The organism is Pseudoalteromonas sp. bablab_jr010 (assembly GCF_016464105.1).
In the GTDB taxonomy this organism is placed as follows: Bacteria; Pseudomonadota; Gammaproteobacteria; order Enterobacterales; family Alteromonadaceae; genus Pseudoalteromonas; species Pseudoalteromonas simplex.
Genome location: NZ_JACDWV010000087.1, coordinates 115,343 through 217,471 on the forward strand (window position 1 = coordinate 115,343; position 102,129 = coordinate 217,471).

Genomic DNA, 102,129 nt, shown 5'->3' on the forward strand with positions numbered 1-102,129 from the left:
GGTCTATCTGCCGCGGTTAATGCTTCGAAGATATCAGCAAGTACTAACACACGTTCGGGTATTGATAACTGCTCAGCGGTTAATTTTCGCGGATAGCCTGTCCCTTTTAAAGTTTCGTGATGAGTAGAAGCATAGCGCGGAACTTTCGCTAATTCTTTCGGGAATGGCACACTACCTAGCATACGAATTGTGCTGATCACATGCTCATTGATCTTAAATCGGTCTTCCGCTGTTAACGTGCCTCGTGCCACAGATAAGTTATACACTTCACCAAGGTTATATTTATACTCAGGAATTGCCATGTTAATGCCTAAACTTTCTGGGTACTCAACGGCTTTTTCGTGTGGAATTAAATCACTTGGCTTATCGCTCAGGAGTGACTCTTCAACAGGTAAATGCTGATTTTTCAAATCAGCCATACGCATTTCTTCAAGGGGCGATAAACCTAAACTTGCGTCAAAATGACGCTGCCACTTGATGCTAGCAACCTCATGTAAACGAGACAACTGCGCTTCATCCATAAACTCACCACCAACATTACAAGCGGCAATGAAGCTAAAGTCTGCGTGTAACTTCTCTGTTTGTTGCTCAAGCTTTTGTTTAAGCACAGATTGCTGCTCTGGATGCGCTAATAGTTGCTCATAGTAGGTAATTTTTGCATCACGTAGTAGCACTTCAAATCGGGTGCGTACCTCATGAATACGGTTATAAATGGTTTCGAGCTTAGTGCCTTTATCAACAATATGCTCTGGTGTAGTGATTTTACCGCAGTCATGTAGCCACGCTGCTAAGCGGAATTCTCGTCGCTCATCCGGGGTTTTAAAACTGAACTCAGAAAACGCCTCATCTGTTGAACCTGATGCTGCATCAGCAAGCCAAATACCCAACTCAGGCACCCGCTCACAATGCCCTGCCGTATATGGCGATTTATCATCAATGGCTTGCGCTATAAGCTCTACAAACGACTCCATCAACGCTTTTTGTGAGTTTTCATGTTGCTCAATCGAGCGACTCATATCAACCATCGAACTAGCTAAATAATGAATTTCTAAAATATGACTCGAAAGCGTTGAAACCTCATTGTAGTCACGCTGTTGAATTTTTTTATTCTCACCCACTAGTTTAAGTATTGGGTTAACGATTGAAGAGGCAAAAAACCAAGAGACGGGCAGAAGCAAGAGCAAACATAACCCTGTAACTAATATTGAGATCTGAATCTTTTCTTTAATAATTGCTAATACATCGTTTTTAGCCACAAGAACCGCAAAATAATCAATTTCATCAGATTGCATTTCACTACTGAGTGGCAGTTGCAATACAAACATATATTTCTCAACACCATCCTCATTCACACTTAGCATTTTGCCAAATTGATGTTGTTCATTAGCGAGTCCTATGGTTTGCTCATTTGTTTTGATTATCTTGGATAAGTCATCAAACGAGTGATGATGACCTTGTGTTTTACTTTTAGCGATTATTTCACCATCTCCACGATAAACGTACATTTCGGAAGAAACTAGAAACTGCATTTTTTGCTGTTGTTTAATTAAAAATGCACTCAAGCTAGAACTTGCAACATCAATAGCAAGCACTCCTCCCGTTTGTTCAGATTTTATTGTGTACGTATAACCAGGTATCTTTAGTAGATTAAAAATATACTGTTGAGTTTTGGTAACTGTGCCAACTTTTGCATCGTTAAACCATAACCGCTTTCGAGGGTCGTAATCTGGAGTTTGTTTGTATTTCCTATTTAATGATAGGTTTTCATCTAAATAATATGTAGTTTGATGACGAGACTCACCCTGCCCTAACACCTTAAAAATAAGCCATCTATCTTCAGCTCTAAGATCGTTAGGTTTTGGTAATTGAGCATGACCACGTAAATTCACAACTTCAATGAAGTCACCATTAGCATACCCTAACAACAATGAATGGAAGTCTGGGTGTTTGTTTAATACTTCTATTAGAATATTTCGCAAAGAATTATTTTCATCAAAGTTCCCTGAAAACAGTCTGTTATCGTGGATCATAACACTTAATGTATTATCTACCCGCTGATTAATTCGAGTGATGTGGTCAGCTATTTGTTGGCTGGTTGATTTGAATTGTTCGGTTTTGGTTTGAAGGACTAATTTTTCACTGAAATAATAGTGCAGACTGATCGCCACAATTCCAGTTAGCAAGCTCGCTAGTGCAAATATTAATAACACACTTACGCGTATTGAAATTTTAAATCTTCTTTCATTCTGTGAAAACAATGTGCGACTCCCTGCTAGCTCTAAATAATTATCCAGATATAAATAAATCTAATACATTTTGCTAAACTTACACATAAACCAAATAATCTAGACTCGTTAAATTTTTACTACTAACTGATTTCTACCACTACCTTTTGCTTCGTAGAGTGCAGCATCAGCTCTAGCTATCACTGATTTTTGCTGCTCCTCTCGCATTACTGTTAAACCAAAGCTAGCTCTAATTAATAATGAAAGCTCTCCAACTTCAAATGGTTCAGTATTAAGCTTGGTGATCATATTTTCGATTATTTTTGCAGCATCAGACACCGAACAAAGCGGTAAAACAATAACAAACTCTTCACCACCAAAACGATAAACATCGTCGGAAGTGCGTAATGACTGAGTTAAGAAAGTAGAAAAAAGCTCAAGTATACCATCGCCAACTTCATGACCATGGTTATCATTGACCTGTTTAAAATAATCTATATCAGCCAAAATAACGCACACTTGCTTCATTTTTTGCTGCTGTTGCTTAGTTATCCGTTGATAGTCTTCATAACTATTATCAAAAGCTCTTCTATTCGGTAATTGAGTCAGTGCATCTTTAAATGCTTGGCTCTGCATTTCTTGCGCTAATTGACCTAGTTGCGTATTTCGAACAAAAAGTTCGCGGCGCATTAGGTGCTGATGGGCTGACATAATCATACCTGTTAAGTTCGCTGCAACATGTGCCAAAATAACCATATACGAAGTATGGCTATTAATTTCTTTTGTAAAAAAGATCACAGATAAAGCTATTAAGCTGTAAGCCCACCCGAAAAATGCCGACAATTTGAAAGGCAGTAACGCCGAAAAGTAAAACGTAATAAGAATAATGACGTCAAAAAACAGATGTAAAACATAGGCGCGGTCAAAAGTATAAGCCATAGATTGCATGCTGATTGATAAAAAAACCATAAACAAAGAAATTGCAAGCTTAAACTGCCTTAGAGTTTGAATGTAAGCAAGAACAACAGCACTAAAGATACAAACTGAGACAATGATGCTACGACCAGTCAAAGCAATATTTGGCCAAAAAAATGATTGGATGATCATTTTATCAAAAAAGGTTATAAAAATAGTGAGAAGCGCGATGGTGTAACACAAAAATTGGGCAATTTTTTTATCCTGTTTAAATTTGCTTTGCAAAAATATTTGCTCGACCTGCAATGAATTAAACTGGCAAGCAAAGCGCTTTATTGTCAGATCTTTGTTTAATAACTTTGCAGCAAATGCGCCCATAAATACGTGCCTAATGAAATGAGTAACAGAGGAATGTTCAAATAAAGAGCTATTCCCCTATTATAGAATGATAGTTCATTAATTAAACTAGTCATTTTGTATAGAAATACCTCATATTAGCCATTAAAAAGCAGGGATTGGTTACAAAGTATTAATAAAATACTCTTTATTTTTTTACCAAGCATTCTCGCCGGCCTCATCAGACTTGACTATATCGGTTTCTTTTAACGCTTCTCGAATCCAGGTTTGCATGACTGGACACGCAAATACATGCTGACAATAAGCTTGTGCAGCACGCGAAAGCGTAACCTGATACGTTTTAAAGCGCAGTACCACAGGTGCAAACATCGCATCAACAATAGAGAACTCACCAAATAACCATGCATTAGGATACCTTTGCTGTTGAGTAGAAAATATCTCATCGATACGGGCAATATCTTTTTTAGCTTGTTCTGATAATTCAACATGCCTGTTAGCGCGGATATTCATTGGCATTTCATTACGAAGTGCAGCAAAACCAGAGTGCATCTCAGCCGCTAAACTGCGTGCTTTTGCTCTTTGGGCTATTTCACTAGGCCAAGCAGCACCATTTAGATAAGCATCATTGATGTATTCACAAATAGCGAGTGAATCCCACACGATTAACTCAGCATCAATAAGGGCCGGCACTTTTTGCACGGGAAACTTACTTTTTAATGCTTCATAAAACTCAGGCGTATCTAGAACTAATTGTTGTTCTGTAAAAGAAACATTGAATTTACTCAGTAAATACCACGCTCGTAATGACCAAGTTGAGTAGTTTTTATTGCCAATAAATAATTGCATTGTACTTCCTTTAACGTTTAGATTGGACTCACTATAAAACAGCAATTGGGCAATTACTCGCCAATTGTTTTTATGTTAACTATAAGAAATGCTGATACATTATGGATATTGATGCCCTTAGGACTTTTTGCGCCTTTGTTGATACAGGCAGTTTCACCCGCGCTGCAGCACAAATTTGCAGAACCCAATCTGCAGTAAGTATGCAAATGAAAAAGCTGGAACAAGACCTCGCAGGTCCGCTATTTGAAAAGCAAGGCCGTCAGCTGGTGCTAACCCATCAAGGCCACCAGCTAGCAAGTTATGCAAAGCAATTGATAGCGCTTCATGATGAAGCCTTTAAGCAATTAAAAGCTGGCACTGGCAATTTACGTGTGCGCATTGGTTGTCCTGACGACTATGCCCACTCTTTACTACCAGAGCTTGTTGATGCTTTACATCAACAGTTTAATGCACTGGATTTACAAATAAGCTGCGCCCCAAGCACTGAGCTTAGAGCCAAACTAGACCAAGGTATGCTCGATTTGGTAATTGCCACTCGCTCGCCAGACAGCGAAGAAGGCTACTTATTACAATCAAGCCAAGGCGTGTGGGTGAAAAGCCCCGCTTTTGAGATTAACGATTCAACCCCACTTCCTATCGCCTTGTTTCAACGTGACTGTAAGTTTCACCAAGCCAGTATTGAGGGTCTATTAAAAACCGAGCGTCGTTTTAATATTATTGCCTGTTGTGGCTCAGCGGGAGCGTTACATGGCTTGATTGAACAGGGACTAGCAATTAGCAGTATGGCGCGAATAAGCATGCAATCAGGTGTGGAAGAGGTGAGCGATAACTCCCTACCGACACTGCCTGTCATTGATATCGTCCTGCTATACGGTAATCATGCCCACAACCCTCTCAGTCATGAACAGCTTAAGCAGCTTGTAGAATTAATTAAGACCTAAAAAAGCGCGATGATAATCATCGCGCTCATTAACTGCGTTTTCTTTATATAAGACTGCGCTTAAATCGAACCTTTGATTGGTCCATGTTCGTGACTTACATGTGGGTTTTGACCACGTTGGCGCAATAAGTGATCCATTAAGGTAATCGCCATCATCGCCTCAGCAATAGGAATTGCGCGAATACCTACACATGGGTCATGACGTCCTTTGGTGATCATCTCTACCGCTTCGTTGCTGGTATTAATGCTGTTACCCGGTATGGTAATACTTGAGGTTGGTTTAAGTGCGATAGAGGCAATGATATCTTGCCCTGTCGAGATACCTGCAAGTACACCGCCCGCGTGATTTGATGTAAAACCATCAGGAGTTAACTCATCACGGTGTTCAGAGCCTTTTTGCTCAACCACATCAAAGCCATCACCAATCTCAACACCTTTTACTGCATTAATGCTCATTAATGAGTGTGCAAGCTCTGCATCAAGGCGATCAAATACTGGCTCACCAAGACCAACAGGTACATTTTTAGCAACCACTTTAACTTTAGCGCCTACCGAATCACCTTGTTTTTTTAGGTCGCGCATGTACTCATCAAGCGCTTCTAGCTTGCTGGTGTCTGGAAAGAAAAATGCATTGTTTTCCACTTCATCCCAGTTGTAATCTTCAGCTTTAATTGGCCCAAGCTGGCTCAAACAAGCACGCACTTCAATATCGTGAAATTGTTTTAGGTATTTTTTTGCAATTGCACCCGCCGCTACACGAATCGCCGTTTCACGGGCAGAAGAGCGACCACCACCTCGGTAATCACGAATACCGTATTTATGCCAATAGGTATAATCACCATGACCTGGGCGAAATACATCGGCAATTTTGCCGTAGTCTTTTGAACGTTGATCGGTGTTTTCAATCAGTAAACCAATGCTAGTACCTGTGGTTTTACCTTCGAATATACCTGAAAGAATTTTTACTTCGTCACTTTCGCGGCGCTGCGTTGTATAACGACTTTGCCCCGGCTTGCGACGGTCTAAATCTATTTGTAAATCGGCCTCGCTAATTTCAAGACCTGCGGGTGTGCCATCAACAACGCCGCCTAATGCAACGCCGTGGCTCTCACCAAAGGTGGACACTTTAAATAGTTGCCCGATGCTATTACCTGCCATTAATTTTCCTCATTCCTAATGACTACTGAGACCGAGCCCTCAGGCTCGGCTTTTAAAACCTGCTGTTAATCTGCGAAATAGTTAACAAGCTGTTGTTTGCTGATCACAAACACGCCAAGGCCACCTTGTTCAAATTCAACCCACTCAAATGGTGCGCCAGGGTACAGCTCTTCCATATGTACCATAGAGTTACCAACTTCGACAAATAACAAACCGTTATCAGTTAGATGCTCAGCAGCTTCAGCTAGGATGGTGCGAGTAACATCAAGACCATCATGACCCGATGCTAAACCAAGCTCTGGCTCGTGATGGAATTCACGTGGTAAATCAGCCATATCTTCAGCATCAACATACGGTGGGTTAGCTACGATCAGGTCATATTTTTGACCCGGGACACCACTAAACACGTCTGACTGAATTGGCAGTACACGATCATTCAGCATGTAATCGCTAATATTAATATCAGCAACTTCGAGCGCTTCATATGAAATATCAACCGCATCGACCTGCGCATCTTCAAATGCTTGTGCAAGTGCAATAGCGATACATGCAGAGCCGGTACATAAATCAAGTATGCGCATTACTGAGCTTGGCTCTTCTAACCAAGGTGCAAAGCGATTATTAATTAACTCTGCAAATGGCGAACGTGGAATTAACACGCGCTCATCAACATAAAACGGCATACCTGCAAACCACGCGGTGTTGGTCAGGTACGGTACTGGCGTACAATCATTAATACGCTCTGCAATTAGTTCAGCTAAGCGGTTTTTCTCGGTGCTGGTTAAACGCGCATGCATAAGCTCTTTTGGCGCATCGATTGGCAAGCTTAGTGCTGGTAATAGTAAGCTAACTGCTTCATCCCACGCATTATCTGTGCCGTGCCCAAAGAAAATACCACTGCTGGCAAATTGACTGGTTGTCCAACGTAACCAATCATGCAACGTTGAAAGTTCTGCAATTGCCTCGTCTAAAATTGCGTCTTCTATCTGGAAATGGTTCATGTATGTTCCTTAACTTTCAAAGTCTGTTCTGACGCGTATTGTACCGTCTTTTCAGTTGGTTTTTACTCGATTTTTAGCGTTTTTTTGTTTAGACTGCCGCCATGAAAAAAGATCCCCACGCCAACAACCACATTAGCACTGACGATATTGACTTATTTCGTCAGAGTATCAGTGGTGCCAAAGCATTTAAACAAGACACTATTCGATTCACCAATAAGCCTAAAGTGTCACAAGCGAAGCAATTTTCCCAGCAAAAAAAGCAACATCAGGCAGAGTTTTTCTTTTCTGATGAATATGTACCAGACATCGACACTCATGGCACCGTAAGTTATGTCAAACCAGGTCACGATAGCTTTTTAGCAAAGCAACTTCGCCGTGGAGATTACCCACCTGAGTTAACCCTTGATTTACATGGCTTAAATAAAGAATTAGCCAAAGATGAGTTGGCGGGTTTAATTCATGAGTGTAAAAAACAGCATTACTATTGCGCTTGTGTTGTGCATGGCATTGGTGAGCGCATACTTAAACACAAGGTACCGCAATATTTAGTTCAACACCCTGATGTGATTGCTATGCACCAAGCGCCTCTTGAATTTGGTGGTAAAGGTGCTGTACTTATTTTAATTAATCTTCCACAAAGTGATGAGTTCAGACGCTAACGTCTTCTTGTCATAAGGCCTAAAGTGCATATTTTTTCGATTATCTTTCCACTGATTTTTATCGTGTTAAGTGGCTATATCAGCTCGCGAAGCACGTTTTTATCGAAAGAGCATATTGCAGGGTTAAGTAAGTTTACTTTTTACATTAGCGTGCCTGCTTTTCTATTTTTAAATATGGCCCAAGCCGATTTACAAAATAGTGTATCTATTGCAGGCTTTTTGAGTTTTTACATCCCAGTATTGGCCATTTACGCCCTCGGCTATGTTATTGACCGCTACCTCATTAGCAAGCAATCTGCGCCGTCACGTCATGCTGTATTTGCCCTTGGCAGTAGTTACTCAAATACGGTACTGGTAGGTTTGCCTATTATTATTGCAGCACTTGGGCAACAGATGGTCGGTATTGTATTTATGATCATCACTTTTCATAGCGCACTTTTGTTTACCCTCACCTTTTTGCTCAGCGCTAAATCGCAGCAAACATTCTCTTGGCGAGCATTTGCTAAAAACATGCTGCTCAATCCAGTCGTGTTAAGCATCAGTAGCGGCTTGGCTGTTAACCTACTTGGCTTTACACTTTTTGATGATTTTGCAAATGGCCTGAGTCTACTTGCGAAACCTGCCATTGCCTGTGCGTTATTTGTATTAGGGGCAAACCTTGCATTTTATAAAGTGGCCGACAACTTACAAGCATCACTCATTGCAACCATCATCAAGCTTTTAGTGTTACCGTGCGGGGTCTACTTTTTTGCAGGCAGCGTATTCAACCTAGAGCAATCATTACTGAACGTGTTAGTACTTTTAAGCGCCTCTCCTTTAGGGGTCAACGCTTATCTAATCGCCAATCAAATTAAGCAACACCAAGCGACACTGGCAAGTAGCGTCGTGCTTTCAACAGTATTGAGTGTAGTGAGCTTTAGTGCTTGGTTAAACATATTACTCTAGCTAGAAGTCATTACTAAAAATATTGAAAAAGCAGTATTTAATATATTCGCTATAATGAACTTGACTTATAATTGCACAACATCGTCTTTTAACTAATCACAAATTTATAAGCACCACTTTAGAAAGGCTTTCAGTGAAAACGATTTTACGGCATCAACGAAACTTATATAGCATTTTAATTTGCATCATTTTCGTCATTGGTTACGCATCTTATCTCACTATAAGTAATATAGTGGCTGAACAAAGTCGCTTACAACAACAGTCTATTGCCCCTGTTTTTTCATTGGTTGTCGAAGAACTCTACAAGCCTGTTCATACTGCTCAAGCCTTAGCGAGCACTGGAAGTTTAAGTAACTTACTTACTGATAGTGAACTAGACCAAGCCGCCATTCTAAACCACTTAGAACAGCTTCAGGAAAATTTAAATATGCTCGTTTTTGTAGCAAGTGAGCAACAGCAAATGCAATTTAATTCTGATGGCACAACGATTGATTTACAAAAAGAGAATATCGAGTGGTATCCAAAAGTAAAAGCAATGCAAGGCGATACCGTTGCTATCTTAGGAAACCGCGAGAACGTACATTTATACGTAGATATCAAAGTTTATTCTGAGCAAGGCGACTTTTTAGGCTTTATAGGTGTAGGTAAAAGTCTTCAGTCATTTTGGGAAGCTTTTCAACAATATAAAGCTACACATGGCTACGACTTACTTTTTGTCAATAACGTTGACGAGGTGGTGCTTTCTTCTCATCGAGACTTTCAAGCACAGTTTACTGATATTGTTAACTTAAATGAACTTAGTTGGTTCAAAAATGCGGCACAAGAGCTGGCCAACATGGAGAATTTGAGCAGTATCATTATCCAAATAGAACAGGATGATCATGTTGTTACGCAATTCAACTTGCCCCAGCTAGATTGGCGAGTTTTTTTAATATCGCCTATGGCTAAAAGGCAAGCAGAAATTAACTATGCATTTTTCAGTCACAGCGCTCAATTGGCTGCAATTTTGTTTTTCTTATTATTGTTTATTTATGCTGCATTTGCTTATCAACGTAAAAGTATTGAGGCAAGAATAAACATAGATCCACTCACAAAACTAGCGAATAGAGACAAAATAAACCACTGGTTTGAAGAACATACCGAAAAAGAGAATAGCCTCGCTTTAATCATGGTTGATATTGATCATTTTAAGAACATTAATGATCTGTATGGCCATAATACCGGAGATAAGGTTATTAAAGAGGTAGCAAAAATACTCAGAAGCAACTTAGGAGAGCAAGATGTTGCTAGCCGTTGGGGAGGTGAAGAATTTATTATTTTCATGCCTAACACAAGTCTATCGGTTGCGAGCCAGTTAGCTGAAAAAATTAGAAAAGACATTGAGTTAAATTTATTTACCGTAAATAGTCAATCATTAAAGGTGACGGCAAGTTTCGGAGTTACTCAAGCACAAAGAGCTGAAAAACTTGAGAGCATTGTAGCTGATGCTGATAGAGCGTTGTATGAAGCAAAGCAGCAAGGCCGCAATCGTGTGCGTAAAGCTTTTTAACTTAAAGCCCACCCGATACATCGATAAAACTGCCTGTTGTGAATGAGGCTTGCTCACTTGCCAAAAAGTAAATCGCTGAGGCGGCCTCTTCTGCTTCACCACCACGCCCTAGCGGCAACTTAGATTTTAACCTATCAACTCGGTTTGCTTCACCGCCATCGCGGTGCATATCGGTATAAATAAGGCCTGGCCTTACCCCATTAACCCGAATACCTTTACTCGCGACTTCTTTAGCAAGGCCTATCGTGAAGGTATCAAGCGCTCCTTTTGATGCGGCATAATCTAAATATTCATTTGGTGAACCTGTGCGTGAAGCACCCGATGAAACATTCACAATACTGCCTTTGTCCATACGCTTTATTGCTTCGCGCACACAGAAAGGCGCCAGTAACATTACAGCTTAAAATAGCGTTGATACGCTTAGCATCCATCTCTAATAACGGCATTTGTGGCATCATCATCGCTGCGTTATTAACTAACACATCTAACCGAGAAACCTGAGTATCTAATTTAGCGAACATGGCGAGTACTTGCTGCTCATCGGCTATATCAGCTTGCAACAAATAGGCGTTCACACCAAGCTCTTTTAGCTTATCAGCGACCTGCTCTGCACTTGCGTGATCTGACTTATAGTTAATACACACATCATAACCATGTTTAGCAAACAGTTTTGCTGTCGCTGCCCCTATACCGCGGCCGCCTCCGGTAATAAGAACCACTGGATTCGTATTCATTCTGACTCCTTGAAAACTAACCTAAACTGCTCACACACCAACGGCATCTCAGGGTGACATTGATAGCCTGTACCTGCGAGCTCTCGCTGATAATAATCCCAATGCACATGCTGCCAGTACTCAAGGCTTTTGTCGCCCTCACCTTCTAATGCGGCGTAATCGGCGCTTATTTGATTATATGGGGTAATAGTTACAGAGACGGTTTCAATAATGCCGAGGGGCTGTCCCTGCCAATTGGTAAAAATAGCTAAATCACCAACTTCAGGAAGGGTTTCATTATTGGCTTTAAACCAATAAAGTGAAGGGGTTGTGGCTTGTTTTACGCCATTTAAAACCAGTAATGCGCAGTCATTGGCATCTTGCTCGTTGTCACAAAAATGCCAACTTGGTAGTTCAGTCACTGCGCGGCCTGATTGCTCATTAAAGCGAGCAATCAGCTGCGCGATACGCTGCTCGTTACTTAACTGCTGCAACGACAGAAATCTCTACAAGTAGTGCGTCACGCGCCATTTTTGCCTCAACACAAGCGCGAGCAGGCGCATGACCTTGTGGTACCCAAGCATCCCAAACAGCGTTCATCTGTGCAAAGTATTCCATGCTTTTCAAGTAGATTGTGGCGCTTAGCATGTGCTCTTTGCTACTACCTGCTTCAATAAGTAGCGCTTCGACCTTATCCAGCATGGTTTGAGTTTGTTCGGTGATATCTTTTTCGGCATCGGCACAAACTTGGCCGCATAAGTAAACTGTGCCGTTATGCTTAACGATGCGGCTCATACGCGCACCGGTTTGTAAACGTTCGATTGTCATAGTAAGAACTTAAAAAATTAACAGTAGCGCTAATTTAGCAAATCCACTGTTAGATTTCGACGTTATTTGGCGAGTGAATACTAAGGTAGTGACTGCGCTGTTTGTGTTCATCATATTCGATAACAGCAATCGCCCCGGTATTGAAAATAGGCATATGGCCTGGACTTAACTGATCAACTAAATAGCTAACAATAGGCATATGAGCAACGACCAACCAGGTATTGCAGTCTGGATGCATAGCAATCAAGGTTTCGAGGTAATCAGCAGCAACTTGCGGCACACCATCAGGGGTAATGTCGTTACAGGTTTCATTAAATTGTAACGAAATATGTTGCGTAGCATCGGCAGCTGTTTGTTGAGCACGAATGTAAGGACTTACCAACAGAGCATCCGGTTTATGGTGTGTTGCTAACCATTGCCCCATTCGACTAGCTTCTTGGTGACCGGTCTCGGTCAGTTGTCTTGCTGCATCATCTGCTTGCATTGGCGTAGCTTCGCCATGGCGCATGATTAAGATTGTTTTCATAAAAAATCAACCGATTAAAGAATATAAAACAGTAGCCAGTTTGCTTGATTGTTCGCTATATTAGAATATCATCACTAGATACATTAAACATCCGCTTATGATATTCAGGTAGATTTTCGTAGCTCTGTCTTTTTAGCTTTCCTGAAAATATCATCTGTTGTTAGGACATTAACGCACTCTTTCAGGAGCATCTTTTGAATATCAGCCGCAATGATAACAGAACATATCAACCCCTAACACTGGACAATGGTCTAAAAGTACTTTTAGTGCAAGACTTAGAGTCAACAAAATCAGCGGCTTCTATGGCAATTAACGCAGGCCATTTCGACGATCCTCTTGACAGACAAGGCCTTGCGCACTTTTTAGAGCACATGCTTTTTTTAGGTACTGATTTGTACCCAGAATCGGGCGGTTTTTCTAATTTTGTATCACAATCTGGTGGCAACACCAACGCCTGGACTGGCACTGAGCACACTTGCTACTTCTTTGATATAAACAGCCAGCAGTTTGCTGAAGCACTAGCACAGTTCAGTCGTTTTTTTATCGCACCACTACTAAATCCTAAAGAGACTACAAAAGAACGCAATGCCATAGACGCAGAATTCAAACTAAAAATAAAAGATGATGGCCGACGAATTTATCAGGCTCACAAAGAAACGGTGAACCCAGCACACCCTTTTGCAAAGTTTTCGGTTGGTAACCAGCAAACCCTCGCGGATCGTGAGGGCTGCATCAGTGATGAGCTACGTGCTTTCTTCGATAGTCATTATCAGGCTCAGTGGATGACACTGGTGGTCTGCAGCAATGAAGATATTGCGACCATGACCACCTGGGTAAAACAGTTATTTAGCGAAATAAAAGGTCAGCCAAAAAGTAAAGAGATTATAGAGCAGCCACTTTACCGTAAACAAGACTTAGGTAAGGTGTTACACATTGAGCCACATAAACATATGCAAAAGCTCATTATTAGCTTTGCGATGCCAAATATAGATGACTTTTATCGTCACAAAACCGTTAGTTTTATCGCTCACTTACTTGGCTACGAAGGCAAAGGATCGCTGTACTCTATTCTAAAAGAGCAAGGCTGGATCAATGCCCTCTCAGCAGGTGGTGGCATTAATGGCAGTAACTTCAAAGATTTTAATATCAGTATGGCGTTGACTGATGAAGGTATTGAATACTATGAAGATATCGTCGAAATGGTGTTTGAGTATATCTGCTTAATTAACCAAAACTGCGATAAATTGCCGCGTCTTTATCAAGACAAAAAGAACCTCTTGCAAATTGCCTTTGATAACCAAGAAAAAGCACGTTTAATTGATTGGGTGAGTAACTTAAGCATTAATATGCAGCATTACGATGAAGCCAATTATGTGCAAGGCGATTATTTAATGGAAGGCTTTAACCGCTGCGCTCATGAAATTGCCATGCAATGGCTAACACCTGATAACATGCGCTTGGTACTCATTCATCCAGGTGTTGAGCCTGAGCACACTACAGCTTGGTACAACACCCCTTATAAAGTAGAGGACATTTCAACAAGTTGGTTAGAAGCGCTAAGCGAAATAAACACGCCATTACCACAGATGTGCTTACCAAGTGCTAACCCATACCTCACCAAAGAGGTTGAGTTATTGCCTTTAGAAAAGCCAACTAAATCACCAGAGCTTTTAGTCAAAAGAGAGGGCTTTGATTTTTGGTTTAAACAAGATGCGACTTTCAGAGTGGCAAAAGGGCATTTTTACTTAGCGATGGACTCAACCTTTGCGATTAAAGATGTTAAGCACATGGCCCTTACCCGCTTATTTGCAGACTTGTTTATGGACAGTGTGGCTGAGCAGTTTTATCCGGCTGAGCTTGCTGGCCTTAGTTATCACTTAACCTCTCACCAAGGCGGGTTAACTCTACACACTGCCGGTCTTTCATCGAGTCAGTTGGAGCTAGTTAATGAGTTACTTGAAGCACTCTTTAATGTTGAGATCTGCGCAAAACGTTTTGCTGAGTACAAAAAGCAGCTAGTTAGACATTGGCGAAACAGCAATCAAAACAAACCTGTTAGCGAGCTATTTAGTATTTTGGGTGCGCAAATTATGCCATGGAACCCAGAGCCGAATGCCTTAGCGCAGGCTTTAAAGGATACGAGTTTCCATCAGTTTAATTGCTTTAGAAATGAGTTTTTTAAAGCCTTGCACGTTGAGTCTTTTTTACATGGTAACTGGCAACGCTCTGATGCGCTTAAGTTCCAAAAACAAGTGACTGAGCACTTAGCTGGCAGCACCACAATTATTGATTTAACGCGACCACTAAACGATATAACCGAAGTAGGTCAACAGCGCTTCATGTTAAATTGCAGCGATCATGCAATGGTACTGTACTATCAAGCACAAACGGATGACACCAGCGAAAAAGTGCAAATGATGGTACTTAACCATTTAATAAATCAAGATTACTTTAATGAGCTAAGAACAAAGCAACAACTCGGCTATTTAGTTGGTGCAGGCTATGCTCCGTTTAATACCCGGGCGGGTATCGCATTTTATGTGCAGTCACCTAAGCACAGTGCTGATGAGATACTTCAGCGTCACCAGCAATTTATTAATAATTATGTATCACAAGTAAACAGCATTTCTGAGCAGCAATGGTTAGATACCAAAGCGGGTCTTGTCACACATATTGCTGAAAAAGATAAAAATTTACGCTTACGCTCGCAACGTTTATGGTTGGCAATCGGTAATCGCGATACTGAATTTAATATGCAACGGCAGCTTTTAGAGGCACTTGATAAGTTAAGCCTTGCTCAAATGCAGCAGTATATTACCGAAACCTTTAGTGAAAACAGGCCAAGAATAGAACTTTTAAGTGAGCCAAAGGCCAAAAAACAGTCAAAAACAACCCTTTCTTCGCATTCTCTTTGACTCGAACGCGAGCTTAGATTAGATTAATTGTTGCGAATTAAAGTAATGCATTAATGACAAAAATAATAAAAATGATTTCTGCTTTTTTAACAATAAGTATGGCTGGGGTTTTTTCTGCATCCGCCAGCCCCATAGAGCTTGAACAGAGCACATTGTTGCTTATTCCAAGTGCTATCATGATGCTGTTATTGCCATACTTATTATTCATAATTTTTAAACTAAAACGCTCTCGACAGCAACTTCGTATCTCAGAACATCGTTTAAAAAGTACCGTAGAAGGTAGTGGTGACACCCTCTGGGACTGGAATATTAAAACCGGCGAGGTGCTACGAATTAATGATAAATACACTTCAGATACAAATAGTAGCAGCGGCTTTCCCCCTAATCGCGAATTAATTCACCCACACGACTTACAACACGTCGAAACAGCTCTTAAAAAACACTTCGCCGAGCATACCGCTTTTTTTGAAGCGAGTTACCGCATTAAAGACAGCTTTGGTCGTTGGCACTGGGTACTAGATCGCGGCAAGATCATCGAAAAAGACGCAAACCTCAACCCTTTGCGTATGACTGGCACTGTAAGAGATATTTCTCAGCTGAAATCAACAGAAGCACGTTTAAACCTATTCGCTAAATGCGTTGAGTCGCTAACCGACGCCATCGCTATTTACGATAAAAACTTCAAATTGGTTGACTTAAACCCAAGTTTTTTAACACTATTTGGTGGTACACGAGAGCAATACTTAAAGAAAGATTTTACCTTAAATGGCTATGACCAAAGCTATGTAGATGAAATTAAAGCCACCGTAAAAGCGACAGAACACTGGCAGCAAGAGGTAAAACTTCGCAATGCGAAAAGACAGCTGTTACCAATTGAAATTTCAATTGATGAAATCAAAAATGAGCACAATCAAATATGTAACTACGTAGTTGTTTTTTCAGATGAAACTGAGCGTAAAAAAGCGGAATCACAATTACATAACTTATCAAACCGTGACCGTACAACGGGCTTACCTAACCGAAACTTGTTTTTCACCAATCTGAAAAAGCTCGCTAAGCAAGATAATCATCACGCTTTGTTAGTGTTTGACCTAGATAACTTTAAGAAGATTAACGACTCTCTGGGTCACCAACTTGGTGATAGCTTATTGTCTAAGCTTGCGATGCGCTTGAATAAGTTAACCCGCGAAAAAGATGTGTTTTATCGTCTTGGCGGGGATGAGTTTGCGCTCGTAATGTCGGGCACCAACGATATTCATACTATCACTCGCATGGCTAAACTCTTTTTAGCCGCAATTGCTACACCTTTTAATATGGCAGGCCATGAACTGGTGATCACCTCAAGTGTCGGTATTGTGCTGTTTCCTGAAGATGGTAATACCCCCGAGTTATTACTTAAAAATGCGGATACAGCCATGTATCACGCTAAGAAAAAAGGTAATAGCTATCTGTTTTTCAACGACACAATGAACCGTGAAGCGGTTAAACGCTTACAAATCGAAAATTTAATGCGTTACGGTCTAAAAGAAGACCACTTTGAAGTGTACTACCAGCCAAAAATGAATATTCGTACAGGTAAACTAGATGGTATGGAAGCCTTGGTACGCTTCATTACCCCGAAAAAAGGTGTAATTAGTCCAGGTGTGTTTATTCCTATTGCTGAAGAAACTGGGCAAATTATCGAAATTGGTGAAGTTGTTTTAAACAAAGCATGCCGCGATGTAAAGGCGTGGATTGACCAAGGGTTATTCAACGGTCGTGTTGCAGTGAACTTATCCGCTAAACAGTTCAGCTTGCCCGATTTAACCACCCGTATTGATGTGATTTTGCAAAAGAATGAACTGCCCTCTTACTTCCTTGAACTTGAGATCACCGAAGGTACGGTTATGGACGACCCAAACGAAGCTATTTCTGTCATGCGCTCACTCAGTGCCCGAGGTATTCACCTTGCAATGGATGACTTTGGTACAGGCTACTCATCGTTAGCTTATCTAAAACAGTTCCCGCTTAATACTTTGAAAGTTGATAAAGCCTTTATTGACGACATGCAAACAGAACGTGGCCGGAATATGGTCGACTCGATTGTAACCATTGCTCATAACCTTGATTTACATGTGGTTGCAGAAGGCGTTGAACAAGCCGAACAAGTCATGATGTTAGAGCAGTTAAAATGTCAGACGGTACAAGGTTACTATTACTCAAAGCCACTATCACAGCCAGAATTTACCGCCTTCTTACAAAAGCAACTCGATAAATCTGCGCCGAGCCTACTAAAAACAGCAAAAGCTTAAGGTCGCCAGCCACACGATTGATGGCCAACGTGACGCACAAATGCGCGGCGGTAGTGCATGTTAAATAAACACCAAGCAACAGGCCCAAGCACACCGCCTAACAGCATCCAGCGCTTTACCGGCATTCCTTTAGACAAAGACTCTAAATACATCACCAAAATAAATACACAACTCAAAAAGATAAATAACACACAGCACCTCATAAAAATCAGCGGCAGTGTACATAATTTCAGCAAGCTTTAAAACTTCACTCATGCTATAACCTCTATAAGGCTTATTTATACTGGCCTTTATGTTACAAAGCTTTACTTTCTAGGCTGTTGAAATGATGTACAAAAAGCAACCACACTGCTATTATCGATGCGTGCTATCAGCACAAAGGAATATATAAAAATAATTATGAGGAATCGTTATGTCTGAAGAATCAGCTAACATCTATGAAGCGCCAGAAGCTGAGCTTACTCAGCAAAATAATGGTGGTAATAAACCTATTTTAAACTTTGACCGCTTCTCTGCTTGGGGCGTGTTCTTTTTAAGTCTTATCACATTGGGTATTTACGCAATTTACTGGCTAGTAAGCCGCGCAAACAAAGCAAACGCGCTTGCTAAACATCAAGTTAACCAAAACTTAATTTATGGCTATATTGCTATTTACGCAATCAACTTTGTTTTGGCATTCACTGATATTTCTGAAGTTTTGTCTGCTATGGCTTCTATTATTTCTTTAATTGTTGGTCTGGTATTCATTTTCTCGCTACGTACTTCACTTAAAGAGCTAATCAATGAAGGCAGTAACGAACCAGTGCATTTAAGTGGCATACTGACATTTTTCTTTTATGCTATTTATTTCCAATACAAAATTAACGAAGCTATTGATAATCAAAAATAATCGTTTCGTTATTTAATAAAAAAGGCATTGAATTCAATGCCTTTTTTATTGCCAGCTGGTCTTACAACGCCCCGGAGTGCTTCACATTTAAATAGGTGTTAAGCACATGCGGTAGCAGCTGCTCAGGGTTACAGTCTATGGCTATCACCCCTTGTTTTTTCAGCTTTGCCATATTGGCTTTATGTGAATTTAACAGCGCTAATGCTGCACAATAACTGGTTGCATCTTCGTACTTTTCAATAGGCTCATCGAGCACCTCATTTACAGCACGGTTATTAATATTGATAAGCGCCACTAGGTGGTGTTTTTGTAATAACTTTATTGCAGGCATCAACTCCTCAATGCTTTGCTCATCAAGGGTGGTGACTAATAACACTAAAGAACGTTTACTGCGTTTAGCGATTAATTGGTTCACAGCCACTAAATAGTCACTGCTGCTCTTATCTGGGTATAGATCATAAAAGTGATTCATCACCCTTGATACATTTTGTGCGCCTTTTACATCGGGTAACCAGCGCAGGTTTTGGTTAAAGCTTTGCATGCTAAACCAGTCACCTTGCTTTAAAACTGTGTGTGACAGCAGTAGCAATGCATTTAAAGCATGATCAAAGTGACTACCTTCATTAGCTTCAATGGCCATTTTTTTAGAAGCATCGAGCATCACTATGACGTGTTGATTTTGCTCTTCTTGATACTCACGAGAAATGAGTTTTCGACGCTTACTGGTCGCCTGCCAGTCTATCTGTCTAACACTATCACCTTGGCGATATTCACGTAATTGCTGAAACTCGATACCATCACCGCGCTTTTTAGTGAGCTTTAAGCCTGAAATAGGCTTATTCACTACGCCATTTAAATGCTGCTTTGAAGTCACACGGCTAAAATCTGGATACACTTTTAATTGAATTGTTTGCGCTGCTAACCAGTTTGTTTGCCAAAGGCCAAATGGCGACCCAACCCTAAGTTCAATGGCACTGATCTGCGCATCACCTCGTTTGTGAGCGCGTAATGTAAAGCTCTGCTTTGCTTGTTGCATTGCATCAATAAACACCGTTTGCTGTGGTTTTTGCAGCTCAATTGCATTGCTCAAATGAACACTGACATCTAGCATGGTCGCATGCTTCGCTTTGTTTTTAATCACTATCTGCAAGGGTTGGCGTCGATACAAAGCCATGTTGAGGTTCGTTTGTGCGCTTACTTCAAGTAAAGGCTCTGACTTTGCCGCCATATAATCGAAAAATGCGATCAATAAAGGCACTAGGAGCAAGGCCGTTAACACTAAGCTGTCAACCGATGCAATGGCACAGACAAACAACAATAACAGCAACAAAGCTGTTAATTGTACTAAGCGTTTTGCAGGTCTATGCTTGATGCGATTCATGAGCGCGGCGCTTCAACACTGGCTAAAATGGCATTGATCACTTCATCAAATGACACTCCTTCCAGCTCCAGATCAGCCGATAAAATTAATCGGTGCCTTAAAATATTCACTGACACTGACTTCACGTCATCTGGGGTTACAAAGTCACGACCGTTCATTAATGCCATTACTTTTGCGGCTTTAATAATATTAATTGAGGCACGTAACCCTGCACCGTGCAACACGCCCTGCCAAGTTCGTGAACTACGCACGATATCAACGGCATAATTAAGTATTTGTTCGTCGACTAAGATATCTGCACAAAGCTGTTTAATTTCCGCAATACGCTTAGCATCTAATACTGCTGGCAGCTGCTCTACTTTGGTTTCATTAGACACAATTTGTGTATTCAGTTTTAAAAGCTCAACTTCCGATTCATGAGAAGGAAAACCAAGCTCAACTTTCATCATAAAGCGGTCTAATTCAGCTTCTGGTAGTGGATACGTCCCCTCTTGATCTAATGGGTTTTGAGTCGCTAATACCATAAACGGTGAATCAATAAATAATGACTCCCCATCAATGGTGATTTGTTGCTCTTGCATCACCTCAAGAAGGGCTGATTGCGTTTTTGCGGGTGCACGGTTGATTTCATCAGCCAGTAAAATATTAGTAAATGCTGGGCCTTTTTTGATATTAAATTCACCTGATTTCATATCATACAAACTATGACCAACAACATCTGAAGGCATTAAATCCGGTGTAAACTGCACTCGCGAAAAGTCTACATTTAAGCTTTTTGCTAAGGCTCTAACCAGTAGCGTTTTACCAAGCCCTGGAACCCCTTCAAGTAACACATGACCGCCCGCAAAGAGTACCGTAAGCACATCTTCAACAATGGCATCTTGACCGACTAACACACGCGAAATGTTATGCTTTACTTGTTTTACTGCATCAGCTGCCTCAACTAAGCTCATGCGATTAGTGTCTAATTCCGTGCTCATAAGGCATTCCTTAATTGTTTAAATCGTTTTATATATTCTGTTCGTTGTTCTTTTGACTCAGGCAACTTGCTAGCAAGCAACTCTGCCACCTGTTGTTTTTCAAAATGAGTTAAATTAGCGATGATCTGCGCCTGCTTTTCAGCACTAAGCATCTTAAAGTTAGGCACTCGCGACTCTACTTTGGCGTAAAAATCTTTTTCTAGAGCAGTAAATAACACGGCTTCGTGACCATGCTCAGAATAAAAGTTTGCTACTGCTCGAATATGCTGATTAAAGCTGGTTTTTACATCGAAGTCAGGAGCATAAGAGCGGCCGATGCGACTACTGATATGCCATACTGCAAGCACAATTAATAACAGCAACGTCACCACACATTGCCAGCTCCAGTGCCATAATTTGGCAAACCAATTTGGGTAAGTTAGGTAAGGTACATAGGTTACTTTTTTAGCCCCTTTACTTAACCAAAGTAATAAGCTGCCATGATCAAGGTGGCGAAGTCGGTAATTAGTAAAAGGTAACAGCGATGGCATCACAATGACCCGACCTTGACCAAACGCAAAGTCACACATCAAGGTGTCGCCGTTATCATTATTGGTACTCACACCGGGGCAGTTTTCAATAAAAAAGGCACGGCTTAGCTCAAGATCAAGCTCAGTGTTTTCATCAATTGAGAGCGTACTATTTTTATGCCCCTCTTTGAGCATTGCAAAATCATATTCAAACACATCTTCTTGGCTTTCTACATTAATACCAAGCTGACTAAAAAATACGGTGCTATCAATTGCCAGCTCATCACGTTGCCTGTTTAATACATAAATCAAGCGTCCGCCTTCAGCGACCCAATCAGCCAGCTGTACATCTAACAGGTAAGAATCAGCAAGCACTGCCTCATCCAAAATTAAGATACTTTGCGGGTCTATATTTAACTCATCACTTTGTGCTTGCTCTGCCAAGCGCTTGTTTTTATTCCAATCGATACCATTGGCTTTAAGTAGCCGTTGAGCCATCGTAAAGTTATCTTTTGCGACATCACTATGAAAGCCAATCTCTATTTCTTTTTTCTGCCAATCTAAAGAGGCAATACCCGCAATAACAAATAAGCTAAACAATACGAGCGCCGCAATAAGCACAACCTTAAGCTTCATGGGCTTGCTCCTTAGTCTCTGCTGTCATAGCTGTAATTTGCTCAATCAGCTCGATAAAGTCGATATCAGGGGTTTTATGGCCCCAAGCGACCGTGACCCACGCAGAAAATAAGCGAGCAAAAATTGCTTGCCCTTGATTTGGCACCCTAGCATCAATTGCACGTTTACATTCGCGCTCAGTCATCGAGCGGTGTAAGCGCACTTCATGTCGTTGCTGCGCCCAACTCAGCGCATGATGAAGCAAATACGCCAGCGCCAAGCGGTGCTGCCCTTGCTCAAAACACTGCTTTGCAGCAGCAATTAAATCAGTAGGTAAATCCTTACTTTTAATTTCTGCAAATAAGGTTGGGATCACTGGCTGTTCATTCACTTTACTGCGCTCAGGCAAGCTTAAGTTGGCAAAAAAGCCACGTTTTTGCATCAGGTAATACACTAGCCAAATAACTAATAAGCCGACCAATACCCAAACTAACACGCCAAACACTTCACCAATGGCAGTAAATACATCGATAAGCCAAGACCAGTCACTATCTGATGAACTCGCTTTTGCTTCGATATTTGGCACCCACGTAGTCTCGGTTTCGATAACATTAGGCTCATTATAAAGAGCAGTAACTTGCTCTTTTACCGCTTGCTTATCGATTTGCTCTGCATAGCTTGTTGATGGTTGCAGCGTAAATGTTGTCAGCAGAAGAAGTGCTACAGCACTGACTACGCCTGCAAGACGGGTGCGAATATTTTTAAATGCCAGCTCGATATCCCAGCCCTCTAGTTCAACACGACGGTGTAAATAAGCAAGGAAACCGCCAGTAACAAAAAGCGGCGCCACTAATGAAATACTGAAGATATAAATAAAGTTAAATGCTATCTCAACCCAGATTGGCGCTTCAAAAATTTGGTACATGGCTTCTTGTGCAGAGAATGAATGGGGCACAAGTGCAATTGTCAGTGCCGATATTCCCATCAATAAGATAAACTCAAAATGTACACAAAACAGCATCCACAATGTCTGCTTAGGCTTAGTTGAAGCAAACAACACCTGCTTACGTTTGGTTTTGCGCTCAACTGATAGTCGCTCAAGTTGCTCTACGGGGGCTAAAAATGCTCTGTTTGGGCTGAGCCTAAAAACGGTTAAATGCGCAAGCATATCAGCGATTTTTAACTGCTTGAGTAACTTTAAGCTACTCATTATGCTGACTGGCTGATTGAAAACCGCTTTTGACATGTAATCAAGTAATGGTCGCTCAAATACAGGTTTAAGCCACCAAACAACAAAGCCGCCTATGCCCCAGTTTACTAGAAAGCCAACAATTAAAAATACGGGCACGGCCATCATCAAATACAAAGAGACCAATGCGACAGCATGCTGCTTAACTAGCAACACTGTTAAATCAAAGGTTTCGTAAGCACTGCGCTTGCGAGGATTGAAGCTAAGACGATTAAGCTCCATAGCGCATTCCCCTGTACAAGCGAAAAATGACATAAGCCCAACAGCCGCTGCCAACTAAATATTTAATTTCGTTAGCAATATCACGGGGTGACCAAAATGCTTCGATAAAAGCGGCAATGACTAACATTAAAAATGCGCCAACAATCAGTGGAAGTGCTTTTTGTGCAGCCTGTTTCATCGCATATGCGCGAGTATACTGCCCAGGATTTAACAAGCCGTAACCTATTTGACACCCGGCCGCTGAGGCAATGATGATAGCGGTTAACTCAAATGAGCCATGGGTTATTACAAATGAAAAAAACGGCCCTTCAAACCCAACATTGACAATGTGAGCCGCAACGGCACCAAAATAAAAACTATTGAACAACAAGAAAAAAGCAGCACCAACACAGAACAGAACACCACCTGCAAACATCTGAAATGCAATGCCAATATTATTGTAGATATAGACCCCGAACATCATCAGATCTTGTGATGCGCCGCGCTCAGCCGATTGAACGCTACCACTAGGGTTATACATTTGTTCGATATTAAGCACTGTACCTTGCCCTAAAAATGTATAAGCGGCATCAGGGTCAATTGTCACCCAAATAAAAGCAACTAAGGCCAATCCCCAAAATGCCAATAAGTTAATGCCAAGCATTAAACGATTTTCATACAGTGCACGTGGAAATGCCGTGCGGGCCACATGCCATATTTCAGAAAATTGATTGCTTCGAGATAAATAAAGGCGCTTTTGTCCTAATTGCACCAGCCTGTTTATTTGCTCAATCAACACTGGGCTGTATTGACGACTTTGCGCAATGGCTAAATCATTACAGACTTTGCGATACAAGTTAGGGAAATTAACAGGTAAAGACTTTGCACTATTTTGCTCGCAAAGCGCTTCAAACTCATCCCAACTGACACTATTTGATTTTACAAATTGAGTTTGCTTCATTGCTTACCCTCCTGCTGCGGGTAATCGTTATCGTGTTGAACTTGACCTGCAAAGTGGCGTGCGTAACTAACAAGCTGCGCCTCAATCTCATGCTCTGCAGCAGAAAAAGGAGTAGCTAAAATAGCTGCCAACTCACGGCGCCTTGCATCAGATAGTTCATCATGACGCTCTGCAAAAGCAAGCACCGCTAATTGCTCTTCGGTGGTTAAGCTAATGGTAGGAATATGCACTTCTCCTTGTGATAATTCAGGTCGCGTTGCTAACTCATCATCATAAATGACCATAGTCCCTGCAGCCCAATCACCAATGCGTTTAAAACGGTTGTTAAACAACATAACCACAAGGCCTAAGAAATAGCCTATAGGTAGCATATCGGCTGGACGTAGTAAGTTACGCACTACAATTTGCGAAAAGCTCGCTGGTAAGCCATTGTCTTGCACAACACGGATTTTAAGGCGTTTTTTACCCGGCGTTTGGCCACTTTCCATTTCAAACAGGATGTTATAGCCCCATGAAATTAAAAAGTAAGCAATTAAGATAAGCCCCTGCCCTGCATCACCAAAGAAGGCCAATACAGTACCAACAGCAAGTAGAACCAAACTACGGATAATAAAATCGATAATGTAGGCATAGCTTCTGGCAACAACGCCAGCGGGAGTAATGGCGATATCAACGCCTTCAGGGAGTTTGATGTATTCTCTGTTTTCCAATCCGTGGTTCAACATTAATCTACTACTGATAATTATTATTGTTTTCGTAAGCCGATAATAATGCGCGTTTTTCGTTCCTTTTTCAATGAATTTTGTAATGAGCGAGTTACTAATAAAGCAAAAAACCGGCAAAAAGCCGGTTCTCTAATGGACCACAGAGTTATTTTTCTGCGCGTCCCATAAATTTTTGTTCAACGGTGTTGATACGAATACGGTCACCTGTTGAAATATGCTCAGGAACTTGAATCGTTAAACCCGTTGTTAAACGTGCTGGCTTTGAACGTGCACTTGCTGAAGCGCCTTTGATTGAAGGGTCTGTTTCTTCAACAACAAGCTCAACACTTGATGGTAAATCTAAGCCAACTGGTGAGCCATCAATCACAATCACGTGAAGGCCTTGAGTTTCTTCATTAACGAATAAAATCTCTTCGCTGATCGCTTCTTTATTAAGGTTATATGGCGTGTAGTCTTCATTATCCATGAAAACATACTCTTCACCATCAATGTAAGAGAACATTGCTTCGCGACGAATGAGATCAGCAAGCTTTAACATATCGCTGTCTTTAAATGTTTCATCAACTTTACCGCCTGTTACCACATCGTATAAACGCATGCGGTATAAACTGCCACCAGCACGACCTTGTGGTACAGAACGTTGAATATCTTTAACTACTAAAACACGGCCGTTATGCTCGATAGCGGCGCCTTTTTTAACTTCACTTGCCTTAGGCATGGGTGTATTCCTATCGTTTTTTGATGACAGAAATTTACCACGTAATAGGTTTTGTTCAATAAAAATTTACAGTTTAATCTCAGAGCCTTTATTTATATTATTTTTCAGCAAATTATAACGATAGTTGTCTCCAAACTACGAAAAAGCTGCTATGTTTATAACTACGAAAAATGACTTCAAGGATTGGATCATGAATCAACACACAGTACACGAGTATTTAATGAAAAAGCCATTGGTGATGATCACCCAACCATTTGGCCAAGATGTCGACGTTTACAAGGTGAATCATAAAATGTTTGCTACCCTTGCCGAGGGCAAAGAAGGTCAAACTGACGATGAGGGAAACCTTGTATGGTGGCTAAATCTGAAATGCGATCCAGATGAAGCCCAAGCACTGCGTGATATTTTCCCGTCGGTGATCCCGGGTTATCACATGAACAAACGTTTATGGAATACGGTTATTTTAGATGGCACCGTACCACAGGGAGAGATTGAACGAATGATTGATAATTCGTTTGATTTAGTGGTTGCGAATATGCCAGAAAAAGACAGAAAAGCAATTGAGCTTCATCTGTAAAATTGCGCACTGATCACACTCTGTGATCAGTGCAACTTAAATGAAAATGATGATCGGTATACAAAACACCGCCAATAGCATACGCATCTAGTTGCTTATCGACTAACTGAAAACCACATTTCTCAAGTACTTTTTCTGAACCGATATTACCCTCGGTGACAACCGCTTTAAATTCACGCACAGCATGTTCTGATTTGGCGTAATCAAGCACCGCTTGCAAAGACTCTGTGGCATAGCCACGACCATGAAAGTTAGGCAGTAGCAAATAACCAACTTCTTGACTATCTGGCACTGTTGATGAAGTAAACCCCGTCACACCCACCTCTTTACCCGTACTGGTTTCAACAATAACTAAACACAGTGGTGAATTCGAATTTGGCTGCCAAGGCTTTAAACGCTCATTAAACTTTGCTCGTAGTTGCGCCTCTGAGGGCTTATCGAAGCACTTCTCTATCACTTGAGCATCATTATGCAAAGTATAAAACAGCGGCCAGTCATCGGCATTTAACAGCCTTAATGTTAATCGCGCAGTGGTGATAGTCATGGTGATTAATCGCTTTGTAAATAAACCTAGTTATAACAAACTGATTTCGTGAGTTAAATACCACTTATGGCCAATACTGCAGCTTATGCAGCTACCAAATATAAATCACTTTTCCTATCACGTTATCTTTAGGAACAAAGCCCCAGAAGCGGCTATCTGAGCTATTATCTCTAGAGTCACCTAAAACGAAGTAATGATTTTTAGGGATGATCCATTCCGCCTTTTCGCTGCCAACTTGGTTGAAATAATGACTTACCTGTTCATGGTGATTCTCATTTAGTAAAATTTGATAACGTTTACCATCATTTACCTCTTGCAGAACTTTAAGCCCACCTTCAGTTTGAGAAACGAGAGATTGCTCTAAAGGGATGAAGTCTGCGCAGATGTCGGCTCTCTCATTACATGCTTTTTTAATATAAACCGTTTTATTTTGATAAACTATCCTATCGCCACCCACCCCTATTACACGTTTCAACCAAGTATAATCAGGGTTTTGCGGATACTGAAAAGCAACAACATCACCTCGACTTACTTTAGCTGACATGGGTGATCTTGAAATTTGATAGCCTAAGTACCGATAATTACCAAAACCTATTTTACTAATTAGAACTTGGCTCCCTTTATCTAACTGCGGTGCCATAGATGAAGCTGGTAAAGTGAAAGGCTCAAATGAAAAAATTCTCATTAAAATAAGAGCAACAGAGACGGCAAGATAAATTAAAGTGACAGCCCACCAATTTGCGAACCAAGGCCGCTTCTTATCTGCGTTATAGTGTTTAATTATCCAAAAAGCATGGAGTGGACATATAATTATAAACACACTTGTGAGATAAATGCCTTGATACCAATCAGCCTCTCCTGCACTAGCTTGGATTTTAATGTCAAGCAAGTAACATAGGATCGTTAAGGCAAGGTAAGTGATAAACAACCTGAATTTGTTAACGTACAAAAATACAAATGGTTGTAACAACACACCAAGAATAATTGCGATAAAGCCTTTAGGCTTCCATGAAGTAGACACTCTGACATCCTTGTTTATATTTAGTCATTGAACAATTGGCTAATGTTAAATATAAAATCACAGTAACGCCATAAAATACCTTACATTTCTTTAAAGTAAAAAGCCCCGCTCAATGAGCAGGGCTTTTAAAATTAACTAATTTAAAGAATTAGCTTTTAGTCGTTTCTTTATCAGCTTCTTCTGACGCTTGCTCGTCTTCAACCACTTCTTTGGTTACTTCAACCGGATCGACAGGCTTAGCTTCCGTTACAGCCGGCTCTTCGCTTTCTGCTTGGTAAAAACGACCACCCTTTTCAGCCATTGCTTTTAACGTATCGCAAGGTGTGAAAATTGGGTTGTAGTTAGCAAAAGTCGCCATTTCTGAGCTCACTTGTGCTGCACCCAGTTTATCCATATAGCTAAATGGGCCGCCTAAGAATGGTGGGAAACCGATACCAAAAATAGCACCAATATCACCGTCACGCGGGCTTGCAATAATGCCATCATCTAAACAGCGCACCGCTTCGTTAAGCATTTGCGCAACACAACGTTTAGCAATTTCGCTCTTGTTTAAACGAGGTGATGGCGTAACACCAAGTAGCTCGTAAACTGACTCATCCACTTTTTTATCTTTCTTGTCGTAAAGATAAAAACCACGGCCAGTCTTACGACCTAAACGCTTAGAATCGATTAAGCGATTAAAGGCATCAGGTGCTTTAAAGCGCTCGCCCAATTCTTTTTCAAGGATTGGCGCAATTTTAGAACCGATATCAATCCCGACTTCATCAAGTAACGCTAAAGGCCCAACAGGGAAACCAAACTCAACCAATGCTTGGTCAATCTTTTCAATTGGCTCACCTGCAAGCAGTAAATTAGCCGCTTCATTGACATAAGGCGCTAAGATACGGTTTACATAGAAACCAGCCATATCTTTAACCACAATTGGTGTTTTACCTTGCTTACGGGCAAAGTTAACGACACGAGCGATGGTTTCTTCAGAGGTACCAGCGTGTGGAATGATCTCAACAAGTGGCATTTTCTCAACAGGTGAGAAGTAATGCAGACCAATTACATTTTCTGGGCGCGCTGCATCTGCAGCAATTTGTGCAATTGGTAATGATGAGGTATTACTTGCAAAAATCGTGTTGTCTTGGCATTCACGTTCTACATCAGCCTCCATACCTTGCTTTAAAGCAAGATCTTCAAACACCGCTTCGATAACGATATCAATGTGTTTAAAGCCGCTGTAATCGGTAGTACCGGTAATGCGGTTCATGGTTTGTTGTAGATCAGCTTTAGATAAAATACGACGCTTTTGCTTTTTATCTAAAATCTTATAGCTGTAGTTCATTGCATTGCTGATGCCCTTTTCAGCCACATCTTTAATGCGCACTGGAACACCCGCTTTTACAGCACTAACATGGGCAATACCCGCGCCCATGAGGCCGCCGCCTAATACTGCCGCTTTAGCGATTGCTGGCGCATCATCATTACGCCACTCTTTTTTCATTTCAGTGGTTGCAAAGAAAATACCGCGTAATGCTTTTGACTCATCACTCATTACCAGCGTGGCAAAGCCTTCAGCTTCAGTTTTGTATGCTTTTAACTGATCAAGTTCAACACTTGCACGAACCGCTTTAATAATGGCTAAAGGTGCTGGGTAGTGACCGCCTGTTTTCTTCAGCACGTTTTCTTGTGCTTTTTTGAAAATAATATTGCGACCAAATGGGTTTGACTCAAGTAATTGGCTTAAGCGGTCTAGCTTAGGTTTAGTAACTTTAGCCTTACCTTTAAGAGCAAACTCTTTAGCAACGTCAAGTAATACACTGTGTGGTACACAGTCATTTACTAAGCCTGTTTTCTTCGCTTGCTTAGCACGCACTTGCTTACCTGTAAGCATCCACTCAAGTGCTTTTTGCAAGCCAACTAATTTAGGTAAACGTTGAGTACCGCCACCACCAGGCAATAAGCCTAACTGTACTTCTGGCAAACCAAGCTTAGTGATATCGCTATCTGAACACACGCGATAATCACACGCTAAAGCAAACTCTAAACCGCCACCCAATGCAGCACCGTGAATAGCACTTACTGTTGGGAAAGGCAGCTTTTTCATATCAAAAAATGCTTGCTGACACATTTCGCTTAACGCTAATGCATCTTCACGGCTATTTGCGCTATCAAGCATTTTAATATCAGCACCGGCGATAAAGTTATCGCTTTTACCACTGATAAATACCATGCCTTTTACTGCTTGCGCTTGTGCGTCTTTGAGTAAGGTTTTTAAATCTTCTGCAAAACTGCTGCGCAAGGTGTTCATTTTCTCACCCGGCACATCAATGGTTACAACGGCTACGCCGTCATCTGCCACTGATAAACTAAATACTGAATCTGTCATTACGCACTCTCCAATACAAAGGCTGCGCCTAAGCCACCCGCTGCACACGCAGTCGTAAGCGCTAAGCCGCCACCGCGACGATTAAGTTCATGTAAGCTTTGCGTGATCAGGCGCGCACCTGTTGCCGCAAATGGGTGACCGTATGCAAGTGAGCCACCTAATACATTAAACTTGTCCATGTTAATTTCGCCGATCGCTTTGCTGCGACCTAGCTTTTCTTGTGCAAATTTATCTGATGCAAACATCTTCATGTTAGCCAGTGTTTGCGCTGCAAATGCTTCGTGCATTTCGATTAAATCTAAATCAGCTAATGTGATACCTGCTCTATCTAGGGCAATTGGCGTTGAGTGCGCCGGACCCATTAGCATATCTTCATGTACACCAATTGCAGAGAAAGCAAAACTGCGTACATAACCTAGAATGTCGTAACCCAATGCTTTTGCTTTACTCTCGCTCATCATTAATACCGCAGCGGCACCATCGGTTAATGGCGTTGCGTTAGCTGCGGTAACTGAGCCGTGTTGACGGTCAAACACTGGTTTTAATTTCGCGTAGCCTTCAACGGTTGAGTTATGACGAATGTTATTGTCTTGCTCAATAAAGCTCTTATAAGGTGCAACATGGGCAGTCATTACTTCGTCTTTCAGTTTACCATCAGCCCACGCCTGACTTGCAAGGGTGTGCGAACGATGCGCTAAGGCATCTTGATCTTCACGGCTGATGCTGTGCGTTTTCGCCATTTGCTCTGCTGTTTGACCCATAGATAAACCAGTAGAGTACTCAGCGACCGCAGGCGGAACCGGAAGTAAATCTTTTAAACGTAGTTTAGAGAAAATCTTTAATCGCTGGCCAAGCGTACGGGCTTTGTTTAAATCAACAAGGCTACCCGCTAATTTTTTACTAACACCAATCGGTAATACAGACGATGAGTCAGCACCACCGGCGATACCTACTTGCACTGAGCCTGCCATAATTGACTCGGCTACGTTAGCAATGGCTTGGAAACTTGTCGCACACGCACGCGAAACAGAATAAGCATCAACAGAAACAGGCATACCCGTACCTAATACAATTTCACGGGCAATATTTGGCGCTTCTGGCATTTGCACTACTTGACCAAATACAAGTTGGTCAATTTCAGATTTATCGAAGTTAAGTCGCTCAAGCATTTCGTTGACAACTAACTTACCCAAATCAAGGGCTGGTACATGATGGAATGCTGTGGCTTGCTTTGCGAATGGCGTTCGCAGGCCGCTAACGATAGCGATACGATCGCCTTTTGCTGTTTTAAGTATATTTTGCTCAGACATTTATGCTCTCCCGCTGACAGGTCTGACCTGTTTGTTTTTCCTGATTCTAAAACAACCCGTGTACGAATGCCAATAGTAAGTTTTCAACCATAGGCTTTTTTCGGCCTATTTACAAAAAAACACCGTATTTATATGGTAGGCTAAAAATCCTTAAAAAATAACGAACTATTTGAGGATTTTGTGTCTAACACTTGTGTTATAACTTTTGAATCCTTATAACTTGTTAATAGCGCCCCACCACGGTACCGCGCAAATAATTTATCGGTACTGAATATAACGCATTGGCGCATAACAAAAACAATTTTTGACTCACGCTTTTAGGACAGTCTTTTTATTATGGCAGTTAACGCATTTTCACAATTAAAATCATATCTAGACACGCAAATTATCGGCCAACCACAATTAACTCAAGCACTGTTAATCGCAATTTTGGCAGATGGCCACTTATTAGTTGAAGGCCCTCCGGGTCTTGCTAAGACACGTGCAGTGAATGCCTTAGCAAAAGGCGTTGAAGGCAGCTTTCAACGTGTACAATTTACCCCAGACTTATTACCTGCAGATGTAACTGGTACCGATATTTATCGCCAGCAAACCAGTGAGTTCGTATTTGAAAAAGGCCCATTATTTCATAACCTAATTTTGGCAGATGAAATAAACCGTGCTCCTGCTAAAGTGCAATCAGCCCTACTAGAAGCCATGGCTGAACGCCAAGTAACGGTCGGTAAAAACACCTACCCACTGTCTGATCTATTTATGGTTATGGCAACCCAAAACCCGCTAGAGCAAGAAGGCACTTACCCTCTGCCAGAAGCTCAGCTTGACCGCTTTTTATTGCATTTAAGCATTGATTACCCGGGTGCTGAACACGAATTAGATATCCTACGCCTAACTCGTGGCGAGGCTATTTCTGACAAGCAAGCAACGACTCAACAAATTAGTCAAAGTGAGCTATTTGCTGCCCGTAAAGCGATATTAGGTTTGTATTTAGCTGAGCCGCTTGAGAAATACCTAGTACAATTAATTGTTGCCACTCGTGAAGCAGCTGAGCTTGATGAGCAACTTGGTCGCTGGATTGAATATGGCGCAAGCCCACGTGCAACCATTGCCCTTGATAAGTGTGCCCGCGCGCATGCTTGGCTTGAAGGCCGTGACTTTGTTGCCCCAGATGATATTCAAGCAGTGCTGCATAATGTATTGCGTCACCGTATTATCTTAAGTTACGAAGCACAGGCCGATGGCATCAGTAAAGATGATGTGATCAGCCGTATTTTAGAATTGGTGGCAGTGCCATAAGCTATGTCGAGCCAATTTGATCCAGCGGCGTGGTTAGCAGCGAGTCATAGTCAAGGCGTTAATTTATCACTCAAAGAGTTGATGTATTACAAAGCCAAAGCTCGTTTGCTAGAACTTGCGCCCAAAGTAAAAATCAAAAACAGCTTGGCTGGGCAATACCTTGCGCCTCACAAGGGGCGTGGTATGGAGTTTGCCGAGGTGCGCCATTACCAAGCCGGTGATGACATACGCTCTATCGACTGGCGTGTTACTGCACGGACTGGCGAAACCCACACTAAGCTGTTTCAAGAAGAAAAAGAACGCCCTGTTTTTGTCTTTACCGACTTTTCTAACTCGATGCTGTTTGGCTCAAAGTTACTGTTGAAGTCAGTGCAAGCAGCGCACATCAGCGCACTGGTTGCTTGGTCGGCGTGTCAACGAGGTGATCGCATCGGTGGTTTGGTGTTTAATCAGCAAGGTCATCACGAATTAAAACCGACCTCTCGAGAAAAAGCCGTGTTAAAGCTGTGTCACAACTTATGTGATATTCACTGCCAAGCTCTGACTAATATCGATCAAACAGCCACCAGCTTATTTAGCGAAAACCTTAAACGCCTTAATCATTTAGCAAAACCAGGGAGCTTGGTTTATATCGTCTCGGATTTTAGTGCCCTTGATGAAGCCAGCTTCAAACAACTTGAAATGCTGAGCAGGCACTGTGAATTGATTGGCTGTCATATTAGCGATCCGTTCGAGCACCAGCTACCTGCTTTTAAACAAACGGTGACTGTATCAGCAAATGGCCAAGAGCTTGCTTTACCTCTAATGGATAAGCAATTTCGCGAGCGCTTTGCTAAGTCTGCCGAAGCGTCGTTTTCTAATAGATTAAAACGCTTACAAAAATCTGGGCTTAGTTTAATTTCATTCAGTGCAGCCACGCCTCTTGAGCTGCAATTAGTGAGAAAGTAACAATGCAAAAAAATCCGCTAGATGGCTTACATGATGTCATTGCACCGACCGAGGTTGCATGGTGGCCACTTGCTCCAATTTGGTGGCTGATCATAGCCTTAGTTTGTTCGTTATTAATTATCGGCTTAGTGCTTTTATATAAAAACCAGCAGTTTAAAAAAGCCAAAAAACAAGCCATTAAATTAAGTAAAACCCTCAGCGATGAGGATACGCAAGAGCTGCACATTATTTTAAAACGTTTAACTCGCCATTATTACAACAGCCAACTTGCCTCTCAGCCTTTGGCTAAGTGGTCAGAAAGTTTATCTAAGCTCAGTGGCGACAACTTTAGTTACGACGAACTAATGCCGCTTTATCAACAGCATAGTAATAATGCTGAGCTTGGGGCTAAATTGCGCAGTGCTATCAGCAACTTTAAACTCAAGGAGCCAATTAATGTTTGAGTTTAGTTGGCCATGGTGTTTTGTGCTTTTACCTCTGCCTTGGATATTAAGCCGCTTTATGCCGTTAAAGCAACAAGGGCAGTTACGTTTACGTATTCCTGGCTTTGCTAAGCTTGGCTTAAATAATCAAGCAGTACAGCAACACAGCCGCAAAGTTTCATTGCTTGAATGGGCTGTTTGGATCTCTTTAGTTGTCGCTATTGCAAACCCAACTTGGCTTGATGAACCTATTACACTGCCTAATGAAGGCCGCGATATTATGCTGGCGGTGGACTTATCTGGCTCTATGACAGAGCAAGATATGGAGTATCGAAATAATCAATATGTAGATAGGCTCACTATGGTAAAAGCTGTACTCAGTGATTTTATCGAGCAGCGTCAAGGTGACCGCCTTGGTCTTATCTTATTTGGGGATACCGCATTTTTACAAACCCCCCTTACCCGTGATGTTAAAACGGTGAGCCAAATGCTCAGCGAAGCGCAAATCGGCCTAGTAGGTAGAGCAACAGCCATCGGTGATGCGTTAGGTTTATCCGTAAAACGTTTTGCTAATAAAGATGAAAGTAACCGTATCGTAGTGCTATTAACCGATGGTCAAAACACTGCCGGTAACCTTGATCCTGAAGATGCGCTACTGTTAGCCCGCGAAGAAGGCATTAAAGTGTATACCATAGGTGTTGGCTCAGATAGTAAACGTGGCTTTAGCCTGTTTAATATGGGTGGTATGAGTGGTGGTAACTTGGATGAAACTTTACTAAAACGCATTGCTGAGCAAACTGGCGGCTTATACTTTAGAGCAAAAGATGTAGCCGGTTTACAGCAAATTTACCAAGAGCTCGATAAACTTGAGCCTATCAGTAACGATGAGCAAACGTTCCGCCCACAAATTTCATTGTTTTATATTCCACTGCTTGTGGCGCTGGGCTTAATAAGCATAGCAATGCTCATCAGTTTTATTCGCCAATTTAAGCAGGAGAGCTAGTATGGATTTTGAATTTATTCGCCCTGCCCTACTTTGGTTATTAATTCCCGCGCTGATTATTTTTAGTGTGCTGTTGGTACGCAACAAAAAAAGCGCCCCTGCTGATTTAATTGCGCCCCATTTGGCGCAGTTTGTAATGAGCGACAATCATAAAAAACAAAGCCAACCGCTTTGGCTAGTTGCTGTATTTACTCTTTTAGCCATCGTTTTTGCAGCAGGTCCAAGCTTTGAAAAGAAACAAGTTCCGGTGTTTCAAGCAAAGAATGCGCGGGTCATTGTGATGGATATGTCGTACTCCATGTTCAGTACCGACATCGCACCAAGCCGATTAGTGCAGGCTAGATTTAAAGCACTTGATATGATTGAGCTTTTCAAAGAAGGTGATACGGCATTAGTGGCTTATGCAGGCTCTGCATTTACTATTTCACCGCTAACTAATGACGCTAGCACGTTGGCTAACCTTATCCCAAGCCTAAGCCCTGATATCATGCCGAGCAAAGGTTCGAATGTTATTGAAGGCCTAGAAAAAGCCGACGATTTACTAAAACAAGCTGGCTATTTAGATGGTGATATTATTTTAGTCACCGATGGGGTTGATAGCCTAGATCAAGAAGATATTAGCCGCTTTACCTCTCAGTCTAGTTATCGTTTAAATGTCTATGGCGTCGGCACAGAGCAAGGTGCGCCGATTAAGCTACCAGAAGGTGGCTTTTTAAAAGATATGCAAGGACAGATTGTTATTCCGACGCTTAATGTTAGCCGCTTAAGTTCGCTTGCGCGCAACAGCGGTGGCAAATTCGCACTGTATCAAACCAGTAATCAGGATATTCAAACATTTGCCCCCACTGCCAATGCAGAAGTACTCAAAGATGAGAAACAAAGCCAAGCATTATGGCGAGTTGATGCCGGTATTTACGGCCTGATTATTTTATTGCCGTTAGCGCTCTTTTTAATTCGCCGTAGCAGCCTAGTGCTTGGCTTTTTGTTTGTTATGCTCCTACCTCAGCAACAGGTTTACGCCGCTGAATTACCAGACGTATTTAAAAACCAAGACCAACGTGCTCTTAATGCCTATCAGCAAAATCAATTTGAACAAGCCGCCCAAGCACAAAACGCACAACTTAAAGGCGCCGCTCTTTATCAGCAAGGTAATTACCAAGCTGCTATGGATGCGTTTAGTGAAGATAAATCTGCAACGGGTTTGTATAACTACGGAAATGCCCTTGCTAAGGCCGGTGAGCTAGAGCAAGCCATAGAAGCGTATAAGCAAGCCCAACAACTTAAAAATGACTTCACTGAGGCAAAAGAAAACCAAGCCCTCGTAGAACAGCTATTGCAGCAGCAAGAGCAACAACAGCAGCAACAAGATCAACAGCAAAACAATGATCAACAAAACTCTGATGGCCAGCAAGATAACCAGCAAAAGCAACAGGGTGAAAATTCACAGCAAGGTGAAAACTCTGAGCAGAGTGAGCAGCAAGATGGCCAACAACCGTCAGAGCAAGGTGAGCAATCAGATCAAAAAGGTGAGCAAAGCGAGTCTAATAGTGACCAGCAAAACAAACCTGAAATGGAATCTGAAAAAGACACGTCGTCACAATCTGGAGAACAACAGCCAGAGCAAGCTCCCGAGCAACAAGAGGCCCAGCCACAGCCATCGCAAAGCGATGAACAAGCTAAACAGCAAGCAGAGCAACAGGCTATGCAAGCACAAGCTGCTGAACTGACCAATGAAGAGAAAGAAAAAGCCCAGCAACTTAACCAGCTGCTGCGTAAAGTTCCCGATGATCCAGCGATCTTATTAAGAAATAAAATGCAATTAGAAGCACAAAAACGAAACTACCAACGTCGTCCACGAGGAGCCGAAAAATCATGGTAATGCGATTATTATGTTGTTTATTGCTAATCGCGGCAGCGCCGCTTTGGGCTGCCACCCAGCTACAGGCAAGTGTTGATAAAAACCCTGTCCTTGCTGGTGAGTTTTTTGTTTTAACCATCTCAGCAGACGACTCTATTAACAGCGAACAACCAGACACTTCGGTGCTATTAAAAGACTTTGTTGTTGGGCCAACCAGTGTTAGCTCGCGCACTAATATTATTAATGGTGAAATCAGTAAGCAAACTAACTGGTCTGTAAAGCTGATGACCCGCAAAGAAGGCACTTATACCATCCCTGCCTTTACTGTTGCCGGTGTCAGTTCAAAACCGATTGAGCTAACGGTAGCTAAGCGCAGTCAAACCTCAGAACAAAATAAAGAAGCCTTCATTAAAACAAGCATCAAGCCAACTAGCTTATACGTGCAAGAAGCCGGTGTTTATACGGTTAAATTGTATTTAGACAACAACAAAGAATTGCTGGATGGCAACTTAACTACGCCAGAAATGGAAAACGCTGAGCTAACCCCAATTAACAAACAATCTGAAGACTATGAGTTAATTGATGGCAAACGCTATTTAGTGATCACCCGTGAGTACTTAGTGCAGCCACAAAAAAGTGGCGTAAATACTATTACGGCACCTGTGTTCAATGGCCGTATTCGTCAAAACTATCGCCAAATGGCTGTCTCAGCGATGGGCGAAGATGTTGATGTTGAAATCAAGCCAATCCCAGATAACTACACAGGTGCATGGCTACCAAGCGAACTGGTTAACCTTGATGAGCAATGGCAACCAAAAGACGACACCGTTGAAGTTGGCACCCCTATCACTCGCACCATTACTTTAACTGCATTGGGGGTTACTAAAGAGCAACTTCCTGATATCGATATGCCACAGGTGCAAGGCTTTAGAAGCTACCCTGATGAAAAAGAGAGTAACCATCTGGTACGTGATGGCCGTGTTATTTCTCAGCAAACAGCTTCTTATGCTTTATTACCGCAAACACCGGGCACTTACACATTGCCTGAAATAAAGCTGCCTTGGTTTAATACTAAAATCAATCGTATTAGCTATGCGACCATACCTGCTCGTACATTAACAGTTGTGCCAAGTACAAACCCACTCACACCAACAGCTCCTGCTATCGCAGAGCCGCAAACCGCAAGCTCTAATGAGCTGGGTGATACGCCAACTAATATGCAAACGGTCACAAAAGTAACGACCCCTATGTGGCTTATTATCGTGGCAGTGGTCGGCTATGGACTTTGGCTAATCACCTTAGTGCTTTACTTTAAAAAGCGTCCTCAGCAACCGACAGCTGAGCCATTACCTACCAGTGGTTCATCAGCATCGTTAAATGAGCTTAAGCAGTTTGCAAAACAAAACAATAACTCTGGGTTTTATAACGCATTAAACCACTACGCAAAACAACAGACTGGTAAAAATGCTGCGGCCATCGAATGTTTACTAGCATCACTCAAAAACACACAACTTAATGATGAAATTGCTAAATTACGCACTAAACTTTATAGTTCAGCAGATGAACAGGTTGATTTAAGTTTAATCGTCAGCTTGCTAAGCCAAGCCGCAAAGCAAACTAAATCAACATGTAATGACACTGAATTAAAGAATCTTTATGATTAACTATTAACATAAATAGTTGAAAATAAACGGCTAATCTTGAGTTAGCCGTTTTTTTAAGAAAAAAATAATAATCTCAGAAAGTTTTTTTCTGATAGGCAGGTCTTAGTTACTATGACAGAAAAACAAAAGCGATATGAAGCGCTGGTTCATGTCTACCACAGTGAGCTTTTTCGCTTTGCGTATTGGTTGTGTCGTGATCAGAACATTGCTGAAGACTTAGTGCAGGAAACCTTCCTGAGGGCTTGGCGTGCCTTGGATTCACTGCAAGACCAACAAGCAGTTAAACCTTGGCTGTTGACTATTTTGCGCCGCGAGAATGCACGCCGTTTTGAACGTAAACAATTTGATTACGCCGATGTTGAAAACGACACCCTTGTAGATGAACAAAGTTCAACCCTTGATGCTGAAATGGAACAAACAGTGATTCAACGACAAATAGGAAAGTTATCACAAGAATATCGAGAACCATTGCTGCTGCAAGTGGTAATGGGTTGCTCTGGCGATGAAATCGCCGAGATCCTCGATTTAAATAAAAATACTGTCATGACACGACTTTTTCGTGCCAGAAACCAGCTTAAAGAGGCTTTAAGCAGTGATGATGACCAACTTAGAGGAGCATCAAATTAATGGATGAACTCGAGTTTCGCCGCCGCATCCTCGCCGAGCCAAGCACTATTGATAAGGAACTTGAAGCGTTTGCCGAGCAGGACACAGATAAACAGGCGTTTATTGATGATGTACGTGCCTTTGACGATGAACTAAGCAAAGCACTTAACATCCCCGTGCCTGAAAATTTAGCACAGCGAATTATTGATAATACATATAGTTCTGAAGCAGAAAGCGCTGAGCAACCGCTAGACACCATTGTTGAGGCTAAGTCACGCTTTGCCTTTAATCGACTGTATTTAGCCGCTGCAGCGTCATTTTTAGTGGCAATTAGTGTGTTCTTTGTCAGTAACAAACAACATACGTTATACAGTGTGGGTGAGCATGCCTTTGCGCATCTTTACCATGAAATTGGCTCGCTAGATAAACATGAAGCAATAGATCTTGCTTCGGTAAACGAAAAGTTTGCCACCATTGGCGGTCACTTAGATGAGCTACCAGGTAAAGTAACCTATTTAATGTTTTGTGATTTTCAGGGTAAAAAAGGCCTACACTTGGTATTTGAGTCAGATTTTGGCCCAATGACGGTATTCATTGTGCCTTCTGACGAGCAACCATTTGGCACCGGCTCTGATGATTTCAATGATGAGCGTTTCGCAGGCCACATCAACCGAGGCGATCGGGCTGATACCATCTTAATCGCGAGTATTGGTGCGCCACTTGATAGCTACAATAACATGATCAATGACGCCATTCGCTGGCTGCACTAATACCTACTCGTAGTAACACATATTACAGGCATAAAAAAACCGCAGTCACTGCGGTTTTTTTTTCGCTATAAAGCAAGTTACTTACAAACGTCTGCTACTGCATTTGCAAAGTAATCAATGTTTGCATCACTGATACCAGCAACGTTTACACGGCTAGAACCAACAATGTAGATTGAGTACTCTTTTTGTAAGCGCTCGATTTGCTCTTTATTAATACCTAGAAATGAGAACATACCATTTTGACGGTCAATAAATGAGAAGTCTTGCTCAATGCCTTTCGCAGCTAAGCTTTCTTTGATTAATGTACGCAAGCCATTAATGCGATTACGCATTTCATCAAGCTCGTCATGCCACATTTGCGTCAGCTCAGTGCTACCTAAAATCGTGCTAACAATATCAGCACCATGCGCAGGCGGCATTGAATAGATGCTACGTACAACGCTTAATAATACAGAGTTAGAGATATCAGCAGTTGCTGCATCTTTAGCAATAATTGAACATGCACCAATACGCTCGCGGTATAAACCGAAGTTTTTCGAACAAGAAGAACAGATGATTAGCTCATCTACCGCTGCTGCTAATTTACGAAGACCCGCTGCGTCTTCTTCAAGGCTTGAACCAAAACCTTGGTAAGCAATATCAACCAGTGGCGTGAAACCAACTTCAGCAGCAAGATCTGCAACTGTGCTCCATTGCTCAGCATTTAAATCCATACCGCTTGGGTTGTGACAACATGCGTGGAATAACACAACATCACCTTTAGGCACTTGCTTAAGGGTATTAATCATGTCATCAAATAAAAGGTCTTTATTTTCGTAATCATAGTAAGGGTATTCTTTTACTGTTAAGCCCGCCGCTTCAAATAAGCTGATGTGGTTTGCCCACGTTGGCGTAGTTACCCATACAGTCGCATCTTTGTTGCAACGCTTGATGAATTCAGCTGCAACACGTAATGCACCTGTACCACCTGGTGCTTGTGCCGTGCGAACACGATTAGCTAAAAGTGCTGGATGCTCACCCAGTAATAAGTTTTCCATTTTTTGGCAGTAATCTAGGTTACCTGCCAAGCCAATGTACGATTTACTGGTTTCGTTTTCTAAACGAAACGCTTCCGCTTTTTTAACCGCTTTTAATACAGGCGTATTGCCTTGCTCATCCTTATAAACACCTACACCCAAATCGATTTTCTTTGGGTTTGTATCTTGTTTAAAGGCCGCCATTAGGCCAAGAATAGGATCTGTTGGTAATGGTTTTAATTCTGAGAACATTGACTATCTCTTTTTATAGGGGTTAGCGTTGCCACTAGCTTAACATAAAAACCCAGCCTGATTACTAGTTAAATTAGACCAAGAGTTGAGGAATTTTAATACAACAAGCCACAAGTAATGCAAGGGTTTGCTGATCAAAGAAATCATTATTAAATGCTTCCGCATCTATAATACCTAAGCATTCATTTTTGTCTGATAACAGCGGTAGACAGGTCTCTGCTTTCACTTTAGGGTCGCAAGTATAATACTCTCCACCTTGTGCAAGGTAATCGGCTACGTTATTGATCACACGCCCTTGCTTAGAAAGCGCAACTTGAACATTGTTACTGCCTTTAGCAAACGCTTCAGTTAGCGGGAATAATGGACGGCTCGGTGCACCATGATAAACCAGCTTTAATAACTGAGAACCTTCTTCAGTATTGGTCGCTTGGTAAATACCAAACCAATCAACGTGAGTCTGGGCAACGACAAAATCGATGATTTGCTGAAGCTTGGCCAGCTTTTCAGTATTGGTAGCATCCTCTGCAACATAGTCGTTTAATTTGAATGGTTCATCTTGTAAGTAACCAAATAAACTACACGCACCACCCTCGCCTAGCTCAGGAATTTGGTATTCCCAGCGCACTGCAGGTAAAGCTGACTGTGCAAGGTAATGTTCAAGGTTTGATAATTGATCAACAACCAAGCTTTCTGGTAAATCAAGTTGAGCAGTCGATAAGTAGTTAGAAATCATTTAGCCATCCAAACATCTATAATGCCGAGATGATAACATGCGATTTTACTGTGAGCTAGTACTGCTTGCTGTTAATTGATAATAAATTTCGACCTGATTGCCAGCACTATTAAATGTGACGCCAGTCGCAATTTCGCTCAGCAAACATAAACCTCTGCCATGCTCTCGCACTAAGTTTTGTTGCTCAGAATCTTGTTTGTTAAATCCATGTCCCGAGTCACAAATTGTAAAATACAAAGCATACTCTTCAGGGCTATAGCGGATATCAATGATAATTAATGCATCGGTTAAATTAGCTAATGCTTTTTCTCGTTGTTGATAATAAATTAAAAAACCATCGTCATGATTTTTCACATCAGAGTCTAGTCCTAAAACACCATGATCAAGCGCATTATTATAAGCCTCAGATAAGATAAGAAAAATATTGGCTCGGTGAGCGTTTAAACCTGGTACCCGACTGATTACATTAACAACCTCTAAAACAGGATCAGTGCTTTTAATCTGCTTTGAATTTAAGCTTAAAGAGAAGTTAAATGGCAATTCAGAATAAGGTTCTACCATTTGTTCAGGTTCAGGCACCGGCAAACAATTTAACAACACTAAACTTAAATCGTCTTGCTGCTCGTTACCTTGTGCAAAACGCTTAACTCTTTCGAGCACTTGATGACAGGAAATGTTATCTCTAGAGGCAAGCACATCTTTAAACCGTTTTTCTCCAAAATAAACTTCTCTTGGATTAATCGTTTCAATAATTCCGTCAGTCGCCATAACGATTCGTGATGTAGTTTCAACCTCTGTATGGATCAAAGCGCGTTCAAATTCATCATCCTCTAAAATTCCCAACGCCATATGTTGAGATTCTAATGTACGAATTATATTTCCCTGCTGATCGATGATATAGGTGTCTGGCAGGCCACCTAACCATGCAGAAACACTTTTACCTGTATTGCTAAGCTCTAGAATAGTTGCCGCACAAAACATATGCCCAGGTAATAACTTCGCCAATACTGAGTTAATCTCAGCTGCAATGTCACTTACCGACATGCCCTTACTTACCATCGTATAAAAGACTCTAGATGCCGGTAATGCACCAACAGCAGCAGCTAAGCCATGACCAGTAAAGTCTCCTAGCATACAATACAAGCTGCCAATTGGACTTTGCCCAACCAAAAACATGTCGCCATTAAACATAGCGGCAGGCGATAAATGAAAATCTAAATGGGTAGGGAATGACTGTTGGTTTTCAAGCGCGTTATTAAAAATGTGCTCGACAATTTCATGCTCACGTTCAACTTGATTTTGATGGTACTCAAGTTGTAAATTCTGCTCTCTTGCTTTTTGACTTAGGTTGCGAATGCGGCTGTGTGCTTTAATTTTCGCATTTAAGATTACCTCTTGGAATGGCTTGTGTAAAAAGTCATCCCCACCGACCGCTAAGCAGCGTTCAAAACTTGCTTCGTCTTCTAAAGAGGTTATAAAAATAATAGGTAAGTAAACTTGGCTGTAGCGCTCTTTTATAATTGCAGCTGTTTCAAAGCCGTCCATTACTGGCATAATGACATCAAGCAGTACGATGTCTATCTTTTGCTCGTCAAGAAGACTTAAAGCAACAAGTCCATTTTCGGCAGTGAAAACTCGGTAGCCTTGTTGCTCTAACATCACAGTTAATAAACGACGATTTAGCTCTAAATCATCGACTACCAATATATTAAGCATCAATCGATATCAAATTTTTTATCAAAACGAGATATTTGTAAGATTTTCTTTAATTGAGGCTGACAGTTACTTATTTGTATTGTATCAACTTTGCCCGTTAGGTTTTTTTTCATATTGAGCAACATACCTAATGCTGAACTGTCCATATAATCAGTTTCTCTAAGGTCAATAACGACTTTATTGATATTGCTGTTTAAGTCGGCGTATGCCTGACGAAAAGATTGCACCAAATTAAAATCAAACTTTCCTTTTATCTGTACGGTTAAAATAGCGCCATCAGCAGATGTACTGCGCGTCAAACTCATAATAAACTCCTATTTAACAAATCTTTCCGAAGACTTATCTAAATATAACTGCTTAGAACAAATAAGCCAAAAAATAAAACACTTAGGATTAAATTTGTTATCATTTATCTAAGCTTCTACAACGAGATCCACTATGAGCGAAAATAATCTAGTTTACTCAACTTCTACAGGGCGCATTGAACAACCCAAAGAAAGCAAACCTGCACAAAGTAAAATGTTTAAAGATGGTTTTTTACGAATCGAACGCCAAACAAAAGGACGCAAAGGTAAAGGTGTGATGTTAGTGGTTGGTATTGATAGCCAACAACATGACTTAAAAAAATTAGCCAAAACCATTAAAAGTAAGATGGGTCAAGGCGGTGCAGTAAAAGAGGGTATCATCGAAGTTCAAGGTGATGACAGAGATAAGCTAAAAGCGATTCTCGAAGCGCTGAAATTCAAAGTAAAAATAGCAGGGGGTTAACATCCCCCCTACTTTATTAATCATTCTTGATTAAATCTAGTGACTGTAAATGCTCATATAACTTAGGTAATTCAGCCTCACTCACAGGCGGACTGAAGTAATACCCTTGCACAACAAAGCAGTTATTATTTTGTAAAAACTCAATTTGCTCTTTAGTTTCGACCCCTTCAGCAACAACGTTAAGCTTAAGTTTTTGTGCCATTGCGATAATCGCAGCAGTGATCTCCATATCATTACTGTCTTCAGGGATATCTTTCACAAAAGAGCGGTCAACTTTTAAAATATCGACTGGGAAGCGTTTCAAATAACTCAGTGACGAGTATCCGGTACCAAAATCATCAATTGAAATTGAAACGCCAAGTGCTTTTAGTTGATGCAGTTGTAAGATCGCCGCCTCAACATGTCCCATTAACATACTTTCAGTCAATTCTAAGTGAATGCGTTTTGGTTCAACACCTGTTTGCTTGATGATTTTATCAAGCGTCGACACCAAATTAGCATCTTTAAATTGACGTGCTGATAAGTTGATTGAAATATTATTTTTTAAGTCTTGGCTTGCTAAACGTGCAGCAAACTCACACGCTTCTTGCAATATCCACGCTCCAAGCTCAACAATCAAACCTGTAGCTTCAGCAATAGGAATGAATTTAGTTGGCGGTATCATGCCTTCATTTGGATGGAACCACCGTATGAGTGCTTCATAGCCAACAACTTGATTCCTGCGACAATCTACTTGTGGCTGATAGTAAACCTGGAACTGCCCCTCACGAATACCTGTACGTAACTCATTTTCAATAAACAAGCGTTCATTGGCAGCAGCATTAAGCTCTTGGCTATAAAAGTGGTAAGTATTACGCCCTTTCGCTTTTGCTTCATACATAGCAAGGTCAGCATGCTTCAGTAGCTGATCTTCCTCTTGGCTATCAAATGGTGCCATCGTGATACCAATACTGGCACTAATTATCACTTCATTGTTACCTAGTTTGATAGGCTCATTAAGAGTACGTTGAATGGTATTCGCCACTTCCATGGCGTGAGTTTGATGCTCAATACCACTTAACAGGACTGCGAACTCATCACCACCTAAACGTGCAATGGTATCTTCGGTGCGTAAACGCTTTTTCAAACGATTAGCAACTTCAACCAATAACTGATCGCCCGCATCGTGACCTAGCGTATCGTTGATACGTTTAAATTCATCTAAGTCAAAGTAAAATAAAGCAAATGCATAATGACCACGTTCAGCAAGTGCCATAGACTTGCGTAGCTGCATTCTAAAGAAAGTTCGGTTTGCAAGCCCTGTTAATGTATCAAAATAGGCAAGCTGTTCCATTTTTCGCTGACTTTCTTTCACAAACGAAATATCTTGAGCTGAAGCCACGTAACTGGTGATTTCCCCCCCTTCTTCGCGGATTGGAGAAATACTCAATGAAACCCATACAGATTGACGCTCATTACCCTGTAATAAAGTATCTCCTCGCCAATAGTTACGGCTACGTAGGTCGATATCAATATCGTCAACTAAAATCGCCATTTCTTGAGAGATAATATTCATCAATGGTGAGCCAATAAAGTGGCGTTCCTCGAAACCCGTCATCTCAACCATTTTCGGGTTCACGTATTTGATTTCAAAGTCTTGATTAGTGATCACAACGCCTGTACCTGAGAAGGCAACTGCTTTGGATAATCGGTTCGCTGCTTTTTCAGCTATTTCTTTTTCGCTAATGCGCTGATTTAAACCATCGATTAATTTACGAATTTCTATTGCCATGTCTCTAAAAGAGCCATTAAGCGTGCCTATTTCGTCTTTGTTCACTTTAGGAAATTCAGTTTGAAATTGCCCTTTGCCAAAACTAACAACCGCATTTACCAAAGAGTGAATACGACGCAGTACTAATTGATAAAGTGCTTGATGCAATAACAAAGCAACTAAAATAGCGTACAGGATAAACAAGCCAAAGAACTTTACTTTTAGCTCTTCAAGCGCAGAAAGTGCCGACGAGCGCTTTTTATAAATACCAATATACCAATTAAGGTTCTCGACTTTGCGGATATTGATAATATGGGTTTCACCATCTTGTACAAATGAATTTGCAGACTCTGGTAATTTTAAGCGAATGGTTTCAGACACTAATTTTTGTAGATCAGGATTAACAAAATCTTCAGTCAGCAACTTTTTACCTTCACGGCCATATTGCTCAAGCGTTGTTTTATCTAAATCAGGATGAGCTAAGAGCTGACCTTTCGCATCAAAGACTAATAAATGTTGCTCACGATCGCCAATAGGCAGCTGTGCCAATAAGGTTTCAAGAGCAATATCACTACCAGTGACACCAAAAAATTCGTTATCAAGATAGATTGGCACAAGCACGCTTACTACCCACTTATGCCAAATAGTATCGTAATACACCTTTGACCATACAGCTTCTCGGCTCGGGTTTGTTGCAGCTTGTGCGTAATTAAATGTCTCGCCTTTGGTAAAGTCAAAATCGCCCGGTACATTGAGCGCCCAATTAGGTGGAGCAATACGTATAAAGTTATCTTTAGTGATTAAATAAAAATTAAAAAAGTCTTGGATAAGCGTTGGTGAGACAATTTTCCATAGCGATTCAGAATCGTTAATCAGCTGCTTATAAAAATTAGAGTACTGGTCTTGTGGAATAAATGAAGCTGATAAACCATCCTCAGAAGTGCTGCGAATACTGCCATCAACTGCAAACTTTATATCTGCGCTGCGGTTATTTTGTAGATGTGACTCATTATGCAGTAGCTGACTACTAACGACATTGTTAGCTTGCTCTGCAATATTTATTTTGGTGTTAATTAAGCGATTGAATTGACGACTCAAGCGTTCACTCGAATGCTTTAAAAGTTCGTGCTCTTCAAAAACAAGCTGTTTTTCTTCTGATTTAAGCATTAAAGCTGCAGCGCAAATACCTGCAATTAAACAAATAGCAGAGATTAACAGCGACAATTTCATACTTAATGAATTCACCCCAAACCGGGATGGCGGTCGTCGATACACCACAGGACTACCTTATTAATAATTGTTATTATTTATTATGCAAAAACAAATATACCAGATTCATTTTTAGATTTATAAATTTTTTATGAAGATTAATGAAATTTCTGAGGAATCTTTCGCTTTGTCCAAAATAGCATGTTTATGCAGTTGACTTTACATAGAAGTATTTTTACATTAGTCCAATGAAACAAATTATCTCTCGCACTTATTTTTCTTTTTTTAGCTTCTTTAGATAGAGGAGGCTTAACTGTTTGCGAGATAATTTCACCGAATAGCTAAAGCCTCCCTCTTGGGAGGCTTTTTTGTTTGTGCACTGTTTTGGAATGAGGAAACCAACATGAGCATTGATACATTAAATGCGTTACGACACGATATAAATGAAATCGACTCCGACTTACTTGTGTTACTAGCTAAAAGACGCCGTATAAGCCACAGCGTAGTCGAATATAAAATTGCCAATAACAAACCAATTCGTGATGAAGCTCGCGAACAAGCACTTCTGGAAAAACTAATCAGTTATGGTAAGTCATTAGGTCTTGACGCTTACTACATTAATAATGTGTTTCAAACTATTCTTGAAGATTCTGTTTTAAACCAGCAAGCCATGCTGCAAAAGAACCTCAACCCAGAAGCTATGAGCGAAAGCCATCGTGTTGCGTATTTGGGTGGGCAAGGCTCATATAGCCAACTAGCCTGCCATAAATATTTTAGCCGCCGCCCTGGCAAAGTGATTGAAATGGGTTGCTCTAGCTTTGAACAGATCACTGGTAAAGTTGAAAGTGGACAGGCTGATTTTGGCTTACTGCCAATTGAAAACACCAGCTCAGGAAGTATCAATGAAGTATTCGACTTATTACAACACGCACAAGTATCAATTGTAGGTGAAGTAACCCATAGCGTTGAGCACTGTTTATTAGCAATGCCAGGTACTGAGCTATCTCATATCAATAAAATTTTTGCTCATCCACAACCTTTTGCTCAATGTAGCCGTTTCATTCAAGGCCTAGGTGACATTCAACATGAAACCTGTGATTCAACCTTCCACGCATTGCAATCTGCGGTTGAAACAGCAAATAGCGCTGCTATCGGCTCAGCTCAAGCTGGCAAAAATGTTGGTTTAGAAGTAATTAAGTCAGGCCTTGCAAACCAAAGCGAAAACCACAGCCGCTTTATTGTTGTCGCCCGTAAGCCGCTACAAGTATCGAAGCAAATTCCGACCAAAACCAGTTTAATCATGGCGACTAAACAACAAGCAGGTTCATTGGCTGATGCTTTAATGATTTTTAAACATCACCAAATTAACCTAGTAAAACTAGAATCTCGCCCCGTACCAGGAAATCCGTGGGAAGAAGTGTTTTATGTTGACCTCGAAGCAAACCTTGATGACTTACATGTTAAGCAAGCGCTTGAAGAGCTGAAAGAACACACTCAGTACACACGTGTATTAGGCTGTTACCAAAGTGAGTCTTTGCAGGCTGTTAGTGTGTAATAGCCTGCCTAGATATGACTAATGAAAAGGAGTCTGTCGACTCCTTTTTCGTATAATTTCATCTTAGATACTTGCACCCATAGCCCTGTCTAAGCATAATCTTGAAAACAATTTGAAATTGGATCTTTCATGAATTGGTTAGCAGAATTAGCAACTAAAAGAACACCTTGGTTATTACTAGCGTTTATTTCACTCGCATTTGAAGTCACAGCATTGTTTTTTCAATACAACATGGGACTTGAGCCATGCATCATGTGTATTTATCAGCGCACCGCTGTTTTAGGCTTACTTGCAGCAGGTGTGATTGGTGCGATTAACCCAAAAAGTATGGTTGTTCGCTTAGTCGCATTTGCCACTTGGGGTATCTCAGCAATTTGGGGTTACTTTATTGCTAAAGAACACATTGCAATGCAAAACAATACCGACCCGTTTGCATTTAGCTGTGCATTTGAACCTAACTTCCCAAGTTTTATGCCTTTGCATGAATGGATCCCTAGCTTCTTTGCTGCCACAGGTGATTGTGGCAATATCGATTGGCAGTTTGCTTCAATGAGCATGCCGGCATGGATGGAAGTGATTTTTGCAGCATTTTCAGTGGTATTTGTGGCTGTTTTAGTTAGCCGATTAGTGAGCAAAAAGTCGCTATAATGATTTATTTTTTTACTAGCCAAATCCCTACTTTAAAAAACTTTAAAGTAAGGCAACGCCAGCAGATTATTGCTCTTGCTTTAGCTCATTTAAGCCCGAGCAAAAAGATCATTTTATCGGTATGTAAGCTTGCCTTTTTAGCGCCATTATTTTTAGGTTTAGCTTACTTTGAAGGGTGGATGCTTATTCCTTGGTTGTTGTTAGCAGGTTTAAGTTACCCTCTTATCACAACACCTATCGAAAACATGTTCGCGTTAGCGCATTTAGACAAGGCTATCAATGAATTTAAACAGGGCGAATAACGCCCTGTATAGGTGATAACCTGCTATTTATAGAGTAATTTTCCCCTCAAGTTTAGCGAATAGCTTATCACCAATTCCTTTTACTTCTTTTAATTGTTCTAGCGACTTAAACGAGCCTTGCTTGGTGCGATGCTCGACAATCGCTTTCGCTTTTGATTCACCAATACCCGGTAATTGAGTTAACTGCTCAATGCTGGCTTTATTAATACTCAGCTTTTGCATTTTAACTTGTGTTGCTTTGGTTGGTGTTTCGGCTGATACCTGTGTAGCAGGAAGTAATGCAAGAGTAGCGGCAAGTAAAATACTTGATAGTAATTTCATAATTTCCTCCATGACGCCCTTGTTTGGACTGATAGTTAGCGATTACCCAACACTCACTCCATCGCTTGTGTTTAACTTTGGGTAACATTTTAAATAAAGCTAATACACAAAGTATTGTCAAATTTACTAAATAAAAATTTTCTCAAGTTACTTGCAAAATAAGGCTCGAAGCATTACTGTATATAAAAACAGTAATCTTAGCAGCGATTTTACGCTGCAATGCCAGGCTTAAATGCAGGAGAAATCATGGCTGTTGTTGTTAAATATGTTGTAGAAAGAAACGGAGTCGAGCGCATGACGTTTACTACTAAGAAAGAAGCTGATGCGTATGACAAAATGCTCGACATTGCTGAGTCATTAGAACTTATGCTTGAAAAAGTTGATGTACCATTAAGCGAGCAACAAATTGAGTCACTGGCGCTTGAAATGGCAAAAGAAAAAGACCAATTTATGGCGGTACTTAAAGGTGCAAAAGACGCGCCAGCTAAACCTAAAAAAGCAAAGTCAGACGATAACGTTGCTGATATAAAAGAAAAAGCGGCAAGCTAAACGCAAATTTAGATCATAAAAAAAGGGCAACATCCGTTGCCCTTTTTTGTGTTTAATCAAAAACTACAATGACGATTCAACTTCATCAAATAAGTCTGTAATTTCTTTTTTCGGCTCAGCCGTCATAAGGCTAACAACAACTATGGCTATTGTTGATAAAATAAAGCCAGGGACAATCTCATAAATGATTGCACTTAGTGCTTGGCCATCAATAGTAATTGGCGCGTATATCCAAAACAGCACTGTTGCTGCACCAACAACCATGCCACTAATAGCCCCTTGTAAGTTCATGCGTTTCCAGTAAAGGCTCAGTAGCACCAGTGGACCAAATGCTGCACCGAAACCAGCCCATGCATTACTTACTAAGTCTAAAATAGAGCTATTACGGTCATAAGCTAGGTAAATAGCAAATAAGGCAACTAAGATAACACTAATACGACCAACTAAAACCAGCTCTTTTTGAGATGCACTACGGTTTAAGTAAATTTTGTAGAAATCTTCAGTTAGAGAGCTTGAACACACTAACAACTGTGAAGAGATAGTACTCATAATTGCCGCTAAAATTGCTGCCAATAAGAAACCGGCAATTAAAGGATGGAAGATAAGCTCAGACAACACTAAGAAAATAGTTTCTTTATCATCAATAGGCATTTGGTTTTCAAGCATATAAGCAGCACCAAATAGACCAGTTAGCACAGCACCAATTGCTGATAGCGTCATCCACGACATACCCACACGACGCATGGTTGGCATATCTTTCACTGAACGTACAGACATAAAACGCACAATAATATGTGGCTGACCAAAATAACCAAGGCCCCATGCCATTGCTGAAATAATCGCTATAGTCGAACCACCTGCAAACCAATCCATCATATTAAGTGCATGAATTTCAGATTCTTTTGGTGAGCTTAATAATAAGTCATAGCGTGCATTGGCAAGTGTATCCATAACTGGCTGATCAAGCATGGTAAACGTCGCAATTGGCACAGCCAGCAGCGAGATAAACATGATACAACCTTGCACAAAGTCAGTCAGGCTCACGGCTAAGAAGCCACCAAACAAGGTATATAACACGACGACACCTGTTGTGATGTATAGACCCATTTCGTAGCTCATATTAAATGAGTTTTCGAACAACTTACCACCTGCAACAACACCTGATGAGGTATATAAAGTAAAGAAAACAATGATAACAATCGCAGAGATAACACGCAGAATATTCTTATTATCATCAAAGCGGTTTGCAAAGTAATCAGGAATGGTGATTGAGTCATTCGCCTTTTCTGTGTAAACACGCAAGCGAGGCGCGACTAAGAAGTAGTTAGCCCAAGCACCGAGTACTAGACCAATGGCAATCCAAACCTTACTTAAACCAAACAAGTACATTGCACCTGGTAGGCCCATTAGCAGCCAACCACTCATGTCAGATGCGCCAGCTGAAAGCGCAGCAACACTTGGTGATAAATTACGACCACCTAGCATATAGCCTGATACATCGTCGGTAGATTGCTGATAAGCATATAGCCCAATCCCCAACATGACGATGAAGTACAATGCTAACGAAATTATCATTCCTGTTTCCAAATTAGCCTCCAAAAGTTGTTTAATGTTGGCTTTTAATCCGAATAATGACTCGCAAGTTATTTAATTTAAAGACATTATTGGGGTAAAAACCTATATCACCCACGACTATATCATGCTTACCCCCCTTAACTCCAATCAAGCAGATAAATGACAAAGCTCAATTTTTCAACTTTTATCTAACATTTTTCTTATATTTAATCGCAAGTTATAGAATTTATCTGCAAATTATCCTAGTCTTTAATTCTTAATAAAATAATAACTTTTCCTCGCAAATGAACATTTAGCTAATGCTATTTCAGGCACAATGCAATATATTGCGAGAAGTAAATGAATTAACAGATGTGGACATGTTTGGACTATGTATTTTTACGCTGCACGCCAACCTATTTTAGACAGGGATAAAAAACTAATTGGCTACGAGCTTTTATTTCGAGATGGCGTAGACAACGTTTTTCCTGATATTGATGGCGATGAAGCAACGTCACGACTTATTGAAGGCAGCCAATTTAATTTTGGTTTAGAGGATTTAACGGATAACAAACCTGCTTATATCAACTTTACTCTAGAAACCTTGCAAAAGGGTTATCCACTTTTACTTGGTAAAGAGCAGGTGGTAGTAGAGATATTAGAAACAATCCAACCAGGTAAACGCTTACTGGCATTAGTTAAAGATCTAAAAGAAAAAGGCTATATACTTGCACTTGATGATTACATTCACCAACCTGTATGGCGACACTTTTATCCTTACATCGATATTATTAAGATTGACTTTCTAACTTGTGATGTAGACTCAATAAAAGCGATCATCGAGGCTATTAAGCCGTATCCACACATAAAGTTGCTTGCTGAGAAAGTTGAAACATACGAAAAGTATCAGCTTGCCCTAGAAATGGGCTTTAGCTACTTCCAAGGGTTTTTCTTTTCAAAACCTGAGATGGTACAAAGCAAAACTTTGCCGCCATCAGAGATGGCTCTTGCCGAGCTTCTATATGAAACATCGAGTATTGATCTAAACCTCAGAAAAATCACTGAGGTGTTTGAACGTGACGTTAACTTATCTTATAAGTTGCTACGCTACTCAAACTCAGCGGCCTTTAAACGTCGCGCTGAAATCAGCACAATTAAACAAGCGCTTATTGTATTAGGAAGTGAAGAAATTAAACGTTTCTTATCACTTTTATTTGCAGCGCAAGTCGCAGCAGATAAGCCAGCCGAACTAATTCGCCTTTCATTGACCCGTGCTCGGTTTGCTGAATTATTGGCAATCAGCCACGGCAAAATGCGAGATACTGGTATGGCATTTTTAACGGGTATGATGTCGTTAATGGATGCAATCCTCGACGAAGATATGCCAAGTGTAATGAACAAGTTACCGCTGACTATTGAAATTAAAGATGCGCTACTCAAAGATGAAGGCTTATTAGCAACGTATTTAAAGCTGGTAAAATTTTATGAGCAAGCAAATTGGGAAAAAGCGAAAGAAATCCAACAACAACTTGGACTTAAACCTGAAGAAGTACCGGACGCTTACCATGATGCATTAAGTTGGTCTAATGACCAAATGAGTGTATTTGGGGACTGATGAATACCCATCCCTTAACGATATAAAAATGCCAGCAATTGCTGGCATTTTTATTTAACACTTTTAAAGATTTTCTAAGAAGTCTTCGTCAAAGTCATCTGGTTCTTTTTCTAGTGGCGGATTACCATCATGTAGCTCATATAATTGACGCTGGAAGTAGATATCCTTCATGAAGATATAAGGGTCTAGCGACTCATTTAATAGGCTCTCTTGTGGCATTAATGAAGCACGGGCTTCAACCGCTTTAAGTGCAAACACTAATATTGTTTGAGGTGTTGTTAGTGTTATTTCAGGTAATACGAAATTATCAACAACATCACCAGTTAAGTTTCGTGCGGTACTTGGTCCCATACCAGGGATCATCAAGTAAGCACCATCACCCACTCCCCATACACCAAGAGTTTGGCCAAAATCTTCATCGACAATTTCTAAGCCCAGCGATGAAGCAACATCAAAAAAACCGAGTAGACCTACTGTAGAGTTCACTAAAAAGCGCGCTAAGCTAATACCCATATTACCAGGCTTACCCTGCAGACCAGCATTGACCATATCCGTTGGTGCGGTGATGTTATCGGTAAAATTAACAATGCTACGTCTTACCGGTGTTGGCGTTACTGTAACGTAGCCAACAGCTGCTGGGCGAAGAATATAGGCGTCAAGCACGTCCATATTAAAATCATACATAGGACGGTTAAACGACTGTAACGGATCTCGCTCATCCGCTTTTTCTTCGGGTATTTGTGCGCATCCTGCAAGCACTACAAAAAAGATAAAAAATATACTGTGCCTAAACATCGGCTATCCTTACGGTATTAACTCATTAATTAGCAACGCGTACTCTTTAACGTTCGCACGTTCTAAAATACCCGACTTGCCTTCCAACTCGCCGCTAGAAGTTACCACAGTTGCATCTTTTGATAAACGCGCAGTTAAAATAATTTTATCGACACTTGATAAATTCAGACCTTCAACCATTGCATTCGAATCACTCAATGTCACTGTTAGCGGAAAGCTGTATTCCGTCATTTTTACCACGGCTAATGGCATCTGTGGGCCACTGGCTGCTTTTGCAAAAACAAACAAGGTGCCGTTTTGTGGCTGCGAATCTGCTAGAGCTGAGTCTAAATCAACTGTGATGCTAATTTCACTGTGTGAAGCTTTTGCAATTTCTGTATTTGTAACTTGCTGCTGATTATTTAAGTGAGCATCAATTTCAGCAATACGCTCTGCAATCATGCTATAACGCGGATCATTTTGCTGCATACTTGCAAGCAGTACTTCAAACGCAGTTTTAGCTTGCAGCCAATCCTTGCGCTCATAAGCAATCAGAGCTAACAATGAGATTGCATCAATATTAGTCGGCTCTGCTTTTAACACTCTCGATAACATCGTTGCTGCACGTGACATATTCGCATCACTGCCTTCCATTAGCAGAACTTGCGAGTAGCTGATCAGCACTTGCTTGTTATCCGGGTTCATTTTTAGCACTTTATCAAATGACTGCATCGCCATATCAAATTCATTTAATGACATCGCAACACGACCTAGCAGCATCCACGCCACTTCATCATCACCACTTTGATCAAGCTTGGTACGCAATGCTAAAGCAAATGCTTGCAACTCATTCGGTGTCAATGGCTCACCATCTTGCATTACGGCACGTTCACCATACGACTTAAGGTTTGCCATCGCGTCATGCCAGCCTTTTATTTGCTGCTGACTACCCGTGTAACCGTAAAAGATAGCCGTTAAAACAATTAAAAAGCCAGCGCCAGTAAGGGCAAAAATACGGTTGTTACCTTTACTATTTAGCGCTTTTTCTGGAGACAGCTCATTGAGCAAACGACGTTTTTGTTCGATAACTGATTCGTCGTGCATTTGTGCATCAATACGTTGGTTATCTAAGTCTGTTTTAAGCTCATCTAAACGTTGATGATAAATTCGGATTAACTCCGAGTTTGCATTGTGATCAAGGCGTTGAATACGTTCGCGTTTAAAAAAAGGAACGACAACAAATAGCAATGCAACCAGCGTGAGTAAAACAAAAGAAGCCCACATTAATGCCATCTAGCTTTGCTCCTGACGTTGATTTTGTTCAATTAACTTTGCAAGTAGTGCCTCGTCTTGCTCTGTCCATGTTTGTTTTACCGATGCCTTACGTTGGCGTAAAACAATAAACCCAAAGCCAAGTACCACAATCAATACTGGCAATACCCATAATACTAAGGTTGCGGGTGTTACGGGTGGATCGTAATGTACGAAGTAGCCATAACGGTCAATCATATAATCGATGACTTCATCTTTAGTTTTGCCATCTTTTACCAGCGCTAACACTTTGTCGCGTAAGTCTTTGGCTACAACCGCGTCTGAGTCGGCAATGTTTTGGTTTTGACATTTAGGGCAACGCAGCTCTTTGGTAAGCTCACTGAAGCGTACAGCTTGCTCTTTGTCATCAAATTGATATTTGTCTTGCTCTGCAAATGCACTAAACGTGATAAGCAAACTTGCTAAAAAAATCACGAGTCTCATTACTGTAACTCCTGCATTAACGGTGCGAATTTGGCTCGCCACACACGCGGATTAATATCGCCGGTATGGTGCAGCAAAATGGTGCCTTGCTTATCAACTAAGAAGGTCTCTGGCGCGCCAGACACCCCTAAATCAAGGGCTAATGTGCGCTTTAAATCTAAGATATTGAATTGATATGGGTCGCCAGCACGATTAAGCATACTGGTAACGTCTTCGCGTAGTGCGTTAATATCAAACTGGCCATCAAAGTCAGGGTCGTAGCCTTGCTCGTAGTATAAGCCAACAATCTTAACGCCCTGCTCTCTAAGCTCAGTTAAATAGCCCAACTCAGCTAAACAGGTCGGGCACCATGTGCCCCACACATTGAGTAAGTAAACTTCACCTTTTAAATCACTATCTGTCCAACGCGTTGACTCATCCATCAAGTCTGGCAAGTTGAAAGCTGGCATAGCCTGCCCAATACGCCCAGTTTGCAGCTCACGCGGGTTAGCAAACAAGCCTTGATATAAAAACACACACAGTAAAACGAAAACCAGTAAAGGTGCTAGTGCGAGTAGTTTACGGTTCATGCTGATGCCTCCTGCTTAGTCGATTTTTGGCGATAGCGTTTATCACCAAGCACTAAAAAGCCTGCCAGTGAAATCAAGATACCACCGAGCCACATCCAACGAACATAAGGCTTATGGTAAATACGTAACGACCACGCACCTTGGCTTAATTGCTCACCCAGTGCTAGGTATAAGTCACGCGTAAAGCCAGCATCCACAGCGGCTTCTGTCATAAACTGCATGCCAATGTCATAACGGCGTTTTTCAGCATGTAAAACGGTTACTTGTTTATCATTTTTCAGCACAGTGACAACCCCAGCATGGCCGCTATAGTTAGCGCCGCGAATAGACTTAACACCATCAAAACGGTACTGGTATTCATTTAAAGCCACAGTGTCACCCGGCTTCATTGATACATCACGCTCTACTGAATAAGCAGAGGTTAACGTTACACCTGCAATCACGAACGCTAAACCAACGTGACCTAATACCATCGCCCAATAGCTTAGTCCTAAACGTTTAAAGCCTTCACCTAAGGTTTTGTGAATGGTTACTTTTGCTGCTAAATCAACCACTGTAGTAACAACAATCCATACCGCTAGCGTAGTTGCAATAAAGGTAATTGGCGCAATTACATCGTAACTTGAATATAACCACGCTGCCGTTGCAACTAGGCTAACTACAGCCGATAGGGCAAATTTGTTTTGCAACATTGACCATTTATTTTGTTTCCAGCGTAACAGCGGGCCCATACCCATTAAAATGGCAAACGGCACCAGTAGAATCGCAAACATCTTGTTGAAGAACGGCTCACCAATCGAAATGCTGCCTAAGCCAAGTTCTTTATGGATCATTGGCAATAATGTACCTAGCAATACAATCAGTGTTGCCACAACTAAGAAAATATTATTTAACCAAAGCGCAACTTCACGTGAGGCAAACTTGTAACGGCCCTCACTTTTCACCTGTGATACACGCAGTGCATAAAGCGATAAACCACCACCAACTACAATGGCTAAGAATGCTAAAATAAACATACCGCGGTTAGGATCTGAGGCAAAAGCATGCACAGATACAATGATACCCGAGCGAACAATAAAGGTACCCAGTAAGCTTAACGAGAATGCTGCAATAGCCAGTAATACGGTCCACGACTTAAATACACCACGCTTTTCGGTGGTTGATAATGAGTGCAGCAATGCGGTTGCCACAAGCCATGGCATTAATGATGCGTTTTCAACGGGATCCCAGAACCACCAGCCGCCCCAGCCAAGTTCTGAGTATGCCCACCAACTACCAATGGTAATACCAAGTGTTAAAAAGCCCCATGCTGTCATAGTCCAAGGACGAGACCACTTAGCCCAAGTATTATCAAGCTTACCAGTAAGTAACGCTGCAATAGCGAATGAGAATGACACAGATAAACCTACATAGCCCATATAAAGCAATGGCGGGTGAATAATCATACCTGGGTCTTGCAATAACGGATTTAAATCGCGACCTTCTACAGGGAAATACGGTAATAAGCGCTCAAATGGGCTCGACATTAACAAGGTGTATAACATAAAGCCAACACCTAAAAAGCCTAGTACACCAAGTACACGAGCACGTAATACCCAAGGTAATGATTGCGAGCGCATAGCTACTACGGCTGTCCAACCCGCTTGCATCACTAACCAAAGTAATATCGCCCCTTCATGACCACCCCATGTCGAGGTTATTTTGTAGTACCAAGGTAAGGTGCTACTTGAATGATAAGCAACATACGAAACAGTAAAGTCGTCGGTTAAACTAGCATAAACAAGTGCCGCAAAAGACAAAAGCACAAATACGAACTGTCCAATTGCCAGTGATGGGGCGGCACGCATTAAACGTAAATTGCCGGTATGCGCCCCCCACATAGGAAAAATACACAATAGAACACTGAGCACCATGGCCAGTGTTAAAGAAAAATAACCGAGTTCTGGGATCATATTAATTGCCGTTATCTAAGTTATACGTCGGTTTTTCGTGCTTGATACCCTTCACTGCTTCAGCAACTTCTGCAGGCATGTATTCTTCATCATGCTTTGCAAGTACTTCAAAGGCATCAATTTCATTGGCTTTAACTAACACGCCCTGCGCCACAATCCCTTGGCCTTCACGGAATAAGTCCGGTAAGATCCCTTGATAATTAATTGTCACCATAGGGCCTTTATCAATCAGTTTGAAGCTTACCTTTAAGCTTGATTCGTCACGAACAACTGAGCCTGGTACAACCATGCCACCAATACGTAACTTTTGACCAATATGCGGTTTTTCTTTATTTGGTCCTTTACCATCAACAAGTTCACTTGGGGTATAGAATAAATTGATGTTTTCTTGCAGTGCATACAGCACTAAACCAATCGTTGCACCCACACCAAAAATAATGGCTACAACTGCTAATAAACGTTTTTTACGTCTTGGATTCATTGCCCTGCCTCTTGCTTCGCTTTCTTAATGCGCTCTTCACGTTGTGCTTGCTGCTTTACTGAAGAGAAAATACGTTTTGTATCGTTTAACGAACTAAATAAAATACCGAGTAAAATTAATGCACAGCTACCAAAAGACAACCATACATAAAAGCCATAGCCACCCATGGCAATAAAATCTGCAAAAGAATCAAACTGCATGATTAACCTCGCTCAACCATATCACGCACCCAAGGGCGATGCTTTTCACGTTGAAGAATTTCGTTTTTAAGGCGGATTAACGTCACCACACCAACAAAACCTGCAAACGCAACAATGTTAACCATTAATGGCCAAAACATGCTTGGATCAATAGCTTTAGTATCAAACTTTGTAATGGTTGCACCTTGATGCAAGGTATTCCACCATTCCACCGAGAAGTGAATAATCGGTAAGTTGATAACCCCAACAATGGCTAAGATACAAGCAGCACGCCCCGCTGCTTTTTTATCTTCAAAAGCATGATAAAGCGATAACACACCAAGGTATAAAAATAACAGAATTAACTCAGAGGTAAGACGTGCATCCCACACCCACCATGCGCCCCACATAGGTTTACCCCATGCTGCACCGGTAATTAATGCTATCGCTGTCACACATGCCCCGACAGGTGCAATTGCAATCACTGCAAGTTCTGCATTACGTAATTGCCATACTAGTGCGATCACTGCTGCAATCGCCATAGAAGAGTAAGCGCCCATAGATAAAATAGCTGAAGGCACATGGATAAAAATAATTCGGTAGCTGTCTTTTTGTTGGTAATCGGCTGGGGCATAAGCAAGCCCCCAGACCCATCCAACAATCATACAAACCACCGTAACGACGGCGAAATAAGGCAGTAAGGTGTTACACAATTGGTAAGCACGATCTGCTTTTGCGTAGGGATGTAACCACTTCCACATATTAACTTACACTCACTTTCAATGCTGACGATATGGCAATTGGCGCCGCTATAATCGCTACGATTAGCATGGCACCAAGGATTGCAAGCTGTCCGCTATAGGCAAGCTCCATAGAGCTGGTATCAATAGCCGAGGTTGCAAAAATTAGTACAGGGATATACAAAGGCAGAACAAGCAAACTCATTAAAATGCCGCCTTTTTGTAGTCCCACAGTGAGTCCAGCGCCAATTGCGCCAATGAAGCTAAGCAATGGCGTACCTAACAATAAGGTCAGAATGGTTGCTAAAAGCGCTGAACTTTCTAAATTCAATAACAAAGCAAATACCGGAGTCATTAACACTAAAGGCAACCCCGTGATCACCCAATGCGCTGCCACTTTTGCAAGGACAGTTAACGGTAAAGGGTATGATGAAGCAATTAATTGCTCTAGTGTTCCGTCGTGATAATCATCACGAAATAGCTTATCTAGGCCTAACATGGTCGAGAGTAAAGCAGCGACCCAAATAATGCCCGGCGCCATACGAGCAAGTAGACCGGGTTCAGGGCCAATTGCTAACGGAAAAAGTGTAATAACGATAAGAAAAAACAAGATAGGGTTAACGATTTCAGCACGCTGACGAAACGCTAATTTAAGATCTTTAGAAAAAACCGCAGAGAATAATTGCCAATACGAATGCTGTTTTACCATCAGTGGCGATACTCCAAAGTCACTGTTTGAAGGTCACTAAAATGTGTCGTTAAATCTTGGTGGGTGGTTAATAGAATCGCGCCGCCAGCATTTAGGTGCTCAACAAAGCGTTCTTGTAAAAATGCAACACCGCTTTTATCAAGGGCTGTAAATGGCTCATCAAGGATCCATAGTTTTGCACTGTTTAACCACAGTCTTACGAGAGCGACACGGCGTTGTTGCCCTGCTGACAACATACGAACAGGTACATCTTCAAGACCTACCAAGCCTATTTTTGCAAGGATCGGATACAAGTCTTGTTTGCTATCGTAGCCATTTATTTTTAGCCAAAATGCGACATTCTCAAGGGCGGTAAGCTGTGTATTTACCCCAGTTTTATGGCCGATGAATAATAACTCTTGTGCATATTCATCATAGTATTTTGTAATTGAGCGATCTTGGAACAAAACATCGCCTTCATCCGCCATAGCGAAACCCGCGATAATACGCAATAATGATGTTTTACCAGCCCCATTCGGACCAGCTAACTGCATAATTTGTCCCGATTTCAAGCTGAAATTAAGATCCGCAAACAAACAACGATCTTGCTTGATGCAGGTGACGGCCTTAATGTGTAACAAGATGACGATTCTCTATACCCAAAATTAGGCGTTAGTCTACCATAATGATAGGGTAATACGAATATTGCTTTAAAACGATTAACTTATATTTGATCTAAAATAATGAATAAACAAAGCCAGTTGACTCTCAGCACTCAGCTTAATCTAGACCCAAAAGCAATCAGCAGTGCACCACAGCAATCACCTAATGATGCCTTGAAAATGCTGGCTGAGCAGAGCCTAACTGCCCGTAATATTGTGATTGGTAAGCATGGCGTGCAAATGGACGTGCTAATCAATAACTCATGGCAAACACTGCGCTTATCAACAGAGCAAGAAAACCTCAAAACTGAGCGCTTTTTAGCGGCCAATATTCAATTAAGTAGTGATGGTAAACAGCTGACTATCACACCAGCACCGCTGACTATTACTCTTGGCAAAAGCCAGCAATTACAAGCACTACTGAACTTGCTAACGCAAGGGAGTGCAAATACAAATATGCCGCACCCAGCTCAGATTGCGCCAAGTAAACCTTTACTACAACTACCGGCATTAAAAGCTGAGTTTGCTCTTAATAATAGCCTGGTTGCTCTTTTAAAAACTGAAGCACCGCTTAAAGCCATTTTGCTGCCTGCTACCAACCAACAAAATAGCTTTAATTTAAACATTATTAATCGCTTTGGGGATTCACTCCATCAGCAAAGTGTTAGCCAACAAAAAGTAGCTGAGTTGCTGGCAAAGCTAACCCCTGAAATGAATTTGAAATTAGCAGGGCAACAAGTACAGTTAAGCGTTGCAAACAAGCAAAGTAATGAATTAACTTTACCGCTACCTACAATATCGCCAAAACAAGCTAAGCAAATCCAAGCCCAGTGGCAATTTCATCCTCATGCATTAAAACTAACCCCCCAGCAAGTTAAAAATACTGTTGAACTTATAAATAAAGCGCCTGTGCAACAAATACTGTTAAAGAACTCGCTGTCAGAGACATTCAATCAAGCATTAAAAAGCCAAGCAGTTGAACCTAAGAAAACGTTGTTAGCACCATCGAGCAGCTCACATTCACCCATTAGCTCTTGGCTAAAAGACAGTTTTGCTGATTTAAAAACGCGTATTAGTGATGCAGTGCGCTATTTTGAAAAGCTTCCTGCTACCAGCAAAGCGGCTGTTAACCAGTCAACGCATCAGCTGATTGAAAGCAAAAATACGATTAGCCAACTAGGTTTTAATGCTAATAAAATCAATATAGTAAAGTTTGCCGCTGCTCAACAAAGCACGCCAAAACTTGCTTCGTCTCAAGTGCTACAAAAAGAAAGTAGGCCAGTTACAGCTAATACGCCACCACCTGCGGCTAAACAGACAGAGCCATTAACCGAAAGTCAGCCTGCAAAGCAAGTTAGTTTACCCGTGAGCTATAACAAGGCAGCACCTTTAATACAGTTACTACAACGGTTAAAAGTCAGTTTAGAGCCGCTTGTTAGCGCACAAAATCAAGCGACTCAGTTGGCTACAAACCATAGCAAAGCACAACTCCCTGTATTGAGCATAGACAATGCTATGCAAAAAGCACCTGCAGACAACAAGTCAATTAACAGTTCTGTTAATACACTAAACTCAGACAAAGCAGCATCTGAACAGCTTGCCCCAGTTAAAAGTAGCCTTGCTAATTCAGTACTGAAAAATATGAGTGAGCAAACTAAACAGCATAACTTCGTGACTCGAGCACCCAATGAGCAAACCGTAGGGTTACAAAAAGTTGTTCAACAGCAAACTCAATTACACGCCCCCTTCTTAGCGTTGAAAGAGCCGAACTTGAGTCAGCCATTATTGCCGATAAGGCCAATCGAAGCCACGCTGATTGCTAAGCTATTACCGCTCCCTGAAAGTAAACCGTTAGCAAGTATGCCTCTGCCAGTGCAATTAACAGAGAAACTTGTAGCCCTGAGCGAACAAAACACATCGTCTTCGGTAGATTTAAACAGGCTCGTTAATCAAGCATTTAATCGCATGATCTCGAGTCAAAACATGCACCCTACAACGATTGAACGAGAGCTTTTAAGTATCCTCAGGCCAACAGCACTGCCTAGTCAAACTCAGCAGGCAAGCTTCAGCCAAGGGTTAGAACAACTAGCAGTGGCTTCACTTGCCGCGCCAATTATTAATCAAGCACCAACCAACCTTAGTTTTAATAATCAAACTGGTCTTGATGCCTTACTGCAAGTGTTAGTGCCCAACTTTAAAGCCGTTAACGGCAATAAATTACTCGAGCAACTACAGCAGCCTGCGATGCAAGCCATGGCGGCTGAAGCCTCGCAACTGAAAAACACTCTAGCTCAGGTGCAAACAACGCCCATCAATCAGCAACAAGATAACAGTGCTTTCGCGCAGTTTTTCTTACCTATGAAATTACCTCCTGAAACAGGGCAAACAGAAATCAGCTTAGGACAATATAAAAAGCCAAGTAAAAATAAACTCGAAGCTAAGAATGTCTGGTTTGTGCGATTGAATTTTGATTATGCACAGCTTGGCAAGTTACAAATTACCGCAGAGGTGATGGATAAAGCAGTTGATTGCCAATTGCTCGCTTCTTCACAAGAAGTGACAGCACTTGCTCATCCGCATTTAGAAACACTGCGTCATAAATTAGCAGGCCATGGTTTAAATGTAGGTGAGTTAAACTTGCAACAAGGGACATCAAACCACCAAGCTTTTTATAAATCCCATGCGATTATTAACATTAAGGTGTAATTTTTATGAGTGAACAAGCGGTGCATAAATCAGCAATTGGCTTACTCTACGAAGCGGGTAGCTCGCCACGAGTAACCAGTAAAGGCTTTGGTGAATTGGCTGAAGAAATCGTCAAACTTGCTGAGCAAAAAGGCATTTTGATACATCAAGATGCGGACTTAGCTCAAACCTTATCGCATCTTGAGTTAGGTGAAGAAATCCCGAAAGAGCTCTATTATGTTATTGCCGAATTAATTGCTTTTTCGTACGTATTACGTGGTAAGTTTCCACCGGGATGGCAAGACTTTCAAGGTAAGCTCAACATCAAAGCTTAGCTCAAATAAAAAAGCGCCTATTCGGCGCCTTTTTGTTTATGAAGTGACATGAGTAGCTCAGCTTCAGCTCTGGGTAATTCGCATTCACGAATTATTTCTTCTAAATCAGCGCCTAGCTCAACCATTTTAACCGCTCGCGAATAAATTTTCGCATTCGGATCATCATATTTTTGTGCATCTTGTAGCTGTTCAAGCTCTTTACTTTTTTCTTCAACAGCAACAACACGTTTGCCAATACTTAGCATGCCAGCTCGCATTTCAGCCACTTCGCTACGTAAAATACTCAATTGCTGTTGAGCTTCTTGTAACTGTTTTTGCTTAGCTTGAATCGCCGCCGCTTGCTTATTGTTATTGACAAAAATAAGCCCCAAACACACTAATACAAGTAAGATTGAGGCACCAAACAAAGAGTATAACAGCATATAATTTCCAAACGCTTATAGTGCGCTTAGCTCGTCCCACTCATCGTCATTTAATAATTTATTAAGATCAACCAAGATCAGTAACTCACCATCACGGTTAGATACACCTTGGATAAACTTAGCACTTTCTTCTGTGCCAATATTTGGCGCACTGTCAATTTCAGAGCTACGTAGGTAAACCACTTCAGCAACACTGTCGACTAAAATACCAATCACTTGCTTTTCAGCTTCAATGATAACGATACGAGAGTTATCAGTAACCTCAGCACCCATTAAACCAAAACGTGCACGCGTGTCGATCACAGTAACAACATTACCACGTAAGTTAATAATACCTAACACATAAGAAGGCGCACCTGGCACAGGAGCAATTTCGGTATAGCGAAGTACTTCTTGTACTTGCATTACGTTAATGCCGTACGTTTCTTCTTCAAGTTTAAAGGTTACCCACTGTAACACTTCATCGTTGCTATCAGCGTTTTTATTTGCTGACAGTAGTCTTTCTTCACTCATGCTATTACTCCGTAAAAATAGTTACTGCTCACGGCTGTCTAAGCCCTGCTCTAGCAATTGATTTAAATTTTCAACGTCAATCAAGGCGCACATTTTCTCTTTGATAACACCTGCAAGCCAAGGCCGCTTACCTGATTTTGCTCGCCATTTTACATCTTCTTTACGAAGCGTAATATTATTTACGAGCTTTTCAGCCAATAATCCCCATTGACTGTCACCTAAGGTGATTAAATACTGATAATCTAATGATTGTTCTAATTTTTCATCATACTTTTCTGGCATAACCCAACGTGCAGTATCAACAACATTTAGTTTTTCTTCACGGTTTAGCATGACACCTTTAAACCATTTTGGTTTACCAAATAATTGGTTAACCTCTGCCAGCTGATGAATTCCCCCTAATGCTTTTAACGGTACAGCAAGGGTTAACCCTGCAACCTCAAAGAATAATGCCTGAAATTCACCATCAAAATAGTCTTCTTGACGATCAGACGAGGTTTTTGCAACCAGTTCAGCTTTAGGTTCTGCGACTATATCTTTGATATTAGCTTGGTTCTCGGTTTTCTCAAGCTCTTTAGTCGGTTCTGGGGGTGGTAAAACAGGTTCTGGAGTAGGCTGAACGTCTGTCAGCTTTTCTTCTGTCTTAATTTCAGGCTCTTTAACCTGCTCCAGCAGCTTTGCGACTGGCTCAAGATTTTGGTCTGTAGGCTCATCTTCACACAACAAAGCGCCCAAATATTGGGTCATCACTTTTTCATTGGCAAATAAATGCTTACTCATCTTTAACCTTGTGCAACTAAGTAATCAAGCAGGGCACGATAGGCAAAAACGCCACGCGAACGCGGGCAAAATTGAATCGGCACTTGCTGTGCTAAACTAGCATCTCTAAACTTTGTATCGACAGGAACCACGCCTGACCATACTTTATCTTTGTAATTATCCTGCAGAGTCTTGTAAGCTTCAAGTGATGCTTTAGTACGTTTATCGTACATTGTTGGAATAATCGTATATTGGTACTGTTTTGCTTGCGATGTTTGCATCAGCTCCATCGTACGCATCATACGATCAAGCCCTTTTAAGGCCAAAAATTCTGTTTGTACTGGTACTAAAATTCGCTCACTAGCTGCAAGAGCATTGACCATCAAAACACCTAAAACAGGCGGGCAATCAATAATTGCATAGTCATAATGGTCGCTAATTTTGGCAAGCGCTTTTTTTAGTATTAAGCCCATGCCATTTTTATTGCCCATGCTTCTATCAAGCGTCGCGATTGCCATCGTCGCAGGTAAGATATCTAGGTTTTCAAGTGTTGATGGACATAGAGCCTGCAAAATTTCTTCACTGGCCATGCTGTTACCACGCGCGAAAATATCATACACGCTGACTTCTAAGTCTTCTGAATCTATACCAAAATAATAAGTCAATGATGCATGCGGATCGGTGTCAATAAGTAACACGCGTTTTCCTTGTAAAGCGAGAATACCAGCAAGGCTAACGGCTGTTGTTGTTTTCCCTACCCCACCTTTTTGATTCGCTACGGTCCAAACTTTCACATCACACCTTATTATTGTTCATTGCGCGTGGTAATCCTAATTCCACCATGTGGTAATTGAATCACTTTAATGCTGTTATCATCGCTTGGCAACTCAATTTCTGTCGTCTGTTGCGGTTGGTTTTGTGACTCTTGTTCTGCGTTTTCTGGCTCTTGTGGTGGTAAACCATATTTAGACAACGCAACAACCACTTTGCGGTTTTCTGCGCGTCCTTGCTCAGTGTCATTACTTGCGAAAGGTGAATATTGCCCGTAACCTTCAATAGCCATACGCGCAGGGTTAATACCTAAACTCTCAAGCTCAACTAGGACAGATGTCGCCCTCGCTACAGATAGCTCCCAGTTAGAGCGAAACATCTCATTACGAATACCTTCGTTATCGGTATAACCACGCACACGAATGTAATTATCAACTGGTGCAATAATATCTTTCACTAAACTAACAACTTGTTTTGCACGCTGCTGTGCAACAGCACTGCCCGATGAAAACAACATACCAGAGCTTAATTCAATGATGAGCCAATCTTGATGAAGCTCTAAACTTGCTTCGCCATCACGAATTTCATCAATGAGCGCAGACTGTAATTTAGTAAGTAAGCTGTCGAGAGGCTTGCCGAGATGTTTTTTCTCAATATTGCTGGTTTCGCTTTGCCCATCGAGTAATTCAGGGCCTTGCTCATCTTTACGAATGCTCTCACCGTATAGAATGTCGTTCTCAGGGCTGACTCTGTCAGTTAGTATGCCTGTGCCGTTAACCCCAGTGCCAACCTGTTGTTGCTGACGAGCAGACTTTTCAAACACCTGCTCTAGTGAATCTGAGAGAATTTGAAAATCTTCATTTTTACTAATTGCGATCGCATACATGACCACAAAAAAAGCAAACATGATGGTCATATAATCGGCATAAGAGACAAGCCAGCGTTCAGTATGTTGGTTTTTTGACGTGTTATGACGCAGACGACGGCGCATCATAATAAATTACTCGTCAACTAAGCTTGGGCGCTCTACACGGTACGCCTCAAGTTTTAGTTCGATATTTAGTGGGCTTTCACCTTGCGAAATAGCAATAATGCCTTCAGCAAGTAGTTCATGATACAGCATTTTTTGTTCCACTTGCTGCTTAAGTTTATTCGCCATTGGCAAGAATAATAGATTCGCTAAACCAACACCGTAAATAGTAGCGATAAACGCAGTAGCAACACCGGCACCCAGTTTTTCAGGATCCGTTATAAATTGCATAGCCTGAATCAAACCGAGTACTGCACCTAAAATACCGATTGTAGGGCTATAACCGCCCATAGCTTCATAAACTCGGCTTACCTCGAGTAAGCGTTCGCGTTCAAGCATTAAATCAATTTCAAGCGTATCTCTAAGCTTTTGCTCATCAATCCCATCAACAAGTAGACTCAAGCCCTTTGCCGCATACGGGTCTGAGTGCGACAGCGCTTCCGACTCAAGGGCTAAGTAACCTTCTTGACGTGCTTTATGTGACCAACGCTTTACTTGCTCGATAGCTGCATCAATATCGTGATACGGCGGAAAAAACACCCAATGACTGATCTTAAGTGTTTTAGTAAAAACACTTGCTGGGGTCTGAAGCATGACAGCCCCAAGCGTACCACCAAGCACGATGATAAGCGCAGGACCATTAAACAGTGCAGAAACAACCCCGCCCTCTAATGCATAACCAAAGGCGATGGCACTTACTGCGACAATTAAGCCAAGGAAAGACAGTTTATCCACAACCAGTCTCACGCGTTAAACGATTCGCAACATCTGCGAGCGCTAAGCTTTCACTCGCCAAGCCGGCATTAGCAACAGCTTGTGGCATACCATACACCACACTGGTTTTTTCATCTTGCGCCCAAATAGTCGCACCGACTTGCTTAAGCATACGCGCACCATCACGGCCATCTGCGCCCATGCCCGTTAATACTACAGCTAGCACATCACCGCCGAAGGTTTTTGCAGCACTTGCAAAAGTCACATCAACACTCGGCTTGTAAGTAATACGCGGACTATCGTCTTCAAATACTCGCAGAGTGCGAGAACCACCACGCCCCTCTATTAGCATTTGTTGGCCACCTGGCGCTAAGTAAGCGGTGCCAGGCACTAAACGGTCACCATTTTGCGCTTCTTTAACATTGATTTTGCATAAGCCATTTAGCCTTGCAGCAAAAGCTGGCGTAAACGCAGCTGGCATATGCTGAATAAGCAAAATAGGATGTGGGAAATTAGCTGGCAGCTGAGTCAAAATTGTTTGAAGCGCCACAGGTCCACCGGTTGATGTACCGATAGCAACCAATTGATATTTCTTGCCCGAAGCGCGAATATTACTCGTATTCGATGACGATGCAGCCGGCGAACTTGCAGCAGCAGGACGACTAAAACTGCGATCAGGCTGGACAATACCGCTACTGCTTGTAGCGCCACTACTTCTTAGTGTAGGAGTCGGAGTTGATCTCGAAATAGGTGCTGGTCGCGAAAAACGAGAAATGCGACGGCGACCAATTTCTTTTACTTTATTTTGTAAAAGCGCGATTGCATCTTCATTATTGCGTGCAATGTCTTCGAACTTTTTCGGTAAAAAATCAAGGGCCCCAGCATCCAATGCATCTAGGGTTGCTGTTGCGCCATCACGGGTGAGTGATGAGAACATTAAAATAGGAGTCGGTGTTGCTGCCATTATTTCTTTCACGGCACTAATGCCATCAAGAACCGGCATTTCAACATCCATAGTAATTACATCAGGTTTTAATTCACGGGCTTTATCGACCGCTTCACGACCGTTTACGGCAAAACCAATTACTTGAATATTGCTGTCTTGCTCTAAAATTTCGCTGACTCTGCGGCGAAAAAAGCTTGAATCATCAACAACTAATACTTTGACTGCCATTGGCACTCTCTTGTTTTATATCACTTAAAGTGCAGTTAAACGCTGCACTTTATTATTTATTATTAGCCAACGTAGTGTTTAAGCATGCTAGGTACGTCGAGGATCAATGCAATCCCACCATCAGAAGTAATTGTCGCACCAGCCATGCCTGGCGTACCTTGCAATAAGGCATCTAAAGGTTTGATAACAACTTCTTCCTGGCCAATTAACGAGTCAACCACAAAGCCCACTTGTTTAGTACCGATTTGCACAATAACTACGTGACCTTCAGCTTTACGCTCTTGGCGGTTGGCACCTTTTACTAACCAATGTTGTAAATAGAAAAGCGGGATCGCTTTTTCACGCACAATTATTGTCAGTTGACCATCAACGACATTAGTTTTAGTTAAATCAAGATGGAAAATTTCACTCACACCAGCAAGTGGTAAAGCAAATGTTTGCTCGCCAACAATAACCATAAGAGTCGGTAAAATAGCCAGTGTTAATGGCACCTTGATTTCTAATACAGTACCTACACCCAGCTCTGACTGAATATTGACAGAGCCATTTAACTGGGTGATTTTTGTTTTTACTACATCCATGCCGACGCCGCGGCCTGAAATATCAGATATCTCTTCTTTGGTTGAGAAACCAGGCGCAAAAATTAAGTTGTAAGCTTCGGTATCCGACAAGCGGCTTGCTTGGTCGTGATCAATCACACCTTTGCTGATAGCAATTTTTTTCAACTTCTCAGCATCCATACCTGCACCATCATCACGAATGGTCAATAAGATATGATCGCCTTCTTGCGAAGCAGAAAGAGTGACTGTACCGGTACGTGGTTTACCCGCGGCTTCACGCACATCTGGCATTTCAATACCATGGTCAACCGAGTTACGAACTAAATGCACGAGCGGATCGGCAAGCGCTTCTACTAAGTTTTTATCTAAATCGGTTTCTTCACCAACCAGCTGCAGGTTAATGTCTTTTTTCAAGCTGCGAGCTAAGTCACGCACAACGCGTGGGAAGCGGCCAAATACTTTCTTAATTGGCTGCATGCGGGTTTTCATCACCGCACCTTGCAGGTCTGCAGTTACCACATCTAAATTAGAGATGGCTTTACCCATTGATTCGCTGTTACTGTTATTTGCAAGGCTAACCAAACGGTTGCGTACTAATACCAGCTCACCCACCATGTTCATGATTTCGTCCAAGCGCTTGGTATCAACACGAACCGTTGTTTCAGCTTGTGGTGGTGGCGCTTTTTTCGGTGCAGCAGAAGCTGCTGGTGCTTTTGCAGGAGCTGGAGCCGGTTTAGGTGCAGCTGCGGCAGGCTTAGGAGTAGGTGCCGGTTTTGATGCTGCTGGCTGTGCCGGTTTTGCAGGTTCAGCTTTAGGTGGTTCAGGCGCTTTTTCTGGCGCAGCCGTTTCTAAAGACTGTGGAGCTGTACCTTTACCATGTAATTCATCAAGCAACGCCTCAAACTCGTCATCGCTAATTTCATCGTCTGAGTCACTGCTTGTAGTATCTACTGCTGGCGCTTGAGGAGTTGGTTGTGCAGATTTTACGGTTTCAGGTTTGGCTATATTTTCTTGTTTTACTTCACCAAAATTACCAACACCATGTAATTCGTCTAATAAACTGTCGAATTCATCATCGGTGATGTCATCACTATCACTGCTAATAGCTTCAGGAGCAGCCGCTGCTGGCCCTTGACCTTTACCATGTAATTCATCGAGGAGGCTTTCAAACTCATCTTCAGTAATTTCATCAATATTCTGTGGTTCTGCCTTACTATCAGCAAGACCGCCGCCATCAAACAACATATCAAACGCAAATGGATCATCTTCATCAATATTGTCTGCTGCCGTGTTAGCTGTTACTTCAGGTGCATCAACAACAGCCTCTTCAACAGCAGGTTCTTCAGGTGCAACTGCTACATCGTCTGCTACTGATACATCTTCACCTGCAAGCTCTTCCGCTGTAGGTGGTTGGCTTAATTTATGAAGAACGTCTAGAAGCGCAGGATCTGCAGGCTCTGGTTGCTCACGATTTTGAATCGTTGCGAACATTTCGTTGATGGTATCCAGAGCTTGTAAAATAACATCCATAAGCTCAGGAGTGACACTGCGAACACCTTGGCGTAATAAATCGAAAACATTCTCTGCACCGTGACACGCATCAACAAGTTCAGTCATGCTTAAAAAGCCTGCACCGCCTTTGACAGTGTGGAAGCCTCTAAAAATGGCGTTTAAGAGATCTTTGTCTTCGGGATTGTTCTCAAGCTCAACTAATTGCTCTGACAAAAGCTCTAAGATTTCTCCTGCCTCAACAAGGAAATCCTGTAAAATATCTTCATCGACTTCAAAGCTCATGCAGCTACTCTCCTCTTAGAAGCCCAGACTTGATAATAGATCATCGACTTCATCTTGTCCTGAGACAACATCATCACGAGAGTCTTTATCAATAATCGGCCCTTCAGGACCTGCTAGTGTATCACTTGTTGCAGGTGCTTTTTCTATGGCCTGTTTTTCTTGTTGTTGATGACCATCTTCTTGACTGCCAAACACAGTTAAGAGATTAATTAAACTGTCTTCTACTTCTCGCACTAACTCAATGACGCGACGGATTACTTGCCCCGTCAAATCTTGATAGTCCTGTGCCATCAGCACATTGGTCATCAAGCCCTGTAGCTCATCGGTTTTAGTATGCGAGTTATTCATAAAATTATCTAAGCTATGACATAGCTTTTTAAACTCACCGAGCTCTATTTCTCGGCTCATTAAACGATCCCACGTTGGTTTAATCGTCGCTATTTCATCTGCAAGTTGTTGCGCTATAGGTAAACTAGCTTCAACTGCATCCATGGTTTTGTTAGCGGCGCTTTCTGTCATTTCCATAACATAATTTAAGCGCTGCTTAGCGTCTGGGATCGCATCGGTAGTTAAATCTGAAAGACGAGTATCTAGATCAAAGTTTTTTAGCGCTTCATGTAATTGTCGCGTCAGTTTACCGATTTCAGCAAACAGCTCTGATTGTTCTTTTGATGCTGTTTCAAGTATCAGCTGATCAGCTTTTTCTTGTTCACCATTTTCAAGAAACTCAACAAGTTGACGAGCTTGCTCTAAACTTATTTGAGGCGCAGCTAGTGCTGACATAAGCCTCTCCCCTTAGATTAACCTAAACGTTCAAACACTTTTTCCAATTTGGTTTTAAGTGTCGCAGCAGTGAATGGTTTAACGATATAGCCATTAACACCCGCTTGAGCAGCAGCAACAATTTGTTCTTTTTTCGCTTCAGCTGTCACCATTAATACAGGAATATGCTTAAGGCTATCATCAGCACGAATTGCTCTTAACAAATCAATGCCTTGCATACCTGGCATGTTCCAATCTGTTACAACAAAATCAAATTCTTGATTTTGTAGCATTGGCAATGCTGTTGACCCATCGTCAGCTTCCTGCACATTGGTAAAACCTAAATCCCTTAATAGATTTTTAATGATACGTCTCATTGTAGAAAAATCATCAACAACAAGAATTTTCATGTTTTTATCCAAAACATCCTCCGGTGAGGTTTGAACCTATATTTACTTACTACTAATTAATCCAGTCATTGATTTTTGCTTTGAGCTTAATCATCGCCTGACCATGTATCTGACTCACACGCGATTCACTAACATCGAGTATGTGTCCTATTTCTTTTAAGTTCATTTCGTCGTTGTAGTACAAAGACAAAACAAGTGCATCTCTTTCTGGTAACGATTGGATAGCCGTTAATAGAGACTGGTTAAACCGCTCATTTTTAACGTTATTAAACGGTTTGTCTAGTCCTAAATCCTGACCTACAGGTGTAATGACGTCTTCATCAACGCCTAAGTCCTCTATACCTAATACTTTACTAGAATTTACATCATGTAGAATATGATGGTACTCATCGAGCGTTATATCAAGTTTTTCAGCGACTTCTGTATCTTTAGGTTCACGATTTAGCGTGCTTTCTAATTCGGAAATGGTTTCAGCCACAAGGCGAGCATTTCGGTGAACTGAGCGTGGTGCCCAGTCACCTCTACGAATTTCGTCTAACATCGCACCACGAATACGAATTCCAGCGAAAGTTTCGAAACTAGCCCCTTTGCTAGCATCAAAGTTTTTTGATGCTTCAATTAGGCCTATCATGCCTGATTGAATTAAATCATCGAGTTGGACACTGGCAGGTAAACGAGCAATTAGATGGCACGCCACTTTTTTAACTAAAGAGGCATGTTTTTCAACAATCGCATTTAAGTTTTGTGCTGATTGATATCCCATCGCTTTATTCACCGATGTTGTCATAGTTAGCCGTTTACTAGTTTTTCAATGAAAAATTCTAAATGGCCAGAAGGTTGATTAGGGATCGGCCACTTAACTGCTTTTGTTGCTAATGTTTTAAACGCCACCGCAGCTGGTGAGTTTGGAAATAATTCAACAATCACCTTTTGACGTCGCGTAGATTTACGCATGTTCTCGTCATAAGGAATGGTAGCTACCAACTCCATTGAAACGTCTAAAAAGCGATCCGTTACTTTTGAAAGTTTAGCAAATAATTCTTGCCCTTCACGCAAACTGCGCACCATATTGGCAACAATTTTAAATTTATATACGCCATGCTCACGGCTAAGCACTTTTATAAGCGCATAAGCATCGGTAATTGAGGTAGGTTCATCGCATACAACCACAACAACATCTTGGGCTGCACGAGAAAAGCTTAATACCATGTCAGAAATACCTGCAGCGGTATCGACAATTAAAATATCAAACTCAGTGTTTAACTCGCTAAAAGCGCGGATAAGGCCTGCATGCTCAGATGGTGTTAATTCCACCATGCTTTGCGAACCAGACGTCGCTGGTACAATTTTTATACCTGCAGGACCTTCAACGAGAATTTCGTCAAGCTCACACTCGCCTGACAAAACATGAGATAAGTTACGTTCAACACGAAGGCCAAGCATCACGTCACAGTTTGCCAAACCTAAATCGGCATCTAGTACTAATACACGATTTCCTTGCTGCCCTAATGCGATTGCGGTGTTGAGTGAAACATTGGTTTTACCCACTCCACCTTTACCGCCAGTCACAGCGATAACTTTAACGCCACTATTATTATTTTGATTCATTTTGCGCAGGCCGCTTGCTTGATCTAATACTGTGTTAATCATACATCCCTACTGTGTTCGACGCTACTGCTTGACGTCGTGAATGTTGTGCTTTTGCTCGTTTTAAATACAATTGTTCAGCTTTTTTCACTAGTTTTTCAGCATTCGCTACGCGAATATCTTCAGGAACACGCTGACCGTTAGTAAGATACCCTATTGGCAGGCGATTTTGAATCGCTATACTAATAATCTCACCTAAACTTAAAGATTCATCCAATTTAGTGAAGATACAGCCACTTAGATGAACCTTTTTAAAGTGTCTTACGGTTTCTTGCAACACATTTATCTGTGCTGTCGCACTTAATACTAAATAACTACGAATATCAACACGCTGATTACGCATTAAGGTGTTTAATTGCTCAGTTAAACGTAAATCACGTTGGCTCATACCCGCTGTATCTATTAATACTAGACGCTTATTACGTAAATGGTATAGCACTTCAGCTAATTCATTCGCATCTTTTACCTGCTTAACACCACAGCCAATAATACGACCATAAGTAGCCAATTGTTCGTAGGCACCAATTCTATATGTATCAGTGGTGATCAACGCCACTTTATCAGCACCATATTTTTGTGCGCCCAGTGCAGCTAATTTCGCAACAGTCGTTGTTTTACCAACACCCGTTGGGCCCACTAATGCGAATACACCACCTTGACGTAGGATTTCGTTATTCGTTGTATGCATTTGGTTTTCAACCATTTGCAGTAATGCTTGCCACGCTTGTTGACGTGATACATCATCAGGAATGAAACAGGCCATTTGCTCAGCAACATCACGTTCAATGCCCATACCCGCTAAGCGGTCAATCATACATGCACGAGTCGGATCGCGGCGAGCCATATCTTGTTGCATTAAGCCAGATACTTGGTGTTCAAGTAATTGACGAATCGCATTCATTTCTTCGCGCATGGTCGTCATTTCTGATTGATTCGCAGGTGCTGAGTTTTTGTGCTCAGCGGGTGAATCTAAATCATCAAAACCAGAATCTAAATCGTCATCAAAACCTAAGCTATGTGCTTGAGTTTGTACACGAGGTGCTGCCTGCGATTGATAACGAGGAGCTTGCTTATATTCAGGCTGTTGCTGCTCAAAGCTTGGCTCTTTTGCTTGATAGTGTTCACTCGTATCAATACCAGATTGACTAAACATTGACGCAAGCTCTGGCGAACGAGGGCGTGGGGCTTGACGCTCAAGTAACGCTTGAAGGCTATCAGCAACTTTCGCTTGCGGCTCAGGTTTAGCACGCATTGGCTCAGGTTTAACAAAGTTATGCTGTGGAGCAGGTGCTGATTGTGCCACTGCTGGTTTAGCTTCGGCTTTCGGGGCTGCTTTGTCGTAATCAACAGCTGCAACGATTTCAACGCCGTTAGCAAGCTTTTTGTTCGACATAATAACCGCATCAACACCTAGTTCATCTTTCACTTCTTTCAGTGCTGTGCGCATATCTTTAGCAAAAAAACGTTTAATTTTCATGGTTCAACCCCTTTACTATCCTATTGTTGGCCTACTGAGCTGACAATCTTAATCTGTCTTTCGTCTGGTACCTCTTGGTAAGACATCACCCTTAAACCTGGGATGGTGTACTTAACGAAGCGAGATAACACAGTTCTTAACATTCCTGACGTTAACAGTATCGAAGGTTCACCGGCCATTTCTTGGTTTTGATGCGCTTCATTCAATGATTGTTGAAGTCGCTCTGCAAGGCTTGGCTCTATTCCGGCACCTTCGTCACCTGCATTCTGAAGTGACTGATGCAACATCTGTTCCAACTCAGGCGCCAAGGTTATGACAGGGATCTCAGAAGACATACCAACAGCATCTTGAACGATCAATCTGCGCAGTGAAATTCGCACTGCAGCCGTTAGTACATCAGGGTCTTGGCTACGTGGGCCATACTCAACAAGGGTTTGAACAATCGAGCGCATATCGCGAATTGCCACCCCTTCATTGAGTAAGTTTTGTAGCACTTTTACGATAGTAGTGAGTGGTAATACGTCAGGAACCAGCCCTTCAACAAGACGAGGATGACTCTTCGCTAACATATCTAATAAGTTTTGCACTTCTTCATGACCAAGCAGTAAAGCTGCGCTATTAGTAAGTAACTGACTAATATGAGTTGCAACCACAGTTGCTGAATCAACGACTGTATAGCCAAGTGATTGTGCTTCATCTTTTTGATCTGGTTTGATCCAAACCGCATCTAGACCAAATGCAGGGTCTTTTGTGGCAACCCCTTTGATTGGACCAAATACTTGGCCTGGATTAATCGCTAACTCATCACCATGCTTAAGCTCACCCTCACCGCTTGAAACACCCATCATAGTGATTCTGTAAGCGTTAGGGTCCAGTTCTAAGTTATCGCGAATATGCACAGGAGGTACCAAGAAACCAAGCTCCTGAGACAGTTTCTTACGCACACCTTTGATACGATTTAATAGTTCACCACCTTGAGATTGGTCAACAAGTGGAATTAAGCGATAACCCACTTCTAAACCAATAACGTCAACCTGTTGAACATCATCCCAACCCAGTTCTTTTTGCTCTTGTTTATTAGCAACACCTGTTCCTGGCGCACCACCATTTGCTTCTTGCTCTGCTTTTTCGGCTTCTGCTTTGGCTTTTTGTTGTTGGGTGAAGTAAGCAAGGTAACCCAGTAATCCACCTAGGCTTAAAAATGCAATATGCGGCATACCTGGCACTAGACCCATGATGATCAAAATACCTGATGCGATATACAAAGACTTTTCGTTACCTAGCTGAGTCTTAACTTGGTCGCCCATGTTGTGCGATTCATTTTGACGGGTAACAACGATTGCAGTACCGATTGACAGTAACAATGAAGGCAGTTGTGCAACTAGACCATCACCAATGGTTAGCAAGGTGTACACTTCCATCGCACGGCTGAACGATAAATCATGTTGGATCATACCAACAAATAAACCACCAACGATGTTAATCACTAGAATAACGATACCCGCTATTGCATCGCCTTTTACGAACTTACTCGCACCATCCATTGAACCATAGAAATCGGCTTCGCGGGTAACCTCTTCACGGCGTTCACGGGCTTGCTCTGCACTGATAAAACCAGCGTTTAAATCAGCATCAATCGCCATTTGTTTACCCGGCATTGCATCAAGAGTAAAGCGAGCTGATACTTCAGAAATACGACCTGCACCTTTGGTGATAACCACAAAGTTAATAATGATTAAAATCAGGAAGACCACTAAACCAACTGCATAGTTACCGCCGATAACCACCGAACCAAAGGCCTCGATAACTTTACCGGCTGCATCACCGCCGTTATGACCTTCGAGTAATACTACACGGGTACTGGCGACATTCAGCGCTAAGCGCATGATGGTTGCAATCAGTAGAACCGCAGGGAACATACCAAATTCAAGGGGTTTCATGGTGTAAACTGTAACCAGTAACACCACCAGTGCTAACGCGATATTAAACGAAAATAGAATATCTAAAAGAAATGGCGGCAGGGGTAAAATCACCATACCCAGCGCAGCAAGTACCATTAACGGCGTGCCGATACCCTTCGCATATTCTTTTTTATCTCTGTTAAGTTGTTGTAATACCGCTTTAAATTCCATAATTCAACAATTTCAAAAAATTGACACTACACGGAATTTGCAATAACTATTCCAAGTTATAAATTTACTGTTTAGTATTTGTAGGCATCGGGTATTGGGAGCTTTTTATTGAGTGGTACAGGACGTTTACCGCGCCCTTTTTGGAAGCGTTTTAACTGGAAGACATAAGCTAACACTTGTGCAACGGCAGTGAATAGCTGATCAGGTATTTGATGACCAACATCGGTGGTGTGATACAGCGCACGAGTAAGCATGGGTGATTCAACAATTGGCACGTCATTCCCCTTGCCCACTTTACGAATTTGCATAGCAAGCTCGTCCACGCCTTTGGCAAGAACAATAGGCGCACCCGCTTTAGCTGTATCGTATTTGAGTGCTACAGAATAATGGGTCGGGTTAGTTACGATCACATCTGCATCAGGCACGTCTTGCATCATACGCCTTTGCGACATTTCACGCTGAGTACGGCGAATACGCGCTTTTATTTGCGGATCACCCTCAGAGTTTTTAAATTCGTCTTTTACCTCTTGTAAGGTCATTTTTAACTGTTTATGGTGTTTGTGACTTTGATAAGGAGAATCTATTGCAGCAATAATGATTAACGTACAAGTTAACCCCAAGAACATCCAAGATAGTATTTCGAGTGCATGGATAAAATTTCCGGGCGCGCTTTCAATGCTTAGGTGCAGTATTTCATCAAAGAAAGTATTAATTAAGAACACAGCAAAGCCTGCAACCACTACAAATTTTAAAATAGACTTAACTAGCTCTACTCCTGCTTGAGGGCCAAGCATACGCTTAATACCTTTAGCTGGCGACATCTTACTTGCTTTTGGGGCTGCCGCTTGCCAACTAAAGTTATAACCCCCCAGTAAAGTATTGCCAACAAAAGCGGCTATGACGATGATCAACACAAACATTGCCATAGGGAATAACAATGCATCCGCAACAATTCCCCACACTGAAAACATCTTAGTGGTGTCGTAGGTTTCATTACGGTTAAGGCTTAATAAACGTCCCATTATATTATAAAGACCTTTACCAATTTCAGGGCCATACAACAAGAGTGAAACTGCAGAAAAAATAAGCACAAACATGGTACCTAGCTCTTTTGAGCGGGCAACCTGACCTTTCTTCTTGGCATCATCAATTTTTTTCTGCGTGGGTTCTTCGGTTTTTTCTTGACCAGAATCTTCAGCCATGGCGCGCTCCTAAGGTGTACAACCAACAAGGCTGCACATTAACTCAACCATTTTTAACCACTGAAACTCAAATTGAGTCATAAAGTTGCCTAATGTTGCCCAAATAATCACAAGACCAGCTACTAAGGTAAACGGAAAGCCAATTGAGAAAATATTTAACTGCGGTGCCGCTCGGGTCATTACACCAAACGACATGTTAATAACAAGCATGGCTGTCAGTGGAGCTAAAGCAAGCACCAAGGCTGTGGTGAACATCCAACCACCCCAAGTAACGATATCCCAGTAATGATCAACCGCCCACCAATTGCCATCAATTGGTAGCACTTCAAAGCTATGAATGACCATTTGAATCATCATTAAGTGGCCATTGAACACAAAGAAAAGCAAGGTCGCCAAGATTAGATAAAATTGTCCCACAGCGGGTACACTCAGACCATTCGATGGATCAACTACGGACGCAAAACCAAGACCTGTTTGCATCGCGAGTATTTGCCCAGCAAGAACAAAAGTATTTAGCAATAAAACAGATGCAAACCCAATCGCGACACCAATAAGCATTTGCTGAATGACCACAAGAATCATCTCAAACGAAAAAAGATTGTTGAAAGTCGCAGGGGGCAGCATAGGCACAGCAACAAAGGTTACAACTACAGCTAAACCAAGCTTAATTCGGCTTGGTACATTCTTCGCACCAAGGCCTGCCATAATCATTATCATTGAGCTAATACGCACTAATGGCAGCAAAAAGTCGCTGAGCCATTGAATAATGACCGCAAATGGAAATTCCATTTAGCCTGCAATCTCCGGTATAGACATCACTAAACGGGTAAAATAGTCCATAAGCTCTTGCGTGAACCAGTGACCACCTATAATAAGTGCGCTTATGGTAATTAGCAAACGAGGTAAAAAGCTTAAGGTTTGCTCATTGATTGATGTTGCCGCTTGGAAAACTGCCACGACTAGACCGACTAATAAGCCAGGTACTACGATTGCAGACACTAACTTTATAACTAAAAATAGCGCGTCACTGAGTATATCGACAAAAATTTCGGGTTCCATTTTGTCTCTCCTACCTAATTATGTGCCTTGAATTGCATTGTTACACCCCGAGCCCAAAGCTCTTCGCCAGCGTGCCCATCACAAGGCTCCAGCCATCCACCAACACAAACAGCATGATCTTAAACGGCAAAGACACAATCATCGGCGAAAGCATCATCATACCCATGGCCATTAATACGGAGGCCACCACTAAATCAACTATCAAAAATGGGATGAAGAACATAAAACCAATGATAAAGGCCGTTTGCAATTCGCTGGTAACAAACGCTGGGATCAATACAATCAGCGGCGTGTCTTCTGGCGAGTCGAGTTTGTCGTAGCCGGCTATTTTCGCAAAGGTCTCTAAATCTTTTATGCGAACTTGCGAGAGCATAAACGCTTTCATAGGCTCTTTGGCAAGTTCTAATGCTTGCACTGAGGTAACTTGTTCATTCAAGTATGGCTCAATAGCGCGCTCATTCACTTGCTGATAAATTGGCGCCATAATAAAAATACTTAAAAACAGCGACATGCCTAACAAAATTTGATTCGATGGTGTTTGTTGTAAGCCTATTGCTTGGCGTAATATCGCCAGAACCACAATAATCCGTGTAAATGAAGTCATCATAATGACCGCTGCTGGAATAAAACTCAGTGCCGTCATAATCGCTAACACTTGTAGCGTCACGGAGTAATCTTGAGAGCCATCAGGGTTGGTGGTAATGGTCAGTGCTTCTATGCCTTCAGCGTTAACCGACGGCAAAAACAACACACTTGCTAAAATAAGTATCCACTTGATCATAGCGTTAATTCTTTTTATTTGAAGGTGATTGTGGGTTCAGTAACTTTCCAAATTTCTTGGCAAGTTCTGGCAGTTCTTTTTCTTGTAATGGTGTTTCTAGTTTATGCAGGTAGTTAATACTGTGCGGAGTCACACCAATTAAGTGCTGTGCGTTATCAATTTCAATGACCATCAAACGCTCACGAGAACCTAAAGGCAAACTGCGCACTACTTTAAATTCATCACTATTAGCAAGATTTGGATTTAGTTTTTTAACCAAAAAAGCCAAAGCAATAATAACCACCAGCACTAAAAGCAAAGACATCACCATAGACAGTAAATCTGCCGTCGGTGATGCCGTAGGAAATGCAGTGCTCGACGCACTTGTTAAAGCAACTAAAGCATTCATCGTAACTTTTTAATACGCTCAACTTGGCTAATAACGTCAGTTAAACGAATACCGAACTTATCGTTTACAACGACCACCTCACCATGGGCAATCAGAGTGCCGTTAACCAATACATCAAGCGGCTCACCAGCGACTCGGTCTAGTTCTACCACCGAACCTTGGTTAAGCTGTAATAAGTTACGAATGTTGATTTTTGAACGGCCCACTTCCATAGAAATAGTAACCGGAATGTCCAAGATGGTATCAAGTTTTCGTTTTTCGTCGCCCGATAGCTCATGTCTTTCATCTTTTAATTCATCAAGCTCTGCCACAGCAGCATCGCCTGAGCCACCCTCAGCCTCTTCAGCTTCGGCTAGTGCCGCGGCCCATTCGTCCATTGTATCTTGATCATCACTCATTATGTTTAACCTTATAAATCGACTACCAGTCTAAATCTACACCTTCAGATAGATGTAGATCTTCTTCTAGTTCTGCTAATTCTGCATCTGAATCCAGTTTTTTGCCACCTTTTGTGAACACATGTAGTTCTGACTTAACTGATTCAGGGCGTTTAATTTTTTCGCTAATTTGTAGTGCCACATTGTCACGTGAGCGGCCCATTTTCGCTCTAAAGGTCGGCAGTTCTTCTACAAATACGGTGATATGCTCTGGCATTTCAACTGGGATAATATCGCCAGCTTTAAGCTCCATAATCTGTTGTAGCGTTAAATCAACCTCAAGCAATTGAGTCGATAGGTCGACTTCTACATCCATGATCTCATCACGTAATGCTTTACTCCAACGTAAGTCGGTGTCTTCGGTGTCTGATTGCACACCGGCATCGAGCAATTCGCGAATAGGCTCAAGCATTGAATATGGTAATGCGATATGGAAATCACCACCACCACCATCTAGCTCAATATGGAAGGAGCTAATAACAACCACTTCAGTTGGACTTACGATGTTCGCCATTGCTGGGTTAACTTCTGAGTCAAGGTACTCAAAAGATACATCCATTACCGGCGCCCACGCTTCTTTATAATCTTCGAAGATAATTTTAAGTAGCATTTGAACAATACGTCGTTCTGTTGGCGTAAATTCACGGCCTTCAATTTTTGCATGATAGCGGCCATCACCACCAAAAAAGTTATCCACTAAAATGAATACTAATCGGGCTTCCATGGTAATTAGGCCTGTGCCCTTCAACGGACGAAAACGTACCATGTTCAAACTGGTTGGCACGAATAAGGTATGGATATATTCGCCAAATTTAATCATTTGCACGCCGTTGATTGACACCTCAGCGGTGCGGCGCATCATGTTAAATAGGCTAATTCGCATATGACGGGCAAAACGTTCATTCACGATCTCCAAGGTCGGCATACGACCACGGACAATACGATCTTGTGATGAGAAGTCATACTGTAAGGTATTACTGTCTAAGTCATCACCTTCGTGAATATCTTCCTCTTCGACTTCATCAACGCCGTGTAAAAGCGCATCAATTTCGTCTTGAGATAATAAATCGCTCACGCTGACCCCTTATTGCATCACAAAGCCGGTGAATAATACCCGCTCTATCACTTTGCTACCTTCAACATCACTTAATGCTGATTGTACTTTTTCAAGTGCAGCAACACGCACTGACTCTTTACCTTCACTGGTACCTAATTCATCTGCGGTCGTTGTTGAAAGAACGCCAAGTAAGGTACTTTCGATAAGTGGAATATGCTTTTTGGCAGTTTCTTCGTTCACTTCACCGCGAACAAGTAGCTGAACTTTTATTTGTACAATACGGTCGCGACTCGCACCGGGTACATTAAATACAAATGGGCGTGGCATTGCGACATAGAGAGCCGAACCAATCTGTGCGGAGCTCGATGGTGCAGCAGCCTCAGTCACTGTGGTTTCATCTGCTAGGCTCTCTTCAGGGGCATCATCACCCATAAATAAAAAGTAACCTGCGGCGGCGCCAACAATCAACACTACAGCTGCAATAATGATAATCAGCTTCTTTTTGCCTTTACCCGTATCTTCTATTTCTAAATTTGCTTCTTCGGCCATTGTCACTTCCCTCAAAGTTACAGCAAGCTGTTTATCACGCTGTAACTATTTTATTTCTTATAATAGCAGGACTTATGCATAGTAATCTATTGATGATGAAGATTGTTGTCGAGAAGTTTCTGCGCTTTGCGCTGTTACTTCTGGTTGTTGCTCCTCAGCTTGTTGATTTCCTGCAAGCTGCCCTTGCCCAGACTGCTCTTGTTGTTGCTCAGGGTTACCTTGCTGAATACTACTTTCACCAAGTTCAATACCTTGCTGCGCAAGCATTTCTCGCAAACGTGGCATTGATTGCTCTAAAGCTTCTTTAGCCTGCTGATTTTGAACAACAAAATTAATTTGCGCTTGTTCAGCATCGCTACGTATACGAATTTGCATACTGCCCATTTCTGGTGGGTCTAAGCGAATTTCCGCTTCTTTGTTATTTATATTTAGTAACGCACTAACTCGCTCTTGAAGCATCTTTGCGGCGTCACTCTTTATAATATTGATCGCTTGCATTACACCAGGGTCAATGCTCACCGATTTAGAGTGAGCCTGAGTTTGTGTCGTTGCTTGAGTCTGCATTGTTTGTGCGTCTAGTGCTTGCTCATATTGCTGATGAGCCACCTCATAGGCACCCGGTTGTGTTGCTGCATTGGCTTGAGTCGTTAACTGAGTAAATAACTGAGCTACACGCGAAGGCACAGCTTCTTGTGTACGTTCGGTATTAATTTTTGTATCAAGCTCTAAAGTTACTTCTTCACTAGTTGCAGCCTTTGTAACATCGGCTGTAACCTGCGCAGTATTGTTTTGTTTTGTATTATTATTTTCAGCATTGACTGTGGCGGCGGTTATCGGCATCGCTGTGTTGACTATTGCAGGAGCATTAATAGCCTCTTTGAGCACAGTTTGTGCCGCAGAAAGTTTTTCGTACTGAGCAGTACCCGGCGTTAACGTTTGCAGTTGAGTATTCACTTTATTTAACAGTGCTTGCTGCTCATCTTTCGTCAGTGCAGTGATTTGCTTTTCGATGCTAGTCGGCAGTTTAGTATCAAGCGCTTTATTATCAGCTAATTTAGTATCTTGTTTTGTCAGGCTTTCATCAGCAATGTCTTGCTCTACAGCAAATTGTGATACAGGGCTCTGTGCAGTTTGTGTTGTAGGCTTACTACTCATCACATCAGTCAATAGCGACTTGATTGTTGCCAGCTCATCAGCGCCAAGCTTATTGTCAACTTTTAGTTGATTGATTTGTTGCTCAAGTTGCTTTTGTTGATCAGTGCTGAGCGACAAACCTTTAGCGAACTCACTTACAGCCTGCCCGTCGCCACTTTGTAGTTTGGCAAGCAGATTAACGATTGACTTATCAGTTACTGGTTTATCTGATGCTTTTGCCGCGCTTGCTTCAACGCTCTTCGGAGCTACCTGCTCAGTAGCTAGGTTTACTGCTGGCTTATCAACGTTGCCATGCGCTTGCTTTGTCGTCACTTCAGCCGCTTTTGCATCAGTTTGAACGCTATTATTTGCATCGCTGAGCATCTTGTTTAAAACAGCTTTGCTTTTATCATTCGCGCTGAGTTCATTTCCATCAGCTGTTTTTACAGCGTCTAAATCAACAGTGGTTTCTTTACTGTCAGTTGCTTGTATTGCACTGGCAAAGTTAGCTACCTGAGGTTTTGTATCCGGTGTATTAACAGCTGAAACACCCTGCTTTTCTTTGTCTGTTAATGGGCCATCAACAATAGGGGTCACGCTATCTTTTGGCGGTAAATCACCAATCGCTTTTAGTTGACTATCTACCGCTGTCGCAACTTTAGACTTATGTAATAAACTTGCGATTGAGTTGTCATCTTCTGCTGCGACTTTTGAATCATCGGTTTGCGCAACGTCTGTCATAGGTGAAGGTATTACAGGTGTAATGGTATCGATTGGGGTTGGTTTTTTATCAACAACTACCGGGCTAAAGTCATTATTTTCAATCAATTTATTAACACGTGTACTCATAGCTTGAGCCGCATTAATTTGCGAAAGCAGTGAGTTATCTTCACCTTCTACAAGTGCAAGCTCATCGCTTTGCTCTTTAGTTACAGCTTCATTACGAACATCTGGATTTATTTTAGGCTGCTGATCTGTAGATGTGGGAGTAGTTGCAGCTTTAGCATCAGTCGCTGTATTCTCATCACCTGGTTTTGCATCTGATTTAGGTTCTTCAGAAGTACTGATAGCTTTAGGTTCATCAACTGAGTCAGCATCTGCATCACTTTTTGCTTGCGCGTTTGCCGCTTCACTTGCTTCTGTCAGTGAAGTTAAAAAACTTAAGCCCGATGCTTTGTTGTTAGACTCTGAGTCTTTGCCTGAAAAACCAGTACCTTGCTCAGTTTTAACCTGCAAATTGATATCACTGATCGCCATAATTCACCTAAACCTAGTCATCTAAAGTAATGAGGCAATTTGCCGCCGCAAGTGCCAAAATTAATGCTACTGGTTAGGTAAATGCAATTAACATGCCTAAAAAGGAAGTATTTTAAAGAAGTGCGTTTTTAAGTTGACGCTGATAAAACTGATTTGCAGCAAATTCATCCAGCATTTTTTGTTCTGCTTTTGCCACTTGCATCGCTTGTTTTTCAGCTTGCTTTTCGATTAACTTCGCTACTGCTTTTGCTTTCACTTGTTGCTTTAACCACAGTGCTTTTCGCTGTGTCACAACTTGTTTTGCGGTATTCACTGTACTTGCTTGCTGACGTATCGCTTCTTCAATTTTTGCAATAAAAGCATGATATTGGCTGAAGCCAGCGCTAGACAAACCAGAGCGTCCTTTCAAATGTAACTGCTGAGAATACTCTAAACGAAAGTTATTAAGCCCTTGCAGTTTTTGTTGATTACTTTGTAAGTGCTGCTGTGCTTTTAAATAATCCATGCGTAAAGACTCTTCTTTATCGCTCTCAAGCTTTAACAATAAATCAAGTTTACTTTTAGCCATTAACCTTGCCCTAATAACTGCGCTAGACCTTGCAGACCTTCATCATAACTGATCACATCTTTCATACCTTGTTGAAGGAATTGATTGACTCGCGGCATCATATTAATTGCTTGGTCAAGCATAGGGTCGGTGCCTTTTTGGTACGCCCCTAAGGTGATCATATCTTTGTTTTGTTGATACATTGAATACACTTGCTTGAGCACACGCGCTTGTTGCATATGCGCTTCAGATACAACCTGCGGCATTACACGAGAAATCGACTTTTCAATATCAATAGCCGGATAGTGACCACTGTCGGCTAAATCTCGAGATAAAACAATGTGGCCATCTAAAATAGCGCGGGCAGAGTCAGCAATTGGGTCTTGCATATCATCGCCCTCACTAAGTACAGTAAAAAACGCAGTAATGGCACCTTGCCCTTCACCACCATTACCGGCACGCTCCACCAGCGCAGGTAATTTAGCAAATACTGAAGGCGGATAACCTTTCGTAGCCGGAGGCTCACCAACCGCTAAGGCAATTTCACGTTGTGCCATGGCATAACGGGTAACCGAGTCAAGTAATAACAACACGTTAAGTCCTTGATCGCGAAAGTATTCCGCAATGGTCACTGCACTTTCACAGCCTTTTAAACGCATTAATGGTGACGCATCCGCAGGGGCTGCAACTACCACTGAGCGCTTACGCCCTTCGACTCCTAAAATTTCTTCAATGAATTCTTTTACCTCACGACCACGTTCACCCACAAGGCCAACCACGATTACATCTGCTTCAGAACCACGAGTCATCATACCTAGTAGCACTGATTTACCAACACCAGAGCCTGCAAACAGACCCATACGCTGGCCTTGACCCACGGTAATAACGGAGTTGATGGCTCGTACACCTACATCCATAGGTTGACTGATTGGTCGTCTTGCCAGCGGGTTAATTGCGTTTTGCGCAAACTTTAAGTGATGCTCAGCATTAATTGCACCTAAGCCATCAAGTGGCCGACCAAGGCCATCCACTACGCGACCAAGTAAACTCATGCCTACAGGCAATCCTGTTTCGTTTACTTTTGGGATAACTCGCGCACCTGGTAGTACGCCAGAGATGTGATCATTTGGCATTAAGTACAGTGTTTGATCATTAAAGCCAACAACTTCAGCATCAACAAAGCCGTTAATGGTTTCAATTTTACATTGACTACCAACAGGTGCTCTAAGCCCTTTTGCTTCTAGCGTTAAACCAACAACACGCGTCAGAATACCGGCAACAGCCGGTTTTGGAGCCTTGATATGTTTTTCATAGCGCTGTAAGCGTTCGCTAAGAGTCATTGATTGAGCACTCATAATGAGCCTAAAAAGTGTTAGATACCACTGCTATGCAAAAAGTTTTCCAACGTTTCTTTGACGCGAGTTTTTATCGTCATATCAAGGGATGATTGCGGGGTTTTAATTTCGCAGCCACCGCGCTCTAAAGTCGGCTCTGCCACTAACTGCCAATGGTTATCTGCGATAGTTTGTTCGCCATAACTTTCGGTAATTAAAGCAATATCATCAGGATGTAAGTGAATACGTACTTTCACTTGCTCTTCACCTAACGCATCAATGGCTTGCTTCAAAGCATGTAAAATGACTTCTGGTGAGGTTTTAATTTCTTGGTAAACTAAGACTTCAGTTAACATAACAGCTATTTGCACTAACTGCTTTTCGGCACTTTCATCGACTTTAGATAATGGTTGAGAAAGGCTATCAAGTAAGCTTCTTAAGTTGGTGAGCTGCTCTTCTAAAATAGGCTTAATTTCTTCTTGGCCCTGCTCCTTACCAAGCTCAACACCTTCTTTAAAACCAGCTTCTTTCCCCTCATGCGCGCCTTTTTCAAAACCATCTATATAGCCTTGTTCATGACCTTGCTTTAGCCCTTCTTCATAGGCATCTTGACGGATTTTTTCAAGTTCAGCCATGGTCAATGACGGAATTTCAGGCTCTTCTGGCTGCTCTTCGGCCTGCTGCTTTTGATGCTCTTTGCGATATAAGTCAGCTAACGGTGTGCCATACGCCGTTGAACGTCCGGCGAGCTTTGTTGTATCTTGCGTAACCTCAGGAATTGGCCAGTTTTCCAATAATTCATCGGCAGCTTCACTGGCATGCACTGGGCGTCCTGTATGAAATGAAGACTTACTCATGGCTTACAGGAACTCCTCACCACCACCGCCACCAAGCATGATTTCGCCTGAGTCAGCTAAACGTCGTGCCGTAGAAAGAATTTCTTTCTGTGCCGCTTCTACTTCACTAATACGAACAGGGCCCATTGCCTCAAGATCATCTGCGAGTAATTCAGCGGCACGTTTTGACATATTGCCCAAAATCTTCTCTTTTAATGCTTCGTCAGTACCTTTAATTGCTTTCATTAATACATCTTGCTGTACTTCACGAAGGATCGCTTGAATACCACGGTCTTCAACATCCATTAAGTTCTCAAAGACAAACATAAGGTCTTGGATTTGCTGTGACATCTCTTCATCGTGTTCACGGATTGAATCCATTAACTGACCTTCAACATTGGTATCTAGGTAGTTCATGATATCAGCAGCCGCTTTCAAGCCACCCATTTTCGCAGCTTGCGCACCTGCTTGACCTGCAAATTGTTTTTCCATGATTTCATTCAACTCTTGCAATGCTGCTGGTTGAACTTCTTCAAGGTTCGCAATACGCATAGTTAAATCTAAGCGCACTTTTTCTGGGAATTGCGACAAGATTTCCGCTGATTGCTCTGGCTCTAGATACGATAAAACAATGGTTTGAATTTGCGGGTGCTCGTTGCGAATAATATTCGCCACTTGCTTTGAGTCCATCCATTTCAATGAATCAAGACCTTTCGCCCCTGAGCCCATAACAATTTGGTCAATAAGGCTGGCAGCCTTGTCTTCACCAAGCGCTGCTGTAAGGGCTTTTTTAATAAAGTCTTCAGACTGGAAGCCAATGGTACTGAAGCTTTGAATTTGCTCAATAAACAAATTATGGACTGCGCTAATTTTCGCTTGCGATAAATCATCTAGTGCGGCCATTGCCATACCCACTTTTTGCACTTGCTTTGGCTCTAAGTGCTTAAGGATTTGCGCAGCATCTTCTTCTGATAAGCTCAGCAATAAGATTGCCGCCTTATCAACACCGTCTAATTTATCAACATCAAACGCCGGTGGTAATTGTTTTTGTTCTTGATCAGTCATCTTCTGTTAACCACGCTTTCACTACTTGAGAAGACAGTTCTGGTTCATTTGCAACCAATGCACGAACTGCTTTGAGTAAATCTTCATCGCCATGTAAGTCTGGCAGCTGTAGTGTACCATCACTTGAGAATCCTACAGCAGCAGAGTCAAAGTCTTTATTTAGCATATCTAGCGTGCTATCACCAATATCTACACCTGCACTTAATGCATCTTCATCATATTCTTCTAGTGTATCGTCTGGGTAAATTAGACGTTTCAGCATAGGTCTTACAACAAAGACAATAAGTACGATGATAACCAGTGCACCTAATGCTAAGCGTAGCATCTTCATGAACCAATCTTGCTCCCAAAGTGGAACTTCAATCGCTTCACCTGTATCTTGTCTTACAAATGGCACTGTAACGACTTCAAGTGCATCACCGCGTTGCATATCAAACCCAACACCACCTTGTAGTAAGCGACGAATATTTGACAATGCTTCGACAGAGCGAGGAACCATAGTTGTCTCACCGTTTTCACCTACTTGTGGTACATAATCAACGGCAACTGACACACTGATGCGGCGGATAACACCGGTTTGCTGGCGCTTATGCGAAATTGTGGTATCAAGTTCGTAGTTACGTGTTGCTTCTTTATGCGAACGACTTGGGTTCGTTGCTGAACCTGCACTACCTTGGCCAGCGACCTCAGGAATATTAGAGTTAACTGGCGGCTGATTCGTTAGCGCACCTGGAATGCCCACAGCAAGACCACCAATGTTGTTTTCTTCGAACGTGGTTTCACTGCGCACAGCGGGTAAGTCTGGGTTATAACGTTTTTGTGTTTCTTCGACTGCACTAAAATCCATATTTAAGTCGACTTGCGCTGTGTAGTTACCTAAACCTACAACTGGAATAAGGATGCTATCGATTTTATTTAAGTATTCTTCTTCACGCTTACGCTCAATTTCATACTCTTTACGAGAGCGAGCAGCAAGTGAGTTTTGTGAGCCTGAATTCAGTAAACGACCATTTTGATCGGTAACAGTAACACGCTCTGGCGATAAACCTTGGACTGCTGAGGCAACAATATCAACTACTGAGTCAACTTCTTCACCATCTAGCGTACGGCCGCGTTTTAAGGTTAGTACTACCGTTGCTGAAGGTTGTTTTTCACGACGAGCAAATACGTTTTCTTTTGGAATAGCTAAAAGTACTTTGGCGCGAGTAACATTTTTTAGCTCTTCGATGGTACGTGCAAGCTGTTGCTCACGACCATGTTTTAAACGTTCACGTTCAAGGCGTTGGCTTACACCAAACCCCATGTCTTGCATAATGATGTCAGTACCTGAGCTTGGCGCTTGCTCTAGGCCTTCACGAGCCATCAATAATTTAATGTTTTGGTATTCACCTTCTTCAACAGAGATGACGTTACCATCAAGTTCGTAATCAATCTTTTGAGCGTCTAAAAAGTCCAGCGTTTGAATTAGCTCTTCCGTTGGCATTTTGCCAAGCGGACGCATATCTGGCTGACGAGCCCAAATAATAATAAAAATTGCGATAGCCAAACAGATTGCTAAAGCAATCACTAAAGTAGCCTGGCGTAAAACGTCTACACCATTTAAGGCACTTAGGTAGCCTGACTTTTGCTCTTGTTGATCGTCAGTATCGGTTGCATCGATACCGCCGCCTGCTAAGGCTAGATCAGTTGATTGATTAGATTGCGCCACAATAATTCTCCACTACCTAGTTACACAGGCATGTTCATAATTTCTTTATAAGCTTCAACAAGTTTATTGCGAACCTGTACCGTCGCTTCAAAGGCAACTGATGACTTTTGCGAAGCAATCATTACGTCCGCAAGTGAAACACTGCGATCGCCCATTTCAAGCGCGGTTACCTTTTGTTTTGCTTCTTGTTGTAAGCCATTCACTGTATCAAGTGCATTGGTAAGTAAATCACCAAACTGTGCCGATGAAGTTGGCTGAGTTTGTGTTGGTAAATTATTAATTGAGTTACTACGACCAACTTCTGAAGCCATAGATTGCATTTCTTGAAATAATGCGCTGTTTTGAACTTTCATAATACTCTCTGACAATGCAGTTTACTTATGCACTGATAAAGCACAAACCGTGCCACAAAATAAAATGAATATTTTCAACAACTTAAAACAATAAATTTACTTGTCAGAGTTTTGACAGCAAACAAGCTCACAAAAATGCGAGCTTGTTTGACTAACTTTTTGAAAGGAGTTTATGCAGGTAAGGCGATACCCAAGTCTCGCATTTGCGCCAGTTTATAACGTAACGTGCGCGGACTGATACCTAAGGTTTCTGCAACCTCTTTACGCTTACCATTACAGCGCGCTAAGGTTTCTAAAATAATACGATGCTCTTTGTCTTTCAGCTCGTCTTTATAATTACCCTGCTCACTCACTTGCGGTACGGTATCTAGATTAACTTCAACAGGCTGTTCTTGATAAACTGGTGCGTTGTGTGGTGGCGTAGCGACTGGCTTGATATCCGCCGTAAGCAACTCTTCAATAAAGACATCATCTTGATGAATACTATTACCATCGCATAATATCAACGCCCGTTGAATAACGTTATCAAGCTCTCGAACGTTACCTGGCCAAGCATGCGATAGCAGCTTTTGTTTCGCACCCTCACTTAGTTGAGCTATAGGTTCTTTACTTTTCAGGCAATGACGCTCAATTAGATGCTCAGCCAACACAACAATGTCACCAGGACGCTCGGCTAATGGTTTCCACATTAGCGGAAACACATTTAAGCGATAATATAAGTCTTCTCTAAATAGATTTTCGCTCACTGCTTCTTTTAAATCTCGGTTGCTTGTAGCAAGAACACGAACATCAAGCTCTATGGTTTTACGACCACCTAAGCGCTCTACTTCGCGCTCTTGAAGTACACGCAGTAATTTAGCTTGCAAGCCTAAATCCATCTCAGTGATTTCATCAAGTAAGATGGTACCACCTTGAGCTTGCTCAAATTTACCCGGACAGGCTTGAATAGCGCCGGTAAACGCCCCTTTTTCGTAACCGAATAAGGTTGCTTCAAGCATGTTTTCAGGAATAGCCGCGCAGTTAATAGCCACAAAGGGGGCATCGCTACGATTTGATTTATCGTGGATAAAACGAGCCAACACTTCTTTACCCGAGCCACTTGGGCCGAGTACCATGACACTGGCATCTGAGCGGGCAACTTTGCTCGCGAGCTCTAATAGCTTAATACTCGATGGATCGGCAACGATTGGGCCATCGGTTTCTTTTTCCTTTTCAGGTAGATAACGACTCACCATGTTAAGGAGCACTTCTGGAGCAAACGGTTTTGCCATGTAATCAATCGCACCTAAACGCATTGCTTCTACAGCATCATCAATGGTGGCATAGGCTGTCATCATTAATACCGGCAGCTCAGGATAATTAAGTTTAATGCTACGTAATAGGTCAAGGCCACTCATGGCGCCCATTTGCACATCACTAACAACCAATGAATAGCTATTTTGCTTAAGCAAGATCATCGCTTGTTCAGCGCTATCTGCAGCAACGCAATCAATACCCGACATTTCAAGGGTATCGATCAGTGCTTCTCGTAAGCCCGCGTCGTCTTCAACGACTAAAATAGAGTTAGTATTCATTTTGCCTCCGCTGAGATTGGTTCTGCACTAATTGGCAAGATCAAACTAAAACATGCTCCCCCATGAGCATTATTAGTCACTTCAACCCGTCCTTGGTGCGCATTGGCTACTGAACTTACAACTGCAAGTCCAAGCCCCGTGCCTTGGCTTTTGGTAGTGTAAAAAGGTTCGAATAATTTGTTGGCATGACGTAAATCAACACCTGGGCCATTATCACTGACACTGATACGAACACAGTTTTCGCTAGTTTCGTCACGTTCGGCACTCAGGGTTACCACAGCATCAGAGCCAATAATTTGAATACTATTGTGGATCAGGTTTTGAATAGCACTCGCCAGAGCAGTTTTATTACCCATAATTTCAATATCTGGCTCAGGCAAGTTCACGCTAAGTTCACTGTTATTTTGTGCAACCATAGCATCAGCACCGGCTTTTACTTCATTAAGTAACTGTTGCATTGAAACGCTTTCGACCACTTGTTGCTCACCACTTTTGGCAAATAACAGCATATCGTTCACTTGGGTTTCTAAATCTTTTAAACGCGACATTAGCTTCGTATGAAAGTTGCCACGCGAGCTTTCTGGCAATCGCTTTGAGCCTAAATTTGCGGCATACAGCATGGCCGCTGATAACGGTGTTCTGACTTGATGAGCAAGCGAAGCGACCATTTTGCCAAGCGCACTTAAGCGCTGCATATGTGCTACTCGCTTTTGTAAGCGCCTGGTTTCAGTTAAATCTGTCATTAAAATTAACTGCCCTGGCTCTGGAGCAAGCGCAGTAATATCAAGCTTAATTAAACGGCCATCTTTAAGTGATACTTCATGTCCATCGTCTTGCTGTGGTCGAAATGAGCGTTGAATAACGCTAAACCACTTTTCACCTTCAAGGGGTTCACCTAGCATATCAATGGCAATTTGATTGGCTTTTGCGATCATGCCTCGGCCATCTAAAACCACCACACCCGCAGGCATGGTATCAACCAAATGGCCTAACCAACTGGCTTGTTGGCGCAGCTCACTCAATTCACCCACATACTCTTCTTGCTGTAGGCATGGGTTATATTGTTTGGCTGTGATAAATTGTGGTTTTAGGACATTTGCTAAGGCCATAATCAATACTCAAAAAATCGTGTCTACCTAGCTAAATGCACAATCCGTACCAAATTTATTTTTGTTTTATTTCAATAAATTAAAGACAAAAACAACACTGACAAAAAAATGACAATCGCGAGGGAATAATGCAAAAAGAACACCATTGTCGTTGCCCATGGCTCGATACCAGCAAAGAAGATTATGTGGCCTATCATGACCAAGAATGGGGGGTGCCATTATATGATGATCACCGCTTATTTGAGTTTATAACCTTAGAGTCAGCACAAGCGGGACTGAGTTGGTATACCATACTTAAAAAACGTGATGGCTATCGCAGTGCCTTTAAAAACTTTGTTGTTGAAGATGTTGCCAGAATGACCGAAGACGACGTCGAACGGTTAATGCAGTTTGAAGGCATTATTCGTAATCGCGCTAAAATCGCTGCTACTATCAATAACGCGCAGCGTTTTATTGAAATTCAAAAAGAATTCGGCAGTTTCTCAAACTACCAATGGCAGTTTATGGGTGGCAAGCCACTGGTAAACGACCTCGATAAATTAGCGGACTATCCGGCTATTACTGAAGCCTCAACAGCATTTGCCAAAGATTTAAAAAAGCGTGGCTTTAAGTTTTTAGGGCCAACCACTGTGTATGCGCATATGCAAGCCTGTGGCATGGTTAACGACCATAGTAATGATTGTTTTAGAAAACAAGAGATTATTGATAGTTATTAGGTGATATGGGCTAAGCTTGGCTTCTATCTTCTCGGTGCTGCAAGCAGCCTCCGGTGGTAAAAAGCTAATTAAGTAACTTATTCACAAAGAGGCTAAGAGACGCTGCGCTTATGAGGTAAAAATAAAGATGTTAAATTTTAGGCTCTAGGCTACTAGGTGTAGCGCGCAGCACCTCGATTACCTTGGTGGTAAAAGTATTAAGAGCCTGATTCACAAATAGGTTAAAGGAATATTGCGCTTTAAATATTAAAAGAAAGGGCTTGGTTTCTCATTTGTTCCTCATTATTTTCTCTTTGTGCAAAAAGCTTTTAGTGATTTATTACCACAGCAGACCCCGAATGAAAGACGGTGAGCGCGCCCGTAAGTTTAGCGCCTATAAATAAAGACACAGCCCATTCTATAGGCGTAATAACCATAGTACTTAGTTAATTTTTGCCTAAAACCTGCTCTTAACTATTAGTCACGCGTTAGGTTGTATTTCTTCATTTTTTCGACCAGTGTGGTGCGCCTAACACCTAAAATTTCTGCTGCACGTGCAACAACGTAATCATAGCGCTCTAATGCTTGGCTAATTAAGCTAATTTCTAGCTCAGCAAGATACTCTTTGAGCTCAATTCCTTCATCTGGTAATAAACCTGAGTCAGCCGTTGTTGCTGGTACTTCAGGTTCTTCATCATCGTAATCACTAAAGCCGGTACTGAAAATATCGTTGAAAGCATCTCGCTCCATCAACTCTTCAGGGTACTCAGGCTCATAAGCCTCAACTTCGATATAACGATATTTAGCTGGTAGGTCTGGCACATCAACTACTTTATCAGGGAACATGATCACCATGCGCTCAACTAAGTTAGCAAGCTCACGAATATTTCCCGGCCACGCATGCTCTTTTAAGCTTTGAATCGCACGCTCAGTGAATTTGGCCGTTGTGCCACTTTGCTCGTTCACACGACGCATTAACTCTTTTAAAAGCAGAGGAATGTCGTCAGCACGCTCACTTAGCGAAGGATTTTCAATTGGAAACACGTTTAAGCGATAAAAAAGGTCTTCACGGAAGTCGCCTTTTTCAATCATCTCTTCAAGGTTGCGGTGAGTTGCAGCAATAATTCGTACATCAGCTTGAATAGGCTTAGTACCCCCTACTCGCTCATAGCTACGCTCTTGCAACACACGTAGTAGTTTAACCTGCATTTGCAAAGGCATATCACCTATTTCATCTAGAAACAGCGTGCCGCCTTGCGCTAATTCAAAGCGCCCTTTGCGTGCAGAAATAGCGCCCGTAAAGGCCCCCTTTTCATGGCCAAATAGCTCACTTTCAAGAAGTTCGCCAGGAATAGCACCACAGTTTACCGGCACAAATGGCCCGGTATTGCGTTTAGAGAGTAAATGAACATTACGTGCAACAACTTCTTTACCTGTGCCTGACTCACCTAAGATCAGCACATTGGCATCGGTTTTTGCTACTTGCTCAATTAAAAAGCGCACATCTTTTACAGCTTCGGTTTCACCGACTAAACCATCAAATGATTTGTTGGATTTAGCTTGTTTATGGTCACCCGGTAGCATGCGCTGATATTGCTGACAATCATGCAATAGCTGAGTAGTTACGTCATGGTTAAACGGTTCACAAATTAAACCAACTACATTAGCAATGCTTAGCAGCGGTTTGAGTGTTTCACCAATTAATAAAAACGGAATGGCAGGAAACTGTTTGATCACAGCCTCGTGATTTAGCTGCTGTAAAGCACCAAGAATGACCATGCATTCTTGCTGTTGATGTTTTTCACAAAAAGACTGTAATGTAGTCTCATCAACTAATTGTGCAGTTTCACCAATGAAGGTAAGTGCTGCATGTAAACCTATCGCACGATTATTATTATTGTCTAAAATTAAGATCATTATTGGCGAACCACAGTTACCACGAGGTTAGTTAATTTCTAAATTGTAAGCGAGTTTAGGAGGGATGCAAGCGCTAAGCGGCAATTTATTGACATCAACGCCAAAAAATAGTCACTTAGCACTAAAATTTAATACTAAAGAATTAACTTACAAATTTAGCCTGTTTGAATTTTAAAATATTCTATACTCGTTGCTATAATCTCTATAGAAATGCTCAAAGAAAGATAACATCAATGGCATTAATATTGCTTATCTATTTTTATGAATCGGTGTTTTTAATATAGGATTTTCTCATGGCACATATATCGATAAAAAAGTACAGTCAAGTTAGCGTTAGCAACATTAATGAAATGTCTCCTTATGAGCAGATCAATTTGATTTTCAGCAATATTATCGGACGCTTAGCAGCAACTAAAGGCTTTATTGAGCGTAAAGAATTTGAAAAAAAAGGTGAAAATATTTCTACCTGCATTTTATTATTCGGTGCTCTACAAGATGCACTCAATTTTGAGCATGGCGGGGATATCTCTAGCAACCTACTATCGCTGTACGACTTTTGCCAACGCAGGTTAACTGAAGCAAATGTAAACAACGACATTGCAGCAGTAGATGATGTTATCCGTATCGTTAAAGAAATAAAAGAAGGGTGGGATTCTATTCCGCTCGAAGAGCGCATACCTAAAGCTGAGCAATAATGCCGAATTATAACGCTCTGAATGAATTACTCATTGCATTATCAGAGCACATAGATAAAACAGATATTGAGCTGGCAAGCCAAACGTTAATAGCTATTGACCAAGAGTTAAAACATTGGTGTGAGAGTGAAACACCACCTCAAGAAAAAGAGTTATTAGCTATACAAGCTAAAATTTTAGCCGCTACAGCTAGACTTAAAAACGCGAGAGATAAAACTCAGGCCGAGTTAATCAACCAGCGTAAATCACAAAAAGCTATTTCTAAATATAAAGCAACTAAACGCTAATTTTCGTTTAGTTGCTTTTGACATACTCAGTTATATAAACGCGTTATTAGCGCTATATCAATTGTGAAAAATAAAGTCGCGGTTGTAGATAGTGAATTGGTTTTTGTACTTCTATTCAAACAAAGTAAAATATTTACTAAATAGATCGTTTATGAACCAAAAGCAAAAAAGCGCCAAAAGAGTTGGCGCCTAAATACCGATAAGAAAATAGACTAATCAATTATTTACTTTGCTTAACAACCCCTGGCATATTATCAAGCTGCGCTTGCACATAGCTACTGGTTGAGTTCATCTGGGCTACAAGTAAATCCATGCTATTGTACTGTGCGTATAAACGAGACTCTAACGACTCCATTTTTCTTGCAAAATCAATTCGCTCATCATCTAAGCCATCTAACTGGGTTTGTTTACTGTCAATTCTGTTTTGAACAATACCATCTGAGTCTGTATAAAAGCTCATTAGCTCATCAAAAGACTGTGCAAAACCGCCCTCGTCTTCATTTTCACCTATAAAGAACTCCTGCACTAGGTCTACATCTGCTTCGACTTGCTCGTTTAGGCGTTCTGTGTCTAGGCTTAATTTACCGTAACGGTCTGCTTCAACCCCAAGCTTAGATAACGACAAACTACTGCCATCACTCAGGGTTACTTCACTGGTTAATTGCTGACGGAGTTTTGACATTACCCCACGAAGCATAGAATCACCAGCCATCACACCAGCGCCGTCTTCACCTGATTTACCTAAATTATTACTAAGCTCAAGTAATTCGTTATAACTTTCAATAAAACTGTTTAAGCCTGCTTTAATATTATTGTTATTTTCAGTAATTTTTAACGTGCTATCATCGTCATCAGTGCCATGTGCTTTTTTGGCGGTAATCGTTACACCGTCAATAACATTTGCAAACTCGTTATCACTGCTAGTAACTGTTAAATTACCATCTATGGTAATTGAAGCATCTATTGCAGCAATTACTTCACTGATGTTTGTCACCCCTGCATCTGTGTCATAGCCTAGAGCCGATAAACCTGCCGCGTCAGTATTATCGCCATCAGCATCAGTTGCTGTAACTTTTATTGCGTTTTCAACACCACTATTTTTTGCGGATAAAACTAAATGCTGGCCATTATCGTCGGTAATAATCGTTGCTGTTACATTGTCGTTATCTTTACTGTCATTAATCGCATCACGAATTTCAGACAAAGTTGCAGTATCTGACACATCAATATCAAAACTATTCTCACCTGACGCTATAGTTAACGTCCCTTCACCAACTGCGGCATCTTCTGCAAATGCACTTGACATCAATTTATGTTCAGTCGCAAGATTGTTTACTTTTACATTATAACCACCAGGCTGAGCCTCTTTATCTGAGCTTAGTGTTACAAAATCATCACTACCAGAAATACTACGTTTTTGGTAGTTATCAACCTCACCTAACGCTTCCATTGAGGTTTGCAATTTTTCAAGCGCTGATTTTAGTGCACCTGCAGCTGAAATATCTGTAGTTAACGTTGCTTCCTTGTTGTTTAAACGTGAAGTAAAAGGGGTACTTTCAGCGCTAACCAAAGCATCAACAATATCTGCTACTGCTAAGCCCGAGCCTAAACCATTAAATGAAATAGCCATAATACTTCCTCACATTACACATTTAACTTAACAAAAAACTTTAAACAGTTTGATCAATTAAAAAACCTGCGGTTTCTGAAAGTTTAGCCACTAGGCTCAACACTTCTTCAGATGGGTATTGCTTAATTAGCTCACCACTGTTTTTATCAACCACTTTAATAACATCACGGCCCGACTCTTCATCAACTTGAAACTGCAAACTTCGATTCATTTCGCCCATGAAATCTTGCAATTGTTGCGCCATCTTCTCAAGCTGCTCACGGCCCAATTCATCTTTTTCACCGCTTTGTTGCGATTTTTTTTGCGCTTGCTGAGAGCTTTGCTCCATTTGTTGTTGAAGTGTATTTTCCGTTTTATTTGATTCATCAACCGCCGTTGCTGTTAATTGAGGACTCGCCGCTAACTTATCATCAGCTTTTTGCGGAGCCACTGCAAAATCAGGGCTTTGGGTTATTGCACTCATAACGCCTCCTTAAACATTTTACCCTAGGGTAATACAACAAAAGGAGATTAGCACAAGCCAATCTCCTTTTTATTTTAGTTAACTAATGCTGACTTAACCATTAGTGTTGTAACTAATCACACTATTAACCAATTAAGCTAAGCGCTGCTTGTGGTAATTGGTTCGCTTGCGACAAGATTGATGTACCCGCTTGTTGCAAGATTTGGTTTTTAGTCATAGCAGCTGTTTCAGATGCAAAATCAGTGTCTTGAATACGGCTACGTGAAGCAGATACGTTCTCTTGAACATTTGCTAAATTACTGATTGTTTGACTAAAGCGGTTTTGCACCGCACCTAAGTTTGCTCTTTGTGCATCAATTTGCGATAACGCACCATCTATAACAGCTAATGCGCTTTGTGAGCCATCCTGACTTGTAATATCCAAATCAGAAACTTTATTAAGTGAAGCTACTGCATCAGCACCTAAATCTGCATCAGTGGCTGTTACAACGCTAAAGCTGTTATCTGAAGACAGTTTAATACTCCCAGCTACAGCAACACTATCAGCCGCAGCAGCTTGTCCATCCAATGCAATAGCAGTAGTTTGAACAGTC

Annotated in this window: 98 protein-coding genes and 2 pseudogenes (1 of these 100 running past the window's edge); 27 read left to right on the forward strand and 73 right to left on the reverse strand. The window is 41.6% G+C overall.

Annotated elements, in window-relative coordinates; translation table 11 throughout:
* The 3 genes from JIG37_RS09050 to JIG37_RS09060 all read right to left on the reverse strand — a co-directional run.
* On the reverse strand, nucleotides 1–2,210 hold the 5' portion of the coding sequence (locus JIG37_RS09050; protein ID WP_054553191.1) for an HD domain-containing phosphohydrolase. The gene continues 181 nt to the left of window position 1, outside the view; the window shows 2,210 of its 2,391 coding nt (coding positions 1–2,210); the start codon lies at nucleotides 2,208–2,210; its stop codon lies beyond the left edge, outside the window.
* Nucleotides 2,211–2,354: 144 nt separating this feature from the next.
* Nucleotides 2,355–3,518: a GGDEF domain-containing protein gene (locus tag JIG37_RS09055; RefSeq protein WP_054553192.1), complete on the reverse strand. Its 1,164-nt coding sequence runs from the start codon at nucleotides 3,516–3,518 to the stop codon at nucleotides 2,355–2,357.
* 174 nt (nucleotides 3,519–3,692) lie between these two features.
* Nucleotides 3,693–4,343 (reverse strand): glutathione S-transferase family protein, encoded by a 651-nt coding sequence (locus JIG37_RS09060; protein WP_199529215.1) that lies wholly within the window; start codon nucleotides 4,341–4,343, stop codon nucleotides 3,693–3,695.
* 101 nt (nucleotides 4,344–4,444) lie between these two features.
* On the opposite strand from JIG37_RS09060, the gene JIG37_RS09065 reads away from it, so the two are divergent.
* Nucleotides 4,445–5,284 (forward strand): LysR family transcriptional regulator, encoded by an 840-nt coding sequence (locus tag JIG37_RS09065; protein WP_199529216.1) that lies wholly within the window; start codon nucleotides 4,445–4,447, stop codon nucleotides 5,282–5,284.
* Between the two features lie 59 nt (nucleotides 5,285–5,343).
* Here JIG37_RS09065 and aroC read toward each other — a convergent pair whose 3' ends face one another.
* Nucleotides 5,344–6,441 (reverse strand): chorismate synthase, encoded by a 1,098-nt coding sequence (aroC, locus tag JIG37_RS09070; RefSeq protein WP_199529217.1) that lies wholly within the window; start codon nucleotides 6,439–6,441, stop codon nucleotides 5,344–5,346.
* Nucleotides 6,442–6,506: 65 nt separating this feature from the next.
* A complete protein-coding gene (gene prmB / locus JIG37_RS09075) occupies nucleotides 6,507–7,442 on the reverse strand; it encodes a 50S ribosomal protein L3 N(5)-glutamine methyltransferase (protein WP_138599003.1) in 936 nt (311 codons plus the stop codon).
* Between the two features lie 101 nt (nucleotides 7,443–7,543).
* Between prmB and smrB the strand changes: the two genes are divergently transcribed.
* The 3 genes from smrB (at nucleotide 7,544) to JIG37_RS22920 (ending at nucleotide 10,595) form a co-directional block, all read left to right on the forward strand.
* Nucleotides 7,544–8,101: an endonuclease SmrB gene (gene smrB, locus JIG37_RS09080; protein WP_054553197.1), complete on the forward strand. Its 558-nt coding sequence runs from the start codon at nucleotides 7,544–7,546 to the stop codon at nucleotides 8,099–8,101.
* Nucleotides 8,102–8,125: 24 nt separating this feature from the next.
* Entirely contained in the window at nucleotides 8,126–9,046 is a 921-nt protein-coding gene (locus JIG37_RS09085) for an AEC family transporter (protein WP_166341628.1), read from the forward strand.
* 232 nt (nucleotides 9,047–9,278) lie between these two features.
* Nucleotides 9,279–10,595, forward strand: coding sequence for a sensor domain-containing diguanylate cyclase (locus JIG37_RS22920; RefSeq protein ID WP_187490213.1), 1,317 nt, complete (start codon nucleotides 9,279–9,281; stop codon nucleotides 10,593–10,595).
* Nucleotide 10,596: 1 nt separating this feature from the next.
* On the opposite strand, the pseudogene JIG37_RS09095 reads toward JIG37_RS22920, so the two are convergent.
* The 4 genes and pseudogenes from JIG37_RS09095 to sixA form a co-directional block, all read right to left on the reverse strand.
* Nucleotides 10,597–11,329: pseudogene (locus tag JIG37_RS09095) on the reverse strand (SDR family oxidoreductase).
* On the reverse strand, nucleotides 11,326–11,802 hold the full coding sequence (locus JIG37_RS09100) for an ASCH domain-containing protein (protein WP_199529218.1): 477 nt from the start codon (nucleotides 11,800–11,802) through the stop codon (nucleotides 11,326–11,328). Before JIG37_RS09100 ends, JIG37_RS09095 begins: the two are co-directional and overlap by 4 nt.
* Complete coding sequence (locus JIG37_RS09105; protein WP_054562122.1) at nucleotides 11,786–12,136, reverse strand: RidA family protein; 351 nt, start codon at nucleotides 12,134–12,136, stop codon at nucleotides 11,786–11,788. The genes JIG37_RS09100 and JIG37_RS09105 overlap by 17 nt, the downstream gene beginning before the upstream one ends.
* A 49-nt stretch (nucleotides 12,137–12,185) precedes the next feature.
* Complete coding sequence (gene sixA, locus JIG37_RS09110; RefSeq protein ID WP_054553202.1) at nucleotides 12,186–12,662, reverse strand: phosphohistidine phosphatase SixA; 477 nt, start codon at nucleotides 12,660–12,662, stop codon at nucleotides 12,186–12,188.
* Between the two features lie 194 nt (nucleotides 12,663–12,856).
* Here sixA and JIG37_RS09115 point away from each other — a divergent pair, with 194 nt between their 5' ends.
* Nucleotides 12,857–15,577, forward strand: coding sequence for an insulinase family protein (locus JIG37_RS09115; RefSeq protein ID WP_194442560.1), 2,721 nt, complete (start codon nucleotides 12,857–12,859; stop codon nucleotides 15,575–15,577).
* 98 nt (nucleotides 15,578–15,675) lie between these two features.
* Nucleotides 15,676–17,868 (forward strand): EAL domain-containing protein, encoded by a 2,193-nt coding sequence (locus JIG37_RS09120; RefSeq protein WP_228482644.1) that lies wholly within the window; start codon nucleotides 15,676–15,678, stop codon nucleotides 17,866–17,868.
* Here JIG37_RS09120 and JIG37_RS09125 read toward each other — a convergent pair.
* Nucleotides 17,865–18,059 (reverse strand): hypothetical protein, encoded by a 195-nt coding sequence (locus JIG37_RS09125; protein WP_054553205.1) that lies wholly within the window; start codon nucleotides 18,057–18,059, stop codon nucleotides 17,865–17,867. The genes JIG37_RS09120 and JIG37_RS09125 overlap by 4 nt on opposite strands.
* Before the next feature lie 221 nt (nucleotides 18,060–18,280).
* Between JIG37_RS09125 and JIG37_RS09130 the strand changes: the two genes are divergently transcribed.
* Nucleotides 18,281–18,757, forward strand: a complete 477-nt coding sequence (locus JIG37_RS09130; protein WP_199529219.1) for a DUF4234 domain-containing protein — start codon at nucleotides 18,281–18,283, stop codon at nucleotides 18,755–18,757.
* A 61-nt stretch (nucleotides 18,758–18,818) separates the two neighbouring features.
* Here JIG37_RS09130 and JIG37_RS09135 read toward each other — a convergent pair whose 3' ends face one another.
* The 7 genes from JIG37_RS09135 to yeiP all read right to left on the reverse strand — a co-directional run bounded on the left by JIG37_RS09135 (nucleotide 18,819) and on the right by yeiP (nucleotide 26,096).
* Nucleotides 18,819–20,138, reverse strand: coding sequence for a DUF58 domain-containing protein (locus tag JIG37_RS09135; protein ID WP_199529220.1), 1,320 nt, complete (start codon nucleotides 20,136–20,138; stop codon nucleotides 18,819–18,821).
* The gene (locus JIG37_RS09140; protein WP_199529221.1) at nucleotides 20,135–21,118 is read right to left on the reverse strand and encodes a MoxR family ATPase; all 984 of its coding nucleotides are present in this window, start codon (nucleotides 21,116–21,118) and stop codon (nucleotides 20,135–20,137) included. Before JIG37_RS09140 ends, JIG37_RS09135 begins: the two co-directional genes overlap by 4 nt.
* Nucleotides 21,115–22,263 carry a hypothetical protein gene (locus JIG37_RS09145; RefSeq protein ID WP_199529222.1) on the reverse strand — a complete coding sequence of 383 codons (1,149 nt, stop codon included), beginning with the start codon at nucleotides 22,261–22,263 and terminating at the stop codon, nucleotides 21,115–21,117. The genes JIG37_RS09140 and JIG37_RS09145 overlap by 4 nt, the downstream gene beginning before the upstream one ends.
* Entirely contained in the window at nucleotides 22,253–23,713 is a 1,461-nt protein-coding gene (locus tag JIG37_RS09150) for a hypothetical protein (protein WP_199529223.1), read from the reverse strand. Before JIG37_RS09150 ends, JIG37_RS09145 begins: the two co-directional genes overlap by 11 nt.
* Complete coding sequence (locus tag JIG37_RS09155) at nucleotides 23,703–24,653, reverse strand: stage II sporulation protein M (RefSeq protein ID WP_187490205.1); 951 nt, start codon at nucleotides 24,651–24,653, stop codon at nucleotides 23,703–23,705. The genes JIG37_RS09150 and JIG37_RS09155 overlap by 11 nt, the downstream gene beginning before the upstream one ends.
* Nucleotides 24,650–25,378, reverse strand: coding sequence for an RDD family protein (locus JIG37_RS09160; RefSeq protein ID WP_199529224.1), 729 nt, complete (start codon nucleotides 25,376–25,378; stop codon nucleotides 24,650–24,652). Before JIG37_RS09160 ends, JIG37_RS09155 begins: the two co-directional genes overlap by 4 nt.
* A gap of 145 nt (nucleotides 25,379–25,523) precedes the next feature.
* On the reverse strand, nucleotides 25,524–26,096 hold the full coding sequence (gene yeiP / locus JIG37_RS09165) for an elongation factor P-like protein YeiP (RefSeq protein ID WP_054553213.1): 573 nt from the start codon (nucleotides 26,094–26,096) through the stop codon (nucleotides 25,524–25,526).
* Between the two features lie 190 nt (nucleotides 26,097–26,286).
* On the opposite strand from yeiP, the gene JIG37_RS09170 reads away from it, so the two are divergent.
* Entirely contained in the window at nucleotides 26,287–26,673 is a 387-nt protein-coding gene (locus tag JIG37_RS09170) for an MmcQ/YjbR family DNA-binding protein (protein WP_054553214.1), read from the forward strand.
* Between the two features lie 13 nt (nucleotides 26,674–26,686).
* On the opposite strand, the gene JIG37_RS09175 is transcribed toward JIG37_RS09170, so the two are convergent.
* From JIG37_RS09175 to fadI, 4 genes are all read right to left on the reverse strand, one after another.
* On the reverse strand, nucleotides 26,687–27,217 hold the full coding sequence (locus JIG37_RS09175) for a GNAT family N-acetyltransferase (protein WP_199529225.1): 531 nt from the start codon (nucleotides 27,215–27,217) through the stop codon (nucleotides 26,687–26,689).
* 91 nt (nucleotides 27,218–27,308) lie between these two features.
* Nucleotides 27,309–28,238, reverse strand: a complete 930-nt coding sequence (gene lepB, locus JIG37_RS09180; RefSeq protein WP_348535078.1) for a signal peptidase I — start codon at nucleotides 28,236–28,238, stop codon at nucleotides 27,309–27,311.
* A 148-nt stretch (nucleotides 28,239–28,386) separates the two neighbouring features.
* The gene (gene fadJ / locus JIG37_RS09185) at nucleotides 28,387–30,612 is read right to left on the reverse strand and encodes a fatty acid oxidation complex subunit alpha FadJ (RefSeq protein ID WP_199529226.1); all 2,226 of its coding nucleotides are present in this window, start codon (nucleotides 30,610–30,612) and stop codon (nucleotides 28,387–28,389) included.
* A complete protein-coding gene (gene fadI / locus JIG37_RS09190; protein ID WP_199529227.1) occupies nucleotides 30,612–31,922 on the reverse strand; it encodes an acetyl-CoA C-acyltransferase FadI in 1,311 nt (436 codons plus the stop codon). The genes fadJ and fadI overlap by 1 nt, the downstream gene beginning before the upstream one ends.
* Before the next feature lie 336 nt (nucleotides 31,923–32,258).
* Between fadI and JIG37_RS09195 the strand changes: the two genes are divergently transcribed.
* The 8 genes and pseudogenes from JIG37_RS09195 to JIG37_RS09230 all read left to right on the forward strand — a co-directional run bounded on the left by JIG37_RS09195 (nucleotide 32,259) and on the right by JIG37_RS09230 (nucleotide 40,486).
* The gene (locus JIG37_RS09195; protein ID WP_054553219.1) at nucleotides 32,259–33,215 is read left to right on the forward strand and encodes a MoxR family ATPase; all 957 of its coding nucleotides are present in this window, start codon (nucleotides 32,259–32,261) and stop codon (nucleotides 33,213–33,215) included.
* A gap of 3 nt (nucleotides 33,216–33,218) precedes the next feature.
* Nucleotides 33,219–34,163 carry a DUF58 domain-containing protein gene (locus JIG37_RS09200; RefSeq protein WP_199529228.1) on the forward strand — a complete coding sequence of 315 codons (945 nt, stop codon included), beginning with the start codon at nucleotides 33,219–33,221 and terminating at the stop codon, nucleotides 34,161–34,163.
* A 2-nt stretch (nucleotides 34,164–34,165) separates the two neighbouring features.
* Nucleotides 34,166–34,606, forward strand: coding sequence for a DUF4381 domain-containing protein (locus JIG37_RS09205; RefSeq protein WP_199529229.1), 441 nt, complete (start codon nucleotides 34,166–34,168; stop codon nucleotides 34,604–34,606).
* Complete coding sequence (locus tag JIG37_RS09210) at nucleotides 34,599–35,588, forward strand: VWA domain-containing protein (RefSeq protein WP_199529230.1); 990 nt, start codon at nucleotides 34,599–34,601, stop codon at nucleotides 35,586–35,588. The genes JIG37_RS09205 and JIG37_RS09210 overlap by 8 nt, the downstream gene beginning before the upstream one ends.
* Before the next feature lies 1 nt (nucleotide 35,589).
* The gene (locus JIG37_RS09215; RefSeq protein ID WP_199529231.1) at nucleotides 35,590–37,467 is read left to right on the forward strand and encodes a VWA domain-containing protein; all 1,878 of its coding nucleotides are present in this window, start codon (nucleotides 35,590–35,592) and stop codon (nucleotides 37,465–37,467) included.
* Nucleotides 37,461–39,110 carry a BatD family protein gene (locus tag JIG37_RS09220; RefSeq protein ID WP_194442551.1) on the forward strand — a complete coding sequence of 550 codons (1,650 nt, stop codon included), beginning with the start codon at nucleotides 37,461–37,463 and terminating at the stop codon, nucleotides 39,108–39,110. The genes JIG37_RS09215 and JIG37_RS09220 overlap by 7 nt, the downstream gene beginning before the upstream one ends.
* Nucleotides 39,111–39,188: 78 nt before the next feature.
* Nucleotides 39,189–39,737 (forward strand): annotated as a pseudogene (locus JIG37_RS09225) (sigma-70 family RNA polymerase sigma factor); the annotation flags it as partial.
* Entirely contained in the window at nucleotides 39,737–40,486 is a 750-nt protein-coding gene (locus tag JIG37_RS09230) for a DUF3379 family protein (RefSeq protein WP_138599020.1), read from the forward strand. The pseudogene JIG37_RS09225 and the gene JIG37_RS09230, both read left to right, overlap by 1 nt.
* Before the next feature lie 77 nt (nucleotides 40,487–40,563).
* On the opposite strand, the gene JIG37_RS09235 is transcribed toward JIG37_RS09230, so the two are convergent.
* The 4 genes from JIG37_RS09235 to JIG37_RS09250 form a co-directional block, all read right to left on the reverse strand.
* A complete protein-coding gene (locus tag JIG37_RS09235; protein WP_199529232.1) occupies nucleotides 40,564–41,754 on the reverse strand; it encodes an amino acid aminotransferase in 1,191 nt (396 codons plus the stop codon).
* 73 nt (nucleotides 41,755–41,827) lie between these two features.
* Nucleotides 41,828–42,487 carry a GAF domain-containing protein gene (locus tag JIG37_RS09240; RefSeq protein ID WP_166341668.1) on the reverse strand — a complete coding sequence of 220 codons (660 nt, stop codon included), beginning with the start codon at nucleotides 42,485–42,487 and terminating at the stop codon, nucleotides 41,828–41,830.
* A gap of 45 nt (nucleotides 42,488–42,532) precedes the next feature.
* The gene (locus JIG37_RS09245) at nucleotides 42,533–44,203 is read right to left on the reverse strand and encodes a fused response regulator/phosphatase (protein WP_054553229.1); all 1,671 of its coding nucleotides are present in this window, start codon (nucleotides 44,201–44,203) and stop codon (nucleotides 42,533–42,535) included.
* On the reverse strand, nucleotides 44,203–44,508 hold the full coding sequence (locus JIG37_RS09250; RefSeq protein ID WP_054553230.1) for an STAS domain-containing protein: 306 nt from the start codon (nucleotides 44,506–44,508) through the stop codon (nucleotides 44,203–44,205). The genes JIG37_RS09245 and JIG37_RS09250 overlap by 1 nt, the downstream gene beginning before the upstream one ends.
* 133 nt (nucleotides 44,509–44,641) lie before the next feature.
* On the opposite strand from JIG37_RS09250, the gene JIG37_RS09255 reads away from it, so the two are divergent.
* Entirely contained in the window at nucleotides 44,642–44,971 is a 330-nt protein-coding gene (locus JIG37_RS09255) for a translation initiation factor (RefSeq protein WP_054553231.1), read from the forward strand.
* Nucleotides 44,972–44,987: 16 nt separating this feature from the next.
* Here the strand turns inward: JIG37_RS09255 and JIG37_RS09260 are convergent, their stop codons facing one another.
* Entirely contained in the window at nucleotides 44,988–47,999 is a 3,012-nt protein-coding gene (locus JIG37_RS09260; protein ID WP_138599023.1) for an EAL domain-containing protein, read from the reverse strand.
* A 334-nt stretch (nucleotides 48,000–48,333) separates the two neighbouring features.
* Here JIG37_RS09260 and JIG37_RS09265 point away from each other — a divergent pair, with 334 nt between their 5' ends.
* From JIG37_RS09265 to JIG37_RS09275, 3 genes are all read left to right on the forward strand, one after another.
* Nucleotides 48,334–49,485: a chorismate mutase gene (locus tag JIG37_RS09265; protein WP_054553232.1), complete on the forward strand. Its 1,152-nt coding sequence runs from the start codon at nucleotides 48,334–48,336 to the stop codon at nucleotides 49,483–49,485.
* 129 nt (nucleotides 49,486–49,614) lie between these two features.
* On the forward strand, nucleotides 49,615–50,133 hold the full coding sequence (dsbB, locus tag JIG37_RS09270; protein WP_138618583.1) for a disulfide bond formation protein DsbB: 519 nt from the start codon (nucleotides 49,615–49,617) through the stop codon (nucleotides 50,131–50,133).
* The gene (locus JIG37_RS09275; protein ID WP_054553234.1) at nucleotides 50,133–50,435 is read left to right on the forward strand and encodes a DUF6170 family protein; all 303 of its coding nucleotides are present in this window, start codon (nucleotides 50,133–50,135) and stop codon (nucleotides 50,433–50,435) included. Before dsbB ends, JIG37_RS09275 begins: the two co-directional genes overlap by 1 nt.
* 27 nt (nucleotides 50,436–50,462) lie before the next feature.
* On the opposite strand, the gene JIG37_RS09280 is transcribed toward JIG37_RS09275, so the two are convergent.
* A complete protein-coding gene (locus JIG37_RS09280; RefSeq protein WP_054553235.1) occupies nucleotides 50,463–50,756 on the reverse strand; it encodes a helix-hairpin-helix domain-containing protein in 294 nt (97 codons plus the stop codon).
* Nucleotides 50,757–51,002: 246 nt separating this feature from the next.
* Between JIG37_RS09280 and JIG37_RS09285 the strand changes: the two genes are divergently transcribed.
* Nucleotides 51,003–51,305, forward strand: coding sequence for a YebG family protein (locus JIG37_RS09285; protein ID WP_054553324.1), 303 nt, complete (start codon nucleotides 51,003–51,005; stop codon nucleotides 51,303–51,305).
* Nucleotides 51,306–51,368: 63 nt separating this feature from the next.
* Here the strand turns inward: JIG37_RS09285 and putP are convergent, their stop codons facing one another.
* The gene (gene putP, locus JIG37_RS09290) at nucleotides 51,369–52,880 is read right to left on the reverse strand and encodes a sodium/proline symporter PutP (protein ID WP_199529233.1); all 1,512 of its coding nucleotides are present in this window, start codon (nucleotides 52,878–52,880) and stop codon (nucleotides 51,369–51,371) included.
* A 370-nt stretch (nucleotides 52,881–53,250) separates the two neighbouring features.
* On the opposite strand from putP, the gene JIG37_RS09295 reads away from it, so the two are divergent.
* Nucleotides 53,251–54,474, forward strand: coding sequence for an HDOD domain-containing protein (locus tag JIG37_RS09295; protein ID WP_054553237.1), 1,224 nt, complete (start codon nucleotides 53,251–53,253; stop codon nucleotides 54,472–54,474).
* 63 nt (nucleotides 54,475–54,537) lie between these two features.
* Here the strand turns inward: JIG37_RS09295 and JIG37_RS09300 are convergent, their stop codons facing one another.
* Genes JIG37_RS09300 through ccmA form a run of 10 tightly spaced genes read right to left on the reverse strand, consistent with a single transcriptional unit; the run spans nucleotide 54,538 to nucleotide 62,253 of the window.
* A complete protein-coding gene (locus JIG37_RS09300) occupies nucleotides 54,538–55,269 on the reverse strand; it encodes a VacJ family lipoprotein (RefSeq protein WP_138599025.1) in 732 nt (243 codons plus the stop codon).
* Nucleotides 55,270–55,278: 9 nt separating this feature from the next.
* Nucleotides 55,279–56,541, reverse strand: coding sequence for a c-type cytochrome biogenesis protein CcmI (ccmI, locus tag JIG37_RS09305; protein WP_138618589.1), 1,263 nt, complete (start codon nucleotides 56,539–56,541; stop codon nucleotides 55,279–55,281).
* Complete coding sequence (locus JIG37_RS09310) at nucleotides 56,542–57,003, reverse strand: cytochrome c-type biogenesis protein (RefSeq protein WP_138599027.1); 462 nt, start codon at nucleotides 57,001–57,003, stop codon at nucleotides 56,542–56,544.
* Nucleotides 57,003–57,572, reverse strand: coding sequence for a DsbE family thiol:disulfide interchange protein (locus tag JIG37_RS09315; protein ID WP_138599028.1), 570 nt, complete (start codon nucleotides 57,570–57,572; stop codon nucleotides 57,003–57,005). The genes JIG37_RS09310 and JIG37_RS09315 overlap by 1 nt, the downstream gene beginning before the upstream one ends.
* The gene (locus tag JIG37_RS09320) at nucleotides 57,569–59,524 is read right to left on the reverse strand and encodes a heme lyase CcmF/NrfE family subunit (RefSeq protein ID WP_187490190.1); all 1,956 of its coding nucleotides are present in this window, start codon (nucleotides 59,522–59,524) and stop codon (nucleotides 57,569–57,571) included. Before JIG37_RS09320 ends, JIG37_RS09315 begins: the two co-directional genes overlap by 4 nt.
* 1 nt (nucleotide 59,525) lies before the next feature.
* Nucleotides 59,526–60,005 carry a cytochrome c maturation protein CcmE gene (gene ccmE / locus JIG37_RS09325; protein WP_054553243.1) on the reverse strand — a complete coding sequence of 160 codons (480 nt, stop codon included), beginning with the start codon at nucleotides 60,003–60,005 and terminating at the stop codon, nucleotides 59,526–59,528.
* On the reverse strand, nucleotides 60,002–60,205 hold the full coding sequence (gene ccmD, locus JIG37_RS09330) for a heme exporter protein CcmD (RefSeq protein ID WP_054553244.1): 204 nt from the start codon (nucleotides 60,203–60,205) through the stop codon (nucleotides 60,002–60,004). The genes ccmE and ccmD overlap by 4 nt, the downstream gene beginning before the upstream one ends.
* A 2-nt stretch (nucleotides 60,206–60,207) precedes the next feature.
* Entirely contained in the window at nucleotides 60,208–60,945 is a 738-nt protein-coding gene (locus JIG37_RS09335) for a heme ABC transporter permease (RefSeq protein WP_054553245.1), read from the reverse strand.
* A 1-nt stretch (nucleotide 60,946) separates the two neighbouring features.
* The gene (ccmB, locus tag JIG37_RS09340; RefSeq protein ID WP_199529234.1) at nucleotides 60,947–61,633 is read right to left on the reverse strand and encodes a heme exporter protein CcmB; all 687 of its coding nucleotides are present in this window, start codon (nucleotides 61,631–61,633) and stop codon (nucleotides 60,947–60,949) included.
* On the reverse strand, nucleotides 61,633–62,253 hold the full coding sequence (ccmA, locus tag JIG37_RS09345; RefSeq protein WP_138599030.1) for a cytochrome c biogenesis heme-transporting ATPase CcmA: 621 nt from the start codon (nucleotides 62,251–62,253) through the stop codon (nucleotides 61,633–61,635). The genes ccmB and ccmA overlap by 1 nt, the downstream gene beginning before the upstream one ends.
* A 102-nt stretch (nucleotides 62,254–62,355) precedes the next feature.
* Between ccmA and JIG37_RS09350 the strand changes: the two genes are divergently transcribed.
* Both JIG37_RS09350 and JIG37_RS09355 read left to right on the forward strand, forming a co-directional pair.
* The gene (locus JIG37_RS09350) at nucleotides 62,356–64,980 is read left to right on the forward strand and encodes a flagellar hook-length control protein FliK (RefSeq protein WP_244664380.1); all 2,625 of its coding nucleotides are present in this window, start codon (nucleotides 62,356–62,358) and stop codon (nucleotides 64,978–64,980) included.
* A 5-nt stretch (nucleotides 64,981–64,985) separates the two neighbouring features.
* The gene (locus tag JIG37_RS09355) at nucleotides 64,986–65,294 is read left to right on the forward strand and encodes an EscU/YscU/HrcU family type III secretion system export apparatus switch protein (RefSeq protein ID WP_054553249.1); all 309 of its coding nucleotides are present in this window, start codon (nucleotides 64,986–64,988) and stop codon (nucleotides 65,292–65,294) included.
* 17 nt (nucleotides 65,295–65,311) lie between these two features.
* On the opposite strand, the gene JIG37_RS09360 is transcribed toward JIG37_RS09355, so the two are convergent.
* The 31 genes from JIG37_RS09360 to JIG37_RS09510 form a co-directional block, all read right to left on the reverse strand.
* Entirely contained in the window at nucleotides 65,312–65,716 is a 405-nt protein-coding gene (locus JIG37_RS09360; RefSeq protein ID WP_054553250.1) for a DUF2802 domain-containing protein, read from the reverse strand.
* 15 nt (nucleotides 65,717–65,731) lie between these two features.
* Nucleotides 65,732–66,229: a chemotaxis protein CheW gene (locus JIG37_RS09365; RefSeq protein ID WP_054553251.1), complete on the reverse strand. Its 498-nt coding sequence runs from the start codon at nucleotides 66,227–66,229 to the stop codon at nucleotides 65,732–65,734.
* Nucleotides 66,230–66,250: 21 nt separating this feature from the next.
* Nucleotides 66,251–67,009 (reverse strand): chemotaxis protein CheW, encoded by a 759-nt coding sequence (locus tag JIG37_RS09370; protein WP_199529235.1) that lies wholly within the window; start codon nucleotides 67,007–67,009, stop codon nucleotides 66,251–66,253.
* Nucleotides 67,010–67,011: 2 nt separating this feature from the next.
* Nucleotides 67,012–67,782: a ParA family protein gene (locus tag JIG37_RS09375; RefSeq protein ID WP_054553253.1), complete on the reverse strand. Its 771-nt coding sequence runs from the start codon at nucleotides 67,780–67,782 to the stop codon at nucleotides 67,012–67,014.
* Nucleotides 67,783–67,793: 11 nt separating this feature from the next.
* Nucleotides 67,794–68,753 carry a flagellar motor protein MotB gene (locus JIG37_RS09380; RefSeq protein WP_138599031.1) on the reverse strand — a complete coding sequence of 320 codons (960 nt, stop codon included), beginning with the start codon at nucleotides 68,751–68,753 and terminating at the stop codon, nucleotides 67,794–67,796.
* A gap of 6 nt (nucleotides 68,754–68,759) precedes the next feature.
* Nucleotides 68,760–69,524 carry a flagellar motor protein gene (locus JIG37_RS09385; protein WP_054553255.1) on the reverse strand — a complete coding sequence of 255 codons (765 nt, stop codon included), beginning with the start codon at nucleotides 69,522–69,524 and terminating at the stop codon, nucleotides 68,760–68,762.
* Nucleotides 69,517–70,677 carry a chemotaxis response regulator protein-glutamate methylesterase gene (locus JIG37_RS09390; RefSeq protein WP_138618591.1) on the reverse strand — a complete coding sequence of 387 codons (1,161 nt, stop codon included), beginning with the start codon at nucleotides 70,675–70,677 and terminating at the stop codon, nucleotides 69,517–69,519. Before JIG37_RS09390 ends, JIG37_RS09385 begins: the two co-directional genes overlap by 8 nt.
* Nucleotides 70,678–70,739: 62 nt before the next feature.
* Nucleotides 70,740–73,031 (reverse strand): chemotaxis protein CheA, encoded by a 2,292-nt coding sequence (locus tag JIG37_RS09395; protein WP_054553257.1) that lies wholly within the window; start codon nucleotides 73,029–73,031, stop codon nucleotides 70,740–70,742.
* Nucleotides 73,032–73,046: 15 nt separating this feature from the next.
* Nucleotides 73,047–73,814 (reverse strand): protein phosphatase CheZ, encoded by a 768-nt coding sequence (locus JIG37_RS09400; RefSeq protein WP_138599034.1) that lies wholly within the window; start codon nucleotides 73,812–73,814, stop codon nucleotides 73,047–73,049.
* Nucleotides 73,815–73,831: 17 nt separating this feature from the next.
* Entirely contained in the window at nucleotides 73,832–74,215 is a 384-nt protein-coding gene (gene cheY / locus JIG37_RS09405; protein ID WP_016708035.1) for a chemotaxis response regulator CheY, read from the reverse strand.
* A 40-nt stretch (nucleotides 74,216–74,255) separates the two neighbouring features.
* Entirely contained in the window at nucleotides 74,256–74,966 is a 711-nt protein-coding gene (locus tag JIG37_RS09410; protein WP_054562345.1) for an RNA polymerase sigma factor FliA, read from the reverse strand.
* A 26-nt stretch (nucleotides 74,967–74,992) separates the two neighbouring features.
* Complete coding sequence (locus tag JIG37_RS09415; protein ID WP_054553259.1) at nucleotides 74,993–75,853, reverse strand: MinD/ParA family protein; 861 nt, start codon at nucleotides 75,851–75,853, stop codon at nucleotides 74,993–74,995.
* Entirely contained in the window at nucleotides 75,846–77,327 is a 1,482-nt protein-coding gene (gene flhF / locus JIG37_RS09420; RefSeq protein WP_199529236.1) for a flagellar biosynthesis protein FlhF, read from the reverse strand. Before flhF ends, JIG37_RS09415 begins: the two co-directional genes overlap by 8 nt.
* A 20-nt stretch (nucleotides 77,328–77,347) precedes the next feature.
* Nucleotides 77,348–79,459 (reverse strand): flagellar biosynthesis protein FlhA, encoded by a 2,112-nt coding sequence (gene flhA, locus JIG37_RS09425; protein ID WP_054553261.1) that lies wholly within the window; start codon nucleotides 79,457–79,459, stop codon nucleotides 77,348–77,350.
* A 71-nt stretch (nucleotides 79,460–79,530) separates the two neighbouring features.
* A complete protein-coding gene (gene flhB, locus JIG37_RS09430; protein ID WP_054553262.1) occupies nucleotides 79,531–80,661 on the reverse strand; it encodes a flagellar biosynthesis protein FlhB in 1,131 nt (376 codons plus the stop codon).
* Nucleotides 80,662–80,670: 9 nt separating this feature from the next.
* Nucleotides 80,671–81,450 (reverse strand): flagellar biosynthetic protein FliR, encoded by a 780-nt coding sequence (gene fliR, locus JIG37_RS09435; RefSeq protein ID WP_054553263.1) that lies wholly within the window; start codon nucleotides 81,448–81,450, stop codon nucleotides 80,671–80,673.
* Nucleotides 81,451–81,720 carry a flagellar biosynthesis protein FliQ gene (fliQ, locus tag JIG37_RS09440; RefSeq protein ID WP_054553264.1) on the reverse strand — a complete coding sequence of 90 codons (270 nt, stop codon included), beginning with the start codon at nucleotides 81,718–81,720 and terminating at the stop codon, nucleotides 81,451–81,453.
* Nucleotides 81,721–81,760: 40 nt separating this feature from the next.
* On the reverse strand, nucleotides 81,761–82,501 hold the full coding sequence (fliP, locus tag JIG37_RS09445) for a flagellar type III secretion system pore protein FliP (protein WP_199529237.1): 741 nt from the start codon (nucleotides 82,499–82,501) through the stop codon (nucleotides 81,761–81,763).
* 4 nt (nucleotides 82,502–82,505) lie between these two features.
* Nucleotides 82,506–82,889, reverse strand: a complete 384-nt coding sequence (gene fliO / locus JIG37_RS09450; RefSeq protein ID WP_054553266.1) for a flagellar biosynthetic protein FliO — start codon at nucleotides 82,887–82,889, stop codon at nucleotides 82,506–82,508.
* Nucleotides 82,886–83,287 (reverse strand): flagellar motor switch protein FliN, encoded by a 402-nt coding sequence (fliN, locus tag JIG37_RS09455; protein WP_054553267.1) that lies wholly within the window; start codon nucleotides 83,285–83,287, stop codon nucleotides 82,886–82,888. The genes fliO and fliN overlap by 4 nt, the downstream gene beginning before the upstream one ends.
* Nucleotides 83,288–83,309: 22 nt before the next feature.
* The gene (gene fliM, locus JIG37_RS09460) at nucleotides 83,310–84,401 is read right to left on the reverse strand and encodes a flagellar motor switch protein FliM (protein ID WP_054553268.1); all 1,092 of its coding nucleotides are present in this window, start codon (nucleotides 84,399–84,401) and stop codon (nucleotides 83,310–83,312) included.
* A gap of 9 nt (nucleotides 84,402–84,410) precedes the next feature.
* Entirely contained in the window at nucleotides 84,411–84,932 is a 522-nt protein-coding gene (gene fliL / locus JIG37_RS09465) for a flagellar basal body-associated protein FliL (RefSeq protein WP_054553269.1), read from the reverse strand.
* Nucleotides 84,933–85,004: 72 nt separating this feature from the next.
* Complete coding sequence (locus JIG37_RS09470) at nucleotides 85,005–87,323, reverse strand: flagellar hook-length control protein FliK (protein WP_199529238.1); 2,319 nt, start codon at nucleotides 87,321–87,323, stop codon at nucleotides 85,005–85,007.
* A gap of 112 nt (nucleotides 87,324–87,435) precedes the next feature.
* Entirely contained in the window at nucleotides 87,436–87,891 is a 456-nt protein-coding gene (gene fliJ, locus JIG37_RS09475; RefSeq protein ID WP_054553271.1) for a flagellar export protein FliJ, read from the reverse strand.
* On the reverse strand, nucleotides 87,891–89,225 hold the full coding sequence (gene fliI / locus JIG37_RS09480; RefSeq protein WP_054553272.1) for a flagellar protein export ATPase FliI: 1,335 nt from the start codon (nucleotides 89,223–89,225) through the stop codon (nucleotides 87,891–87,893). The genes fliJ and fliI overlap by 1 nt, the downstream gene beginning before the upstream one ends.
* 17 nt (nucleotides 89,226–89,242) lie before the next feature.
* A complete protein-coding gene (fliH, locus tag JIG37_RS09485; RefSeq protein WP_199529239.1) occupies nucleotides 89,243–90,061 on the reverse strand; it encodes a flagellar assembly protein FliH in 819 nt (272 codons plus the stop codon).
* A 3-nt stretch (nucleotides 90,062–90,064) separates the two neighbouring features.
* Nucleotides 90,065–91,105, reverse strand: coding sequence for a flagellar motor switch protein FliG (fliG, locus tag JIG37_RS09490; protein WP_054553274.1), 1,041 nt, complete (start codon nucleotides 91,103–91,105; stop codon nucleotides 90,065–90,067).
* Complete coding sequence (fliF, locus tag JIG37_RS09495; RefSeq protein WP_054553275.1) at nucleotides 91,098–92,813, reverse strand: flagellar basal-body MS-ring/collar protein FliF; 1,716 nt, start codon at nucleotides 92,811–92,813, stop codon at nucleotides 91,098–91,100. The genes fliG and fliF overlap by 8 nt, the downstream gene beginning before the upstream one ends.
* Before the next feature lie 20 nt (nucleotides 92,814–92,833).
* On the reverse strand, nucleotides 92,834–93,166 hold the full coding sequence (gene fliE, locus JIG37_RS09500) for a flagellar hook-basal body complex protein FliE (protein WP_054553276.1): 333 nt from the start codon (nucleotides 93,164–93,166) through the stop codon (nucleotides 92,834–92,836).
* A gap of 170 nt (nucleotides 93,167–93,336) precedes the next feature.
* Nucleotides 93,337–94,740, reverse strand: a complete 1,404-nt coding sequence (locus JIG37_RS09505; RefSeq protein ID WP_054553277.1) for a sigma-54 dependent transcriptional regulator — start codon at nucleotides 94,738–94,740, stop codon at nucleotides 93,337–93,339.
* On the reverse strand, nucleotides 94,737–95,849 hold the full coding sequence (locus JIG37_RS09510; RefSeq protein ID WP_199529240.1) for an ATP-binding protein: 1,113 nt from the start codon (nucleotides 95,847–95,849) through the stop codon (nucleotides 94,737–94,739). Before JIG37_RS09510 ends, JIG37_RS09505 begins: the two co-directional genes overlap by 4 nt.
* 128 nt (nucleotides 95,850–95,977) lie before the next feature.
* Between JIG37_RS09510 and JIG37_RS09515 the strand changes: the two genes are divergently transcribed.
* Nucleotides 95,978–96,565, forward strand: coding sequence for a DNA-3-methyladenine glycosylase I (locus JIG37_RS09515; protein ID WP_199529241.1), 588 nt, complete (start codon nucleotides 95,978–95,980; stop codon nucleotides 96,563–96,565).
* A gap of 456 nt (nucleotides 96,566–97,021) precedes the next feature.
* On the opposite strand, the gene JIG37_RS09520 is transcribed toward JIG37_RS09515, so the two are convergent.
* Complete coding sequence (locus JIG37_RS09520) at nucleotides 97,022–98,461, reverse strand: sigma-54 dependent transcriptional regulator (protein WP_199529242.1); 1,440 nt, start codon at nucleotides 98,459–98,461, stop codon at nucleotides 97,022–97,024.
* A gap of 293 nt (nucleotides 98,462–98,754) precedes the next feature.
* Here JIG37_RS09520 and fliS point away from each other — a divergent pair, with 293 nt between their 5' ends.
* On the forward strand, nucleotides 98,755–99,156 hold the full coding sequence (fliS, locus tag JIG37_RS09525; RefSeq protein WP_138599045.1) for a flagellar export chaperone FliS: 402 nt from the start codon (nucleotides 98,755–98,757) through the stop codon (nucleotides 99,154–99,156).
* Entirely contained in the window at nucleotides 99,156–99,443 is a 288-nt protein-coding gene (locus JIG37_RS09530) for a hypothetical protein (protein ID WP_138599046.1), read from the forward strand. Before fliS ends, JIG37_RS09530 begins: the two co-directional genes overlap by 1 nt.
* Before the next feature lie 220 nt (nucleotides 99,444–99,663).
* Here the strand turns inward: JIG37_RS09530 and fliD are convergent, their stop codons facing one another.
* From fliD to JIG37_RS09545, 3 genes are all read right to left on the reverse strand, one after another.
* The gene (fliD, locus tag JIG37_RS09535) at nucleotides 99,664–101,073 is read right to left on the reverse strand and encodes a flagellar filament capping protein FliD (protein ID WP_199529243.1); all 1,410 of its coding nucleotides are present in this window, start codon (nucleotides 101,071–101,073) and stop codon (nucleotides 99,664–99,666) included.
* A 40-nt stretch (nucleotides 101,074–101,113) separates the two neighbouring features.
* Nucleotides 101,114–101,536 carry a flagellar protein FlaG gene (locus tag JIG37_RS09540; protein WP_199529244.1) on the reverse strand — a complete coding sequence of 141 codons (423 nt, stop codon included), beginning with the start codon at nucleotides 101,534–101,536 and terminating at the stop codon, nucleotides 101,114–101,116.
* A gap of 124 nt (nucleotides 101,537–101,660) precedes the next feature.
* Nucleotides 101,661–102,129, reverse strand: a 469-nt coding sequence (locus tag JIG37_RS09545) for a flagellin (RefSeq protein ID WP_280517213.1), incomplete at its 5' end; no start/stop codon positions are given.

Bases quoted from the DNA above. Each gene is read 5' to 3' on its own strand.
- JIG37_RS09055 (WP_054553192.1), bottom strand. From the start codon at position 3,518: ATGGGCGCATTTGCTGCAAAGTTATTAAACAAAGATCTGACAATAAAG.
- JIG37_RS09060 (WP_199529215.1), bottom strand. From the start codon at position 4,343: ATGCAATTATTTATTGGCAATAAAAACTACTCAACTTGGTCATTACGA.
- JIG37_RS09065 (WP_199529216.1), top strand. From the start codon at position 4,445: ATGGATATTGATGCCCTTAGGACTTTTTGCGCCTTTGTTGATACAGGC.
- aroC (WP_199529217.1), bottom strand. From the start codon at position 6,441: ATGGCAGGTAATAGCATCGGGCAACTATTTAAAGTGTCCACCTTTGGT.
- prmB (WP_138599003.1), bottom strand. From the start codon at position 7,442: ATGAACCATTTCCAGATAGAAGACGCAATTTTAGACGAGGCAATTGCA.
- smrB (WP_054553197.1), top strand. From the start codon at position 7,544: ATGAAAAAAGATCCCCACGCCAACAACCACATTAGCACTGACGATATT.
- JIG37_RS09105 (WP_054562122.1), bottom strand. From the start codon at position 12,136: ATGACAATCGAACGTTTACAAACCGGTGCGCGTATGAGCCGCATCGTT.
- sixA (WP_054553202.1), bottom strand. From the start codon at position 12,662: ATGAAAACAATCTTAATCATGCGCCATGGCGAAGCTACGCCAATGCAA.
- JIG37_RS09120 (WP_228482644.1), top strand. From the start codon at position 15,676: ATGGCTGGGGTTTTTTCTGCATCCGCCAGCCCCATAGAGCTTGAACAG.
- JIG37_RS09130 (WP_199529219.1), top strand. From the start codon at position 18,281: ATGTCTGAAGAATCAGCTAACATCTATGAAGCGCCAGAAGCTGAGCTT.
- JIG37_RS09135 (WP_199529220.1), bottom strand. From the start codon at position 20,138: ATGAATCGCATCAAGCATAGACCTGCAAAACGCTTAGTACAATTAACA.
- JIG37_RS09140 (WP_199529221.1), bottom strand. From the start codon at position 21,118: ATGAGCACGGAATTAGACACTAATCGCATGAGCTTAGTTGAGGCAGCT.
- JIG37_RS09145 (WP_199529222.1), bottom strand. From the start codon at position 22,263: ATGAAGCTTAAGGTTGTGCTTATTGCGGCGCTCGTATTGTTTAGCTTA.
- JIG37_RS09150 (WP_199529223.1), bottom strand. From the start codon at position 23,713: ATGGAGCTTAATCGTCTTAGCTTCAATCCTCGCAAGCGCAGTGCTTAC.
- JIG37_RS09155 (WP_187490205.1), bottom strand. From the start codon at position 24,653: ATGAAGCAAACTCAATTTGTAAAATCAAATAGTGTCAGTTGGGATGAG.
- JIG37_RS09160 (WP_199529224.1), bottom strand. From the start codon at position 25,378: ATGTTGAACCACGGATTGGAAAACAGAGAATACATCAAACTCCCTGAA.
- yeiP (WP_054553213.1), bottom strand. From the start codon at position 26,096: ATGCCTAAGGCAAGTGAAGTTAAAAAAGGCGCCGCTATCGAGCATAAC.
- JIG37_RS09170 (WP_054553214.1), top strand. From the start codon at position 26,287: ATGAATCAACACACAGTACACGAGTATTTAATGAAAAAGCCATTGGTG.
- JIG37_RS09175 (WP_199529225.1), bottom strand. From the start codon at position 27,217: ATGACTATCACCACTGCGCGATTAACATTAAGGCTGTTAAATGCCGAT.
- fadJ (WP_199529226.1), bottom strand. From the start codon at position 30,612: ATGACAGATTCAGTATTTAGTTTATCAGTGGCAGATGACGGCGTAGCC.
- fadI (WP_199529227.1), bottom strand. From the start codon at position 31,922: ATGTCTGAGCAAAATATACTTAAAACAGCAAAAGGCGATCGTATCGCT.
- JIG37_RS09195 (WP_054553219.1), top strand. From the start codon at position 32,259: ATGGCAGTTAACGCATTTTCACAATTAAAATCATATCTAGACACGCAA.
- JIG37_RS09200 (WP_199529228.1), top strand. From the start codon at position 33,219: ATGTCGAGCCAATTTGATCCAGCGGCGTGGTTAGCAGCGAGTCATAGT.
- JIG37_RS09205 (WP_199529229.1), top strand. From the start codon at position 34,166: ATGCAAAAAAATCCGCTAGATGGCTTACATGATGTCATTGCACCGACC.
- JIG37_RS09210 (WP_199529230.1), top strand. From the start codon at position 34,599: ATGTTTGAGTTTAGTTGGCCATGGTGTTTTGTGCTTTTACCTCTGCCT.
- JIG37_RS09215 (WP_199529231.1), top strand. From the start codon at position 35,590: ATGGATTTTGAATTTATTCGCCCTGCCCTACTTTGGTTATTAATTCCC.
- JIG37_RS09220 (WP_194442551.1), top strand. From the start codon at position 37,461: ATGGTAATGCGATTATTATGTTGTTTATTGCTAATCGCGGCAGCGCCG.
- JIG37_RS09230 (WP_138599020.1), top strand. From the start codon at position 39,737: ATGGATGAACTCGAGTTTCGCCGCCGCATCCTCGCCGAGCCAAGCACT.
- JIG37_RS09235 (WP_199529232.1), bottom strand. From the start codon at position 41,754: ATGTTCTCAGAATTAAAACCATTACCAACAGATCCTATTCTTGGCCTA.
- JIG37_RS09240 (WP_166341668.1), bottom strand. From the start codon at position 42,487: ATGATTTCTAACTACTTATCGACTGCTCAACTTGATTTACCAGAAAGC.
- JIG37_RS09245 (WP_054553229.1), bottom strand. From the start codon at position 44,203: ATGCTTAATATATTGGTAGTCGATGATTTAGAGCTAAATCGTCGTTTA.
- JIG37_RS09250 (WP_054553230.1), bottom strand. From the start codon at position 44,508: ATGAGTTTGACGCGCAGTACATCTGCTGATGGCGCTATTTTAACCGTA.
- JIG37_RS09255 (WP_054553231.1), top strand. From the start codon at position 44,642: ATGAGCGAAAATAATCTAGTTTACTCAACTTCTACAGGGCGCATTGAA.
- JIG37_RS09265 (WP_054553232.1), top strand. From the start codon at position 48,334: ATGAGCATTGATACATTAAATGCGTTACGACACGATATAAATGAAATC.
- dsbB (WP_138618583.1), top strand. From the start codon at position 49,615: ATGAATTGGTTAGCAGAATTAGCAACTAAAAGAACACCTTGGTTATTA.
- JIG37_RS09275 (WP_054553234.1), top strand. From the start codon at position 50,133: ATGATTTATTTTTTTACTAGCCAAATCCCTACTTTAAAAAACTTTAAA.
- JIG37_RS09280 (WP_054553235.1), bottom strand. From the start codon at position 50,756: ATGAAATTACTATCAAGTATTTTACTTGCCGCTACTCTTGCATTACTT.
- JIG37_RS09285 (WP_054553324.1), top strand. From the start codon at position 51,003: ATGGCTGTTGTTGTTAAATATGTTGTAGAAAGAAACGGAGTCGAGCGC.
- putP (WP_199529233.1), bottom strand. From the start codon at position 52,880: ATGATAATTTCGTTAGCATTGTACTTCATCGTCATGTTGGGGATTGGG.
- JIG37_RS09295 (WP_054553237.1), top strand. From the start codon at position 53,251: ATGTATTTTTACGCTGCACGCCAACCTATTTTAGACAGGGATAAAAAA.
- JIG37_RS09300 (WP_138599025.1), bottom strand. From the start codon at position 55,269: ATGTTTAGGCACAGTATATTTTTTATCTTTTTTGTAGTGCTTGCAGGA.
- ccmI (WP_138618589.1), bottom strand. From the start codon at position 56,541: ATGGCATTAATGTGGGCTTCTTTTGTTTTACTCACGCTGGTTGCATTG.
- JIG37_RS09310 (WP_138599027.1), bottom strand. From the start codon at position 57,003: ATGAGACTCGTGATTTTTTTAGCAAGTTTGCTTATCACGTTTAGTGCA.
- JIG37_RS09315 (WP_138599028.1), bottom strand. From the start codon at position 57,572: ATGAACCGTAAACTACTCGCACTAGCACCTTTACTGGTTTTCGTTTTA.
- JIG37_RS09320 (WP_187490190.1), bottom strand. From the start codon at position 59,524: ATGATCCCAGAACTCGGTTATTTTTCTTTAACACTGGCCATGGTGCTC.
- ccmE (WP_054553243.1), bottom strand. From the start codon at position 60,005: ATGAATCCAAGACGTAAAAAACGTTTATTAGCAGTTGTAGCCATTATT.
- ccmD (WP_054553244.1), bottom strand. From the start codon at position 60,205: ATGCAGTTTGATTCTTTTGCAGATTTTATTGCCATGGGTGGCTATGGC.
- JIG37_RS09335 (WP_054553245.1), bottom strand. From the start codon at position 60,945: ATGTGGAAGTGGTTACATCCCTACGCAAAAGCAGATCGTGCTTACCAA.
- ccmB (WP_199529234.1), bottom strand. From the start codon at position 61,633: ATGGTAAAACAGCATTCGTATTGGCAATTATTCTCTGCGGTTTTTTCT.
- JIG37_RS09350 (WP_244664380.1), top strand. From the start codon at position 62,356: ATGAATAAACAAAGCCAGTTGACTCTCAGCACTCAGCTTAATCTAGAC.
- JIG37_RS09355 (WP_054553249.1), top strand. From the start codon at position 64,986: ATGAGTGAACAAGCGGTGCATAAATCAGCAATTGGCTTACTCTACGAA.
- JIG37_RS09360 (WP_054553250.1), bottom strand. From the start codon at position 65,716: ATGCTGTTATACTCTTTGTTTGGTGCCTCAATCTTACTTGTATTAGTG.
- JIG37_RS09365 (WP_054553251.1), bottom strand. From the start codon at position 66,229: ATGAGTGAAGAAAGACTACTGTCAGCAAATAAAAACGCTGATAGCAAC.
- JIG37_RS09370 (WP_199529235.1), bottom strand. From the start codon at position 67,009: ATGAGTAAGCATTTATTTGCCAATGAAAAAGTGATGACCCAATATTTG.
- JIG37_RS09380 (WP_138599031.1), bottom strand. From the start codon at position 68,753: ATGATGCGCCGTCGTCTGCGTCATAACACGTCAAAAAACCAACATACT.
- JIG37_RS09390 (WP_138618591.1), bottom strand. From the start codon at position 70,677: ATGGCAGTCAAAGTATTAGTTGTTGATGATTCAAGCTTTTTTCGCCGC.
- JIG37_RS09395 (WP_054553257.1), bottom strand. From the start codon at position 73,031: ATGAGCTTTGAAGTCGATGAAGATATTTTACAGGATTTCCTTGTTGAG.
- JIG37_RS09400 (WP_138599034.1), bottom strand. From the start codon at position 73,814: ATGTCAGCACTAGCTGCGCCTCAAATAAGTTTAGAGCAAGCTCGTCAA.
- JIG37_RS09410 (WP_054562345.1), bottom strand. From the start codon at position 74,966: ATGGGATATCAATCAGCACAAAACTTAAATGCGATTGTTGAAAAACAT.
- JIG37_RS09415 (WP_054553259.1), bottom strand. From the start codon at position 75,853: ATGATTAACACAGTATTAGATCAAGCAAGCGGCCTGCGCAAAATGAAT.
- flhF (WP_199529236.1), bottom strand. From the start codon at position 77,327: ATGAAAATTAAACGTTTTTTTGCTAAAGATATGCGCACAGCACTGAAA.
- flhA (WP_054553261.1), bottom strand. From the start codon at position 79,459: ATGGAATTTAAAGCGGTATTACAACAACTTAACAGAGATAAAAAAGAA.
- flhB (WP_054553262.1), bottom strand. From the start codon at position 80,661: ATGGCTGAAGATTCTGGTCAAGAAAAAACCGAAGAACCCACGCAGAAA.
- fliR (WP_054553263.1), bottom strand. From the start codon at position 81,450: ATGGAATTTCCATTTGCGGTCATTATTCAATGGCTCAGCGACTTTTTG.
- fliQ (WP_054553264.1), bottom strand. From the start codon at position 81,720: ATGGAACCCGAAATTTTTGTCGATATACTCAGTGACGCGCTATTTTTA.
- fliP (WP_199529237.1), bottom strand. From the start codon at position 82,501: ATGATCAAGTGGATACTTATTTTAGCAAGTGTGTTGTTTTTGCCGTCG.
- fliO (WP_054553266.1), bottom strand. From the start codon at position 82,889: ATGAATGCTTTAGTTGCTTTAACAAGTGCGTCGAGCACTGCATTTCCT.
- fliN (WP_054553267.1), bottom strand. From the start codon at position 83,287: ATGAGTGATGATCAAGATACAATGGACGAATGGGCCGCGGCACTAGCC.
- fliL (WP_054553269.1), bottom strand. From the start codon at position 84,932: ATGGCCGAAGAAGCAAATTTAGAAATAGAAGATACGGGTAAAGGCAAA.
- JIG37_RS09470 (WP_199529238.1), bottom strand. From the start codon at position 87,323: ATGGCGATCAGTGATATCAATTTGCAGGTTAAAACTGAGCAAGGTACT.
- fliJ (WP_054553271.1), bottom strand. From the start codon at position 87,891: ATGGCTAAAAGTAAACTTGATTTATTGTTAAAGCTTGAGAGCGATAAA.
- fliI (WP_054553272.1), bottom strand. From the start codon at position 89,225: ATGAGTGCTCAATCAATGACTCTTAGCGAACGCTTACAGCGCTATGAA.
- fliH (WP_199529239.1), bottom strand. From the start codon at position 90,061: ATGAGTAAGTCTTCATTTCATACAGGACGCCCAGTGCATGCCAGTGAA.
- fliG (WP_054553274.1), bottom strand. From the start codon at position 91,105: ATGACTGATCAAGAACAAAAACAATTACCACCGGCGTTTGATGTTGAT.
- fliE (WP_054553276.1), bottom strand. From the start codon at position 93,166: ATGAAAGTTCAAAACAGCGCATTATTTCAAGAAATGCAATCTATGGCT.
- JIG37_RS09505 (WP_054553277.1), bottom strand. From the start codon at position 94,740: ATGAATACTAACTCTATTTTAGTCGTTGAAGACGACGCGGGCTTACGA.
- JIG37_RS09510 (WP_199529240.1), bottom strand. From the start codon at position 95,849: ATGGCCTTAGCAAATGTCCTAAAACCACAATTTATCACAGCCAAACAA.
- JIG37_RS09515 (WP_199529241.1), top strand. From the start codon at position 95,978: ATGCAAAAAGAACACCATTGTCGTTGCCCATGGCTCGATACCAGCAAA.
- JIG37_RS09520 (WP_199529242.1), bottom strand. From the start codon at position 98,461: ATGATCTTAATTTTAGACAATAATAATAATCGTGCGATAGGTTTACAT.
- fliS (WP_138599045.1), top strand. From the start codon at position 98,755: ATGGCACATATATCGATAAAAAAGTACAGTCAAGTTAGCGTTAGCAAC.
- JIG37_RS09530 (WP_138599046.1), top strand. From the start codon at position 99,156: ATGCCGAATTATAACGCTCTGAATGAATTACTCATTGCATTATCAGAG.
- fliD (WP_199529243.1), bottom strand. From the start codon at position 101,073: ATGGCTATTTCATTTAATGGTTTAGGCTCGGGCTTAGCAGTAGCAGAT.
- JIG37_RS09540 (WP_199529244.1), bottom strand. From the start codon at position 101,536: ATGAGTGCAATAACCCAAAGCCCTGATTTTGCAGTGGCTCCGCAAAAA.